At 72.1% G+C, this 108,687-nt stretch carries 118 protein-coding genes and 1 tRNA gene (1 of these 119 cut by a window edge); 37 read left to right on the plus strand and 82 right to left on the minus strand.

The features are described from left to right. Positions 1-190: 190 nt before the first annotated feature. A complete protein-coding gene (locus FHX45_RS25640) occupies positions 191-1,183 on the plus strand; it encodes an MsnO8 family LLM class oxidoreductase (RefSeq protein WP_341771662.1) in 993 nt (330 codons plus the stop codon). On the opposite strand, the gene FHX45_RS25645 is transcribed toward FHX45_RS25640, so the two are convergent. The 4 genes from FHX45_RS25645 to FHX45_RS25660 all read right to left on the minus strand — a co-directional run bounded on the left by FHX45_RS25645 (position 1,141) and on the right by FHX45_RS25660 (position 5,912). Then, a complete protein-coding gene (locus FHX45_RS25645; protein WP_341771612.1) occupies positions 1,141-2,406 on the minus strand; it encodes a glycosyltransferase 87 family protein in 1,266 nt (421 codons plus the stop codon). The two genes, FHX45_RS25640 and FHX45_RS25645, sit on opposite strands and share 43 nt — an antisense overlap. Before the next feature lie 73 nt (positions 2,407-2,479). Then, a complete protein-coding gene (locus tag FHX45_RS25650; protein ID WP_341771613.1) occupies positions 2,480-4,006 on the minus strand; it encodes an alpha/beta hydrolase in 1,527 nt (508 codons plus the stop codon). A 67-nt stretch (positions 4,007-4,073) separates the two neighbouring features. Beyond that, positions 4,074-5,147: an ATP-dependent DNA ligase gene (locus FHX45_RS25655; RefSeq protein ID WP_167107063.1), complete on the minus strand. Its 1,074-nt coding sequence runs from the start codon at positions 5,145-5,147 to the stop codon at positions 4,074-4,076. Positions 5,148-5,156: 9 nt separating this feature from the next. Continuing rightward, positions 5,157-5,912, minus strand: coding sequence for a pyrimidine reductase family protein (locus FHX45_RS25660; RefSeq protein WP_208406127.1), 756 nt, complete (start codon positions 5,910-5,912; stop codon positions 5,157-5,159). A gap of 55 nt (positions 5,913-5,967) precedes the next feature. Between FHX45_RS25660 and zapE the strand changes: the two genes are divergently transcribed. Continuing rightward, a complete protein-coding gene (zapE, locus tag FHX45_RS25665; RefSeq protein WP_167107067.1) occupies positions 5,968-6,996 on the plus strand; it encodes a cell division protein ZapE in 1,029 nt (342 codons plus the stop codon). On the opposite strand, the gene FHX45_RS28655 is transcribed toward zapE, so the two are convergent. From FHX45_RS28655 to FHX45_RS25710, 9 genes are all read right to left on the minus strand, one after another. Then, complete coding sequence (locus FHX45_RS28655; RefSeq protein WP_341771614.1) at positions 6,899-7,534, minus strand: phosphatase PAP2 family protein; 636 nt, start codon at positions 7,532-7,534, stop codon at positions 6,899-6,901. The genes zapE and FHX45_RS28655 overlap by 98 nt on opposite strands. Then, positions 7,531-8,910, minus strand: a complete 1,380-nt coding sequence (locus FHX45_RS25675; RefSeq protein WP_167107070.1) for a DUF2252 domain-containing protein — start codon at positions 8,908-8,910, stop codon at positions 7,531-7,533. Before FHX45_RS25675 ends, FHX45_RS28655 begins: the two co-directional genes overlap by 4 nt. Before the next feature lie 99 nt (positions 8,911-9,009). Then, positions 9,010-10,215, minus strand: coding sequence for an ornithine--oxo-acid transaminase (gene rocD, locus FHX45_RS25680; protein WP_167107073.1), 1,206 nt, complete (start codon positions 10,213-10,215; stop codon positions 9,010-9,012). A 75-nt stretch (positions 10,216-10,290) separates the two neighbouring features. Continuing rightward, a complete protein-coding gene (locus FHX45_RS25685) occupies positions 10,291-10,713 on the minus strand; it encodes a PIN domain-containing protein (RefSeq protein WP_167107076.1) in 423 nt (140 codons plus the stop codon). Continuing rightward, a complete protein-coding gene (locus FHX45_RS25690; RefSeq protein ID WP_167107079.1) occupies positions 10,710-11,006 on the minus strand; it encodes a type II toxin-antitoxin system Phd/YefM family antitoxin in 297 nt (98 codons plus the stop codon). Before FHX45_RS25690 ends, FHX45_RS25685 begins: the two co-directional genes overlap by 4 nt. A 33-nt stretch (positions 11,007-11,039) precedes the next feature. Then, a complete protein-coding gene (locus FHX45_RS25695; RefSeq protein ID WP_167107082.1) occupies positions 11,040-11,312 on the minus strand; it encodes a YciI family protein in 273 nt (90 codons plus the stop codon). Continuing rightward, positions 11,309-11,791 carry an SRPBCC domain-containing protein gene (locus tag FHX45_RS25700; RefSeq protein ID WP_167107085.1) on the minus strand — a complete coding sequence of 161 codons (483 nt, stop codon included), beginning with the start codon at positions 11,789-11,791 and terminating at the stop codon, positions 11,309-11,311. The genes FHX45_RS25695 and FHX45_RS25700 overlap by 4 nt, the downstream gene beginning before the upstream one ends. Beyond that, positions 11,788-12,135 (minus strand): ArsR/SmtB family transcription factor, encoded by a 348-nt coding sequence (locus tag FHX45_RS25705; protein ID WP_167107089.1) that lies wholly within the window; start codon positions 12,133-12,135, stop codon positions 11,788-11,790. The genes FHX45_RS25700 and FHX45_RS25705 overlap by 4 nt, the downstream gene beginning before the upstream one ends. An 11-nt stretch (positions 12,136-12,146) precedes the next feature. Further along, complete coding sequence (locus FHX45_RS25710) at positions 12,147-12,494, minus strand: VOC family protein (RefSeq protein WP_167107092.1); 348 nt, start codon at positions 12,492-12,494, stop codon at positions 12,147-12,149. A 129-nt stretch (positions 12,495-12,623) separates the two neighbouring features. On the opposite strand from FHX45_RS25710, the gene FHX45_RS25715 reads away from it, so the two are divergent. The 6 genes from FHX45_RS25715 (at position 12,624) to FHX45_RS25740 (ending at position 21,579) form a co-directional block, all read left to right on the plus strand. Then, positions 12,624-14,690, plus strand: a complete 2,067-nt coding sequence (locus FHX45_RS25715) for a S9 family peptidase (RefSeq protein ID WP_208407744.1) — start codon at positions 12,624-12,626, stop codon at positions 14,688-14,690. Next, positions 14,687-15,643, plus strand: a complete 957-nt coding sequence (locus tag FHX45_RS25720) for an LLM class F420-dependent oxidoreductase (RefSeq protein ID WP_167107098.1) — start codon at positions 14,687-14,689, stop codon at positions 15,641-15,643. Before FHX45_RS25715 ends, FHX45_RS25720 begins: the two co-directional genes overlap by 4 nt. Positions 15,644-15,795: 152 nt before the next feature. Next, on the plus strand, positions 15,796-17,214 hold the full coding sequence (locus tag FHX45_RS25725; protein WP_167109463.1) for a pyridoxal phosphate-dependent decarboxylase family protein: 1,419 nt from the start codon (positions 15,796-15,798) through the stop codon (positions 17,212-17,214). Beyond that, positions 17,211-18,491 (plus strand): SidA/IucD/PvdA family monooxygenase, encoded by a 1,281-nt coding sequence (locus tag FHX45_RS25730; RefSeq protein WP_167107101.1) that lies wholly within the window; start codon positions 17,211-17,213, stop codon positions 18,489-18,491. The genes FHX45_RS25725 and FHX45_RS25730 overlap by 4 nt, the downstream gene beginning before the upstream one ends. Positions 18,492-18,544: 53 nt before the next feature. After that, positions 18,545-20,257, plus strand: a complete 1,713-nt coding sequence (locus FHX45_RS25735; protein ID WP_208407748.1) for an IucA/IucC family protein — start codon at positions 18,545-18,547, stop codon at positions 20,255-20,257. Beyond that, entirely contained in the window at positions 20,251-21,579 is a 1,329-nt protein-coding gene (locus FHX45_RS25740; protein WP_424923827.1) for a type I glutamate--ammonia ligase, read from the plus strand. The genes FHX45_RS25735 and FHX45_RS25740 overlap by 7 nt, the downstream gene beginning before the upstream one ends. Here the strand turns inward: FHX45_RS25740 and FHX45_RS25745 are convergent. Both FHX45_RS25745 and FHX45_RS25750 read right to left on the minus strand, forming a co-directional pair. After that, complete coding sequence (locus tag FHX45_RS25745; protein WP_167107107.1) at positions 21,539-22,777, minus strand: glycosyltransferase family 87 protein; 1,239 nt, start codon at positions 22,775-22,777, stop codon at positions 21,539-21,541. The two genes, FHX45_RS25740 and FHX45_RS25745, sit on opposite strands and share 41 nt — an antisense overlap. A 33-nt stretch (positions 22,778-22,810) precedes the next feature. Beyond that, a complete protein-coding gene (locus FHX45_RS25750; RefSeq protein WP_167109467.1) occupies positions 22,811-23,761 on the minus strand; it encodes a GlxA family transcriptional regulator in 951 nt (316 codons plus the stop codon). Positions 23,762-23,860: 99 nt separating this feature from the next. On the opposite strand from FHX45_RS25750, the gene FHX45_RS25755 reads away from it, so the two are divergent. After that, positions 23,861-24,553, plus strand: a complete 693-nt coding sequence (locus FHX45_RS25755) for a DJ-1/PfpI family protein (RefSeq protein ID WP_167107110.1) — start codon at positions 23,861-23,863, stop codon at positions 24,551-24,553. A 122-nt stretch (positions 24,554-24,675) separates the two neighbouring features. Then, a tRNA-Pro gene (locus FHX45_RS25760) sits at positions 24,676-24,749 on the plus strand. A 115-nt stretch (positions 24,750-24,864) separates the two neighbouring features. Here FHX45_RS25760 and FHX45_RS25765 read toward each other — a convergent pair. From FHX45_RS25765 to FHX45_RS25825, 14 genes are all read right to left on the minus strand, one after another. After that, on the minus strand, positions 24,865-26,070 hold the full coding sequence (locus tag FHX45_RS25765; protein WP_167107113.1) for a tyrosine-type recombinase/integrase: 1,206 nt from the start codon (positions 26,068-26,070) through the stop codon (positions 24,865-24,867). Then, positions 26,070-26,246, minus strand: a complete 177-nt coding sequence (locus FHX45_RS25770) for a helix-turn-helix transcriptional regulator (protein WP_167107116.1) — start codon at positions 26,244-26,246, stop codon at positions 26,070-26,072. Before FHX45_RS25770 ends, FHX45_RS25765 begins: the two co-directional genes overlap by 1 nt. Then, positions 26,243-27,583, minus strand: a complete 1,341-nt coding sequence (locus FHX45_RS25775) for a replication initiator (RefSeq protein WP_167107119.1) — start codon at positions 27,581-27,583, stop codon at positions 26,243-26,245. Before FHX45_RS25775 ends, FHX45_RS25770 begins: the two co-directional genes overlap by 4 nt. Before the next feature lie 116 nt (positions 27,584-27,699). After that, a complete protein-coding gene (locus FHX45_RS25780; protein ID WP_167107122.1) occupies positions 27,700-28,401 on the minus strand; it encodes a DUF2637 domain-containing protein in 702 nt (233 codons plus the stop codon). 21 nt (positions 28,402-28,422) lie between these two features. Next, entirely contained in the window at positions 28,423-28,743 is a 321-nt protein-coding gene (locus tag FHX45_RS27845) for a hypothetical protein (protein WP_208407942.1), read from the minus strand. Then, positions 28,740-28,970 (minus strand): hypothetical protein, encoded by a 231-nt coding sequence (locus FHX45_RS25790; protein ID WP_167107125.1) that lies wholly within the window; start codon positions 28,968-28,970, stop codon positions 28,740-28,742. The genes FHX45_RS27845 and FHX45_RS25790 overlap by 4 nt, the downstream gene beginning before the upstream one ends. Further along, complete coding sequence (locus tag FHX45_RS25795; RefSeq protein WP_167107128.1) at positions 28,967-29,386, minus strand: hypothetical protein; 420 nt, start codon at positions 29,384-29,386, stop codon at positions 28,967-28,969. The genes FHX45_RS25790 and FHX45_RS25795 overlap by 4 nt, the downstream gene beginning before the upstream one ends. 14 nt (positions 29,387-29,400) lie before the next feature. Next, positions 29,401-29,610: a hypothetical protein gene (locus FHX45_RS25800; RefSeq protein ID WP_167107131.1), complete on the minus strand. Its 210-nt coding sequence runs from the start codon at positions 29,608-29,610 to the stop codon at positions 29,401-29,403. 26 nt (positions 29,611-29,636) lie between these two features. Further along, positions 29,637-31,085 (minus strand): FtsK/SpoIIIE domain-containing protein, encoded by a 1,449-nt coding sequence (locus FHX45_RS25805; RefSeq protein WP_167107134.1) that lies wholly within the window; start codon positions 31,083-31,085, stop codon positions 29,637-29,639. A 140-nt stretch (positions 31,086-31,225) separates the two neighbouring features. Continuing rightward, positions 31,226-31,441: a hypothetical protein gene (locus tag FHX45_RS25810; RefSeq protein WP_167107137.1), complete on the minus strand. Its 216-nt coding sequence runs from the start codon at positions 31,439-31,441 to the stop codon at positions 31,226-31,228. Positions 31,442-31,477: 36 nt separating this feature from the next. Next, positions 31,478-31,750: a hypothetical protein gene (locus FHX45_RS25815; RefSeq protein WP_167107140.1), complete on the minus strand. Its 273-nt coding sequence runs from the start codon at positions 31,748-31,750 to the stop codon at positions 31,478-31,480. Then, positions 31,731-32,129 carry a hypothetical protein gene (locus FHX45_RS25820; protein WP_167107143.1) on the minus strand — a complete coding sequence of 133 codons (399 nt, stop codon included), beginning with the start codon at positions 32,127-32,129 and terminating at the stop codon, positions 31,731-31,733. The genes FHX45_RS25815 and FHX45_RS25820 overlap by 20 nt, the downstream gene beginning before the upstream one ends. After that, positions 32,126-32,257 carry a hypothetical protein gene (locus FHX45_RS28500; RefSeq protein WP_279588897.1) on the minus strand — a complete coding sequence of 44 codons (132 nt, stop codon included), beginning with the start codon at positions 32,255-32,257 and terminating at the stop codon, positions 32,126-32,128. The genes FHX45_RS25820 and FHX45_RS28500 overlap by 4 nt, the downstream gene beginning before the upstream one ends. A 347-nt stretch (positions 32,258-32,604) precedes the next feature. Next, positions 32,605-32,988: a hypothetical protein gene (locus FHX45_RS25825; protein ID WP_167107147.1), complete on the minus strand. Its 384-nt coding sequence runs from the start codon at positions 32,986-32,988 to the stop codon at positions 32,605-32,607. A 157-nt stretch (positions 32,989-33,145) separates the two neighbouring features. Here FHX45_RS25825 and FHX45_RS25830 point away from each other — a divergent pair, with 157 nt between their 5' ends. Then, entirely contained in the window at positions 33,146-33,910 is a 765-nt protein-coding gene (locus FHX45_RS25830; protein WP_167107150.1) for a GntR family transcriptional regulator, read from the plus strand. A gap of 7 nt (positions 33,911-33,917) precedes the next feature. After that, a complete protein-coding gene (locus FHX45_RS25835; RefSeq protein ID WP_167107179.1) occupies positions 33,918-34,580 on the plus strand; it encodes a YdcF family protein in 663 nt (220 codons plus the stop codon). A gap of 1,046 nt (positions 34,581-35,626) precedes the next feature. Here the strand turns inward: FHX45_RS25835 and FHX45_RS25840 are convergent. Next, positions 35,627-36,106 (minus strand): hypothetical protein, encoded by a 480-nt coding sequence (locus FHX45_RS25840; RefSeq protein ID WP_167107182.1) that lies wholly within the window; start codon positions 36,104-36,106, stop codon positions 35,627-35,629. Between the two features lie 212 nt (positions 36,107-36,318). On the opposite strand from FHX45_RS25840, the gene FHX45_RS25845 reads away from it, so the two are divergent. The 3 genes from FHX45_RS25845 (at position 36,319) to FHX45_RS25855 (ending at position 37,817) form a co-directional block, all read left to right on the plus strand. Beyond that, positions 36,319-36,516: a hypothetical protein gene (locus tag FHX45_RS25845; RefSeq protein ID WP_167107185.1), complete on the plus strand. Its 198-nt coding sequence runs from the start codon at positions 36,319-36,321 to the stop codon at positions 36,514-36,516. 352 nt (positions 36,517-36,868) lie between these two features. Beyond that, a complete protein-coding gene (locus FHX45_RS25850) occupies positions 36,869-37,282 on the plus strand; it encodes a hypothetical protein (RefSeq protein WP_167107188.1) in 414 nt (137 codons plus the stop codon). 238 nt (positions 37,283-37,520) lie between these two features. Beyond that, a complete protein-coding gene (locus FHX45_RS25855) occupies positions 37,521-37,817 on the plus strand; it encodes a hypothetical protein (protein WP_167107191.1) in 297 nt (98 codons plus the stop codon). A 275-nt stretch (positions 37,818-38,092) separates the two neighbouring features. On the opposite strand, the gene FHX45_RS25860 is transcribed toward FHX45_RS25855, so the two are convergent. Genes FHX45_RS25860 through FHX45_RS25915 form a run of 12 tightly spaced genes read right to left on the minus strand, consistent with a single transcriptional unit; the run spans position 38,093 to position 49,733 of the window. Continuing rightward, complete coding sequence (locus tag FHX45_RS25860; protein ID WP_167107194.1) at positions 38,093-39,322, minus strand: cytochrome P450 family protein; 1,230 nt, start codon at positions 39,320-39,322, stop codon at positions 38,093-38,095. After that, positions 39,319-39,651, minus strand: coding sequence for a putative quinol monooxygenase (locus tag FHX45_RS25865; protein WP_167107197.1), 333 nt, complete (start codon positions 39,649-39,651; stop codon positions 39,319-39,321). Before FHX45_RS25865 ends, FHX45_RS25860 begins: the two co-directional genes overlap by 4 nt. Further along, positions 39,648-41,897: an FAD-dependent oxidoreductase gene (locus FHX45_RS25870; protein WP_167107200.1), complete on the minus strand. Its 2,250-nt coding sequence runs from the start codon at positions 41,895-41,897 to the stop codon at positions 39,648-39,650. Before FHX45_RS25870 ends, FHX45_RS25865 begins: the two co-directional genes overlap by 4 nt. Further along, on the minus strand, positions 41,894-43,135 hold the full coding sequence (locus FHX45_RS25875) for a beta-ketoacyl synthase N-terminal-like domain-containing protein (protein ID WP_341771615.1): 1,242 nt from the start codon (positions 43,133-43,135) through the stop codon (positions 41,894-41,896). The genes FHX45_RS25870 and FHX45_RS25875 overlap by 4 nt, the downstream gene beginning before the upstream one ends. Next, positions 43,132-44,400, minus strand: coding sequence for a beta-ketoacyl-[acyl-carrier-protein] synthase family protein (locus FHX45_RS25880; RefSeq protein WP_167107203.1), 1,269 nt, complete (start codon positions 44,398-44,400; stop codon positions 43,132-43,134). Before FHX45_RS25880 ends, FHX45_RS25875 begins: the two co-directional genes overlap by 4 nt. Next, a complete protein-coding gene (locus FHX45_RS25885; protein ID WP_167107206.1) occupies positions 44,397-44,795 on the minus strand; it encodes a cupin domain-containing protein in 399 nt (132 codons plus the stop codon). Before FHX45_RS25885 ends, FHX45_RS25880 begins: the two co-directional genes overlap by 4 nt. Further along, the gene (locus FHX45_RS25890) at positions 44,792-45,250 is read right to left on the minus strand and encodes an SRPBCC family protein (RefSeq protein WP_167107209.1); all 459 of its coding nucleotides are present in this window, start codon (positions 45,248-45,250) and stop codon (positions 44,792-44,794) included. The genes FHX45_RS25885 and FHX45_RS25890 overlap by 4 nt, the downstream gene beginning before the upstream one ends. After that, complete coding sequence (locus FHX45_RS25895) at positions 45,247-45,504, minus strand: acyl carrier protein (RefSeq protein WP_167107212.1); 258 nt, start codon at positions 45,502-45,504, stop codon at positions 45,247-45,249. The genes FHX45_RS25890 and FHX45_RS25895 overlap by 4 nt, the downstream gene beginning before the upstream one ends. Beyond that, entirely contained in the window at positions 45,501-46,871 is a 1,371-nt protein-coding gene (accC, locus tag FHX45_RS25900) for an acetyl-CoA carboxylase biotin carboxylase subunit (protein WP_167107215.1), read from the minus strand. Before accC ends, FHX45_RS25895 begins: the two co-directional genes overlap by 4 nt. Continuing rightward, the gene (locus tag FHX45_RS25905; RefSeq protein ID WP_167107218.1) at positions 46,868-47,344 is read right to left on the minus strand and encodes an acetyl-CoA carboxylase biotin carboxyl carrier protein; all 477 of its coding nucleotides are present in this window, start codon (positions 47,342-47,344) and stop codon (positions 46,868-46,870) included. The genes accC and FHX45_RS25905 overlap by 4 nt, the downstream gene beginning before the upstream one ends. Beyond that, entirely contained in the window at positions 47,341-49,080 is a 1,740-nt protein-coding gene (locus FHX45_RS25910; RefSeq protein WP_341771616.1) for an acetyl-CoA carboxylase carboxyltransferase subunit alpha, read from the minus strand. Before FHX45_RS25910 ends, FHX45_RS25905 begins: the two co-directional genes overlap by 4 nt. Further along, a complete protein-coding gene (locus FHX45_RS25915) occupies positions 49,062-49,733 on the minus strand; it encodes a TcmI family type II polyketide cyclase (protein ID WP_167107221.1) in 672 nt (223 codons plus the stop codon). The genes FHX45_RS25910 and FHX45_RS25915 overlap by 19 nt, the downstream gene beginning before the upstream one ends. Before the next feature lie 672 nt (positions 49,734-50,405). Between FHX45_RS25915 and FHX45_RS28660 the strand changes: the two genes are divergently transcribed. Beyond that, complete coding sequence (locus FHX45_RS28660) at positions 50,406-51,287, plus strand: BTAD domain-containing putative transcriptional regulator (protein ID WP_167107224.1); 882 nt, start codon at positions 50,406-50,408, stop codon at positions 51,285-51,287. Positions 51,288-51,332: 45 nt separating this feature from the next. On the opposite strand, the gene FHX45_RS25925 is transcribed toward FHX45_RS28660, so the two are convergent. From FHX45_RS25925 to FHX45_RS25955, 7 genes are all read right to left on the minus strand, one after another. Beyond that, entirely contained in the window at positions 51,333-52,367 is a 1,035-nt protein-coding gene (locus FHX45_RS25925; RefSeq protein WP_167107227.1) for a substrate-binding domain-containing protein, read from the minus strand. Between the two features lie 73 nt (positions 52,368-52,440). Beyond that, positions 52,441-53,910 (minus strand): purine-cytosine permease family protein, encoded by a 1,470-nt coding sequence (locus FHX45_RS25930; RefSeq protein WP_167107230.1) that lies wholly within the window; start codon positions 53,908-53,910, stop codon positions 52,441-52,443. After that, positions 53,900-54,601, minus strand: a complete 702-nt coding sequence (locus tag FHX45_RS25935; RefSeq protein ID WP_167107233.1) for a gamma-glutamyl-gamma-aminobutyrate hydrolase family protein — start codon at positions 54,599-54,601, stop codon at positions 53,900-53,902. The genes FHX45_RS25930 and FHX45_RS25935 overlap by 11 nt, the downstream gene beginning before the upstream one ends. Continuing rightward, the gene (locus FHX45_RS25940; protein WP_167107236.1) at positions 54,598-55,953 is read right to left on the minus strand and encodes a glutamine synthetase family protein; all 1,356 of its coding nucleotides are present in this window, start codon (positions 55,951-55,953) and stop codon (positions 54,598-54,600) included. The genes FHX45_RS25935 and FHX45_RS25940 overlap by 4 nt, the downstream gene beginning before the upstream one ends. Before the next feature lie 11 nt (positions 55,954-55,964). After that, positions 55,965-57,212: a YlbE family protein gene (locus tag FHX45_RS25945; protein ID WP_167107239.1), complete on the minus strand. Its 1,248-nt coding sequence runs from the start codon at positions 57,210-57,212 to the stop codon at positions 55,965-55,967. Between the two features lie 66 nt (positions 57,213-57,278). Next, a complete protein-coding gene (locus FHX45_RS25950) occupies positions 57,279-57,932 on the minus strand; it encodes an NAD(P)H-dependent oxidoreductase (RefSeq protein WP_167107242.1) in 654 nt (217 codons plus the stop codon). A gap of 93 nt (positions 57,933-58,025) precedes the next feature. Continuing rightward, positions 58,026-58,658: an aKG-HExxH-type peptide beta-hydroxylase gene (locus FHX45_RS25955; RefSeq protein ID WP_167107245.1), complete on the minus strand. Its 633-nt coding sequence runs from the start codon at positions 58,656-58,658 to the stop codon at positions 58,026-58,028. Positions 58,659-58,738: 80 nt separating this feature from the next. Here FHX45_RS25955 and FHX45_RS25960 point away from each other — a divergent pair, with 80 nt between their 5' ends. The 3 genes from FHX45_RS25960 to FHX45_RS25970 all read left to right on the plus strand — a co-directional run bounded on the left by FHX45_RS25960 (position 58,739) and on the right by FHX45_RS25970 (position 62,240). Then, positions 58,739-59,002, plus strand: coding sequence for a hypothetical protein (locus tag FHX45_RS25960; protein WP_167107248.1), 264 nt, complete (start codon positions 58,739-58,741; stop codon positions 59,000-59,002). A gap of 425 nt (positions 59,003-59,427) precedes the next feature. Then, a complete protein-coding gene (locus FHX45_RS25965; RefSeq protein WP_167107251.1) occupies positions 59,428-61,761 on the plus strand; it encodes a molybdopterin-dependent oxidoreductase in 2,334 nt (777 codons plus the stop codon). Then, the gene (locus FHX45_RS25970; protein WP_167107255.1) at positions 61,758-62,240 is read left to right on the plus strand and encodes a hypothetical protein; all 483 of its coding nucleotides are present in this window, start codon (positions 61,758-61,760) and stop codon (positions 62,238-62,240) included. The genes FHX45_RS25965 and FHX45_RS25970 overlap by 4 nt, the downstream gene beginning before the upstream one ends. A 12-nt stretch (positions 62,241-62,252) precedes the next feature. On the opposite strand, the gene FHX45_RS25975 is transcribed toward FHX45_RS25970, so the two are convergent. The 10 genes from FHX45_RS25975 to srlA form a co-directional block, all read right to left on the minus strand. After that, positions 62,253-62,600 (minus strand): hypothetical protein, encoded by a 348-nt coding sequence (locus FHX45_RS25975; RefSeq protein ID WP_167107258.1) that lies wholly within the window; start codon positions 62,598-62,600, stop codon positions 62,253-62,255. Between the two features lie 11 nt (positions 62,601-62,611). After that, positions 62,612-63,340, minus strand: coding sequence for an IspD/TarI family cytidylyltransferase (locus FHX45_RS25980; RefSeq protein ID WP_208406130.1), 729 nt, complete (start codon positions 63,338-63,340; stop codon positions 62,612-62,614). Continuing rightward, positions 63,337-64,422 carry a dihydrolipoamide acetyltransferase family protein gene (locus FHX45_RS25985; RefSeq protein ID WP_167107261.1) on the minus strand — a complete coding sequence of 362 codons (1,086 nt, stop codon included), beginning with the start codon at positions 64,420-64,422 and terminating at the stop codon, positions 63,337-63,339. Before FHX45_RS25985 ends, FHX45_RS25980 begins: the two co-directional genes overlap by 4 nt. Then, complete coding sequence (locus FHX45_RS25990; protein WP_167107264.1) at positions 64,422-65,426, minus strand: alpha-ketoacid dehydrogenase subunit beta; 1,005 nt, start codon at positions 65,424-65,426, stop codon at positions 64,422-64,424. The genes FHX45_RS25985 and FHX45_RS25990 overlap by 1 nt, the downstream gene beginning before the upstream one ends. Further along, positions 65,423-66,385: a thiamine pyrophosphate-dependent dehydrogenase E1 component subunit alpha gene (locus FHX45_RS25995; RefSeq protein WP_167107267.1), complete on the minus strand. Its 963-nt coding sequence runs from the start codon at positions 66,383-66,385 to the stop codon at positions 65,423-65,425. The genes FHX45_RS25990 and FHX45_RS25995 overlap by 4 nt, the downstream gene beginning before the upstream one ends. Positions 66,386-66,399: 14 nt before the next feature. Then, positions 66,400-67,701 (minus strand): NAD(P)H-dependent oxidoreductase, encoded by a 1,302-nt coding sequence (locus FHX45_RS26000; protein ID WP_167107270.1) that lies wholly within the window; start codon positions 67,699-67,701, stop codon positions 66,400-66,402. Between the two features lie 177 nt (positions 67,702-67,878). Further along, complete coding sequence (locus FHX45_RS26005) at positions 67,879-68,268, minus strand: transcriptional regulator GutM (protein WP_167107273.1); 390 nt, start codon at positions 68,266-68,268, stop codon at positions 67,879-67,881. Next, entirely contained in the window at positions 68,265-68,642 is a 378-nt protein-coding gene (locus FHX45_RS26010; RefSeq protein ID WP_167107276.1) for a PTS glucitol/sorbitol transporter subunit IIA, read from the minus strand. The genes FHX45_RS26005 and FHX45_RS26010 overlap by 4 nt, the downstream gene beginning before the upstream one ends. 10 nt (positions 68,643-68,652) lie before the next feature. Further along, positions 68,653-69,705, minus strand: a complete 1,053-nt coding sequence (gene srlE, locus FHX45_RS26015) for a PTS glucitol/sorbitol transporter subunit IIB (protein WP_167107279.1) — start codon at positions 69,703-69,705, stop codon at positions 68,653-68,655. Then, positions 69,702-70,337, minus strand: a complete 636-nt coding sequence (srlA, locus tag FHX45_RS26020) for a PTS glucitol/sorbitol transporter subunit IIC (protein ID WP_243869226.1) — start codon at positions 70,335-70,337, stop codon at positions 69,702-69,704. Before srlA ends, srlE begins: the two co-directional genes overlap by 4 nt. Before the next feature lie 127 nt (positions 70,338-70,464). Between srlA and FHX45_RS26025 the strand changes: the two genes are divergently transcribed. The 3 genes from FHX45_RS26025 to ptsP are packed head-to-tail and all read left to right on the plus strand — an operon-like array spanning position 70,465 to position 73,292. Continuing rightward, entirely contained in the window at positions 70,465-70,728 is a 264-nt protein-coding gene (locus tag FHX45_RS26025) for an HPr family phosphocarrier protein (RefSeq protein WP_167107282.1), read from the plus strand. Then, the gene (locus FHX45_RS26030; protein ID WP_167107284.1) at positions 70,728-71,687 is read left to right on the plus strand and encodes a sugar-binding transcriptional regulator; all 960 of its coding nucleotides are present in this window, start codon (positions 70,728-70,730) and stop codon (positions 71,685-71,687) included. The genes FHX45_RS26025 and FHX45_RS26030 overlap by 1 nt, the downstream gene beginning before the upstream one ends. Positions 71,688-71,690: 3 nt before the next feature. Continuing rightward, positions 71,691-73,292: a phosphoenolpyruvate--protein phosphotransferase gene (gene ptsP, locus FHX45_RS26035; RefSeq protein ID WP_167107286.1), complete on the plus strand. Its 1,602-nt coding sequence runs from the start codon at positions 71,691-71,693 to the stop codon at positions 73,290-73,292. A 4-nt stretch (positions 73,293-73,296) separates the two neighbouring features. On the opposite strand, the gene FHX45_RS26040 is transcribed toward ptsP, so the two are convergent. After that, on the minus strand, positions 73,297-74,232 hold the full coding sequence (locus tag FHX45_RS26040) for a LysR family transcriptional regulator (protein ID WP_167107288.1): 936 nt from the start codon (positions 74,230-74,232) through the stop codon (positions 73,297-73,299). Positions 74,233-74,347: 115 nt separating this feature from the next. Between FHX45_RS26040 and FHX45_RS26045 the strand changes: the two genes are divergently transcribed. Further along, entirely contained in the window at positions 74,348-75,328 is a 981-nt protein-coding gene (locus FHX45_RS26045) for a YeiH family protein (protein WP_167107290.1), read from the plus strand. Between the two features lie 27 nt (positions 75,329-75,355). Here FHX45_RS26045 and FHX45_RS26050 read toward each other — a convergent pair whose 3' ends face one another. The 5 genes from FHX45_RS26050 to FHX45_RS26070 are packed head-to-tail and all read right to left on the minus strand — an operon-like array spanning position 75,356 to position 84,126. After that, positions 75,356-77,173: a glycoside hydrolase family 15 protein gene (locus tag FHX45_RS26050; RefSeq protein WP_167107292.1), complete on the minus strand. Its 1,818-nt coding sequence runs from the start codon at positions 77,171-77,173 to the stop codon at positions 75,356-75,358. A gap of 8 nt (positions 77,174-77,181) precedes the next feature. Continuing rightward, positions 77,182-78,240, minus strand: a complete 1,059-nt coding sequence (locus tag FHX45_RS26055) for an alcohol dehydrogenase catalytic domain-containing protein (protein WP_167107294.1) — start codon at positions 78,238-78,240, stop codon at positions 77,182-77,184. 3 nt (positions 78,241-78,243) lie between these two features. Continuing rightward, positions 78,244-79,341 (minus strand): enolase C-terminal domain-like protein, encoded by a 1,098-nt coding sequence (locus tag FHX45_RS26060; RefSeq protein WP_167107296.1) that lies wholly within the window; start codon positions 79,339-79,341, stop codon positions 78,244-78,246. Further along, positions 79,338-81,131: a thiamine pyrophosphate-requiring protein gene (locus tag FHX45_RS26065; protein ID WP_167107298.1), complete on the minus strand. Its 1,794-nt coding sequence runs from the start codon at positions 81,129-81,131 to the stop codon at positions 79,338-79,340. The genes FHX45_RS26060 and FHX45_RS26065 overlap by 4 nt, the downstream gene beginning before the upstream one ends. Positions 81,132-81,141: 10 nt before the next feature. Continuing rightward, a complete protein-coding gene (locus FHX45_RS26070) occupies positions 81,142-84,126 on the minus strand; it encodes an FAD-binding and (Fe-S)-binding domain-containing protein (RefSeq protein WP_167107300.1) in 2,985 nt (994 codons plus the stop codon). Positions 84,127-84,181: 55 nt separating this feature from the next. Between FHX45_RS26070 and FHX45_RS26075 the strand changes: the two genes are divergently transcribed. After that, positions 84,182-84,673, plus strand: coding sequence for a MarR family transcriptional regulator (locus tag FHX45_RS26075; RefSeq protein WP_167107302.1), 492 nt, complete (start codon positions 84,182-84,184; stop codon positions 84,671-84,673). 15 nt (positions 84,674-84,688) lie between these two features. Then, positions 84,689-85,045, plus strand: a complete 357-nt coding sequence (locus FHX45_RS26080) for an anti-sigma factor antagonist (RefSeq protein WP_167107304.1) — start codon at positions 84,689-84,691, stop codon at positions 85,043-85,045. A 10-nt stretch (positions 85,046-85,055) separates the two neighbouring features. Here FHX45_RS26080 and FHX45_RS26085 read toward each other — a convergent pair whose 3' ends face one another. The 6 genes from FHX45_RS26085 to FHX45_RS26110 all read right to left on the minus strand — a co-directional run bounded on the left by FHX45_RS26085 (position 85,056) and on the right by FHX45_RS26110 (position 90,010). After that, entirely contained in the window at positions 85,056-85,415 is a 360-nt protein-coding gene (locus FHX45_RS26085; RefSeq protein ID WP_167107306.1) for a hypothetical protein, read from the minus strand. Between the two features lie 221 nt (positions 85,416-85,636). Next, on the minus strand, positions 85,637-87,889 hold the full coding sequence (locus FHX45_RS26090; protein ID WP_167107308.1) for a heavy metal translocating P-type ATPase: 2,253 nt from the start codon (positions 87,887-87,889) through the stop codon (positions 85,637-85,639). After that, positions 87,886-88,884 (minus strand): DUF748 domain-containing protein, encoded by a 999-nt coding sequence (locus FHX45_RS26095; RefSeq protein WP_167107310.1) that lies wholly within the window; start codon positions 88,882-88,884, stop codon positions 87,886-87,888. Before FHX45_RS26095 ends, FHX45_RS26090 begins: the two co-directional genes overlap by 4 nt. Positions 88,885-88,908: 24 nt before the next feature. Next, positions 88,909-89,115: a heavy-metal-associated domain-containing protein gene (locus tag FHX45_RS26100; RefSeq protein WP_167107312.1), complete on the minus strand. Its 207-nt coding sequence runs from the start codon at positions 89,113-89,115 to the stop codon at positions 88,909-88,911. A 20-nt stretch (positions 89,116-89,135) separates the two neighbouring features. Continuing rightward, positions 89,136-89,417, minus strand: coding sequence for a metal-sensitive transcriptional regulator (locus tag FHX45_RS26105; RefSeq protein ID WP_167107314.1), 282 nt, complete (start codon positions 89,415-89,417; stop codon positions 89,136-89,138). 158 nt (positions 89,418-89,575) lie between these two features. Further along, positions 89,576-90,010 (minus strand): VOC family protein, encoded by a 435-nt coding sequence (locus FHX45_RS26110; RefSeq protein ID WP_167107316.1) that lies wholly within the window; start codon positions 90,008-90,010, stop codon positions 89,576-89,578. A gap of 98 nt (positions 90,011-90,108) precedes the next feature. Here FHX45_RS26110 and FHX45_RS26115 point away from each other — a divergent pair, with 98 nt between their 5' ends. From FHX45_RS26115 to FHX45_RS26125, 3 genes are all read left to right on the plus strand, one after another. Then, positions 90,109-90,354 (plus strand): hypothetical protein, encoded by a 246-nt coding sequence (locus FHX45_RS26115; protein ID WP_167107318.1) that lies wholly within the window; start codon positions 90,109-90,111, stop codon positions 90,352-90,354. Positions 90,355-90,483: 129 nt separating this feature from the next. Then, entirely contained in the window at positions 90,484-91,059 is a 576-nt protein-coding gene (locus tag FHX45_RS26120) for a dihydrofolate reductase family protein (protein WP_167107320.1), read from the plus strand. A 129-nt stretch (positions 91,060-91,188) separates the two neighbouring features. Next, complete coding sequence (locus FHX45_RS26125) at positions 91,189-91,938, plus strand: glycosyltransferase (protein WP_208406134.1); 750 nt, start codon at positions 91,189-91,191, stop codon at positions 91,936-91,938. Here the strand turns inward: FHX45_RS26125 and glnA are convergent. Beyond that, on the minus strand, positions 91,922-93,346 hold the full coding sequence (glnA, locus tag FHX45_RS26130; protein ID WP_167107326.1) for a type I glutamate--ammonia ligase: 1,425 nt from the start codon (positions 93,344-93,346) through the stop codon (positions 91,922-91,924). The genes FHX45_RS26125 and glnA overlap by 17 nt on opposite strands. Before the next feature lie 68 nt (positions 93,347-93,414). On the opposite strand from glnA, the gene FHX45_RS26135 reads away from it, so the two are divergent. After that, entirely contained in the window at positions 93,415-93,876 is a 462-nt protein-coding gene (locus FHX45_RS26135; protein WP_167107329.1) for an SRPBCC domain-containing protein, read from the plus strand. A 12-nt stretch (positions 93,877-93,888) separates the two neighbouring features. Here FHX45_RS26135 and msrA read toward each other — a convergent pair whose 3' ends face one another. Together msrA and FHX45_RS26145 are read right to left on the minus strand one after the other, a co-directional pair. Further along, complete coding sequence (msrA, locus tag FHX45_RS26140; RefSeq protein WP_167107331.1) at positions 93,889-94,410, minus strand: peptide-methionine (S)-S-oxide reductase MsrA; 522 nt, start codon at positions 94,408-94,410, stop codon at positions 93,889-93,891. Between the two features lie 92 nt (positions 94,411-94,502). Beyond that, positions 94,503-95,231, minus strand: a complete 729-nt coding sequence (locus tag FHX45_RS26145; RefSeq protein ID WP_167107334.1) for a metalloregulator ArsR/SmtB family transcription factor — start codon at positions 95,229-95,231, stop codon at positions 94,503-94,505. A 48-nt stretch (positions 95,232-95,279) separates the two neighbouring features. On the opposite strand from FHX45_RS26145, the gene FHX45_RS26150 reads away from it, so the two are divergent. The 3 genes from FHX45_RS26150 (at position 95,280) to FHX45_RS26160 (ending at position 99,048) form a co-directional block, all read left to right on the plus strand. Then, a complete protein-coding gene (locus tag FHX45_RS26150; RefSeq protein ID WP_167107337.1) occupies positions 95,280-96,518 on the plus strand; it encodes an MFS transporter in 1,239 nt (412 codons plus the stop codon). A 100-nt stretch (positions 96,519-96,618) separates the two neighbouring features. Continuing rightward, entirely contained in the window at positions 96,619-97,536 is a 918-nt protein-coding gene (locus FHX45_RS26155; protein WP_167107340.1) for an AurF N-oxygenase family protein, read from the plus strand. Between the two features lie 6 nt (positions 97,537-97,542). Continuing rightward, on the plus strand, positions 97,543-99,048 hold the full coding sequence (locus tag FHX45_RS26160) for an FAD-dependent oxidoreductase (RefSeq protein WP_167107343.1): 1,506 nt from the start codon (positions 97,543-97,545) through the stop codon (positions 99,046-99,048). A 20-nt stretch (positions 99,049-99,068) separates the two neighbouring features. Here FHX45_RS26160 and FHX45_RS26165 read toward each other — a convergent pair whose 3' ends face one another. Next, positions 99,069-99,344 carry a DUF1905 domain-containing protein gene (locus FHX45_RS26165; RefSeq protein WP_167107346.1) on the minus strand — a complete coding sequence of 92 codons (276 nt, stop codon included), beginning with the start codon at positions 99,342-99,344 and terminating at the stop codon, positions 99,069-99,071. Between the two features lie 117 nt (positions 99,345-99,461). Here FHX45_RS26165 and FHX45_RS26170 point away from each other — a divergent pair, with 117 nt between their 5' ends. The 3 genes from FHX45_RS26170 to FHX45_RS26180 all read left to right on the plus strand — a co-directional run bounded on the left by FHX45_RS26170 (position 99,462) and on the right by FHX45_RS26180 (position 102,268). Beyond that, positions 99,462-99,725, plus strand: a complete 264-nt coding sequence (locus FHX45_RS26170; protein WP_167107349.1) for a J domain-containing protein — start codon at positions 99,462-99,464, stop codon at positions 99,723-99,725. 75 nt (positions 99,726-99,800) lie between these two features. Continuing rightward, positions 99,801-101,327 (plus strand): alpha/beta hydrolase, encoded by a 1,527-nt coding sequence (locus FHX45_RS26175; RefSeq protein ID WP_341771618.1) that lies wholly within the window; start codon positions 99,801-99,803, stop codon positions 101,325-101,327. 77 nt (positions 101,328-101,404) lie between these two features. Further along, complete coding sequence (locus tag FHX45_RS26180; RefSeq protein WP_167107352.1) at positions 101,405-102,268, plus strand: SAM-dependent methyltransferase; 864 nt, start codon at positions 101,405-101,407, stop codon at positions 102,266-102,268. A gap of 89 nt (positions 102,269-102,357) precedes the next feature. Here FHX45_RS26180 and FHX45_RS26185 read toward each other — a convergent pair whose 3' ends face one another. Next, positions 102,358-102,891, minus strand: coding sequence for a helix-turn-helix domain-containing protein (locus tag FHX45_RS26185; RefSeq protein WP_167107355.1), 534 nt, complete (start codon positions 102,889-102,891; stop codon positions 102,358-102,360). A 36-nt stretch (positions 102,892-102,927) separates the two neighbouring features. Between FHX45_RS26185 and FHX45_RS26190 the strand changes: the two genes are divergently transcribed. Then, on the plus strand, positions 102,928-104,082 hold the full coding sequence (locus tag FHX45_RS26190; protein WP_167107358.1) for an alpha/beta fold hydrolase: 1,155 nt from the start codon (positions 102,928-102,930) through the stop codon (positions 104,080-104,082). A gap of 86 nt (positions 104,083-104,168) precedes the next feature. Here FHX45_RS26190 and FHX45_RS26195 read toward each other — a convergent pair whose 3' ends face one another. From FHX45_RS26195 to FHX45_RS26205, 3 genes are all read right to left on the minus strand, one after another. Then, the gene (locus FHX45_RS26195) at positions 104,169-105,185 is read right to left on the minus strand and encodes an LLM class flavin-dependent oxidoreductase (protein WP_167107361.1); all 1,017 of its coding nucleotides are present in this window, start codon (positions 105,183-105,185) and stop codon (positions 104,169-104,171) included. 94 nt (positions 105,186-105,279) lie between these two features. After that, positions 105,280-105,666 carry a hypothetical protein gene (locus FHX45_RS26200; protein ID WP_167107364.1) on the minus strand — a complete coding sequence of 129 codons (387 nt, stop codon included), beginning with the start codon at positions 105,664-105,666 and terminating at the stop codon, positions 105,280-105,282. A gap of 3 nt (positions 105,667-105,669) precedes the next feature. After that, positions 105,670-105,963 (minus strand): helix-turn-helix domain-containing protein, encoded by a 294-nt coding sequence (locus tag FHX45_RS26205; RefSeq protein WP_167109479.1) that lies wholly within the window; start codon positions 105,961-105,963, stop codon positions 105,670-105,672. 122 nt (positions 105,964-106,085) lie between these two features. Here FHX45_RS26205 and FHX45_RS26210 point away from each other — a divergent pair, with 122 nt between their 5' ends. Then, positions 106,086-106,514 carry a DUF6292 family protein gene (locus FHX45_RS26210; protein WP_341771619.1) on the plus strand — a complete coding sequence of 143 codons (429 nt, stop codon included), beginning with the start codon at positions 106,086-106,088 and terminating at the stop codon, positions 106,512-106,514. Positions 106,515-106,561: 47 nt separating this feature from the next. Here FHX45_RS26210 and FHX45_RS26215 read toward each other — a convergent pair whose 3' ends face one another. The 3 genes from FHX45_RS26215 to FHX45_RS26225 all read right to left on the minus strand — a co-directional run. Then, positions 106,562-106,936: an STAS domain-containing protein gene (locus tag FHX45_RS26215; RefSeq protein WP_243869230.1), complete on the minus strand. Its 375-nt coding sequence runs from the start codon at positions 106,934-106,936 to the stop codon at positions 106,562-106,564. A gap of 87 nt (positions 106,937-107,023) precedes the next feature. Continuing rightward, positions 107,024-108,274 carry an MFS transporter gene (locus tag FHX45_RS26220; protein WP_167107370.1) on the minus strand — a complete coding sequence of 417 codons (1,251 nt, stop codon included), beginning with the start codon at positions 108,272-108,274 and terminating at the stop codon, positions 107,024-107,026. Between the two features lie 29 nt (positions 108,275-108,303). After that, positions 108,304-108,687 carry the end of an IclR family transcriptional regulator gene (locus FHX45_RS26225; protein ID WP_167107373.1) on the minus strand. It continues 426 nt past the right edge of the window, so the window shows 384 of its 810 coding nt (coding positions 427-810); its start codon lies off the right edge, out of view; its stop codon occupies positions 108,304-108,306.

Genomic DNA, 108,687 nt, shown 5'->3' on the forward strand with positions numbered 1-108,687 from the left:
CGGTGGCGGCGCGGTCGAGTACCGGGCCGGGACACGGACCCTGCGGGTGTCCACTCCGGACAAGAGTGCTTCCCGGCGCGGGGGTCGCGAAGCGGCAGGTCGTCGACCACCAGCTCGCGGTGGCGGATCCGTTGCCGCGAGCGGTGGGAACACCGGCGGCCGCCGGGGTGTTGACCTTGCCGTGAAGGCCGTGAAGCTGTCCGTGCTCGACCGGTCCCGCACCCGCGAAGGGGGCACGCACGCCGCCGCGCTGCGGGAGACCGTGGCCTTCGCCCGGCAGGCGGAGGAGCTGGGATACCACCGGTTCTGGGTGTCCGAGCACCACAGCGTGCCGGGGGTGGCCGGATCCGCGCCCACCGTCCTGGCCGCGGCCGTCGCCGCCGCCACCTCCCGCATCCGCGTGGGCACCGGTGGCGTGATGCTGCCCAACCACCAGCCGCTCGTCGTGGCCGAACAGTTCGGGGTGCTCGAGGCGCTGCACCCCGGTCGGATCGACATGGGCCTGGGCCGGTCGGTCGGGTTCACCGGCGGGGTGCGGCGCGCCCTCGGCCACGGCAAGGACGACGCCGACCGCTTCGGTGAGCAGGTGCGGCTGCTGCTCGGCTACCTCGACGGCACCCAGCGCGAGCACCCGGGCGTGCACGCCTACCCCGCCGAAGGCGCACCGGTACCGGCTTTCCTGCTCGCCACCGGTGCCGGCGCGGACCTCGCCGCCGAACTCGGCCTGCCCCTGGTGATCGGCGCGGTCCGCGGCGAGGCGGCCATGCTGGAGGCCATCGGCCGCTACCGCGACGGGTTCGTGCCGTCGGCGCGCTGCCCGGCGCCGTACGTGGTGGTCTCGGCGACCGTGGCCGTCGCGGAGACGGCGGAGGCGGCGGAGCGGCTCCTCGTACCGGAAGCGTGGTCGGCGGCCTGGTCCCGCACGCACGGCGTCTTCCCGCCGCTGCGGCCCGCGGGCGAGGTCCTCACCCGGACGATGACCGGCCGCGAACGCACGTTCTTCGACGAGGCCCGGCAGGGGCACCTCGCCGGCACGCCCCGGGACGTGGCCCGGAAGCTGGACGCGCTCGTGGCCCGCACCGGAGCCGACGAGATCCTGGTGACGACCAGCACCTACGACCGTGCCGAGATGCTCGCCTCCTACCGGCTGCTGGCCGAATCGGTCCTGGCGGCCGCGCGGTAACCGAGCGCGACCGCGAGAAACACCCCGAACGTCAGCCAGAGGTAGGCGTTCTGGCACAGCCACCGCACCCCGGCCGCGGTGAGCTCGAGCACCGAGTTCTCCCGCAGCCCGGCGAGCGGCAGCACCCCGCCGGAGGTCACGAGGAGGGCGCCGACCAGCGCGACCCAGGCCGGCACGGAGCCGCGGAAGGCGCGATCGGCCAGCCAGATCAGCAGCATCGCCAGCCACACCCAGTGGTGCACCCAGCTGTACGGGGAGACGGCCGTCATCGCAAGCCCGCACAGCGTCACCGCGGCCAGCTCCTCGCCCCGCGCGGACAGGCGGCGCACCAGAAGCAGGCACACCACCGCCGTCACCACGGCGGCCAGCAGCCAGCCGATCTGCATGCCCCCGGCGAGGCCGGTCGTGCGCGCGAAGAACCCGCGCAGCGACTCGTTCGACGGGTTCTCCGGCACCCCCACCCGGGCCGGGTCGGCGAACGCGCCGGACCAGAAGGTCACCGAGTCGTGCCGCAGGACGGCGAACCCGATCGCGACGGTCGCCGCGAACGCCCCGCCCGCGACCGCCGCGGCCCGGTAGCGGCGCGTGACCAGCAGGTACAGCACGAAGAACGCGGGCGTCAGCTTGATCCCGGTGGCGATCCCGATCAGCGCGCCCTTGACCTTCGACGAGTCGGGCAGCGCCACGTCGAGCAGCACCAGCGTCATCAGCAGGATGTTGACCTGACCGAACGCCATCGTCTCGCGCACCGGCTCGCACCACATCAGCACCGCCGCGACCGGCAGGCTGAACAGCACCAGCCGCACGTCGCGCCGCAACCGCAGCAGCGACAGCGCCGCCCACACGCCGACGACCAGCATCGCGTAGTCAGCGAGCGCGCCCACCCAGCGGAAGCCGGCACCGGTCAGCGGGGCGAGCGGCACGAACAGCAGCGCCGCGAACGGGGTGTAGACGAACTCCCACACGCCGCGGACGTGGCCCAGCAGAGGCGTGTCGTAGACGGACACGCCGTGCAGCACCCGCTGACCCGCGATCTGGTAGACGCCCAGGTCGAGCAGGTGCAGCAGCGCGGGCAGGTTGGCCAGCACCTCGCGCACGTACCAGAAACCGGACACCCCGCCCAGCACCAGCACCGGCCAGAAGACCGCCCAGGGCACCGGTCGCCGGCCGCCGTCCCGCGGTGCCGGCCACGCGGCCGCCGTCTCGACGGTCGATGAGGGCACTGTCACTCCCAGTGCTTGCTGGTCCGGGCGCATGGTGGACAAGCCTAACGGGCCGCGTGCGCTCTGCCTGCCCTCAGGCCGGGCAGAGGGTGCCATCGGCGGGGACCTTGCCGTCGGCGAGGAACGCCCGCACCGCTTCCGCCGCGCACGGCGAGGTCAGCGCGCCGTGCCCGGCGCCCTGCCACGCGACCCGCACCGCGCCCGGGATCTGCTGGGCCGCGCGCACCGTGCCGATCTCCGGCGTGACCGGATCGACCAGGGTGCTGGCGACCAAGATCGGCGGGATTCCCGAAGTACCCGGCGTGGGCAGCGGTTCGGTGCGCGCCGGCCACGGCAGGCACCAGGCCAGCGGTTGCGTCACGAGCCCGCCGAAGAGCGGGTAACGGCCGCGCAGCTGGTCGGTCAGCCCGGCGATCCGGTCGGCGGGCACCCGCGCGATCGTGTCGTTGCATTCGGTCGCCAGCGTTCCGTCCAGGTTGGAGGGTGCGACGTCGGAGCCGTTGAGTGCCGGCGCGACGAACTCCGCCAGTGCGCGGATGTCGCCGGTGCGGGCGGCGTCCAGCGCCCGGGCCAGCTCGTTCCAGCGGGTCCGGTCGGCGAGGCCGGCGACCACGGCCCGCAGCGCGAGGCCCGGGCCGAACATGGCACCACCCGAGGTGACCTGGGGTGCGGTGCGCAACCGGTCCAGCACCGCGGTGACCGTCGCCGTCGCGTCCTGCCCGACGGCCCGGCCGTAGGTGTCCAGCGCCGCCTGCTGCGCGGCGGCCAGGTCGCCGAGCACGGTCGCCGTGTCGCCGGACGGGTCCGGCACGCCGTCCAGCACGAACCGCCCGACCCGGTCCGGGAACCGGGCCGCGTACGAGAGGAGGACCTGCGAGCCCTCGCCGTGGCCGAGCGCGTGCAGTTTCGGCACCCCCAGCTCGCCGCGGATCTCCTCGAGGTCGCCCGCGGTGCGCCAGCTGTCGAACGCCTGCTGCGCCCCGCCGAGGTCGATGGCGCACTGCTGCCCGGCCTTGCGCGCGGCGTCCAGCAGGGGTTCCAGGTCGTGGCCGGCGGGGTCGGCGTCGAGCAGCTGGCCGCGGGTGTCGTCGGGCACGCAGGACAACGGGTCGGATTCACCCGTGCCGCGCCGGTCCACGCCGATCAGCGAGAACCGCTGCAGCAGCGCGGGCGGCAGCGTCGACGCGAGGCGAGCCGCGTAGAGGGTGCCGGCCTGGCCGCCGACGTCGTTGACCACCACCAGGGGGATCGGGCCGTCGCCCGCCCTGAGCACGGACACCCGCGTCTGGATCCGGCCCGGCAGCGCCGGTGTGTCCAACGTGGACAGCACCGTGCCGCAGCTGAACCGCAGGTAGCCCGGTGCCGCGGAGCCTAGGCGGCCACGGGTCTGCTGGTCGCAGTCGGCCCAGTCCAGCGTCGGCGAGCGTGGTTCGGTCAGGGGCGGCAACGGCACGGCCGCGGCGGAACTCGACGGCGCGGAGGAGACCGGTTCGTCGTTCTCCACCACCGGTGGCCGCTTCGACGGTCCCGCCGTGCACCCGGCGACGAGGGCCGTCGACAGTACGGCGACCACGAGACCCACGAGACCCCGGCGTGGCACGACGTTTCCTCTTTCCGCTGCGGTGCTTGTCCGCTCCGAGGTTCGCACGACCCCCGTGTGCCCGGAGTCAGCGGGTGCGCTTCACCTCGCCGTGGAAGACCGCGTCGAGGTCGTAGCGGGCCGGCTCGTCGAGCTGGGCGTAGTCGCACGAGGCCGGGTCGCGGTCCGGGCGCCAGCGCACGAACTGCGCGGTGTGCCGGAACCGCGACGGGTAGCCGCCCTCGGTGTGCTCGTAGGCGACCTCGACGACCCGCTCCGGTCGCAGCGGCACCCACGGCTGCTCGGTGGCCCGCCACCGCGTGATGCCGCCCGGCAGGCGCTGCCCCTCGACGGTGCCGTCCAGCCACGGGTGCGGCGGCCCGTCGGTGATCAGGTCCGCGAGTTCCCCGGCCAGCTCCCGGCGCCGCGTCACCGGGAACGAGCCGACGACCCCGACGTGGTGCAGCACGCCGTGCTCGTCGTGCAGGCCGAGCAGCAGCGACCCGACCGCCTCGCCGGGGGTGGAGTCCTTGTGCCAGCGCAGCCCGGCCACCACGCAGTCGGCGGTGCGCGAGTGCTTGTACTTGATCATGATCCGTTTGCCCGGCTCGTACCCGGCGTCCAGCGGTTTGCCGATCACCCCGTCCAGCCCGGCGCCCTCGAACAGCTCGAACCAGTGCCGCGCTGTGGCCGGGTCGGTGGTGGCCGGCGTGATGTTCAGGCCGCCTCCCGCCAGCTCCGCCAGCCGGGCCCGCCGCGCCCCGGTCGGCTCGCCGAGGAACAGCTCGTCGCCGAGCGCGAGCAGGTCGAACGCGACGAACGTGGCCGGAGTCTGCCCGGCGAGCAGCCGGATGCGCGACTCGGCGGGGTGGATGCGCTGGGTCAGTGCGTCGAAGTCGAGGTGGCCGGCGCGGCCGACGACCAGCTCACCGTCGAGCACCACCCGGTCCGGCAGCAGCGGCGGCAGCCGCGACAGCACCTCCGGGAAGTACCGGTTCAACGGCTTGCCGGCCCGCGACTGCAACGTCAGCTCGTCACCGTCGCGGAAGACGAGGCAGCGGAAGCCGTCCCACTTCGGTTCGAACAGCAGCTCGTCGGAGTCCGGGATCGCCTTCGCCGGTTTCGCCAGCATCGGCTGGATCGGCGGGGTCAGCGGCAGCATGGGCCCACCCTAACCGCGGCGGCGGTACCGCAGCATCGCGAAACCGTCCTCGACCAGCACCGATGCCAGATCCATCGCGCGGGCCCCGCTCGCCATCCGCCCGATCGCGATGCGGTCCGCGCCCCCGCCGGCCAGCAACGGCGCCACCGTCAGGCACAGCTGGTCGACCAGGTCCTCGGCGACCAGCTCGCCGAACAGGTGCGGCCCGCCCTCGCAGTTGATCCGTTTCAGGCCGCGGCCCGCCAGCTGCGCGAGCGCGCTGCGCAGGTCGATGGTCTCCACCCCGGCGAGGAGGATCTCGGCGCCCGCGTCCGCCAGCGCCGCCCGCCGCTCGGCCGGGGCGTGCTCGGTGGTGATCACGATCGGCGGCACGGTCGTGTCGGTGAACAGCGGCGCCGCCGGATCGAGGCGGGCGCTGCCGGTGACCACCGCGATCGGCGGCACCTCGGCGAGGCCGAGCCGTGCCCGGCGCGCCCGGCGTTGCGGGCTGGTGCGGACACCGCGGTAGTTCTCCGCGCGGACGGTGCCGGCGCCGGCCAGCACGACGTCGGCCAGCAGACGGCCGAGGAAGAAGATCCGCTTGTCCGCCGGGCCGGACAGGCCCTCGGACCGGCCCTCCAGCGTCGAGGCGCCGTCGGCGGAGGAGGTGAAGTTGGCCTGCACCCAGGGCCCGTCGAGGGCCTGCGGGTATCCGTAGATCCGTTCCAGGTCGTCGTCGGAGAGGTCGTCGAGGAGGTCGGGCCACACGCTGCGCACGATCTCCATCACATCACGGCCGGACGGCACCGGCTCGCCGCCGGGCTCCCGATACCCTGGGCGGATGCCCGCGCACCTCACCGACCGGCGTCCCGAGCTGGGGGCGGACGAGCTGATCGCCGCCCTGGTGCCGCCGCCGCGCTTCGACGCCGTGCGGTTCGCCACCTACGTGCCGAACCCGGACGAGCCGAGTCAGGCGCAGGCCGTGCGGGACTGCTCGACGTTCGCGGCGCGCATCGGCGCGGCAGCCCCGAAGAAGTCGAAGCTGCGGGCGCTGTTCGGCGGGGGATCGGCGCCCGATCCGGCGAGCCTCGGCCTCTACCTCGACGGCGGGTTCGGTGTGGGCAAGACCCACCTGCTCGCCTCCACCTGGCACGACGCGCCCTCACCCAAGGCCTACGGCACGTTCGTCGAGCTGACCCACCTGGTCGGCGCGCTCGGTTTCGGCGAGGCGGTGCGGCGGTTGTCGGAGCACCGGCTGCTCGCGATCGATGAGTTCGAGCTGGACGACCCGGGTGACACGATGCTGGTCACCCGGCTGCTGCGGGAGCTGACCGACGCGGGGGTACACGTGGCGGCGACCTCGAACACCTTGCCGGACAAGCTGGGCGAGGGCCGGTTCGCGGCCGAGGACTTCCTGCGCGAGATCCAGTCGCTGTCGTCGCGGTTCTCCGTGGTGCGGGTGGACGGGCCGGACTACCGGCACCGCGGGCTGCCCGAGGCGCCGCCGCCGGTCGACGAGCAGACCCTGCTGACGTCCGCGGAGACCCGTGAGGGTGCGACGCTGGACGACTTCGACGCGCTGTGCGCCCACCTGGCGACGCTGCACCCGTCCCGCTACGGCCGTCTCGTCGACGGCGTGTCCGTCGTGCACGTCCGCGGGGTGCGGCCGGCGCCGGACCAGAACGTCGCGCTGCGGCTGGTCGCCTTCGCCGACCGGCTCTACGACCGGGCCATCCCGGTGGTCGTCTCCGGCGAGTCGCTCGCGGCGCTGTTCACCGAGGAGATGCTGCAGGGGGGCTACCGGAAGAAGTACCTGCGGGCGGTGAGCCGTCTGACGGCACTCGCGCGAGACGCCGCGTCGGTGAGCTGAGCGCGAGCACCGCGGCGACGGCGAAGCACGCGCCGCCCAGCACGTCGGTGGGGTAGTGGTAGCCGAGCCCGACGAGCCCGACACCGGCGACGACCAGCACGACGCCGCTGATCGAGGCGGTGATCGCGGTGGCCGCCCCGCGGCGGGCGAGCAGCACGAGCACGGTGAGGGTGGCGGCCAGGCTGACGGTGTGCCCGCTGGGATAGGCGAGGTCGCCGGCCTTCGTCCGGTCGAACAGCGGCTTGAGCACCCATGTGTTGAGCGCGATCGGCACCGCGACACCGGTGACCGCCAGGGCCACGCCGTCCCAGCGGTGGCCGAGCGCGCAGGCGAGCACGACGATCCCGAGCAGCGGCAGCAGCACCACCGGTTCGGTGGGCAGCACGAACAGGTGCAGCAGCGCGGGCTGACCGATCACGCCGCCGTAGAGCCACGCCGTGATCCGCGTGTCGATGCCACCGGCGGTGGTGTCCCCGGCGACCGGGATCCCGACGGCGACCGTGACCACGGCGCACACCGCGGCCACGCCCCACCTCACCGGTCACCCCGCGCCGCCGGGAAGCGGCCCGTCTCGACCGCTCTGACCAGCTCGGCGTGGTCGGACTCGGTCTGGTCGGCGTACCGCACCGCGAACCGGCCGATCGCCTCGTCGAGCCGGTCGTCGCCGTCGAGGTAGCCGGCCAGCAGCCGCGGGTGGACCGACCGGAGGTGCGCGCGGGCGAGCAGGGCACCGGCGAGGCGGCCGTAGTCGTCGAGGTCCGCGCCGCTCAGCTCGGTCGGATCCAGGGAACCCTTGTAGTTGCGGAACTGCCGCACGATGAAGGGCCGTCCCTCGACGGTCGTCCAGCCGAGCAGGATGTCGGACTCGGTCTGCACCAGGCGCGTGCCGTGCACGATGCGTTGTCCCTCGTGCTCGGTGCGGTGCTCCGGCAGGTAGGGCGTCAGCGCCGACGGCCGGGCCTCCTTGACCTGCAGCACCAGGTCCTCGTCGGTGTTGCCGTGCAGCAGCACCAGGTAGCTGCGGAACCCGGCGCTGCCGGTGCCGACCACCCGGAAGGCGACATCGGCGATCCGGTAACGGGCGATCAGGTTGCGCCGCGATTCACGCAGGGTGTGCACATAGGACATCAGCCCGTCGGCGACGGCGTCGGCAGTGACCTCGTCGACTCGCCGCAGCAGGGGCGGGTCCTCGAGGAAGCGGTGCCGGCTCAGGCCGGCGCTATGGTCGTCGATGCGCTCGGTCCACCGGGCGGCGACGCGGGCGCTGGTGTTGCGGCGCGCCTTCTCCGCGGCCGCCCCGAACTCGTCGGCGAGGTCCTCGGCCCGCAGGTCGGACAAGGCGTCCTCGTCGCCGAGCGCGGTCCACGACCGCAGGAACGGTGCGGTACCGAGCCGGCGCACGACGCGCCGGTAGGACTTCACCGAGTCCTCGGCCGCGTCCTGGCAGTCCTTTTCGGACACGCCACCCGCGCGCCCGGCCAGGACCAGGCTGGCGGCGAGGCGCTTGAGGTCCCACTCCCACGGGCCGCGCACGGTTTCGTCGAAGTCGTTGACGTCCATCACGATCCGCCCGTCCGGCGTGCCGTAGAGGCCGAAGTTCGCGGCGTGCGCGTCGCCGCAGATCTGGGCGGAAAGCCCGCTGTGCGGTGTTCCGGCGAGGTCGGCGGCCATCAACCCGGCCGCACCGCGGAAGAACGCGAACGGGGACGCGATCATGCGGCCGATCCGCAGCGGGATCAGCTGGTCGAGGCGTCCTGCGTTGCCGGCCTCGACGAACTCGGCCACCCGCGGCCGGAGCGTGCCGCGGGCGTCGTGGTCGTGCACCGCCGGCGGGATGCGCGCGGCCAGTTCGCGTCCGCGCGCGTGGAGTTCCGCCGGGTCGCTCACCTCACCCGGCACCAGGGCCCGTTCCATCCCCGCCTCCTCCCGCCGTCCGCACAGTCTGCACAACGTACGTCGGGTGCCGGAGGTTTCTGGGCCCACCGGGCGATGGCATGCCCCGGTGCGAGGTGGTCAGCGGGTCAGGACGTCGGCGAGGATGTCCAGGCCGTGGTCGAGGTCCGCCTCCGCGATCGTCAGCGGCGGGGCCAGGCGCAGGGTGGCGCCGTGGGTTTCCTTGGCCAGCAGGCCCTTCCCGGCGAGCGCCGCGCACGCCTCGCGGCCGCTCAGGCCGCCCGGGGTGATGTCGATGCCGGCCCACAGGCCGCGTCCGCGCACCTCGGCCAGGCCGTGGCCGACCAGTTCGCCGAGCCGGGCGTGCATCCGCGCCCCGAGCTCGGCGGACCGCTGCTGGAACTCGCCGGTCGACAGCAGCCTGATCACCGCGCGGCCGACCGCGCAGGCCAGCGGGTTCCCGCCGAACGTGGACCCGTGCTCGCCGGGCTTGAGGACCCCCAGCACCTCGCGGCGTCCCACCACCGCGGACAGCGGCACGATGCCGCCGCCCAGCGCCTTGCCCAGCGTGTACAGGTCGGCCCGCACACCGGCGTGCTCCAGCGCCAGCAGCGCGCCGGTGCGGGCCAGGCCGGACTGGATCTCGTCGGCGATCAGCAGCACGCCGGCCTCGTCGCACAGCCGGCGCGCCTCCGCCAGGTAGCCCTCCGGTGGCACCAGCACCCCGGCCTCGCCCTGAACCGGTTCGAGCAGGACCGCGGCGGTGCGCTCGGTGATCGCGTCCCGCAACGCCGCCGCGTCGCCGTACTTCACCACGGTGAACCCCGGCGTGTAGGGCCCGAACCCGGCCCGGGCGGTCTCGTCGGTGGAGAACGAGATGATCGTGGTGGTGCGCCCGTGGAAGTTCGATCCGGCGACCACGATCTCCGCCCGGCCGTCGGGCACGCCCTTGACCTGGTAGGCCCACTTGCGGGCGATCTTCAGCGCGGACTCCACCGCCTCCGCCCCGGAATTCATCGGCAGCACCATCTCCGTGCCGGTCAGCTCGGCCAGCTCGCGGCAGAACAACCCCAGCTGGTCGTGGTGGAACGCGCGCGAGGTCAGCGTGACCCGCCCCAGCTGCTCCTGCGCTGCGGCGATCAGCGCCGGATGGCGGTGCCCGAAGTTCAGCGCGGAGTAGGCGGACAGGAAGTCCAGGTAGCGGCGGCCCTCGACATCGGTCACCCAGGCGCCCTCGGCCTCGGCGATCACGACGGGCAGCGGGTGGTAATTGTGCGTGCTCCAGCGCTCGTCGAGCGCGATGAACTCGGCCGCGGAGGTCGTCATGCCATTCAGGTTAAGGGCAGCTGGAGGCGGGGATCATCCGTTGATCGTTGCTGGGACACGCTGATCGTTGCGCAGTTACCCGCGATACCGGTGGTTCGTTGCGCCCGGAGCGACGACGGGCAGGCCCGCGTCGGTCGCGGCGTCTGCCAGGCGGTCGTCATAGGTGACGATGCCGTCCAGTTCGTGGGCGAGCAGCCGGGCGGTGGCGAGGTGGATCGCGTCCAGCGAGCGCAGCGCCCGGTCCGGCTCGGCGACGGCCGCCTCGACGATCTCCTCGTCCATTCCGATGTAGTCGAAGGCCGTCAGCAGTTCCCGGGCCTCGGGCAGCAGGGCGGGCCATCGCCGCACGACCGCGCGGGTCAGCTCGACCCGTAGCAGGCTCGAGCTGACCCAGGAGGCGGTCGGCCGCTCGTCGTAGAACGCGGCGAAATCCTTCGAGTGGGTTTCCTCGGCGAGGAGTTTGACGGCCGCGGACGTGTCGACGTAATACAGGCTCACCAGCGTTCCTCGTCGCGGAGCTCGCGGAGGGTGTCCCCGAGCCGGTCGGTGCCGTCACCCGCACGCATGCGCGGACGGTACCCGGGCCGGGTGGCGGGCCGTGCGCGGCCGGCGGCGAGCAACCGCGCCAGGGCCGGTGGTGTCTCGCGCTCCTCGACCGGCACGATGCGGGCGATCAGCTTGCCGTATTCGGTGATGTCGACCGTCTCACCGTGCCGGACCCGCGCGAGAACTTCACTCGTGTGGTGCCGCAGCTCGCGCAGCCCCACGCTGTGGCCGTCCAGCGCCGTCATACCAGAATGTTAACACAATTTTGTGGCCACTTCTCACGGCGTCAGGATCTCGTCCCACGCGCGGACGTACCAGTTCTTCACCACCCCGTGGCGCACGAAGGGATCACCGCCGGCGAACTCCTCCGCGGCCTCCCGTGTCCGGAACACGCTGAGCGCCCCGTTCTCCTGCGGGTTCTCGAGCGGGCCGACGAGCAGCAGGTCACCGCGGGCGTGGAACTCGCGCAGCCGCGCGGAGTGGCCGGCCAGGTGCGGGGCGCCGCGTTCCACGACGTTGTCGGCGGACTCGTAGAACAGCAGGTACTTCATGCCGCACCCGCCGCTTCCGCCGCGAACCGGCCGAGGATGCGGGCCCAGCCCTCGGTGAACGCGCCGCCGGCGTAACCACCGTCGAGGGCGCAGGCCGCGCGGAGCTGGTCGTCGTCCAGGGCCTCCCAGCCGCGGTGCTCGACCGCGACCCGGGTCAGCGCCGGCCCGAGCGCGCGGAAGGTCAGCTCCACCTCGGTCGGCGCCGGGGTGACCAGCCAGGTCATGGTGAACCGCTCGGGTGGCTCCCACGCCAGCACCTCGCCCCAGTCGTGCTCGGTGCCGTCGTCCCAGGTCTCGTAGACCCGGCCGCCGGGCCGGCGTTCGAAGGTCACGTCCCGCACCCGCTCGCGGCCGCGGGAGAACGGCTCGACCGGCCACCACACGCCGATCGTCCGGACGAACGTGTCGAAGGTGTGCGCGGCGTCGCTGCGCACGAGGGTCGCCTGCCGCACCGGCGGGCGGCTCAGGATCCCGGTCATGCCGATCCTCTCGCCGTGTCGTTGTCGCCGATCCCCCGCTCAGCTTCGACCAGCCGCCGGGCCGTGTCGAGGGATGAGGCCCACATGTCGTCGAGGAAGCGCCGCAGGCCGGCGAGCCCGTCCGGCCGCGCCCGGTAGAGCCGGCGCGTGCCGTCGCGGCGCTCGTCGAGCAGGCCCGCGTTCTTCAGGACGGTGAGGTGCTGGCTGACCGCCGTGCGGCTCACGTCGAACGACTCCGCGATCTCACCGGCGGCCAGCTCGTCGTGCGCGACCAGCCGGAGGATCGCCCGCCGTCTCGGCTCCGCGAGTGCCCGCAGCGCCTCGTCCGTCCGCTCGTCCTCCATCGTGCCCGCTCCTACGCCCAGAGTCCGACCTGGTTGCCGTCCGGGTCGGTGAAGATCGCGAACCGCCCGAAGTCGCCGGGCAGGTCGGTCGGCGGCACCAGCCGCTTCCCGCCCAGCTGCTCCGCCCGGTCCAGGTACGCGTCGAGGTCGTCGACCCGCAGGTAGATCTTGACTCCGGTGTCGCCGGGTGCCGACGACGGCCCGATGCCGCCGCCGATGCCCCCGCCCGTGTCGACGAGCGCGTAGCCGCCCATCGCGGGATCGGCGCTGACCTGCCAGTCGAACAGCTCGGCGTAGAACGTGCGGGCCCGTTCCGCGTTCGCGCTGATCACTTCGAAGAACGCCACCTGCTGACCCATGACCGCTCCCTTCTGTCAGTGTCTACTAACGTTAGTTCGCGGTGACGGAAGAAGTCAACCATCGCTCGCCAAGACGGGCCGCGGTTTGACAGAGTGCGAGGCGTGACCGACGAGCACTCCTTCCTGCGCATGCAGGCCCGCACCCAGCGCTTCACCCTGGGCACCCCGCGCGAGTTCCGCGTCGCCCCGGACGGGGGCCGGCTGCTGTTCCTGCGGTCGGAATCCGGCACCGACCGGCGCAACAGCCTGTGGGAACTGGACCTGACCGAGGGCACCGAGACCAAGATCGTGGATGCCGCCGAGCTGCTGCCCGGGGAGGAGGAGCTGCCCCCCGAGGAGCGCGCGCGCCGCGAACGGATGCGGGAGAGCGCGGGCGGCGTGGTCGGCTACGCCGCCGACGACGAGTTCCGCGTGGCCGCGTTCTCGCTGTCCGGCAAGCTCTACACCGTCGATCTGGACACGCGCGAGGTGCGGGAACTGGTCGGCGGCGCGGTCGTCGACCCCCGTCCCGACCCGACCGGCACACGCGTCGCCTACGTCCGGGACCGCGCGCTGCGGGTCGTCGACCTCGCCACGGGCGAGGACACCGTGATCGCGGGCGAGAACGGCGACGGCGGCGACGAAATCGCCTGGGGGCTCGCGGAGTTCATCGCCGCCGAGGAGCTCGGCCGCGCCCGCGGCTACTGGTGGTCGCCGGAGGGCACCACCCTGCTGGCCGAGCGCACCGACCGGGCGAACGTGCCGCGCTGGACGATCTCCGACCCCGCGCACCCGGAGGCGGGCGCGACCACCGTCGCCTACCCTGCGGCCGGCACCACGAACGTCGACGTCTCGCTGTCCTTCCTCGGCCTCGACGGCACCCGCGTGGACGTCGAGCGCGGCGACTGGGAGTACCTGGTCGCGGTGCACTGGTCGGCCGGCGGTCCGCCGCTGATCGCGGTGCAGCCCCGGGACCAGCGCGAACTCGCGATCCACGCGGTGGACCCGGCGGACGGCTCCACGAAGCTGCTGCACACCGAGACCGACCCGCACTGGGTCGAGATCGTCCCGGGCGTGCCGGCGTGGACCGCGGACGGACGGCTGGTGCACGTCAGCGCGGCCGACGGCAGCTACCGCCTGGTGATCGACGGCGACCCGGTGACCGAGCCCGGTCTGCAGGTCCGCTCGGTGCTGCACGTCGGCGCGGAGGTGCTGTTCAGCGCCTCGGCGGAGGACCCGACGCAGATCCACGTCTACCGCACCGGCCCGGACGGCGTGACCCGCCTGTCCGACGGCGACGGTGTGCACGTCGGCGCGGGCACCGCCGACATCACCGTGCTGTCGTCGTGGAGCCTGCGCCGCAGCGGCCCGGAGGTCACGGTGCTGCGCAACGGCCGCCCGCTCGCGCAGGTGCGGTCCCACCCGGCCGATCCCGGCCTGGCGCCCGACCCGCGGTGGCTCACCGTGGGCGAGCGCGGGCTGCGTGCCGCGCTGCTGCTGCCCACCGGGTACCGGCCCGGGGACGGCAAGCTCCCGGTCCTGCTCGACCCCTACGGCGGGCCGCACGCCCAGCGTGTGCTGCAGAGCCGCAACGCGTTCCTCACCTCGCAGTGGCTGGCCGACCAGGGCTTCGCGGTCCTGGTCGCGGACGGCCGCGGTACCCCGGGCCGCGGGCCGGCGTGGGAGAAGGAGATCGCACGCGACCTGGCCGAGGTCACGCTCGCCGACCAGGTGGACGCGCTGCACGCGGTGGCCGCCGAGCACCCCGAGCTCGACCTGTCCCGGGTGGCCATCCGCGGCTGGTCCTACGGCGGTTACCTGTCGGCACTGGCCGTGCTGCGCCGCCCGGACGTCTTCCACGCGGCGGTCGCGGGTGCCCCGGTCACCGACTGGTCCCTCTACGACACCCACTACACCGAGCGCTACCTGGGGCTGCCGGAGCAGGACGCGGACTGCTACGAGCGCAACTCGCTGATCGCGGACGCGCCGGGCCTGCGCCGCGCGCTGCTGATCGTGCACGGTCTGGCCGACGACAACGTGTTCGTCGCGCACGCGCTGCGGCTGTCCTCGGCGCTGCTGGCCGCCGGCCGGCCGCACGTGTTCCTGCCGCTGGTCGGTGCCACGCACATGACCCCGCAGGCCGAAGAGGTCGCGGAGAACCTGATGCGGGTCCAGGTCGACTGGATCAAACGAGAGCTGGAGGCTGCTGCGCGATGAAGCGCTGGGGTATCACCATTCCGCTGACCGGGGTGCCGCTGACCGCGCACCGTGAGCTGATCGAGCGGCTGCCCGCGCTCGGCTACACCGACGCGTGGTCGGCCGAAACCGCCGGCACGGACGCGTTCTCGCCGCTGCTGCTGGCCGCGCAGTGGGCGCCGGAGCTGCGGCTGGGCACGGCGATCGTCCCGGTGTACACGCGCGGACCCGGCCTGCTGGCGATGTCCGCGGCGACGGTGGCCGAGGCCGCGCCCGGCCGGTTCGTGCTCGGCATCGGCGCCTCCTCACCGGTCATCGTGCAGAACTGGAACGCCACCGAGTTCGCCAAGCCGTTCGCCCGCACCCGCGACACCCTGCGGTTCCTGCGTGCGGTGCTGGCGGGGGAGAAGGTGACGGCGGAGTACGAGACCTTCTCGGTGAGCAGGTTCCGGCTGGAACGGGCACCGGAACCGGCGCCGCCGATCATGCTCGCCGCGCTGCGCCCGGGGATGCTGAAGCTGGCCGCCACCGAGGCCGACGGCGCCATCACGAACTGGCTCTCGCCGTCGGATGTGCGGCAGGTGCGGGCCGAGGTCGGGCCGGACACCGAACTGGCGGCCCGGATCTTCGTCTGTCCTACCACCGATCGCGATGCGGCGCGCGGGCTCGGCCGGATGATGATCAGCAGCTACCTGACCGTGCCGGTGTACGCCGCGTTCCACGAGTGGCTCGGCCGCGGCGAGGCGCTCGCGCCGATGCACGAGGCGTGGCGCGCGGGCGACCGGAAGCGGGCGAACGAGGTCATCCCGGACGAGGTGGTCGACGACCTGATCGTGCACGGCAGCCCCGCGGAGTGCCGGGAAAAAGTGCAGTCCTATGTGGACAACGGGCTGACCACCCCGGTGATCGCGCTGCTGCCCACCGGCGAGGACCCGGTGCGGCAGGTCGAGGCGCTCGCCCCGGACCGGGGATGACCCCGTTGGCGGCATGACCTTCGCTCCGCCGGCGGGCACTGGTTGGCGGGCACTGTGGGAGGAACGTGCCCGCCCGGGGTGTGCCCGCGCGCAGCGTGTCCGTATCGTGGCTTAGCGTAGGCATACCTAAGGAGTGGTGAGTGGGCGAGACGATGCCGGAAAGCGTCGCGCTGGCCGGCGGCCCGGAGGGGCACCGGCGGCTGGCCGAGCTGATCCCGTTGGTCCTCGACGGGCTGGCCGCGGGAACCGCCGAGCGCGGCGGAGCGGCCCCGGCGGGCGGCCCGGCCGCCGTGGCGGCCGGGCTGGCGGCGCTGACCGGGGCGCGACCCCTGGCCGGGGCCACCGGGGTCGGCGCGGCGCAAGCGCTTACCGAGCTGTCCCGGCTCCTGGCCGCCGGCTCGGTCGATCCCGCGGACCCGGCGTGCGCGGCGCACCTGCACTGCCCGCCCCTCGCCGTCGCGGTGGCCGCCGACGTCGTGGCGAGCGCGCTGAACCCGTCGATGGACTCGTGGGACCAGGCGCCGGTGGCGAGCGAGATCGAACGCGAACTGACGGCGCTCGTCGCCCGGCTCTGCTACCCGGACGCGTCCGCGCCGGACGCGGTCGTCACCACCGGCGGCACCGAGTCGAACCTGCTCGGGCTGCTGCTCGCCCGCGAACAGGACCCGGACGTCCGGCCGGTGTGCGGGCGCAACGCCCACCACAGCGTGGCGCGGGCGGCGTGGCTGCTCGGGCTGCCCGCGCCGGTCCTTCTCGACGGCGACGGCGAGTGCATGCGGCCCGACGCCCTCGCGGACGCCCTGCGCGACCTGCGGGGCCGCGCGGTGGTGGTCGCGACCGCGGGCACCACGGACACGGGCGCGATCGACCCGCTGCGCGACCTCGCCCAGGTGTGCCGCCGCCACGGCGCCCGCCTGCACGTCGATGCCTCCTACGGCGGGCTCGCGCTGTGCAGCGCGAAGCTGAAGCCCCTGCTGGACGGGCTGGCGGAGGCCGATTCGGTCGCGCTCGACGCCCACAAGTTCGGCTGGCAGCCCATCTCCGCGGGGCTGCTCGCGGTGCGCGAGACCGCCGACCTCGCGGCGCTGTCGGTGCGCGCCGAGTACCTCAACGCCGACGACGACACCGAAGCCGGGCTGCCGGACCTGCTCGGCCGCTCCCTCCGCACGTCCCGCCGTCCGGACGCGTTCCGGATGGCCGTCACCCTGCGGGCACTGGGCATCGAGGGCATGGGCGCGCTGGTCGAGCACTGCTGCACCACCGCGGCCGGCGTCGCCGCGATGATCGAGGCGCACCCCGCGCTGCGGCTGTGGGGCGCGCCGACGCTGTCCACCGTGCTGTTCCGGCCTGCCGGCGCGGACGACGAGCTGGTCACGCGCGTGCGGCGGACCCTGCTGGAGGCTGGGACCGCCGTCGTCGGCCGCGCCACGATGCCCGGCGGCGTGTGGCTCAAGCTGACCCTGCTGCACCCGGGGGCGAGCGCCGAGGACTACCGGCCGGTGCTGGAGTCGGTGGTCGCGACGGCGGCGGAGCTGGCCGCCGAGCCGGCCGGAAGCGTGGTGCTGCGGTGAACCCGGTCGATCTGGCCGGGGTCGGGATCGGCCCGGCCAACCTGTCGCTGGCCGCGCTCGCCGCACCGGTCGCGGACCTCACGGTCGCGCTGTACGAGCGCAGCACGCAGTTCCGCTGGCACCCCGGCCTGCTGCTGGACGGGACGACGCTGCAGGTGCCTTTCCTCGCCGACCTGGTGTCCCTAGCCGACCCGACGAGCGAACTGTCCTTCCTGAACTACCTGCGCGAGCGGGACCGGCTCTTCCCGTTCTACTTCGCCGAGCGGTTCCACGTCCCGCGTGCCGAATACGACGACTACTGCCGGTGGGTCAGCGAGCGGCTGGACAGCTGCCGGTTCGGCGTCGAGATCAACGCGATCGAGTGGCGGGGCGGGACGTTCCGGCTGCACTCCACGGCCGGTGAACTCAGCGCGCGCCACGTCGTGCTCGGCATCGGCACCGGACCCTGGATGCCGGAACCGCTGCGCGACCTCGCCGCAGCCCCCGGCGTCCCGGTGATCCACTCGGCGGACTACCTCGCCGAACGCGAACGGCTGCTCGCGCTGCCCGCGGTCACGGTCGTCGGTTCCGGCCAGTCCGGCGCCGAGGTGTTCCTGGACCTGCTGCGGCACCGCAAACAGCCGGCGGGCCTGCGGTGGGTGACGCGCACGGTCTCGTTCGCGCCCATGGAGTACTCCAAGCTCGGGCTGGAGCAGTTCACGCCGGACTACACGCGGTTCTTCCACCGGCTGCCGGAGGCCCAGCGCGACCGGCTGCTGCCCGCGCAATGGCAGCTGTACAAGGGCATCGACGACGCCACGATCGCCGACATCCACGACGAGCTGTACCGCCGCACCGTCGGCGGCGGATGGCCGGGAGTCACCCTCACGCCGGGCGTGGAGGTCGTGTCCGCGGCGCGGGACGGCGAGCGGATCGCGCTCGGCCTGCGCCACCGGCAGCAGGGCAGCACCGCGACCTGGGTGACCGACGCGGTGGTCGCCGCCACCGGCTACCGCGAGCGGCCCCTCGACGGGCTGCTCGGGCCGCTGGCGGACGCGGTCGCCCGCGACGGCCGCGGCCGTCCGGTCGTCGAGCACGACTACCGGTTGCGGCTCGCGCCGGAAATCGGTGGCGCGATCTTCGTGCAGAACGCCGAGCGGCACACGCACGGCGTGGGCGCGCCGGACCTCGGCCTGGCCGCCTGGCGGGCCGCCTCGATCGTCAACGCGGTCTGCGACCGCACCGTCTACCGGCTGCCGTCGCGCACGGCGTTCACCCGGTTCGGCTTGGAGGAGTGAGCGTGGAACCTGCTCAGGCGTGGCGCGCGGCCGGCACCCTGATCGTGCACAAGATGCTCGGCGAACTGTCCTACGAGGGCCTGTTCGACCCCTCGCCGGTGGGCGACGAGGAGCCCGGGCAGCACCGGCACTGGCGGCTCGCGCTGCCCGGCGTGACCTACGAGTTCCGGGCGCGCCGGGGAGCGTTCCAGTCCTGGACGGTGCAACCCGGTTCGGCCACCCGCGACGGCGCGCCGGCGACCGATCCGCGGGTGCTGGCCGTGGACACGCGCAAGGAGCTGGGGTTGTCCGGCGCGCGGCTGGCGGACGTGCTGGCCGAGCTGACCGCCACGGTGACCAACGAGGCCGCCCGGCTGCGCCGCGCACCGACCGCCGCGGAACTGTCCACGATGGACTACAACCTGTCGGACGGGCACCTGACCGGGCATCCGCGGCTGGTGCTGAACAAGGGCCGCGTCGGCTTCTCCGCGGCCGACCGTGCCCGCTACGCGCCGGAGGCCGGAGCGGACGTGCGGCTGCGGTGGTTCGCGGTGCACCGCGACCACGCGCGCTTCCGGAGCGTGGCCGGGTTGTCGGCCGAGCAGCTGTTCGCCGCGGAGCTGGACGACGACCAGCGTGCGGAGTTCACGCGCCGCGCCGACCCGGCGGACTACGTCTGGGTTCCCGTGCACCCGTGGCAGGCGGACGAGATCCTGGGCACCCTCTACGCCGGTGAGCTCGCCACCGGGGTGATGATCGAGCTGGGCGAGTCCCGGGACGCCTACCGTCCACACCAGACGGTGCGCACCCTGGCCAACACGACCCGCCCGGACCGCCGGGACGTCAAGACCGCGGTCTCGGTGCGCAACACCCTGGTCTACCGCGGCCTGGCGGCCGGGGCGACCCTCGCCGGCCCGGCGGTGACCGACTGGCTCAAGCAGGTCGGCGCGGCGGACCCGCTGCTCACCGGCGAGTACCGGTTCGAGCTGCTCGGCGAGGTGGCGAGCGTCTCGGTCGAGCATCCGCTGTTCGGCACCATCGAGGAGCTGCCCTACCGGTTCCACGAAACGCTCGGCGCGCTGTGGCGCGAACCGCTGCGGTCGCGGCTGGCCGAAGGCGAGCAGGCGATCTCGTTCGCCGCGCTGCCCTACCGCGACCCGTCGGGAGCCGCGGTCATCACCGGCCTGATCGAGCGGTCCGGCTGGGACGCGGAACGCTGGTGCGCCACCGTGTTCGACCTGCTGCTCACCCCGCTGCTCCAGTGGCTGCTGCGCTACGGCGTCGGGTTCTGCCCGCACGGCCAGAACCTGATCCTGATCGCCGACGAGCGCGGGCGGCCGCTGCGGGTGGCGATCAAGGACTTCGCGCAGGGCGTCGACCTGCTCGACGAGGACCTCGACTGCTACCGGCTGCTCCCGCCGGAGGCCGCCGACGAGATGCTCCGGTGGCCGGCGCACCTGCTCGCGCAATCGCTGTTCAGCTCGGTGTTCTCCGGGCAGCTGCGGTTCTGGGCGGAGATCCTGCTCGACGACCTGGGCTTCCCGCGGGCCCGGTTCTGGCAGCTGGTGCGCGAGGTCGTGGGCCGCTACCGGGCGGACAACCCGGACGTCGCCGCGCGGTTCGACGCGTGCCTGCTGCTCGGCCCGGACGTGGAGCGGGTCACGCTGAACCGGGAACACCTGGCGGGGCAGGGCTTCGACAAGGTCGACCGGGACGACGAGTTCGACGTGCGCTGGGGCCGGGTGCCCAACCCGCTGCACGCCGCGGACCCGGCGGGGGCGTGGTGAGATCGCCCCGGCCGGTCGGGCCGCGCACGCTCGCCGACCGCGCCGCCGCCGCCCGCGGCATGCGTGCGGCGCTGGCCCGCGCCGACTCCTCGCGGGTGTTGCTGCTGGTGCCCGATCCGCACGCGCGGTTCGCCGCGGTCGAGCTGTCCGGGCGGTTCGTGGCCGAGGAGGTGCTGGCCGGCGGCTACGGGCTGTGCACCTACGTGTTCGTGTGGGACGTGGAACGGCAGCCACTGCCGCTGGGGCCGGACCACGTCCTGGCGCGGTACCTCGGCGGCTACGGCGACCTGCGGATGCGGCCGGACCCGGCGACGATCACCGCGCTGCCGGACGGGTTGTGCGGCATCGTGTGCGACGTCGAATGGCCGGACGGGCAGCCGGTCCGGGCCGCGCCGCGGCAGGCGCTGACCGAACAGCTGACCGCCCTGGAAGCGCTCGGGTACGTGCCCTCGGCGGGGCTCGAGCACGAGGTGGTGTTCCGCGACGCGGACGGAGCGCTGAGCCCGCACGGCGTGGACTACGCGGTCGGCGGGACCGAACGGATGCGACCGCTGCTGCGCGACCTGCGCGTGGCGCTGGACCGCTCCGGCCTCGGGGTGGAGTCCGCCCGCGCGGAATGCCATCCCGGGCAGTACGAGATCGTGCTGCGGCACCGGGACGCACTCGCCGCGTGCGACGACGCCCTGCTGCAGCAGCTCGTGGTGCGGTCGGTGGCCGCCGAGCACGGTGTGACGGCGAGCTACCTGGCCGCCCCGGAGCCGGGACAGGGCAGCTCGTGCCACGTGCACCTGTCGCTGGCCACGGTCGCCGGACAACCCGCCGCCGGGAGCGGCACCGGGTTGCCGCCGGTGATGGCGTCGTTCCTCGCCGGGGTGCTGCGGGAAGCCGCGGCGCTCACGCCGATCTGGGCGCCGACGTGGAACAGCTACGTGCGGCTGCGGACCGCGCCGTTCTCGCCCCGGGAGCTGCGCTGGGGCGTGGACGACCGGACGGCCGCGGTGCGGGTCGCGGGACGGGACGGGTCGCTGCGGCTGGAGTTCCGCTTCCCGGGTGCCGACGCCCAACCCCACCTGGTGCTCGCGGCGCTGCTGGCCGCGGGGCGGGCGGGCATCGAGGAGCGGCTTCCGGCGCCGCCGCCCGATGTCGTGCTCGGTGCGTTGCCCGGCACGCCCTGGGAGGCGCTGGCCGGGCTCGACCGGGTCGCGAAACTGCTCGGCGACGAGGTCGCGGCTCAGCAGGAGGCGTTGCTGCGGGCGGAACTCGACGCGGGCTGCACGGCGGTCACGGACTGGCAGCGCCGGCGGGGCGCCGCGCGGGGGTGACCGGCTCGTCCAGGGGCTGCGGCCGCTTCCGCCGGAGGATCGCGAAGGCGAGCAGCAGCGCGATGCCCAGCAGCACGTAGGTGGCGGCGGAGAGCTGCTCGGGGAGGCTCCAGTCGCGGTGCACCACGGGGAAGTCGGTTTCCGGCAGGTTCTGGAACGGCGCCAGGATGAACAGCACCGTCGTCAGCACCCCCCACGCGAGCCAGACGGCCGCGAGCCACGACCGTTCCGCAGCGCGGCGGGCGGCGAAGGCCAGCATCACCACCAGCGCCGGCACCACCCACACGTAGTAGTGCGACCACGAGGTGGGGGAGACGAGCAGCGCCAGACCCGCGTTGGCCAGCAGCGCGAGCACCGGCTCGGCCCGGCGCATCGCGCTCACCACCACCGCCAGCAGCGCGAGCACCAGCACGAGCCACACGGCCTTCTCCGCCACCCCGGACAGCCCGGTGCGGACGATCACCGCCTCGATGGCCTGGTTGGTCTTGAACGCGGTGCCGCTGACTCCGCCGCCGTTCAGGCCGCCCCGGAACCAGTACGTGACGGAGCCGCCGAAGTCGGCGGCGAAGCCGATCGCGGTCGCCACGCCGAACGTGATCGCCGAGATGATCGCCGACCGGTAGTCACGGCGGATCAGGAAGTACAGCACGAACGCCGCGGGGGTCAGCTTGAGCGCGGCGGCCAGGCCGATGCCGAACCCGCGTGGCCAGACCGTGCGGCCCGCGAGGCAGTCGACCGCCACCAGGGCCATCATGATGATGCTGACCTGCCCGAACCCGAATGTCTCGGTCACCGGCTCGAGGAAGACCGTCAGCGGCAGCACGACCGAGGCCACCGCGACCCCACCGGCCCGGCCCAGTGACGGCCGCACCGCGCGGGCCGCCAGGTAGACGGCGCCGAACATGCAGATCCAGTTGAGGACGTACAGCGTCGCCACCGCGGCGCTCCACGGCAGCATCGCCAGCGGCGACAACAGCAACGCGGCGAACGGCGGGTACACGAACGGCAGGTGCGCCCCGTTCGCGACCGGCGGCAGCGGGCCGTACATGTCCTTGCCGTCCCACCAGGCCTGCACGCCGAAGCGGTAGACCTCCAGGTCGAGCTGGGGGTGCGGCGGCAGGGCGTGCATCATGCCGCGCATCGCGAAGTACAGCCAGACCACACACGGCACCGGCACCAGCCACAGGTATTTGCGCATCGGAACCCACTGTAGCGATTCGATAACGGCTGCTCACGCCGCCCTGCGGTGTACCCGCCGGTAGGCCGACGGAGGTGTCCCGCACAGCTCCACGAACGCCTGTCGCAACGTCTCGGCCGAGCTGAACCCGCAGCGCCGCGCGACGGCGGTGAGCGGCAGGTCCGTGGTGGCGAGCAGCTGTGACGCGGCTTCGGTGCGGGCGCGCCGGACGAACCGCCCCGGTGGGGTGCCCAGGTGCTGCTGGAACAGTCTCGTCAGCTGCCGTGTGCTCAAACCCGCCCGCGCCGCCAGCGCGCCGGTCGACAAGTCATCGTCCGGATGTCCGGTGATCTGGGCGACGAGGTCGGCCACCTGCCGGTGCCCGGGCGGGGGAGCGGCGAGGAACATGCTGACCTGTGCCTGGTTGCCCGGCCGCTGCAGGTAGGTGACCAGCGAGCGGGCCACCTCGCGAGCCATCGTGGGGCCGTGGTCGGCCTCGACGAACGACAACGTGAGGTCCAGCCCGCTGGTGACCCCGGCGGCCGTGTGGACGTTGCCGTCCTGGACGAACAGCGGTGCCGGGTCGACGGTGACCGCGGGGTAGTCGGTCGCCAGCTTGCCCGCCCACCTCCAGTGGGTGGTGGCCTGGCGGCCGGTGAGCAGGCCCGCCGCCGCGAGCACGCTGGCCCCCGTGCAGACCGACGCGACCCGCCTCGCCCGGGCGGCCACCCGGCGGACGTGCGTGATGAGTTTGACGTCCGCAGCGGCCCGCTCGTGCCCGAACCCGCCCGCGATGATCAGGGTGTCGACGGGGCCGCGTAGCTGGTCGAGCCGGCCCTGGGCGGCGAGCTGGATGCCGGCTTGGCAGCGGATGGGTCGGCCGTCGAGGCTGACCACGCGGATGTCGTAGGGCGGCGTGGCGCCGTGGTGGTTGGCGGCGTCGAGGACGTCGTGGGGGCAGGCGATGTCGAGCAGGGCGGACTCCGCGTATCCGACGATCACCATGCGGCGCACAGCGCAAGGGTAGCCGTCCGTGCGACGACGATCCCAGGCTTCCGGACATCGGTCCGCCACAGCCCGGTCGCGGGCGGCATCGTGACCGGCATGAAGACGATTGCTTTCGTGCTGTACCCGGGGCTGACGCCGCTGGATCTCGTCGGTCCGCTCCAGGTGTTGTCCGCGCTGCCGATCGCCGACCCGTCCTTCGAGACGGCCGTGGTCGCCGCGTCCCTGGACCCGGTCACGAGCGACACCCCCGTCCGTCTGGCGGCGGACCGCACCTTCGACGAGGTGCCCGCCCCGTACGCCGTGGTGGTGCCCGGCGGGCTGACCGGAACCATGCGCTCCCTGGCCGATCAGCGGCTGGTGGACTACGTGCGCTCCGCGGCGGCGACGGCGGAGGTGACCGCGTCGGTGTGCACCGGTTCCCTGATCCTCGGCGCGGCCGGCCTGCTGAAGGACCGCGAAGCGACCACACACTGGTCGTTCCTGGAGACGCTGCGCGAATTCGGCGCCCTGCCGGTCCGGCGCCGCTGGGTGGCCGACGGGGCGGTGCTGACCGCGGCGGGGGTTGCCGCCGGCATCGACATGGCCCTCCACCTGGCGGCGCGCTTCGCCGGCGAGGACGTCGCGCGCGTGCTGCAGTTCGCGATCGAGTACGACCCGGAGCCGCCCTTCGGCGGCCTCGACTGGAGCGCCGCCCCGCGAGAACTGTTCCACGGGCTCGGGAGGAGTGCCCTGGCCGAGGGGCTGGCGGACGAACCCGCGCTGCGGGCCCGCCTGACCGCGCGGCTGTGATCGGACGCCTCCAGGGCGGTCCCGCCGTTTCCCCAGGTGGAGTGGATGAGGGACCCCGCTACCGGTGCGTGTGCCGCCCGTAATAAGCTAGTCCCCGTCGCCGCCGCTGCGGTGGGGACGGCCGGGCTGTGGCGCAGTTTGGTAGCGCACTTGACTGGGGGTCAAGGGGTCGCAGGTTCAAATCCTGTCAGCCCGACCGGCAGCGGTCCGTTTACGCAGGTAGACGGGCCGCTTTCGTCTTTCTACGAGAGAACCGCCCCGGGGCATGCCACATTCATGCCACACGGGGCGGTTCTCGTTGTTCGCCGTTGTCAGGCTGCCCGCTTGTCCAGGGCAGCCGTCCGCCGGAGATCGAGCACGTCGGCGACCTCGTCCAGCCGGTCCGGGAACAGGTGCCCGTAGATGTTCAGCGTCATGGCCGCGTCGGCGTGCCCGAGCATCTGCTGGAGCACCTTGACGTCCGCTCCGGCCGCGATCGCCAGCGAGGCCGCGGTGTGGCGGAGCTTGTGCGGGGTCAGGCCCTCGACACCGAGTTTGGCTTCCTTCACCGCGGCGTTGAACTCCCGGACTCGCCAGTTGTTCGCGCGGAGTGAGTGCCCGCGGGCGGTGCGGAAGATCAGCTCGTTGTCCGGCCGGTTGCCGATGACCTTGCGCAGCTCGGGGACCAGGGACGCCGGGATCGGCACCGTGCGCCGCTTGCCGGTCTTCGGCAGGCCCTCGTGCTGGACGCCGTTGACCTCGTAGAAGGTCGTCGCGACCCGGACGCGCCGCTTGTCGAGGTCCATCCGCCCGATGCGCAGCGCGGCAGCCTCGCCCCAGCGGAGGCCGGTGTAGGCCAGGAGCAGGATCAAGGCCCGGTTGACCGCAGCCGAGGCGGTCGGCACGCCGTACTTGGTCGTGAGACTGCCGGCCGCATCGGCGAGCCGCTCGATCTGCTCGTAGCTCAGGTAGACGTGCTCGTTCTCCGGGCGGATGGGGAGCTTCACGCCGCGGGCCGGGTTGACCTGCAAGCGACGGGGCACGCACCACTCCAGGACCATCGCGAGCACGCGGTAGGCATGCCGGGTCTGCGATGGCCCGAGCCCGCTGCCTTCCTCCGACTTCGGCTTGAGCAGCGCGGCCACCCACGTGGCGATGTCCTCGCGGTCCACCGCGTGCAACTGCATGTCGCCCCAGCGCGGAATGACGTGGTTGTCGAGGATGCCCCGGTACTTCCACCACGTGGACTTCTTGAGGTCGTGGCGGGACTCCAGCCACTTCTCCGCCATGTCGCTGACCGTGACCTTGCTGGCGGCCGGATCGACGTAGGTGCCCGCGTTGAGATCCGCTTCCAGCTCGGTCCGCCGGGCCTCAGCACGGGCCTTGTTCGGCGCGACCTCCGAACGGAGCTTGCCCGCCCGGTCGTAGTACTGCACGAGCCACCGCGACGGCGGTTGCCGTCCCTTGGCCTTGGCCCGCTTGACCGCCTCCTGGTAGTCCTTCTTCTTCGTGCGGTCGTAGACCCATGCGCGAGCCATCAGGCCACTCCCTGCTGTTCGATCCAGGCGTCCACGTCCTCCGGGCGGTACCGGACGTACTTGCCGACACGGCGACCAGTCGGCCCGTAGCCCTTGGTGCGCCACTGGTAGAGCGTGCCCTTGGGGATGCCGAGGTAGTCGGCCAAGTCCTCAATGGACAACAGTTTCTGACTCATGGCTTGTCCTCCTTCTTGGTGGTGCGGTTGTCGCGTTTGCGCTGGTAGATGGCTTCGGCGAGTTCGCGTTCGGCGTCGTCGGCGTGGCCGTTGCCGGTGTAGTTCCAGTGGTTGACGACGACCACGGACCCGGGGTCGAGGCCGAGGGTTTCGAGGGCGGCGTGGTGCTGGAAGGTCCGGCGGTCGCCGCGGAGCTGGGTGAAGGTCAGCGAGTAGCGCTGGCTTTTGGTGAGGAAGTGGCCGCGGAAGCCGAGCATGTGAGCCCAGCGCCGCAGGAAGACCAGATCCTCGTTCCCGCCGAGGTCCCACGCGACGATGATCATGCGTTTGGGATGCGGGTGCACGGTCAGGTGCTCGATGTCGCGTTCGGACCGGACGCGCCGGTCGGGGGTCTCGCTGGTGGAGGTGCCCTTGGTGGCGTACTTGGCGATGTAGCCCGCCAGCGCCTGATCGGTCAGGTTGCCGTTCCCGTCCTCGACCTCGCCAGGCCGGTGGATCACGCGGATGTCGAGCTGCTGGCCCCAGGTGAAGGTGTGTTCCTCGGTGGCCCCGTCGAGTTCGAGGGTTTTGGTGACGTGCGCGGTCTGGGCGGCAGCGCGGACGGCGTGGTCGAGCAGATCGCTGTCGGCCCAGTCCGGGGCCGGGTCGTGGGGTCCGTCCGGGCCGTCGAGGCGGATGACGGCGTGGAAGTGGACGAGTCCGCGGCGCTGGTATTCGGCGACCTTGGCGTAGGACAGGCGGGCGTGGTGGGGGAAGTCCTTGACCCGGATCCCGGCGGCAGTAGCGAGTTCCCGGCGGAGACGGATCGTGAAGCGGTGCCACAGTTCCCCGGCGTGCCCTTGCCAGAGCACCGCGCCGCGGTAGTCGTAGGCGTCCGGGTCGATCGCGGTGCCCAGGCGGGGGTCGTCGGGGTGGTGGAAGGTGCCGCACGAGCACGGCCGCGGCTTGCCGTGCCGGGTCGTGGGGCGGGTGTGCACCGCGCCGAAGCTCGGGGCCGTCAGGGTGACGAACAGGCGCGGCTTGTGGGCCACGGCGGCGGGGATGGTTTTGCCTCCGGCGACTCCGGCGCGGATGAGCTGGAAGGCGTCTCCCGCGTAGCGGTCAGAGCACGCGGGGCAGACCGAGGCGCGGCGGTTGCCGCAGGGGGCGTAGATCGTTCCGGCGTGCCGGTCGAGGACGGTGCCGGTGGTGCGATCGATGAGCTTGCGGAAGCCGGAGAGGTGGACCGGCTTGAGGCACCCGCCGGTGGCCTCGACCCGTGCCCGCCAGGTGCGGTAGCCGGGTGCGCGAAGGCGGTGCTGGATGCGCGTAGCCAGGTCGGTGACCTCAGCGTTCACGGAGTGCCTCCTTGTCGTGCGGGGGTGCAACGAGGGCGAGGGACGGGCCGACCGGTGGGGGTGTCCGGTGGCCCGTCCCTCGCAGGGATGCGCGGAGCGGGAGGTGTCCGCGCGGGTCAGGTGGTGACGGGGTGGTGGTTGACGCTGCTGTTCAGCTCGTCGACCAGGGCGGTGACCATCGCGTTGGGGAGCTTGACCCCGGCGGTGATGTCGTCGGCGGTGACGGGCCGCCCGGCGGTGTGTGCGACTTCGGTGCTGCGGGTGACGGCGTCTCGCACGCTGGCGGGCAGTTTCGCCAGCGTCGATCCGGTGGTCCGGGGTGCTGGTGATTCGGCCGGCATCGGTGCGGGGGCCGGGCTCGGCATCGGTGCCGCCGTGGCCGTGGCCGTGGCCTGGGCTGGTGCGGGGCTGGTCTGTGGTCGGGTCGGGGCTCGGCGGAGGAGGAGCTTGACCACGACCAGGAATCCGAGGGCGGGCATGGCGGCAAGGAGCCATCCACCGGGGGTGGGTTCGGCCAGGGCGACTTGTGCGGTCATCTGAATGCCGAATCCGGCGACCAGGACGGTCATGGGGAAGGTCAGGAGCTTGGTTTTTCCGTGCTGGTGGTCGCGGCGGACCTCGAACCCAGCCACGATGGCGATGCCCTCGATAACCACGGCGTCGGCCCAGGCGAGCCAGCCGGTTTGTCCGTGGTGGACGGCCCAGTCGTGGGTGTGGGTGAAGCCCGCGGCCCCGCCGATCCCACCGAGAACGACGGTGACCAGGACGCGGATCACGTCCACGAGGCTGCGGCGGCGCAGCGTGTCCACAACGGACATGGCCGGTGTCTCCTTTCGGTGCTAGGTGGCGGTGTTGAGGTAGCGGGCGTGGGAATCGAGCAGGGCGGCGAGGTAGCGAGCGAACGCAGGGGGCATGCACAGTTCCCACACCGCGGCGGGTTTGGCCGGAACTCCGTTGGCGCTGTCCGGGCGGTCCGCGTGGGTGACGCGGAGCCGGACCTCGCTGGCCGTGGTCAGCACGGCGGTGTTGCCCACGGCGATGCCGCAGAAACGGACCTGATCGACGCTGCGGTCGGGATAGACCCCGAGGCCCTCTTCCAGGAGCGTGACCGCGGTGTCCCACACGTCGGCATCCGGCGGCGGCACAGTGTCAGCGCTCATCGGACGCTGTCCCGGCGGATGTTGGTGAGCTGGTGGGTGTATCCGGCGGCGTGGGCGCGCCACTCGCGGAACAGGCCCACGGTAATGATCACGAACAGGGTGAGGGTGATCGTGGCGGCGAGGGCGAAGCCCCAGAAGCCAGGGATCACGGCCCGTTCGATGACCAGGGCCAGGATGGTCAGGAGCGCGGTCTTGCTCCAGGACCACAGGAATCGCAGGGTGATCACGAGGCACCTCCGGTGCGGAGTTCGAGGGCGAGGCGGTACAGCTCGTCCGGGGTGACCGACTCGTGCCGTCCGAGGGGCAGGGTGATCAGCCGGGCGAGCGGGCGGTAGGACAGGCCGGTGAACACGCGGAAGGTGATGCCGTGCGGTCCGCGGCCGGTGAGGGTGACGTGGATGGGGCCGTCCTTGATCGTGCGGCTCCACGTGCCGGTGATGCCCGTGAGACGATGCGTCCAGATCAACAGCGCGCCGATGGCCTGGACGGGGTCACGGCCGACGTCGGGCTGGAAGTCCACCCGGTTCATGTCGGGAAACAGCATGATCGAGGCGGGTTCGGGGGCCGGGGTGGCGGCGACGTAGCGCATCACCGCCCCGGCGAGTTTGGGCACCGCGGACAGCGGTGACACAGCGGCGGTCATGGCGGGGGAACTCCTCACCGGCGGGTGATGTTGCGTGCACGTTCGATGGCCCGGCGGGCTTCGACGAGGTGGTCTCGGGCCTTATCGATTTCCGCGTTGCGGAGGGCGGTGATTTCTTCGTTGGCGGCGGAGGTGTTGAAGCGCGGCATCGCCATGTCCCGCAGGGCGGTGGCGATGGCGTAGAGCGCGTCGGCGCAACGGTCTTCCCAGTCGATCTCGCGCATGTGCGGACTCCTTTCTGGACTGTGGCTCAGGCGGCGAAGGGGACGACGACGCCGTCCGGGCCGTCTTTCGGGTCTTCATGGGTGGGGGTGCAGGTGCGGACGAGTTCGGTGATGTCGTCGTCGGTGACCAGCCCGGCGCGGACGCGGATAGGGGTGCGGGTCTTCTCGGCGACGCGGTAGCCGATCCCGGCGTAGTCCTCGGTGACCGGGATTTCATCGGCCAGCGCACCTCGGAGTCGGGCGTTCTCCCCGAGCACGAGGTTGACGTAGTCGGAGGAGGTGGTGCGCAGGCAGATGCGGATGGTGAACAGGTCCCGGACCGGCACGATGTCCTTGGTGGGTTCCTGCACGTAGGCGGCGACGGAGAACCCGGCGGCGCGGCCCTGGGTGAGGATTTCGCCCAGGAGCTTGTTGACCTGCATGGTGACCTGGCGTCCGCCCAGCGCGGTGAGCATGGCGAGTTCGTCGATCATCAGCACGTCGAGCGGGGTTTCGCGGGAGACCTCGACCTTGCGCAGCCCCTGGGACCGCAGGACTTCCTGGCGGTGCTTCATCGCGTCGCGGAACTCGGTGATCAGGGCGAGCATGGCGTCCACTTCGTCGATGACCTCGCCGTCCTCCTCCAGGGCTTTGGCCGGGTCGGCGGAGGTGGCGTAGCGGTAGAACAGCGGCTTGCCCTGTTCGGTCTCCATGCCGCCCTTGGGGTCGACCATCCAGATCCGGACCAGGCCCTCGCGGATCATCGGCCCCATGGCCCGCAGCGGGTTCCACAGCAGCCCGCCCTTACCGGAGCCGGTGGCGCCGTGCACGAGCCAGTGGTGCCCGAGGAGCGGTTCGGTCCACGCCTGGCCGCGTTCGGTGTCGCCCAGCTCGATCGCGGACAGGTCCACCTCGTGGGGCTCGTCAGGGATCTCCACGGCCGGCACGATCTCGGCGAAGGGGTTGCCGTAGACGGCGGTGATCGTGATCAGGCGGGGTTTGGTCTTCTCGATCGCCAGTACATCCGCGCCGAGAGCAGAGGCGAGGGTTTCCTGCTGGTCCTGGAAAGTGCGCACGGACTGACCCCGGCACAGCTTGACCTCGATCACGTCGATCGACGGTGACGGCGAGGACACCTTGACGACGCGGGGGACGTGCCACCCGCCGGTGCGGCGGTCCTGGACGGTCAGCTCGCAGGCGTCGAGGTTCCGGCGCCAGGCGTAGCCGTGGTAGCGGGTCCAGCGGCGGCGCACCGCGCGAAGCCGTGGGGCGGCGTAGCGGTGATAGCTGTCCGGGTCGGTGCGGCACCACACCAGCCCGCTGGCGAGAATGCCGGCCGCGATGCCGCCCGTGGTGACCGGTCCCAGCTCGATCATGCTGGTGGTGACGGCGGCCGGGGTGGCGAGGAAGCCGGGGTGGCGGGCCAGCCACAGCGCTCCGCGAGCCTCCACGCCGCGCTGCTTGCCGGAGGGGCGGTTCTGGTTTCGGGTAGACATCGGTGCGTGTTCTCCTCGGGTGAGCGGGCAGCAGAAGGGCCGTGAACCCGCCCGCGGTGCTCTGCGGAGGGGGTCACGGCCCAGCTACGGCCCGATGTGTGGTTGTGGTGTGCACGGTCAACGGCGGTCGGTGCGAGGGGTTAGCGGCGCCGCCTGGCCTTGACCGGGTTGTCGCTGAACAGGGGCTTGGCGGACTCCAGGAGCACGGTGGCGTTGGCGACCGAACGCGCGAGCTTGTCGTGGTCCTTCTTGAATCCGGCGTAGCGGATCGGCATACCTTTCATCGAGTTCCGCAGCAGGCGCATGGCCTTGTCCACGTCCTCGATCCGCCGGTCCACCTGGTGAGTAGCGCCCATGAACGCAGTCCTTTCCTTGATCGGTCGGTGAGTGCCTCAGACCCGCCAGGTGCGGGAGACGAGTTCGGCCTTGTACTTGACCGACTCCGCGCGCAGGGTGTCCAGGTCATCGGAGGCGGTCCGGATGGCCTTGGTGATCTCGTCCTTGCTCGGGACCTGCCAGCCCTCGAACCGCCCGCCCTCCTTGCGATCGGACAGCTTCCGGGCCAGCGCGGTCAGCTCGTCCACCGCAATGCGCACCGTGTTGATCGCGTTCTCGAAATCGTGGTAGCGCTTGCGGGCATGCTCGTTAACCGTTTGCGACTGCACGAAGAGTCTTCCTTCCATTCAACGGGGCTAGATTGCGCCACAGGCGCGCTTTCTCCTTCGCCGCGCGAGACACCAGGATCGAATTCCCCGACCCCTCTCGCCCGTGGTAGCGGTAGCTGTGGTTCCCTCCTTTCGTGAGCCATTTCGCGTCCAGAAGCTGATGAACAGCTTCCGCTTCGTGGGCGGGGGCGGGCGTGATGTCGGTCTTCGACTCGACCCGAAACACCCGCTCCGCCGGACCCACCAGCGCGTAACCGCTCGACTCGGCAACCGCGAGAACCCTTTCCACCAGATCCATGTCATTCACTGGAACCCGCTGCGGCTTGTGCGGCGGGGGCGGTTCCACGATGTTGCCGAACAGGTCCTCCTGGCCGGTCACGAGGCACGCACCGGAAGCGCGAGCAGCGCGCTCGCGACGAGCGTGGCGATCCCGATCACCGGCACCGCGACCGTCAGACAGCCCACGATCACCAGCCACAGCAGGCCGCCCATCCTGTGTGCGATCACGTCACTCCTCCCCTCGAATGAGCCACTGGGCACCGGCACTCCGCTTCGGGCCGTACGGGTCGAACGTGGACAGGCCTTCGAAGATATCCGGGCAGAACTCCCGATTCTGCACAACAACCACTCCTCTCCATTGTCGGTAAAACACCAAGATTCCCGGAATAAGGCGCCGGGAACCAAGGCGCGTCACCGTAAATAGGCGCGATTTTGGGCATAGCTCGGCTCACTATGTAATTCTCAAACAACGGATGAGTGCGCTGGCCCGACTCGAACGGGCAGCCGCCCACACGGGCAGCGCTCCAGGGCGTTGATGCGCTCTCGCTACCGGACGCCCGCCGGTCCATGCAGGGCTACGCGGCGGACGACAGACCGCGCTGCCCAGCAGGCTTCAACCCGTCGGCCTTGAACCACAGACCCGAGGCGGTGATGCGCCCGTTGTCGTCCCGCATCTCGTAGGTGTTGAGCACCGGGTTGATCAGCTCGACATAACCGCCCTCGTCGAACCCGTCACCCGGGTCCGCCGCGAGATTGACGCGAATCTCCTCACCCTTGCCTGGGCGCTTGCCCGGCTGAGCGACCGGCTTGGCGAACAGCACCACCACGAACTGAACCTCACCCTGACGGTTCGTCACCGTCTCCAGCTCCCCGGTCCGCGGGTTCTCCCGCATCTTCACCGTCGGAGCCTCCGTCACCATCAGCCGGTAGTTGCCCAGGTTGATCGAGATGTCCTGCATCGCTGTCGTCCTCCAAGTGAGCAGCTCGATTAGAACTATCTCTATTGAACACTGTCGACGGTCCGCTGTCAATAGAGATGGTTCTATTGATGGTTGTCGCTGGTCAGGGGCAGTAGGGATAGACTTATCGCTCCGACGTCGGACAGGAGCAAGGTCTATGAGCACGGGCTACCGGGAGGTCGCTGCCGCCCTGCGGGAGGCGATCCAACGCGGCGACTACCCGCCGGAGAGCACGCTGCCGAAGCAGAACGAGATCGCGCAGGAGTTCGGCGTCAACGTCAACACGGTGCGCAAGGCAGTGGGTCTGCTTGAGGCGGAAGGCTTGGTCACCCCGGTACGCCGGAAGGGCACCGTGGTCCGGCCCCGGCCGCCCATGCGCCGCCTCGGTGTGGAGCGGTACGCCAAGAGCAAGTGGAAGTTCGGCCTGGTCGCCTTCGCTGCCGACCGGGAAGCGTCGGGCCAGTCGTGGAAGCGCGAAGACCAGACCAACCACGTGGACAAGGTGCCGGCCACTGCGCAGGTCGCGGAGGCACTCGGCGTCGACGTGGATTCGCCCGTCTACGCCCGAGCGCGCCTGGTCAAGCAGGACGGCAGGCCAACCCACACCCTGACCAGCTTCTACCGGCCTGAGCACGTCGAGAACACGCCTATCGTCGATCCGAAGCCGGGAACGGCGACCCCGGGCGGCGGATTCGCGGTGCTGACCTTGCAGGGGCTCGAGCCCGACCACATGACCGAGACCTTCCACGCCCGGATGCCCACCCCGGATGAATCCGCGGAGCTGGAGCTCCCCGCGGGGGAACCGGTCGTCGTGCTGCACCGGACTACCTACACTGCCGACGATGTCGCCATCGAGTTCGCCGAAGGCATCCACGCCGCGTCCCGGTTCGCCTGGACCTATTCGTTCACGATCCCCGATTGAGGCTCCGATGACCGCTCACGCGACCCTGCCCGGCGACGTGCTCGAGGACGCCGAGATCCTTTGGCGCTTCCACCGCCTAGACGACGAGCTCCGGCCCGTGGACGTCGCGATCGGCCTTGGCAGCCACGATGGGACTGTCCCGGTCTACGCTGCCGAGCTCTACCACCGCGGCCTGTTCCCGTGGCTCGTCTTCACCGGCGCCAACGCCCCCACCACAGTGGAGAGGTTTCCCCGCGGCGAGGCCATCCATTACCGGGAAATCGCCCTTGAACATGGCGTTCCGGAATCCGCGATCCTCGTTGAGCCAAAGGCCCGGCACACCGGGGAAAACATCGACCTCACTCGCGAACTACTCGCCGCCCACGGCATCCAAGTCCAATCCGCGCTGATCGTGTGCCGCCCCTACCAACAGCGGCGTGCCTACGCGACAGCCAAGCGACGGTGGCCCGAAATCAACATCCTCTGCTCAGCCATCCCGCAAGGACTCGGCGAGTACCTCCAGACCATCGGCGACCCGAACCGCGTGGTGAACATGCTCGTGGGCGACACCCAGCGACTCACCATTTACGCCGACACCGGCGACGCCATCCCCCAGGAGATCCCGCCGGAAGTGGCGCACGCGTACGAGCGGCTTGTCAGCAAGGGCTACACCCAACGCCTCATCCGGTAGCGGTCCGCGATTCGCCCTGCTGCGGCGTGCGTGTTCAGAGTTTCCTTACTTGTTCAAGGCGGCCCCTCCGGGGCCGCAGGCCTCAGCGCCTTTGCCCGCAGCCCAAGCGGAGGCATGCGGCCTGGCGGCCGGTCCTCCGCGGGCTGCGGGGGCGTGAGGAGGCCAGCGGCTCTATCCCGAAGGGGCCGCCAGAGCAACGCTGAAAAGATGCCCTCGCCGGGCGGGCAGATCTCCGGGATGGCAGGGGAGTGCACGAACGTTGCGGTCCGCGGTGGCCCTTCTCGCCATCCCATCGACCTCCCCGAGGGCTATCACGCCGTGTCAAGGGGGCAAGCTTTCCGAGGGACGCGTGGGCGGGGGCGGGACGTTGCCCCCTTGACGCGGCGTGATCGGGCTACGCCAGGTCGACGGGATGGCGAGCAGGACCCCCACTAGTAGGGAACTTCGAAGGCCAATGCATGCCATATTCATGCCACATGAGGCCAGGAACGCACGGCAAACGTCATGAGACGTTGTGAGGCGTTCCCGCAGCTCACAAGGGGTATGACGCTTGCGGCGCAGGTCGGGGGAGAGGCGAATAAGGTCAAGGGGTCGCAGGTTCAAATCCTGTCAGCCCGACGGTCGACAAAGAGCCCCTGATCTGGATGAATACCCAGGTCAGGGGCTTTTCGTCTATCCGGCAGATGATCACTGTCCCGATCCCCGCGGCCCTGAGCTTGGGACCAGTTCGGGACCGGCGATCAGCAGCTGGCCGCACCGGTGATCGACGCGTGGTCCGGGTACGGGTACCCATGCGTTGTGGTGAGCGCGCCATGCCGGCGATCTTCCGCAGGTGATGGACCGCCCCCCGGCATCAGTCAACCAGCTCAAACCGGAGGTCGTGCCGGATGACCAGGGGAGTGCAGGCCGCTTGCGCTGGCAGGGTGGCGCCAAGCAGCAGTGCCGGGTGCGCACCGCCACTTTGTCCGTCGCCGGAACAGACAGATCGCGTCGATGGACCTGCGCTGCGAGGCGAAGACTCCGTGATGTAGTCGGTTCGGGGCGGGTCAGTAACGGGGACGACGGAACAAATGCCGGGCCTTTCTCGCAACACTCCCCTTGGATGCGACTACATCTTGCTCCAGGTGGTCGCCCTCACCACGCAACACACCGGCGAAAGACGCAAAGGTGTTGGCGAACAACTCGGTATCGACGGAGCCGTCGAAGGCCCAGACGGCCTCAGGCACGCTCAGCCGTGGCATCTTCTCGCCGAATGACTCGAAGCGGCGCAGCACGCGCTCATGGATTTCCTGCACAAGCCCGATCCGCGCCTCGTCCTCACCGAGGTGTGTGTCGTAGCTCGGGTCCATGACGCCGTTGATACGGACCGTGGCGAGTACGGACCACCACTCCCGGGCCTCCAGCAGCCAGCCCGGCGGTGCGGACGTACGGTCGATTTCGGCGCACACCAGGTACATCCACGTCTCGGTGTGGGCGTCGGGCGCCCAGAATCCGACGCCCCGGAACCCAATGAATGTCCTCGGCATGTCCCTGATCCTGCTCTGACCGACGACTCCCAGGCAAACCAATTACCGATCCGACCAAAAACAGGCCGACACCGATCAGTTGTAAGAGCGTGTCGGGGCGGCTTCAAGGACGGATTTTTGTGCTCCATCACCTGGCGCGACGGATGGCCGAGCACGCCCGCGGCCGCGGCTAGCTCGTTGTCGGTGAACCAGCTCACGAGCCGAGAGGGCCGTTGATCGACGGCTTCGAGTCGGCCAGTCTGGCTGAGCACACCGGGGACCGGCATGTTGCCGCGGTCGCCGAGGTCGCGTCGAACATTCCCGGACCCATCGGTGCGGTCGCGAGTGGCGCGGCTGCCGCCGGCAACGCCATTCAAGGCAACTGGGCACAACGGCCCAGTTCGCCGCATCCGCCATCACCGGAGGTGTGAACCGATGGGTCGGACGAGCCGTCAAGGTGGCCAAGGCCATCGGCGGGGCGGTGTCACGAGTAAAACCATGCTGCGAAGGCGAAGGTTGCGGCGCGCGTATCGAGAACCCTGAATAGGGGTAAGGTGAGGGTCGAGATCGAGCATCGGAAAGGTTGGGCCGCATACGATTCGCACGGTAAGGGCTCACCATGAGAAAACCGTCGGCCGCTTGTTCCGGCTCCGCGCGAATATATCCAGGGCGGAAATCCAGGAATCCGAATGAAGGTAGGGAGAGCAAGGGGCCAGTATCGAGTATGGGCTTGAGGGATATTGTCAGAGTGCACGGTCATCTGCGGAGGCGGTAGGAGTTGTGGTGGTGAAGTTCACTGGGCTCGCAGACCTTGAGCGCAGACCGGGTCACATTGACTTCGACTTGGATGATGCCGGTAACCTCGACCTGAGAAACCAGGCTCACGTGGTGGCTGTCCGCTTCGTGTCGAACAAATCTAGTATGTCCGTGTTTATCGATTTCCGCATGGATGAAGACCCGGATCGTGGGGTTTCATTCGAATTTGTAGACGCTGAGGTGCTAAAAGTTGAACCATATCTGCCCCGCGGAATAGATCCGATATACGCCTTTGGGCTCTTGATGAATATCGATCATTGGCGCAATGTCGAAAATGGACGAGAGGGGTTTTCGTTCGAAACGACAGCTCTGTCTGTAGAACTTTACTCGTCGGAATTGAGGGCGCATCTTCTGCCTGCCTCTGGTTTCTCGCTCAAGTGAGCGGCTTCGAAACCTTGGGTTCCCGGCCGCGCTCGTCGAAGCGATCGATGCAGCTCAGGTTAAGCGCGCGACGCTGGAACAGAGACGCTTTCCCTAACTGCCTCCAAAGCCTACGCTACCATCATGCGAACACGGCAAACCAGGGCAGTCGCTCAAGGACTGCGCACGGTAGGAAATCGCGCTGTCGAAGCGAGTCGGAGCAAGGAATCGTCTCTCGCCAGGTAAGGACTTACAGAACATGGTCAACTTGGATCCGTACCGTGTGATTCTTGAGAGACTGTCGCGAACGCGTCCTCCTGCGCAGCCGCTGAAGGGCCGGGATTTCGACGAATGGGCGCGATTGGTCGAGATTGACTCCACTTTGAGTGGCTTCCTGACGGACAAGATCAATCACGGATCCATTGACTGGGCTGCGCTCGGCGAGATAAGGGGTGAGTTGGTCCAGATGGATCCGGAGGACCCTGAAATGGCGTCATGGCACTCAGTACTGACTGCTGAGCTGGATGCGATCGAGGGTTTGCGCAATTCCGCCTAGCTCGTAGACCAAACGATGGGCCCGTCGGTAGGAGGCCGGTTAAACTCGTCGAGCTCGAGGATCCGTGCCAGAACAGCGTGTCACGGCTCACTTCGGACCTTCATCCGCGCGAATCCCGCGGCCAGGGCAAAACCGCCGCTGGCCCGGGAACGGCGTCAGCCCTGGGCGCGGACGATGACCTCACGCGCGAGGCGTACGAAGTCAAGAAGCCGGACTGAGGCGCGATGGCCGGGCGATCCCCCGACATGACCGCCCAGCCGTCGTGCCGGCCGCGTCTACCGGTCCGGGGTGAACCGGACCGGCAGCTCGAGCAGACCGCGGAACGGGGAGGCCGGCGGCAGGCGGCGCAGCTCGTCCACCGGGACCGCCAGCCGGAGTCCGGGCAGGCGGTCGATCAGCGCGCCGATGCCGATCAGCGCCTCCATCCGGGCCAGCGAGACGCCGAGGCAATAGTGCACGCCGTAGCCGAAACCCAGGTGCGGACCCGTCCGGCGCACGTCCAGCCGGTCCGGATCGTCGAACCGCCGCGGGTCGTGGTTCGCCGCGTTCAGCACCACCCCGACGATCGACCCGCGCGGGATCCGCGTGCCGTCGTACTCGACGTCCTCGGTGGCCACCCGGGGACTGGCCACCGGGAGCGGTCCGTCGTAGCGGAGCAGCTCCTCGACGGCGTTCGGCAGCAACTCCGGCCGCTCACGCAGCAGGTCCAGCTGCCCGGGATGGCACAGCAGCGCCAGCACGGCGTTGCCGAGGAAGTCCGCGGTGGTTTGGTGCCCGGCGAACAGCAACAGGAACGTCGTCGACACCAGCTCCCGTTCGGACAGCCTGCCGTCCTGGTCGCAGGCGTCGATGAGCGCGCTGATCAGATCGTCACCCGGCTCGGTCCGCTTGCGCTGCACCAGATCCGCCAGGTAGTCGTGCAGTTGCAGCTGGGCCTGCTGCACCGCGGCCCGCTCCTCCTCGGGACTGCGCTTGATGGACCCGGACGTGCGGATCACCTGCGTCCAGCCGATGAACCGGTCGTGGTCGATCTCCGGGACGCCGAGCAGCTCGCAGATCACCACCATCGGCAGCGGGATGGCGAACTCCCGCATCAGGTCGGACTCCCCGGCCGGGACGATCTTGTCCAGCAGCCCGTCGACCACCTCCGCGATCCGCGGCCGCAGCGCCTCGATCCGGCGCGGCGCGAACGCCTGGGACACCAGGCGCCGCAACCGGGTGTGCTCCGGCGGGTCGGAGTTGAGCATGTTCTTGTTCAGCTCGGCCGAGTTCGGCCCGAAGAGCCGCAGGTAGTGCTCGCCGGGGCCGTAGAGGTCCTTCGACAGCCGCGGATCGGTCAGCGCGTCCCTGGCGTCGTCGAACCTGGTGATCAGGTACGAGTCGAACCGGGGCGAGCTGACCGGGCACACCGGGGCCTGTTCGCGCAGCCGCGCCCAGACCGGGTACGGGTCGGCGGCGAACGACTCGGTGTACAGCTCCGACGCCGGGACGGGGTGCTCGGTCATCGCGCCTCCTCGCTTCGCAGGCTGTACAGGACCTGGTAGGTCTGTCGCCGGGCGGACTCCCGCAGCTCGCGGACCACCCGCATCATGCGGTCCCGGTGCTCGCTGCGGCCGAACGCCTCCAGCAGTTCCCGGTCCGCCCAGTCGCTGATGATCAGGTAGCTGCGCGGGTCGTCGGTGTCGCGCACCAGGTCCTGCCGCAGGCACCCGTCCAGCCGGCCGATCTCCTCGGCGGCGCTGAGCCAGGCCGCCTCGAACCGCTGCTCGCACCCGGCCCGGGCCCGCATGGCGAGGACCGTGCGCACCGTGCCCGCCGGACCTGCCGCCGTCATCGGGTGCCCCCGAAGACCCCGCGCAGGTGCGCGGCCAGCGCGTCACCGTCCGCGGGACGGCTGCGGAACCCCACGTGGCCGTCCGGGCGCACCAGGTACAGCGCGGTCCCGGCGACGGCGTAGGTCCCGCGGAACTCCTCGCCCTGGTCCCGCAGCACCGGCGGGTCCAGCATCACCGGCGCCGGCGCGGTCGGGCTGAGCAGCAGGTACACGTCGAGTTCGCCGCAGGATCGCGCGCGGGCGTCGGCGCACAGCTTCTCCGCGACGAGCACGTCGGCCTCGGCTGCCGAATCGTCCGCGTAGATCAGCAGCGTGTGCCGCGTGCCGCGGGTCAGGTCGTGCAGCCGCAGCGGGTGGCCGACCCCGCGCCGCCGCAGCCCGCCCACGTCCGGGGCGCGCTCGCCCGGTCCCGGTCCGCCGTCGAAACCGCCCGACTCGCCGACCCACTGACTGTCCGCATAGGACACCAGCATGGACATCTCCTGCAGGAACTGGCGTTTCAGGTCCTCGCGGTCCAGTTCGTCGGTGCCCGCCAGCCGCACCGCGCGCCCGACGACCTCCTCGCCCTGCGGCCGCCGCTCCGTCTCGTAGGAATCCAGCAGTCCCGGCGCGGCAACGCCTTTCACCGCCAGGGCGATCTTCCAGGCCAGGTTGTAGGCGTCCTGGATCCCGGTGTTCATGCCCTGCCCGCCGGCCGGCGGGTGCAGGTGCGCCGCGTCGCCGGCCACGAACACCCGGCCCTCCCGGTACCGGTCCACGATCCCGTGGCTGATCCGGAACACCGACGACCAGCGCAGGTTCGACACCCGGGACCCGGCCGGGGCGAGCTGGTCGAACGCCGCCTGCACGTCGGCCAGCTCCGGCTCGGCCAGTTCGGCGGAGAACCCCGGCGGCGCGTCCCGCCCGCCGGTCTGCGCGAAGAACCGCGGCGGTGCCACCGTCGCGACCCGGTAGCGGGACTCGCCGCGCAACGGGACGCAGACGAGCATGTTGTCCATCTTCCCGTCGGTCTCGTGCAGGAACCGGAGCAGGTGCCCGTCCGGCACGTCCCACGCCACGTCCACGTCGGCCAGCATGAACAGCTGCGGGAACCGGCCGAGCCCACCGGTGAAGGTCAGCCCGAGCCGCTCGCGCACCGTCGAGTGCGCGCCGTCGCAGCCCACCAGGTACCGGGCACGCACGGTCTCGGTACCGCCGTCCACCGCGAGCGTGGCCACCACGCCGTCGGCGTCCTGGGTGAAGCCGGTCAGCTCCGCGCCCCGCCGCGGACGGACGCCGAGGGCGGCGAGCCGCTGGGTGAGGATGCGCTCGGTCTCGTACTGCGGCAGACCCAGGTGCGCGTACGGCAGTTCCGGCAGCTCCCAGCTCATCCGGTGGATCTCGGTGCCGTTGACGAACACCGCCTGCCCGGTCAGCCAGATCCCGCTGTCCATGGCATCGCGCACGATGCCCTGGTCCTCCCAGATCTCCATGGTGCGGCAGTGCACGCCGATCGCCTTGTCGGCGTGGGCCGGCGGTTCGGCGCGCTTTTCCACGACGCGGCAGTCGATTCCGCGCCGGGCGAGCTCGACGGCCGTGGTCAGCCCGGCCGGACCCGCACCGACGACGAGGACATCGGTTGTGGTGCTCATGTGGTTCTCCTTGCCGGCGACCGTTTCCGGACGCGCAGTGATGTGCAGGATGCGGCGACGGAAGTCGGCGGTGAACGGCAGGATCGGACCGGTCCGCAGGGTGTGGTCCGGGTCGTCGACCCAGGCGCGGAACGCCTCCTCGCTGCTCCATTCCGCGAAGATGTGGTAGGTGCAGGTGCCGGGATCGCGGAGCAGCTCCTCACCCACGTACCCCGGCACGCCGGCCATGCGCGCGGCGACCTCGGCGTAGCCGCGCTCGAAGTCGGTGCGCCGGTCCTCCGGCACGGTCACGGTGAACTCGACCCGGATCGGTGGCCCCTGCCCGGCAACGGTTTCCAGCACGTGGAACGCCTCGTCGCCGCACATCTGCCGCAGCGGGCGGAACGCCGCCGCCAGGTCCGCGGCGACCGGGCCGCCCCGGTAGTCGCGCAGCGCCCGCTCGTCGGCCCACTCGGTGACCACGACGAACGAGCGCGGATCGTCGGCGTCCCGCAGTAGTTCGCGCCTGCGGTTGCCGGCCAGCGCGCCGATCCGCCCGGACACCGTCCGCCACGCGGCTTCGATCGCGCCCTCGGCCCCCGGCCGGGCGCGCAACCGGTACATCGCCCGGATCATCCGCTCTCCCCGGCCGGCTTGCGCAGGACGACGGTGCTGTTGAACCCGCCGTACCCGCGGCCGTTGACGAGGACGACGTCCACCGGCATCCGGCGGAGCTCGCGCACGAAGTCCAGGCCGTACCCGGGGACCGGGTCGTCCAGGTTGCCCACGGCGGGCACCACGCCGTCGCGCATGGCGAGCATCCCGGCCGCGAGGTTGAGCGCCGATCCGCCCGCGCACAACCGTCCGATGTAGCCCTGCGGCGCGGTGACCGGGACCTCGCCGGCGTAGTCGCCGAAGGTGTCGCGGATCGCCCGCACCTCGAGCGCGTCCAGCTCCCGGCTGCCCGCGCCGTCGGCGATCACCAGGTCGACGTCCTGCGGCTCGATCCGGGCGTCCTCGATCGCCCGCCGCATGCACCGGGTCAGCTGGGTGGCGTCGGTGGCGGGGCGGTGGTGGTGGTGCGCGTCGTGCGTCGCCGCGTACCCGGCGACCTCGGCGTACATCCGCTCGGCGTGCCGGCGGCGGGCCTGCTCGATGTCCTCGACGACCAGCACCGCGCCGCCCTCGCCCGGGGCGTAGCCGTTGGCCGACACGTCGAACGGCTTGTAGCCGTACCGGGGGTCGGGGTTGGTCGTCAGCCGGCCGCTCGCCGACTGGCAGGCCAGTGAGTACGGGCACAGCGGCGCCTCGGTGCCACCGGCGATGACGGTCGGCGTCCCCCGGCGGATCGTCCGGCGCGCGTAACCGATGCTGTCCAGCCCGCCGGCGCCCTCGGTGACCACCACACTGGACGGTCCCTTCGTGCCGTGCCGGATGGACACCTGGCCGGTGTTGGCGGCGTAGAACCACGCGATGGACTGGTAGGCGCTGACCGCGCGCCGGCCCTGCGACCACAGCGCCTGGATCTCCCGCTGGCCGAACTCCACACCACCGGAGCCGCTGCCGAACGCCACCCCGGTGTGGTAGCGGTCCCGGCCGCCGACGTCGTAGCCGGCGTCCTCGAGCGCGAACCCCGCCGCCGCCAGTGCCATCCAGGTCCACCGGTCGGTCTGCACGGTCAGCCGGTCGTCGATGTAGTCCTCCGCCCGGAACCCGGGCACCTGACCGGCGATCGTCGTGTCGTAGCCGCTGGCGTCGAACGCCTCGATCGGCCGCACGTGCAGCTCACCGTCCATGGTGGACCGCCAGTACGGCTCGGTGCCGACGCCGCTGGGGGCGACGATGCCGATCCCGGTGATCACGACCGCGTTCACGGCAACCTCCCCGGTCCGGTGAGCAGCATCGCCGACTGGAACCCGCCGAACCCGCTGCCCACCGACAGCACCACGTCCAGCGCCTGGTCCCGGGCCGTGACCGGCACGTAATCCAGGTCGCACAACGGATCCCGGCGTTCGTAGTTCGCCGTCGGCGGCACCACGCCGTGCGTGATCGCCAGCGCGCACGCGGCCAGCTCGATCGACCCGATGGCGCCGAGCGAGTGCCCGATCATCGACTTGATCGAGCTGACCGGCACCCGGTAGGCGTGCTCGCCCAGCGCACGCCGGAACGCCGCGGTCTCGTGCACGTCGTTCTGCTTGGTGCCCGACCCGTGCGCGTTGACGTAGTCGACGGCCTCCGCGGGCAGCTGCGCCTGGCGGAGCGTGTCGTCGATCGCCGCGGCCATCTCCACCCCGTCCGGGCGCAGCCCCGTCATGTGGAAGGCGTTGCAGCGGTTGGCGTATCCGGCGACCTGGCAGTAGAGGTGCGCGCCGCGGCGCCGGGCGTGCCCGGCCTCCTCCACGACCAGGACCGCCGCACCCTCGCCCATCACGAAGCCGTCCCGGCCGGCGTCGAACGGGCGGGAGGCGTGCTCCGGGTCGTCGTTGCGGGCCGAGGTCGCCCGGATGGCGTCGAAGCACGCCATCGTGATCGGCGAGATCGGGGCGTCGGTGGCACCGGCGATCACCACGTCGGCGTCGCCGTCCTCGATCAGCTGGTGCGCGTACCCGACCGCGTCGATCCCGGACGTGCATCCGGTGGAGATCACCGCGGCCGGGCCGTTGGCGCCGAACCGGACCGCCACCTCGGCCGCCATGCTGCTCGGCACCAGCGCCTCGTACAGGAACCGGGTGCCGTAGCGCGGATCGACCAGCCAGTGGCGCCCGCCGTCGGAGAGCACCACGAACTCGTCCTCCAGCCGCGTGGTGGCCCCGACCGCGCTGCCCATGGCCACGGCGAGCCGGTCGTGGTTGAGCGCGTCGGGCTCCAGCCCCGAGTCGGCGACCGCCTCGCTCGCCGCGACCAGCGCGAACTGGGCGAAGCGGTCGCTGCGCTCGACCTCCTGCGGGGTCAGCCCGGCGGCCAGCGGGTCGAAGTCGCACTCGGCGGCCATCTGGGAGCGGAACTGGTCCGGGTCGAAGAACGAGATCCGCCGGGTGGCGGTCCGGCCGCTGGTGATGCGCTGCCAGAACTCCTTGCGCCCGTTGCCACCGGGCGCCACCACGCCGATCCCGGTGATCACCGACGTGCGTGCGCTCATCCCGGCTGCCCTTCGGTGTCGACGTGGCCGAGCTCGGGGCGCGGCGCGAGGGGGCTGAGGCTGAACACCGCCAGCGCCTCGTCCGCGGCCTCGTTCATCAGCCGGTGCCGGACCCCGATGGGGATGTGCACGCCGTGGTTCGCCGGCACCGTGACCGGATCCCCGTCCAGGCGCACCGTGATCGTGCCGCGCACGCAGAACAGGTACTCCTCGGAGTACGGGTGCCAGTGCTCGGTCACCACCTCGCCGGGTCCCAGGGTCACGGTGCCGAGGAAGCCCGTGGTGGTGCCGACCGTCGCCGGGGACAACAGGGTGCGGACGTCGCCGCCCCGGCGGCGGTTGGGTGCGACGTCGTCCGTGCCGACGACCCGGGCCGAGTTCGCGGTGGCGGTCATGGGGTGTGCTCCACGACCTGCTCGACCTTGCGCGCGATGATCTCCATCTGGACCTTGGAGTTGCTGTTGATCCGCTCGGTCATCGCGGCGTCGTCGACCGGCGCGTCGGTCCGCATGGCGAAGTCCTGCACCCAGCGCATCCGGGTGCCGGTGCCTTCCTCGTGGTAGGTCCATTCGATGTCCATGTACTCGAACGGGCCCTTCTCCACCCGGTGGGCCAGGACCCGGCGCTGCTGCGGGTAGAGGGTGCGTTCGGAGATCCAGCTCCAGCTGGTGCCGTCCGCGTCGGGGTGCATGGTCAGCCGGAACGTCACCGTGTTGCCGTGGCGGCCGAGGATCTCCGCGCTCGCGTACTCGGTGAACAGGTCCGGCCAGGAGGCCACGTCGTTGGTCATCTCCCAGACCTTGTCGATCGGCGCGTCGATGTAGATCGTGTTTTCGGTGTGCCCGCTCATGCCGCGTGCTCCTCCAGCTGCCGGTTGACCGCGGCGACGACCTCCGCGAACGAGCCGCGTTCCAGGCCCTCGTCGGGGAGCTCGAACCCGTACCGGGCTTCGAGCGCGGCCTGCACGGCCAGGAACGCCAGGGAATCCAGACCGACGGCGTCGAGCGTGAGGCTCCCGTCGGCCGTCCGGTCCTGTGCCGGAAGCCCGGCCTTCTCCTCGAGGATGTCCATCAGGTCCGACAAGCGGAACTCGTGGGTGATCATGACGTACCGTCTCCTTTCTCCTCGTTCAGGAATTCGTCGACGAAGTGGATCGTGTGCTCGCCGGCGCGGAACGCCGGGTGGTTCAGCACGGCCCGGTGGAAACCCGCCGTCGTGCGGATCCCCTCGCCGTGCACGTCGAGCTCGGCCAGCGCCCGGTCCATCCGCGCCAGCGCGACCGGGCGTTCGGGACCCCAGGCGACGACCTTCGCGAGCAGCGAGTCGTAGTGCGGCGGCACCCGGTCACCGGTCCGGTATCCGGCGTCCACCCGGATCCAGGGACCGGCGGGCGGCTCCCACCGGTCCAGCACGCCCGGTGCCGGGGCGAAGGAGCGGTCGGGATCCTCGGCGTTGATGCGGCATTCGATCGCCGCACCGGTGAACCGCACATCGTCCTGGGCCAGCCTGAGCGGCTCACCGGCGGCGACCCGGATCTGCTCGGCGACCAGGTCGATCCCGGTGACCACCTCGGTGACCGGGTGCTCGACCTGGATCCGCGCGTTGAGCTCCAGGAAGTAGAACCGGCCGTCCTCGCCGACGAGGAACTCCATGGTCCCCACCCCGGTGTAGCCGATGGACCGCACACCGCGGACCGCGGCCTGTCCCATCTCCGCCCGCAGCCGGTCGTCCAGCCGGGTGGACGGGGATTCCTCGACGAGCTTCTGGTGCCGCCGTTGCACCGAGCAGTCCCGTTCGCCCAGGTGCACCGCGTGGCCGTGCTGGTCGCACAGCACCTGGATCTCGACGTGCCGTGCGCCGACGAGGAACCGTTCCAGGTACACCGCGCTGTCCCGGAACACGGCGTGCGCGGCGCTGCGGGTGGCGAGGTAGGCGGACCGGAACTCGTGGCTGTCCGGCACCACGGTCATGCCCCGCCCGCCGCCGCCGGCCGCCGCCTTGATGATCACCGGGTAGCCGATCCCCGCGGCCACCCGCTCGCCGTCCTCCACCGTGTCCACCGGGGTGTCGGTGCCGGGCAGCAGCGGGAGCCCGGCCTTCGCCATCAACCCCTTGACCGCGGCCTTGTCGCCGAGTTCGGCCATCACCCCGGGCGGGGGACCGACGAAGGTGAGCCCCTCGGCGGCGCAGACCTCGGCGAAGTCCGGGTCCTCGGACAGGAAGCCGTAGCCGGGGTGGACCGCGTCCGCGCCGGTCTGCCGCGCCGCCTCGATCAGGTTGGGGATGTTGAGGTAGCTGTCCTTCGGGGCGGCGGACCCCACGCACACCGCGGTGTCGGCGACCGCGACGTGCTGCGCTTCGCGATCGGCGGTGGAGTACACCGCCACCACCTCGATGCCCAGCTCGCGGCAGGCGCGGGCGACCCGCACCGCGATCTCGCCCCGGTTGGCCACCAGCATCCGGCGGATCATCCCGGCGTCCCCGGTGCCAGGACGACGAGCGGCTGGTCGAACTCCACGGGCTCGCCGTTGCCGACCAGCACGTCGACGACCGTGCCGGTGCACTCGGCGAGTACCGGGTTCATCAGCTTCATCGCCTCCACGATCGCCAGCGTCTGGCCCTTCTCCACGGCGTCGCCCGGTGCCACGAACGCGGGCGCACCCGGCTGCGGCGCGGTGAAGAACGTCCCGACCAGCGGTGCGCGCACCACCACCCCGTCCAGCACCCCGTCCACCGCGCCGGTGGCCGCCGCGACCGGGTCCGCGGACGGCCGTCCCGGGACGGCCGCCGGTTCCGGGTCCGTCCACTCCACCTCGAGGCTGTGCCCGGCGGCGTGCATGGCGATCCGCCGCACCGTGCCCGGCAGCCGGGTCACCGCGGCCACCTCGGCGGCCAGCGCGTGCAGGATGGCGCAGTGCTCGTCGGTGTGCCCGGTGCCGGTCATGCCGACCTCACCTCGCTCGTCCGCCGCTCACCGAAGGAGCGGAACCGCCGGTACCGCAGGGAGAGCAGTTCGCGCGCCGGGATGCCGGCCAGCTCGTCGAGCTGATCGAGGACCGCCCGCCGCAGGTTGGCGGCGGCGACGTCCGGAGCCAGCTGCGCGCCACCCGCGGGCTCGGGGACGACGGCGTCCACGATGCCGAGGTCGAGCAGTTCCGGTGCGGTGATCCGCAGCGCCCGGGCCGCCTCGGCAGCGGCGTCCGCGGACCGCCACAGGATCGCCGCGCAGCCCTCCGGGCTGATCACCGAGTAGAAGCCGTTCTCCAGCATCAGCACCCGGTCGGCGGTGGCCAGGGCGAGCGCGCCCCCGCTGCCGCCTTCGCCGGTGATCACGGACACGATCGGGACCGGGAGCGTGCTGGCCCGCGCGATGCACTCGGCGATGGCGGTGGCCTGTCCGCGCTCCTCCGCCTCGATCCCCGGGTACGCGCCGGGCGTGTCGACCAGGCAGACCACCGGCAGCCGCAGCGAGGCCGCGTACTCCATCAGCCGCCGCGCCTTCCGGTAGCCCTCCGGGTGGGCCATGCCGAAGTTGCTGGCCACCCGCTCGGAGGTGGTGTGCCCCTTCTGGTGACCGATCAGCATCACCGGCCGGTCACCGATCCGGGCCGGGCCGCCGATCACGGCCGGGTCGTCGCCGAAGCAGCGGTCCCCGCGCAGCTCGCAGAACTCGTCGAACGCGGTCGCCAGGTAGTCGGCGGTGGACGGCCGGTCGACGTGCCGGGCCCGGCGGACCGTCTCCCACGGGTCCGTGGTGGTGAGCGCGGCGGCGCGGTCGATCGCCGGCGCCCCGCCGCCGGGACCGGACCGGGTGCGGGCACCCGGCGCGTGGATGCGCAGCAGCCGGCGCACCAGCGGGCGCACCTCGGCACGGGGCACGACCGCGTCGACCATCCCGTGGTCGGCGAGGAAGTCGGCGGTCTGGAAACCGGCCGGCAGCTCCTGCCCGACGGTCTCGCTGATCACCCTCGGACCAGCGAACCCGACGAGCGCCCCGGCCTCCGCGAGCACCACGTGACCGAGCGTCGCGAACGACGCGCTGACCCCGCCGAACGTCGGGTCGGTGAGCAGGCAGACGGAGAGCACCCCGTCGTCCCGCAGCCGGGCCATGGCCTGCGCGGTCTTGGCCATCTGCATCAGCGACAGGCAGCCCTCCTGCATCCGCGCGCCGCCGGAGGAGGTGACCAGCAGCAACGGTGTGCGGGTGCGCCGCGCGCGCTCGGCGGCCGCGGTGACGCATTCGCCGACGGCGGTGCCCATGCTCCCGCCGAGGAACCGGAAGTCCAGCACGGCGACCACCAGCGGGAACCCGCCGACCTCGGCCGTGCCGAACACGACGGCCTCCGGTTCGCCGGACTCCCGGCCTGCGGTGGCGAGCCGGTGCCGGTACGGCTGCTGGTCGTGGAACCCGAGCGGGTCCCGGTGCCGGTCGGCGGTCGGCGGCAGGGCGTCCGCGGTCCGCTCGACGAATGTGCCGACGTCGACGAGCTGGGCGATCCGCTGCCAGGGGGACAACCGGGTGTGGTGGCCGCATTCGGCGCACACGCCGAGGTCACGGGCCAGCCGTTTGCGGTACAGCAGCGTCCGGCAGCCGGGACAGCTCACCCAGCCGGCCGCGTCGCCCGCGGACACGGAGGAGAGCTTGCCCGGCGCCGGCGCGCTCAGTCGTCGGCTCGCCACCGGTAGAACTCCTTCGCGACCGCGTCCGCCGGCGTGCGCCAGTTGTCCGGGTCGTAGGGGCTGATGTAGGAGCTGAGGTCTTCCATGATCTTCGCGAAGGCCGGCCGGCCGTGGTTCTCCTGCATCGCGGTGGCGACCGGGGCGTCGGCGCGTTCGATGACGTGCAGGTACACGTCCTCGAGCGAATACAGGTAACGGGCGGTGATGCCCATCTTCACCGGGAGCGGCCCGGCGTCCGACTCGGCGAAGATGCGCGCCACCTCCGGTTCGGTACCGGGCTTGATGCGCGCCACGATCACCGCCTGGTAGTTCGCCGGCCGGGACTCGTTCCCGTTCGGGGTCCAGTGGTAGAACTCCTTGGCGACGGCGTCCGCGGGGACCTTCCAGTTCTCCGAGTACGGCGTCACGTACGGGTCGATGTCCTCGCAGATCTGCTGGAACGTGGGCAGTCCCCGGGCCTTGCTCAGCGACACCTTGGGATCCACGTTGCGCTCGATGACGTGGATGTAGAGGTCCTTCAACGAGTACAGGGTCCGGCCGATCACGCCGAAGTCCTGGGGTCTGGTGGTCTCGTCGTTGCGCGCGAAGATGTCGGCGACCTTCTCCTCCGAGTCGGGGCGGATACGGGCGACGATCACACTTCGGTAGGTCATGGCAGTCCTCCTCACTGCTACTGGCCGCGGCCGGGCGGTGTCGTGCCGCTCGTGACCGCGAGGTGCAGCGAACCACTGCCGCCGTGCCCCCGGCGTGCGCGCGACGTGGCGGCCGCGGGGCACGGGCGCCGGTGCGCCGTGACCGCGCGGTCGCGGGGTGGTGGCCCGGTCGTGACGACGGCGTCACCGGAGCGTGGCCGGTGCGTGGCCGCCTCGGCGGTATCCGCCGGAAATGACCAACATCAAAATGCGTGAATTCACTGCGTACCGTGCAATTCCGGGACGTCGATGATCTGTGTCCGGAGTGACGATTCCGGAGCGTGCCGGCAGTCGTCACGGACCGTTCGCGCGATCGTCTTGTCGGGTAACACCTGTTGCGGTGCAAGAAGAATCCCCTCGTCCAACGGACAGTCGCGGACTAAACGGCTCGATGGACCTATCTCCGCCACTCGATCGGGTTCTATTTCGGATCGGGCCTCTGCTCGAAATCGGAATCGGGCGCTGCTACAATTTCCCTCAATGATGTTCAATCCGGCTGGCCCGGGTATCCGGTCACGGCCATCGTGGGCCACCGGGTGGGCCGGCAGGCGTCCCTGCTTCGGCCTCGGATGGTTCGATCGCGCCGTGACGCACGAAGCGGGCACTCGTTCCCACACGAGAGGAGCCCCGGTTGTGCCGACCTGGTCCCGTCCCCAGTCAGAACCGAGAACCGGCGCGGTCGCGCAGGCCGGCACCGGGTACGGCGAGCCCGCCGACCTGGACGCCGGTCCGCCGCGGCCGCGCGTTGCCGTGCCGGTGCGCCGCTCCGCGGAGCGGACGACCGGCGCGCGGACCGAGCAGCCACCGGTACCGCGCCCCGAGTTCGCGGTACGACTGCTGCCGTCCTGGCGGCTGACCCGCAACCAGGTCGACGTCGACGTGCCGGGGCCCGCGCAGCGGCTCATCGCGCTCCTCGCGCTGAACGGGCCGCACAACCGTTCCTTCCTGGCCGGCACCCTGTGGCCGGAACGATCCGACGCCCAGGCCTACGCCAACCTGCGGTCCGCGCTGTCCCGGCTCGCGACCCGCGACGTGGGCGTCGTCCAGGTCAGCAGGCAGATGCTCGCGCTGGCGCCGTCGGTGTCGGTGGACGTGCACGACCTCGTCCAGGCCGCCGAGTCGATCCTGTACGGCGGGTCGGACGAGCCGCCGGACACCGCCGAGATCCTGCGCCTGCTGCACGTCGGTGACCTGCTCTGCGGCTGGTACGAGGACTGGGTGCTGACCGCGCGGGAACGCCTCCGCCAGCTGCGGCTGCACGCGCTGGAGGCGGCGTCCGGACGGCTGGCCGACGCCGGCCGGTACGTGGAGGCGCTGGACACCGCCATGGTGTGCGCGCACATCGACCCGTTGCGGGAGAGCGCGCACCGGTCGATCATCCGGGTGCACCTGCTCGAACGGAACCACACCGAGGCCATCCGGCAGTTCCGCCGCTACCGAGACCTGCTGCGGGCCGAGCTGGACATCGAACCGTCCCCCGAGATCCGGCGACTGCTGCGCGCGGTCGACGACTGAGCACCGCCCGCCCGGCGGCGGCCGTCAGGCGGGGTGCCCCCGCGCTCAGCCCGCCTGCGGGGTGCCGCGCAGCGTGGAGGCCCGCGCGTTCAGCCGGACGGGAATCTCGATCCGCCGGGTGGTGCGGCGCGGCCCGTCGTCGATGAGGTCCATCAGCGCGATCGCGGCCTGGCGCCCGACCTCGCGCGGGTACACGAACATCCCGGTGACCTGCGGCGACGTCAGCTGCAGGGAACCGCTGTCGACCGCGCTGCAGATGCCCAGGGCGGCGGGCACCGCCAAGCCGCGTCGCTGTGCCTCGTGCAGGACGCCGAGCGCGAGGTTCTCCGACGTCGTGAAGATCGCGTCCGGCGGGGTGCGCCGGTCGAGCAGCCCGCCCAGCGCCGTGGCCGCGCCCTCGGTGGTGGGCGGCTCGTCCAGCTCGACCACCTGGGGGGTGAGCCCGTGGCCGGTGCACCAGTCGCGGTAGCCGGCCACCAGGTCGGCGGTGTAGGAGCGGGACGTGTCGGTCGTGATCAGCGCCGGGCGCCGGTACCCGTTGCCCGCCAGGTGGTCCAGCATCAGCCGCGCCGCGGCCGTCAGGTCGTTGTCGACGACCACCGGTACCCGCCGCTTGCGGGCCAGCGGACGGCCGGTGGTCACCAGCGGCCGGTTCCGGCTCCAGCCGGTGGCGAAGAACGGTTCGTCGCCGCGCGGGTCGACCAGGATCGCGCCGTCCACGGCGAAGGCGTCGAGCGCTTCGAGGTCGGCGTCGGGCGGCGTGAGCAGCAGCGCGTAGGACCGCCCGGTGGCGGCTTCGGCCGCTCCGTTGAGCACCTCGAGGAAGTAGTCGGAATTCGGCACCAGCGCACTGCTCGTCGTGGCCTCCACCGAGTTCGCCAGCTGGATCGCCAGTGTCCGGCTCCGGCGCGTCACCAGCTGCTGGGCGTGGATGTTCGCCTGGTAACCCAGATCCGCCGCGGCTTTCGCCACGCGGCGGCGGGTGGCCTCGGAGATGCGTCCCTGACCGCTGAGCACATGGGACACCGTGGTGATCGAGACTCCCGCCGCCGCGGCCACGTCACGGATGGTCGGCGGCACGGCACTCCTCACGCGGGCTCGACGTCCTACCCGGTCAGGTTAGCGCACACCGGCCACCGTGACGGGGCACGGCTCAGCCCGGCCCGTACACCTCGGCCGGCTCCGGGAACACCCGCACGACCAGGGGATACAGCAGCGCCGCGAGACACCCGGCGACGAGGAACCCGAGATCGGCTCCGCCGAACAGGTGAGCACCCGGGCCGGTGAACCACTCGTTCGCCGAGAACAGCAAACCGACGGTGGTCGCCACGATCCAGACACCGAGCCCGCACAGGTTGAACCCGTGGCGGAACCAGTAGATGCCGCCCCGTTCACCGCGGTTGAACACCTGGAGCGCGTCCGGGTCGTAGTAGCCCCGGCGCCGCACGTGCCCGATGGTGACGATGACGATCCACGGGATCGAGAAACACGCGAGCAACTGCAGGAACACCGTCACGGCCGCGGACACCGCGTGGCTGAAGTGCCCGACGTAGACCAGTCCGGTGGCGAGCACGCAGGCGACCAGCGTCGCCTGGACCCGGTTCAGCCGGGGGATGATCGCCGAGGTGTCCAGCCCGGTGCCGTAGGTGTTGATGACCGCCTGGGCCGTGCCGGACGCCAGGCCCAGGTAGATCAGCGCGGGGACGAACCACAGCGGGGCGTTGTCGACCAGCCCGAACACGTAGGGCGTGGCGAACCCGCCGTTGTTGAACACCGCGGTGGCGGTGAACGTGCCCCACATGAACGGGCCGCCGAGCCCGAACAGCCCGCCGAGGAACATCGCGCGCATCACCGACCCGTCGGTGTGCAGCTTGCGCGAGATGTGCCGCGTCCAGTCACCCGCGTACGCGCCGTAGGAGGCCACCGTGGAGGCGCACAGCAGTGCCGAGGCCACCCAGGTCGGGAACAACGAGCCCAGGGCGTAGTGCCCGGTACCGCCGTAGGAGGCGTCGAAGTGCCGGGCGTACACCCCGATGCCGACCAGCAGGCACAGCCCGGCGGTGGGGATCATGAACTTCTGCGCGGCCACCATGTTCGCGTGGCCGAGCACGGACACCAGCGTGACGATCACGCTGAGCACCGCGTAGGCGACGAGCCGGGCGACCGTGGCGTCGGTCATCCCGAAGAACCGGCTCAGCGCACCGGCCAGCGCGTCACCGCCGGTCCAGATGCTCAGCGCGGCGAAGGCCAGCGACGCGGTCGCCTCCAGCAGTGAACCGATGAGCCGTCCGGCCACGCCGAAGAACGCCCCGCTGGAGACCGGGTTGTTGGTGCCGGTCCGCGGCCCGAACAGGCCGGTCGGCGTGAGCAGCGCCGCGCCCACGGCCGAACCGGCCACCACCGCCGAGGTGGCCTGCCAGAAACTCAGCCCGAAACTGATCGGGAACCAGCCGATGATGATGACGCTGAAGGTGAGACTGCCGCCGAACAGGATGGTGAACAGGTTCCGGGGGCGGGATTTCCGCGCCTCCTCCGGGATGTGCTCGATGCCGGTGCGCTCGATCCGGCCGACCCGGTCCTCGAACTCGGCCGGGCCGGTTACTTCCACTACGTCAGAGTTCATCGGGTACACCCCTGTCTCCGCCGGTCAACCAGTGAAAGGCACGGAGGTGGCGGCCGTCCACACCGGCCGCCGTCTCCGGGTGCCACTGCACGCCGAGCAGGTTCGCCGCCTCCACGGCCTCGATCACCCCGTCCGCCGACCACGCCGTCGGCTCGAGCAGCTCGCCCGGCTCCGCGATCGCCTGGTGGTGATGTGAATTGACCTCGTCCAGCCCGGCCAGGACCCGCTCGGCCCGGGTGCCGGGTTCGGCCTTGACCTCGTGCCGCAGTCCCGCGTAGGTGCGGTCCCGGTGCACGTCGAGGTGCCCGCCGAAACCGGCCGAGGGCAGGTCCTGCACGAGCCGGCCGCCGGTGGCGACCGCCATCAGCTGGGCGCCGCGGCACACGCCGAGCACCCGCAGGCCCTTCTCCAGGGCCAGCCGGAACGCCTGGATCTCGCATTCGTCCCGCTCGGGATCGACCTTGTCCAGCGTCGCCGACGGGCGTTCGCCGTAGCGGGCCGGATCGACGTCGCCGCCGCCGGCCAGCAGCAGCGCGCCGACGTGGTCGACCGCCGCGGACAAGCGGGCCCCGGTGAGTGAGACCGGGAGGAGCACGGGAACCCCGCCCGCGGCGAGCACACAGTCCACGTAGTTGCGCGGCACGGCCACCGTCCAGTCGCGGTGGGCGGCCACGATGCCGACGGTGATCACAGGTTCAGCAGGTAGGCGTCACGTTCGGCGTCGGTCACGTCCCGGTGGGCGCGTTCCCATTCGCCGGTCTTCATCTCCACGTAGTCGCGCACGAACGCCTCGTGGAAGACCTCCGCCGTGAGCGGATCGGTCCGGAACGCCTCGACCGCCTCCAGCAGCGTCCGCGGCAGCCGGGGGATGTCACCGGTGTAGGACAGGTCGTCGCGGGGTTCGCCCGGGTCCAGTCCGCGGCGGATCCCGTCGAGTCCCGCCGCGAGCATGAACGCCGCGGTCAGGTAGGTGTTGGCGGCGCTGTCCACGGCCCGGTTCTCCAGTGCCGGCCGGTTGGCGGGCAGCCGGATCATGCACGAGCGGTTGTTGTAGCCGTAGCTGATCTTCGTCGGGGCCCACGAGATCTCGCCGTCGGCGAGCCGGTCCACCAGGCGTCGGTAGGAGTTGGTGGTGGGGTTGGCGAGCGCGGTGAGCGCGGGCGCGTGGTGCAGCACCCCGGCCACGAACTGGTAGGCCTCCTTCGACCAGCCCTGGCGCCCGGTCTCGTCGCGGAACATGTTGACGCCGGTGCGGTCCTCCAGGCTCATGTTGAAGTGCGCGCCGGAGCCCCACAGGTCGGAGTAGGGCTTGGGCATGAAGGTCGCGTAGAGCCCGCACTCCCGCGCCGCCTGCCGCGCGGCCAGCCGGAACAGGGTGATCCGGTCGGCCGACTCCAGGACCGGGGCGTGCGCGAAGTCGAACTCGTACTGGCCGTCCCCGCCCTCGGCGTCGAAGCTGAACACGCCGAAGCCGAGCTCGGTGAGGTAGTCGCACATGCGGTCGAGGAACGGCAGCGAGTCCAGTGTGGACTGCACGTCGTAGGCGGGGGAGGGGCGGATCTGCTCGCTGAGCGAGATGGGCACCAGGCCGGCACTGCCGGTGGCCAGTGATTCCGGCTTGAACACGTAGAACTCCGGTTCGACGCCGAGCTGGCAGACGTAGCCCATCTCGGCCGCGGCCGCGATCTGCCGCTTGAGGATCGACCGCGGGCACAGCGCGTAGGGCTCGCGGCCGCCGAACGACATGTCCGCCACCATCCAGGCGACGCGGCGGTCCCACGGCAGTACCTGCAGGGTGGACAGGTCCGGCAGCCCGGCGATCTCGTCCTCCACCGGGTTCATCCGCCCGATGCCGCCCATGCCGCGCGGCGTGTAGCGCTCGGAACCGGCGAGCAGGTTGGGCAGGTGGTCGATGGGGACGGTCTTGGACTTGGGCCGGCCGAGCACGTCGACCCAGGCGGCGACGGCGTACTTGACGCCCTGGCCGGCCAGCTCGCGGGCCAGCCGCGCGTGGTCGGGATCGATCTGGTTGACGGTGTCCATCGGGGTCTCCTTCAGTTCAGCTGGGCGAGGGCGGCGCAGGCGTCGGCGAAGGGCTGCAGCGGGGCGCGGAAGGAGCCGGCGCCGATCTGCCCGCCGCCCTTCCCGGCGATGCCGACGTCCAGGGCGGGGGTGACACCGGTGGCGACGACCTTCCGGACGTCGATCCCGGCGGGGGTGCCGCGGTACTCCAGGAACGGGATCTTGAAGACCTCGTGCTCACCGGCGGTGATCCGGTACATCTCCAGGTTGCGGCGCACCATCACCTCGGGTTTGCCCTGGTAGTTCTGCAGCGTGAACGCGGCCGCCTGGGCGAAGGCGCCGAGGCCGCAGACCTCGGTGATGAGGCTCTCGCCGCCCATGATCTCCATGTCGCCGAGGTCGTGCCCGGGGAAGAAGCGGGCGTGCTCGACCTCCGGCAACGGCCCGCGGAACCAGCGGGGGCCCAGCCCCGCCACGCGGATGCCGAACTCGGCGCAGGAGAACGCCATCGCGGTCACGACGGAGGAGCCCTCGGCGCCGTACATCCGGTCGGCCATCGCCTTGGCCGCCGCCATCGACGGTCGCAGGAAGAAGTAGTCGCCCGAGGTCAGGTAGCCCACGACCTCCCGGGCCAGGTCCGCGCCCAGGTCGAACAACGCGGGCAGGATCTCCTGCAGGAACAGCGCGGAGGCCGCGGTGTTGCGGCTGTGCAGCTCGTCGCCCTGCCGGAGGGCGCGGGCCATGATGGGCCGCAGCGGGATGCCGCCGTCCAGCGAGCGGACGGCCGCGCCCAGCGCCGGGCCGATGACGCCCGCCAGGTATTCCAGGTTCTGCTGGACCGAGGCGTCGTACACGCCGTAGTTCAGCCGGGCGGGCGCGGCACCCTCGAACAGGGTGCAGTAGCCGCGGTTGCCCGATCCGGCGTCCTCGACGACGAGGACCGGCATCGAGGCGGTCGTGACGCCGGCCAGCGAACCGACGGCCCCGAAGTCGTGGCACCCGGCGACGCGGACGGCCTCCCGGCTCAGCAACCGCTCGGCCTCGGCGGTGCTGCTCGCGAGGCCCTCGTGGAGCACGCCGCCGAGGATGGCGGTGCGCTGACCGCCGGTGTAGGCGTCCCAGTGCAGTGGTGGCCCGGAGGTGAGCACGGTGTCCTTGGTCATGCCCGGGATCACCTCGATGGCGGGCCGGACGTCGACCAGGACGGGGTCGGCGTCGTAGAGCAGGCGCAGGGCGCGGGCGTTGGCCCGGTCCACCCGCTCGGACTGGTGTGCGGACATCGTTGTCCTTTCTCCTGGTAAAACGTTTTTGCAGCCGCGGAAAAGGCCGCCTTCCGGCGGCCCGGCTCAGTAGGTCTCGTCCGGCGGCGCGGGACTCCAGACCCGGTTGGACCGCTCGGTGTCCAGCCGGTAGTCGGTGACGTGGATGTCGAACAGCCGCCGGCCGAGGTCCGCGGCGGCCTCCAGCGGGCGCGCCGGGTCACGTTCGACCTCGCCGCGGCTGTTGCCGACGCCCACGACGACCCCGACGAGATCCTGGCGCAGGTACCGGGTCAGTTCCTGGAACTGCGCCTCCAGTCCCAGCGTCGCGCCGCGGTAGCTCTCCTCGCAGGAGATCAGCACGGCGGCCCGCTTGTGCATCAACCCGGCGTTGGCCACCTCGGCGTGCGGGGAGCTGGCCGAGGTGTAGCAGAACAACCGGTCGAAAAAGTCCTTGAGCCTGCCGGTCATCCCGTACCAGTGCAGGGGAGTGGCGTAGATGATCGCGTCGGCGGGCAGGACGTGGTCGAGCAGGAGGCGTTCGTAGTCATCGTCCACACTGCACGAACCGTTGCTGAGCCGGCACTGCCGGCAGTCGCCGAGCGGGCGCTGCACGTAGTCGGTGAGGTGGACGAAGTCGAGTTCGTGCCCCGCCTCGCGCACCCCCTTTCCTGCTGCCTGTGCGAGTGCCCAGGAATTGCCGTCCCGGCGCGGACTCGAACTCAGTGCGACCACCTTCACGGTGCTTCTCCTCGTTGTGGAAAACCGTTTTTGCAGCCGCCAGTGTGTGGCCCCCCTCGCGCGGATGTCAAGGGGCGGACAGGGTCCGTCGCGCTACCGCGCCGTGCCGAGTTCGGCCAGCATCCCGCCGATCCACGCCACGAACCGCCTGCCGGGCTCGGTCAGATGGCCGGGGTGCTGCTGGACCGCCTCGCGGAGCCAGCCCGCCCTGGTGCGGCACTGCGCTGCGCGTGCGGCGGCGTTCTCCCAGTCCGGGACCTCGGCCGCGGCCCTGCCCAGGAACACGGCGAGCGCGAGGTAGCCGTGCATCGCGGCGAGGACGCGGTCGACCGGCCAGTCGCCGCCGCGCGGGTCGTCCTCGTGCCACACCGGGGTGATCCGGGGGGAGCGCTCCGGCGGGAACCCGGACCGGAACAGCGGATGGACGTAGTCGAGATCGAGGAACTTCAGGTGGCAGGCTTCCTGGCACAGGGCTTCGGCCACGGCCTGCTCGCCGGAGAGCACGTCCGGCGACAGGACGAGCACGCCCGGCAGGCCGGGCACCGTGAACGAGGTGAACCGGTGGTCCGCCTCGAACGAGCCGAGCACGACCATGAAGTTGTGCGACAACGCACTCGTCGCGAGCGCCGGCGCGACCCGGACCGCGAGACGCGCGCTGCGGGCCAGCGTGCCGGCCTGCTCCGGGGTGGCGGCGTGGATCCGGAACCGGGGAACCCGCTTGTGCACCTCCTCGGTGAACCGGCGCGCGGGCAGCGCGCCCGCGCCCTCCCCGGTCCAGACGTACCCGAAGCCGCGCCCCAGGGGGGATGCCGCGCTCGTCGGCGTCGAGCAGCGTCCGGTTCCCCGCCACGGCGGCCGAGGCCGCGGCGGTCAGCAGCTCGTCCAGCGTCGCCGGGTCGACGGTGTCCAGGCCCATCATGATCCGGCACGCACCGTCCTCGATGGTGCGCCGCACCAAGGAGTCGCGGAAGACCGTGCCGCGGGACTCCCAGTTCATCGTGTCGAGCCGGTCCAGCAGGGTCTTCGCGGCGACGGACTCCCGAGCCAGCAGGGTCAGCAGGTCGAGGTAGACCGCCGCGACCCCGTCGGCGAGGTACCGGTACCGCCCGAACGGCACGCCGTCGGCCAGCGTCGCCTCGACCCGGCCCGCCCCGTCCAGTGCCTCGGCAGACATCGTGGCGGCCCCCTCACGAGTGCGTGGCGAAGCGCGGGCGGACGAATTCCGCCGGCTCTTCGGCGTGGTCGGTCATCCCTGTCCTCGCGATCGGCGCGATGTGGTCGGCTGTGCCGGAGCGACTTCTCAGCGTACGGCGGCCGATGCTCGAACGGAACCGCTCGCCCGCGTGGCGGGGGATGCCGGGCGGAACGGCGCGCTGACCCTTCGCGAGGTGCTGGGGTGAGCCCGTCCCGGGTGCGGCCGGGAGGCCGGATGCGATGTTTCAACCCCCGGCCGAGGGGTAGGCGGGTGCAGCTGGATCATGCGGAAGGAGCCGGGGTGGGACGAGACGCCGTGGCCGATCCGTGGGGCCCCCGGACGCCGTACGGGCCGGGGGAGCGGTGGCCGGTGCGGGTGGACGTGCAGCTGGCGGACGGCCTGACCGAGGACGACGTCGACCGGTGGGTGCCCACCGCCGCGGTCCTGCACTCCAACGGCGACGGCCTGGAGCTGGCCGTGCGGGACGGCCGGATCGCAGGCGTCCGCGGGCGCGCAGGCGACCGCGTCAACCACGGGCGCGTGGACGTCAAGGACCTGTTCGGCTGGCAGGCGAACAACGCATCCGACCGCCTCGGCACCCCGCTCGTCCGCCGGGACGGGCGGCTGGCCGAGGCGAGCTGGGACGAGGCGATGTCGCTGATCGTCGAGCGGACCCGGGCGGTGCTGGACGAGCAGGGGCCGAGCGGCGTCGGCTTCTACACCAGCGGCCAGCTGTTCTGCGAGGAGTACTACACGCTGGCCGCGATCGCGCACGGCGCCATCGGCACCAACCACCTGGACGGCAACACCCGCCTGTGCACGGCGACCGCCGCGGCCGCGCTCAAGGAGTCCTTCGGCTGCGACGGGCAGCCCGGCTCCTACACCGATGTCGATCACGCCGACGTCATCGCGTTGTTCGGGCACAACGTGGCGGAAACCCAGAGCGTGCTGTGGATGCGCATCCTGGACCGGCTGGCCGGGCCGAACCCGCCGTCCCTGCTGTGCGTCGACCCGCGGGAAACCCCGGTGGCGCGGGCGTCGGCGATCCACCTCGCGCCGCTGCCCGGCACGAACGTCGCGCTGATGAACGCGCTGCTGCACGAGATCATTGCCCACGACTGGGTCGACCACGACTGGGTCCGGCGGCACACCGTCGGCTACGACGAGCTCGCCGCCGCAGTGCAGGACTACCCGCCGGAACGGGCCGCCGACATCTGCGGCGTCCCCGCCGAGCGCATCCGGCTGGCCGCCGGGCTCCTCGGCCGCGCGGAACGGCTGCTGTGCACCGTCCTGCAGGGTTTCTACCAGTCCCACCAGGCCACCGCGGCGGCCGTGCAGGTCAACAACATCAACCTGCTGCGCGGCATGCTCGGTCGGCGGGGCTGCGGGGTGCTGCAGATGAACGGGCAGCCCACGGCCGAGAACACCCGCGAATGCGGCGCGGACGGTGACCTGACCGGGTTCCGCAACTGGACCAACGACGCGCACGTGGCCGAGCTGGCCGGGCTGTGGAACCTCGACTCGCTGCAGATCCCGCACTACACCCCGCCGACGCACGCGATGCAGATCTTCCGGTACGCGGAGAACGGGAGCCTGCGCCTGCTGTGGATCTCGGCCACCAACCCGGCGGTGTCCCTGCCCGAGCTGCGCCGGATCCGCTCGATCCTGTCCCAGGACCGGCTGTTCGTGGTGGTGCAGGACGCCTTCCGCACCGAGACCGCGGAACTGGCCGACGTGGTGCTGCCCGCCGCGATGTGGGGCGAGAAGACCGGGGTGTTCACCAACGCCGACCGCACGGTGCACCTGTCGGACAAGGCCGTGGACCCGCCCGGCCAGGCGCGCGCCGACCTCGACATCTGGCTCGACTTCGCGCGCCGCATGGACTTCCGCGACGCCGACGGGGAGCCGTTCCCGTCCTGGCACGACCCGGAATCGGCGTTCGAGGCGTGGAAACGCGCGAGCGCCGGCCGGCCGTGCGACTACACCGGACTGACCTACGCGAAACTGCGTGACCGCGGTATCCAGTGGCCGTGCACGGCCGAGCACCCGGAGGGCACCGAGCGGCTCTACGCCGACGGGAAGTTCTTCGCCCACCCCGACTACTGCGAGACCTACGGCCGCGACCTGATCACCGGGGCGCCGGCCGAAGCCGCCGAGTACCGGGCCGCGAACCCGGACGGCAAGGCGATGCTCAAGGTGGCCGAATACCTGCCGCCGCACGAGGAACCGTCGCCGGAGTTCCCGTTCGCGCTGATCACCGGGCGCACCATCTACCAGTTCCACACCCGCACCAAGACCGCTCGCACGCCCGAGCTGCGCGACGCGGCGCCGGAGGTGTGGGTGCAGGTGTCCGAATCGGACGCCCGCGCACACGAACTGTCCGAAGGGGACTTCGCCGACATCCGCACCCCGCGCGGCACCGTCCGGGCCAGGGTGCGGACCGGCGGTATCCGGGAGGGCGTGTTGTTCCTGCCGTTCCACTACGGCTACTGGGACACCGGCGACCCCACCGGGGATGACGGTCACCGTGCCGCCAACGAGCTCACCGTCACCGACTGGGACCCGGTGTCCAAACAACCGCTGTTCAAAACCGCGGCGGCGGCGCTCGCCCGGTCTTCCGGAGGTGCGGGATGAAGGTCGGTCTCGCGCTCCGTGAGCTGCACCGCGCGGAGACGGCGCTGGCGCGCGACCTGCTCAAGACCGCCGACCGGCACCGTGACGAGCCGGAGATCCACCACGTCGCCGGTGATCTGGCCCGCTGGTCCCGCGACCACGTGCGGGCGCTCGCCGAGGCGGGCCGGTCCTACGACCTCAACCTGGGCACCGGGGTGCCGCGGTCGTCGGGCCCGCTGGCGCCGGTGCGCGCCGCCGTGAGCGAGCTGCTGGCCAGCCGGCCCGAGCCCGGGCTGCTCCTGCTGGCCGACCTGCGCCGCCTGCACCGCGCGTGCGCGGGCGTGTCACTGGACTGGGAGCTGCTCGGCCAGAGCGCCCAGGCCGTCAAGGACGGCGACCTGCTGGAGCTGACGGCCCGCTGCCACCCGCAGACGCTGCGGCAGCTCAAGTGGACCAACGCGATGCTCAAGCAGCTGTCCCCGCAGATTCTGGCGAGCTGACGGCGGGCAGGGTCAGCGGTTGCGCGACGCCGACGACCGGGTGCCCTCGTGCGTGCGGCCCGCCCGCCACACCACCATGATCTCCGACAGCAGCTCCAGCGGTTTCGCCGGCACCGTCTTGGGCAGCGAACCGGCGAACCGGAGCGGGTTCTTGCGCAGCCGGCGCAGCATCCGCTTCGGTTTGCTCGCCACCCGGCGGCGCAGATCCGCCAGGTAGTCCGCGCGCACGTCCCGTTCCAGCGTCTTGCCGCACGCCGTGCAGGTGACCTGGACCAGCAGCCGGCCGGCGTAGACCACGTCGTGCGGGGTGTCGGTGCCGCAACGGGCACAGGTCAGTTCGGTGTGCTGGACGGTGCTCATGCCTGCTCGCCTCATCTCCGGTAGTTCGCCGAGGCCAGTACCTGTTCCGCGATCACCAGGTCGTGCGCGTAGGTGACCTTGATGTTCTCCGGCTCGCCCGCGACCCACTCGATCGGCAGCGGGGAGTAACGCTCCATCACCGAGGAGGTGTCGGTGCCGTCGAACCCGTGCCGCGCCGCTTCCTCGTACGCGTCGAGCAGCGGGCGGGCGTGGAACGCCTGCGGGGTCTGCGCCCGGATCGCGGTGCCCCCCGGCAGTTTCGCCAGCCCGCCGGGGACGGCCGCCATGATGTCGTCCGCCGCCAGGCCGGGCACCGCGCCGCCGTGGCGCCGGGCCGCCTGCAGTACCCCGGCGATCAGCTCGCGGCTGGCCAGCGGGCGGGCCCCGTCGTGCAGCAGCACGGTGTCCACGGCCCCGCTGCCGATGCGGTCCGCCAGGTGCCGCAGTGCCTTCAGCTCGGACTCCTGCCGGGTCCGGCCGCCGTGCACCACCTCGACGGGCGCGCCGTCGAACTCGCGTTCCAGCACCCACTCGACCAGGTCGTGGTCCTGCGGGCGGGTGACCAGGACCAGCGTCCCGATGCCCGGCACGCGCGCGAACGCCTCCAGTGACCACGACACCAGCCGCCGCCCGGCCAGGGGCAGGTAGACCTTGTTCACGTCGGCCCCGACCCGCGTGCCGGACCCGCTCGCGAGCACGACCGCCGCCGCGTGGGGACGCTTCGCCATACCGGTGATCATAACGACAGGAACTCCTGGACCGAGTCCAGCAACCGGGCGGCGTCCGCGCCGTCGGCGACCCGGTGGTCCACGGTGAGCCCGGCCGTGCAGCGCAGGGCCACGCCGATGCCGCCGGGCACCGGCACCACCCGCTCCTGCACCCGCCCCACCGCCAGTGCGGTGGCCTGCGGCGGGCTGAGCAGCGCGTGGAACGCGTCGACGCCGAGCCCGCCCAGGTTGGACAGGGTGGTGGTGCCGCCGGAGAGCTCGGCGAGGGTGAGCTTCCCGGCCCGCGCCCGGCCGGCCACGTCGCGCACCCGCGCGGCCAGCGCGTCCGGGTCGTCGAGGTCCGGATCGGACAGGACCGGGGCCAGCAGGCCGCGGCCGGTGTCCACGGCGAGCGCGACGCCGACGTGCTCGTGCCGCCGCACCTCGCCGCCGGCCCATTCGGCGTTGAGCCCGGGGTGCCGCCGCAGGGCCTGGGCGAGAGCCCGCACGAACACCGTCGTCCAGTTCCGGCCGGCCCCGGTCAGCTCGAGGTCGCGGTACACCACGAACTGCGGCACCTGCGCGCTGGCGGTCATGCGCCGGGCGATCGCGGCGCGCGGGCTGCGGCGCGGCCTGGTCGCCGGCGACGGCAGGTCCGACAGGCGGATGGTGGCCGCCGGGCCGGTCGGGGTGATCGTGGCCAGGTCGATCCCGCGTTCGGCGGCCGCCCGGCGGGCCGCCGGGACCGCCGCGACCCACGCCGGCCGCTCGGCGGGCCCGGGTTCCGGCTCGCGTGCGGGTTCGGCTGCGGGTACCGGGGCGGGTTCGGGTTGTGGGGTGGGCGCGTCGAAGAGCCCCGCCAGGAGGTCGTCGGCCGCGGTGGCGAGGTAGGCGATCGGTTCGCCGACCGCGACCACGTCCTCCGGGTGCGCGACGATCCGGGTGAGGGTCCCGTCGGCGGTCGCCTCGACCTCCATGTCGACCTTGTCGGTGGTCACCTCGCACACCACCTCACCGGCGCGCACCTCGTCGCCCTCGGCCTTGTGCCAGGTGACCAGCGTGCCCTCGGTCATGGTCATCGACATCTTCGGCATGACCAGCGGCGCTTCCTTCATCACCACCTCCGCACCAGATCGGTCGCCGCACGCACGATGTCCGCCACCTGCGGCACCGCGGCGCGTTCCAGCTGCGGAGCGTAGGGGATCGGCACGTCCAGCCCGCACAGCCGGCTGATCGGCGCACGCAGGTGCCCGAACGCGGGGGACTCGCCGATGGTCGCCGCGATCTCCGCCATGAACCCGGCCGTCTTCGGGGCTTCCTGGACCAGCAACGCGCGCCCGGTGCGCGTCACATCGTCCACAATGGACTTACCGTCGAGTGGCTTGAGCGAACGGGGGTCGACCACCGACGCCTCGATGCCGTCCGCGGCCAGCTCGTCCGCCGCCTCCAGGGACCGCGGCACCATCACCCCGGTCGCCACGATCGTCAGGTCGGTCCCGCGGCGCCGCACCGCGGCCTCACCGAGCCGGGCCGGCGTGGCCGCTTCCGGTACCGGGCCGCTCTGCTTGTAGAGCAGCTTGTGCTCCAGCACGATCACCGGGTTCGGATCCGCGATGGCCGCCAGCAGCAACGCCTTCGCATCCGCCGGGGTGGCCGGCATGACCACCTTCAGACCGGGTACGTGCGCGAACCACGCCTCCAGGCTCTGCGAGTGCTGCGCGGCGGCACCGGTGCCGGACCCGGCCGGTGCGCGCAGCACCATCGGCACGGTCGCCGCGCCGCCCAGCATGAAGTGGATCTTCGCGGCCTGGTTGACGATCTGGTCCATCGCCTGCGCGGTGAAGTCGGAGAACTGGATCTCCACCACCGGGCGCATGCCGGCGAGCGCGGCGCCGACCGCCGCACCCACGATGCCCAGCTCGCTGATCGGGGTGTCCCGGATCCGCTCGTCGCCGAAGCGGTGCACCAGGTCGCCGGTGACGCCGAACGCGCCGCCGTAGGTGCCCACGTCCTCGCCGAGCAGGAACACCCGCTCGTCGGCCGTCATCGCCTGGGCGAGCGCCTCGCGCACCGCCTCGGCGTAGGTGAGGGTGCGGGTCTGCTCCACCACTGCCGTCATCGTGCGTACACCGCCTCGGTCAGCGAGTCCGCCGAGGCGTCCGGCGCGGCGTGCGCGGCGCGGACCGCCGCCCGCACCGCGTCGCGTGCCTCGTCCCGGCAGGACTGGATCTCCTGGTCTTCCAGCGTGGCCGCGACCCGCTGCTCGAACCGCGCGATCGGGTCGCGCTCCCGCCACTGCTCGATCTCCTCGCGGGTGCGGTAGAGGTTCTTGTCGCTCTTGGAATGGCCCTTCCAGCGATAGGTGGTCGCCTCGATCAGGGTCGGGCCCTCGCCCGCCCGGGCCCGGGCCACCGCGTCGGTGACCGCGTCGTGCACCGCCTGCGGGTCGTTGCCGTCCACGGTCACGCCCGGGATGCCGTAGGCCGCCGCGCGTTCGGACAGCTGCTTGACGCGGAACGCGCGGCTGACCGACATGGACATGCCGTAGTGGTTGTTCTCGCACACGAACACCACCGGCAGGTCCCAGATCGCGGCGAGGTTGACCCCCTCGTGCCAGGCGCCCTCGTTGACCGCACCGTCGCCGAAGAAGCTGACCACGACCTCGGACCCGCCGCGCATCTTCACCGCCAGCCCGGCTCCGGCCGCGATCGGCACGCCGCCGGCGACGATGCCGTTCGCGCCCAGGTTTCCGGTGGCCACGTCCGCGATGTGCATCGAGCCGCCGCGGCCCCGGCAGTACCCGGTCTCCTTGGCCAGCAACTCGGCCATCATGTCCGCCAGGCGCGCGCCCTTGGCGATGCAGTGCCCGTGCCCGCGGTGGGTGGAGGTGATGTAGTCGCCGTCGGACAGTGCCAGGCACGCGCCGACCGGCACGGCCTCCTGCCCGATCGACAGGTGCATGGTGCCGTGCATGAGGCCGCGGGCGAACAGGTCGTCCACCGCTTCCTCGAAGCGCCGGATCGTCCACATGGTGACCAGCGCCTGGCGCGCCGCCGCGGCGTTGCCGATGAGATCCATCGTGTCGTGTCCCCTCAGGCCGGGATCAGGTCCCGCACGGGCGCGCCCTGCAGGAGGCGTTCCTGCAGGCGCCGCAGGGACGCGATCGTGGTGGTCTCGTCGACGGCGACGTCCGCCGAGGTCAGTACGGTGCCGGCCGGCACGTCGCGGAGCACGCGGGCGCCGGCGACCAGGCCGAGCGGCACGTGGCCGCCCTCACGGGCGGCGTCGGCGGAGTCGGTGATGCCGTAGACGGTGTCGCCACCGATGCCGTCGATCCGGTCCCCGGCGGCGAGGTTCCGCTTCGCCACCGCCAGCACCTCGGCGTTCCACGCCACCGGGGCGAGGCTCGGCGTGCGGTCGAGCACCGCCTGCGCGACCGACAGCGGCGCCTCCACGCTCGCCAGGTGGTAGGGCCGGTAGAACGTGTAGTACGGGCCGGGGCCCATGCCGAGGTAGGCCATTTCCTCCATGACCACCGGATCGTCGCTGTGGCCGATCACGAACACACCCGGCGCGACCGGTCCGGTGCAGTAGTCCACCACGCCGGTCCCGGTGAGCCGCCCGCCGTCGGCGACGGGCCGGAAGACCGTGTTCAGATCGTCCACAGTGGAGTACGGGCCGGTCATGCCGCGGCGGACGACCGCCAGGTCGGCGCCGTTGGCGAGCGCGGCCATCTCGATCATCGTCTTCGAGCCGTCCACGAAACTGGCGAGCATGTGCGGATTCATGCCCTTCGCCGCGGCCTCGGCGGCGACCGAACCCGGTGTCGCCGACGGGTCGAGCGGGTTGTTCTTGCCCTTGCCCGCGCACACCACGGTGAACCCGATGTCGCGCACGTAGTCCACGAGCGCCTTGCACTCGGCCGGTTCGTCGCCACGGCACACGGTGTAGACGCGGCCCAGCCCGGCGGCCATCCGCGCCAGCAGCAGGCCGACCGTGACGTCGCACTCGACGTTGAGCAGCGCGATGTCCTTGCCGGCCAGCAGTCCCGCGAACGCGACCTGCGCACCGACCTCCGGCACGCCGCTGGCGTCGACGATCACGTCGACCGGCAGGCGGGTCAGGGCCAGCGCGTCGTCCACCACGACCGGGCGCCCCTGAGCCACCGCGCCCGCCAGGTCGCCCTCGGTCGTCGCGCCGCGGCGGCCGGCGCGGTCGAACGCCCGCACACCGCGTTCCGGGGCGATGTCGGCGATCGCGGCGACCTCCATCCCGTCGATCCGCGCGGCCTGCACCACGAAACCCAGTCCCATCTGGCCGGCGCCGACCAGCCCGACGCGGACCGGCCGGCCCAGTTCGCGTTCCCGGGCCCGCAGCCGATCGACGTAACTCATCGCGACACCTTCCCCGTCTGCACATTTGTGCAATTCATTTGCACCACAGTGATTTCTTGGTACCACGGCCGCGTGGATCAGCACAAGACTTCGCATCATCTGCACATTTGTGCAGGCAGCGCAGGAAAAAAGGGCCGGTCTCCCCTCCGGGGGAAACCGGCCCTTTTCCACGAACGCTCAGGCGGCCGAGCGCTGTCCCGCCGTCAGCCGGGACACCATCGTCAGCGCGTCCGCCACCGCCCTGCCCACCGCTTTCGACGGCGCCCGGCCGGCGAGGGTGCCCAGCGGACCCGTCAGCTCCGGGCGTTCCCGGAACCGCGCGAACACCGAGGCGCCCTCCATGGCCAGTGCCCGGGTCACGGTGTCCCGCCGCCGGTCGACGACCAGCAGGACCACCGCGCCCCGGAGCTTGCCCTTGGCGCGGCCGGACACGAGCAGCACGCCGCCGCGGTTCTCCTCGGCCGCGACCTGGTTGACCACCCGGGCGTACCGCGCGTGCTGCCGGTAGCTGAAGAACCCGGCCACCGCGAACCCGGCCACCAGGATCGCGGCGGCCTGCCAGGTCACGTCCGGCCCCCGCCGCTCAGCGACAGCTTCGCCCCGGCCGCCGGCAGGGACACCGTGCCCTTCCCGTGCACCGCGCCCGGCAGCAGGGTCGTGCTCTCGTCCGGGTTGAGGTAGACCACGAGGTGGCCGAGCGTGTGCAGGTTCTCGTGCGCACGCTCGCCGACCGCGGTCAGTTCGACCTCGGCGTCACCGAGCCGGAAGATGTCCCCGACACGCACCTCCCGCTCCGGCTTCGTGGCGGGGGAGTGCACCACGCTGACGCTTTCCAGCGCGTCCGGGATCGGATCGGCGTAGAGGATCACCACCCCGCCGTCCACCATGTCCTGCGCCTCCTCACCGGCTCGCAGGATCGTGCTCTCGTAGTACACCGTCATCGTCGACACCTCACAGTCCGAAGCTCGCGCCCCAGGCGATGATGACCGCCAGCGGCGCCGTGATCAACCGGCTGATCAGCACCGCGGGGGTGCCGACCGCGACGGTCTCCGGTTTCGCCTCGCCCAGCGCCAGGCCCACCGGGATGAAGTCGCAGCCCACCTGCCCGTTGATCGCGAACAGCGTCGGCAGCGCGTACTGCACCGGCAGCGCCCCGATCGCGATCTGGCTGCCCATCAGCGTGCCGACCACCTGCGCGATCGCCGCGCCCGGCCCGAGGATCGGGGACAGGAACGGCAGCGACACCACCAGCGAGATCACCACCAGCCCGAGCGGGTTGCTCGCGATCGGGGACAGCACATTGGCGATTCCGCGAGCGATCCCGGTGTAGTTCACGATGCCCAGCAGCAGGCTGACGTAGGCCATGAACGGCAGGATCGTCGTGAGCGTCAGCTCGACCGTCTGACGGCCCGAGGCGAGCATGGTGTTCACGAACGCGCCGACCGCCGACCCGAACTTGACGAACACCCCGGAGACCGAGTCGAACGCCCGCCCGAAGCCGGTCGAGGAGCCCCCGGTCACGGTGGCCGCCACGGCCCGCGCCGAGGGGCGCTCCGCCCGGGGCGGCACCGTCGGCGGCACCTGCCCCGCCGCGGGAGCGCCCGCTTCGGCGCTGTCGTCGATGCCGGCCGCGGTCACCTCCTTGACCCCGACCGCCGAGACGAACAGCTCCGCGGTGATGAACTTCGCCAGCGGCCCGCCCGGCGCACCGGGGTAGACGTCCACCGTCGGGATCCCCTTGCGCGGGTAGACGCCGATCCGGGCGGTGCCGCCGCAGTTGATGACCGCGGCGACCACCTCGTCGTCGGGCACCGTGGTGTGGAAGCCGTCGATCGCCTCCGCCCCGGTCAGCTCGGCGATCCGCGCCGCCACCGGGTGGATGCCGCCGCCGGTCACCGACAGCACCTTGTCGCGCTTGTCGTCGGACCGCAGCAGCAGTCCCTTGCCCCAGCCGCCCTCGCCGGGGCGGACGAACACCGCGCGGGAGGTGTGCGTCTCCGTCATTTCGCCTCCGCCCTGGCCGCTTCGAACTGCCGGTCGAAGTCCGCGAAGACCTCGGTCCGCCCGGTTCGCCTGATCATGAACGCCGTGATCCGCTCGGTGACCACGCCGCGGATGAAGATCACCACGATGCCGACCAGGAAGTACCGCAGTGCCAGCGGCACCGTCGACTGGCCGAGCTGGGACACCCCGTTGGCCACGCCCAGCCAGACGAACAGCTCACCGGCGTTGGCGTACGGGAAGAACGTGGTCACCGGGTGCACGAACGACACCGCCGAGTCGTAGAACGCCGGCTTGTGCCGTTCCGGCAGGAACCGGCCGAACGAGTAGGCCATCGGGTTGGTCAGCATGAGCACGGCCAGGATCGGCATGATCGTGTAGCGGGTGATCCACCACCGCGCCGACCACTGGACCGCCCTGGTGACCCGCTGCTCGCCGATGAACGTGGTGATCGCGTACATCGCGGTCAGCAGCACGACCAGGGTGGGCAGGATGCCGGTCACCAGGCTGACGAATTGTTTGCCGGACGCGGTGAACAAGCCGATGAAGTGGCTGCCCAGCCATTCCAGGACACCGAGGGGACCGGAACTGGACCCGGTGTCCGCCTGCTGCGCCATTACAGCAAGCTCCTCCATATTTTCCTCCTTGTCGGCCCCCTGACCAAACGTGTATGCACATTTGTGCAGTTCTTCTTCACGTTTGACAGTGATGTGTGTAACATGCCGGTCCAGCGGGTCACAACCCCCAACGCGAAGGAGCGAGATGCCTGAGATCACGGTTCGGATCGCCTCGCCGGTCGGTCTGCACGCCCGGCCCGCGAGCCAGTTCGTCAAGGCGGCCGCCCGGCACGGCGGACCGGTCTCCATCGCCCGGCCCGGCGCCGATCCGGTCGACGCGCGCAGCATGCTGTCCGTGCTGGGCCTGGCGATCGGGCACGGCGAGGAGATCGTGATCAGCGCCGAGGGCGACAACGCCGACGCGACACTCGCCGAACTGTCCCGGCTGGTGTCCGCCCCGGACGCCTGATGCCACCGCCCCGGGAACAGCAGCTGCTGGTCAAGGCGGCGCGGCTGTACTACGAGGAAGGCCGGTCACAGCACCAGATCGCGGACACGCTCGGGGTCAGCCGCTCCAGCGTGTCGCGGATGCTGACCGCGGCCCGGGACCGCGGGATCGTGCAGATCCGGATCAACGATCCGGCCGGCCGGGACCTCGACCTGGAGGGCGAGCTCGCCAGCCGCTTCGGGCTGCGCGACTGCCGGGTCGCGGAGAACGCCGCGGGGGAGCGGCCGCTGCCCCGGGTCGGCGAGCTCGGCGCGCGGTGGCTGCTGGAGAACCTCCACTCCGGACAGCGGATCGGCGTGTCCTGGGGCCGCAGCGTGCAGGCGGTCGTGCAGCACGTGCCGGAGGAGACCGCGCTCGACGTCGAGGTGCTGCCGCTGGTGGGCGGGCTGTCGTCGGTCGAGTCGGCGATCACCGGGGAGGAACTGGTCCGCGACCTCGCCGCGCGGCTGGGTGGGGCGTTCCAGCGGCTGCACGCGCCCGCGTTGCTGACTTCCAAGGCGGGGCGGGACATCCTGCTCGCCGAACCGTCCATCCGGGACGCTCTGGAGCGGGCGCGCAAGGTGCACGTCGCGGTCATCGGCATCGGTAACGTCGGCGTCGGGTCGTCGGCGGCGCTGGTCGACGCCCTGGAACTGACGCCGGAGGAACGCCGCGAGTTCGACGGGCACCAGCCGGTGGGGGACTTCTGCGCCCGCTACTTCGACGGCGAGGGGCGGCCGGTGCCCGGCCCGGTCGACGAGCGGGTGCTCAGCGTCTCGCTCGCCGACCTGGCCCGCATTCCGACGGTCGCCGGGGTCGCGGCCGGGACGGAGAAGGTGCGCGGCACGGCGGGCGCGCTGCGCACCGGCGTCCTCGACGTGCTGATCTGCGACCAGTCGCTGGCCACCGCGCTGCTGCGCGGTTCCCATGGGAAGGTGTGAGGCATGGCGGAAACAAGGCTGTCCGGCGTCGCGGTGAGCCCGGGGCGCGCACGCGGACCCGTGGTACGGGTCGCCGAGCCGCTCGGTGAGCCCCCGCGGACCCCGGCCCCGGCCGATCCGGCCGCCGACGCGGCGCGGATCGGCCCGGCCGCGGCGGCCGTGGCGCAGCGGCTGGAAGACCTCGCCGCCGCCGCCCAGGGCGAAGCGGCGGACATCCTGTTCACCACGGCCGCGATGGCCAACGACCCGGGACTGGTCGGCGAAGCCGAACGACTGGTCACCGTCGAGGGGCTGCCCGCACCCCGCGCCGTCTACGACGCCGCCGGTGGGTTCGCGCGATCGCTGGCCGCCGCGGGCGGGTACCTGGCCGAGCGCGTGCGCGACATCCAGGACGTGCGGGACCGCATCGTCGCCGAACTGCTCGGCGTCTCCCCGCCGGGCGTGCCGGAGCTGGACTCCCCGAGCGTGCTGGTCGCCCGCGACCTCGCGCCGGCCGACACCGCCGGGCTCGAACCGGCGAAGGTGCTGGCGCTGGTCACCGAACAGGGCGGGCCGACCAGCCACACCGCCATCCTCGCGCGGGCGCTCGGCATTCCGGCGGTCGTCGCGGTGCGCGGGCTGCTGGAGCTCGACGCCGAGGCCCTCCTCGTCGACGGTGACACCGGCGTGGTCGAGCCCGCCGACCCGCGCGCGCCGGTGGTGACCGCCGACCGGCAGGCGGGGGCGGAGTGGAACGGGGTGGGCGAGACCGCGGACGGGCACCGCGTCAGGATCCTCGCCAACGTGGGCTCGGTGGCCGACGCGCGGGCCGCCGCGGACGCCGGCGCCGAGGGCGTGGGGTTGTTCCGCACCGAGTTCTGCTACCTGGACGCGCCGTCCGAGCCGTCCGCCGACGAGCAGCGCGCCGCCTACGCGGCGATCCTCGCGCCGTTCGCGGGGAAGCCGGTGGTGGTGCGGACCCTCGACGCGGGCGCCGACAAACCGCTGGCCTTCCTGGCCCCCGATCCCGAACCGAACCCCGCGCTGGGGGTGCGCGGCCTGCGGGTCGCGCGCGAGCGGCCGGAGGTGCTGGACCGCCAGCTCGCGGCGATCGCCGCGGCGGCCGCGGAGTCGGGGGCCGAGGTGTCGGTGATGGCGCCGATGGTGGCGACCGCCGAGGAGGCCGCCTGGTTCGCCGGTCGGGTCCGGGCCGCGGGCATCGCCCGGGCCGGCGTGATGATCGAGATCCCGGCGGCGGCGCTGGCCGCGCGCGAGATCCTCGAGGTGACCGACTTCGTCTCGGTGGGCACCAACGACCTCGCGCAGTACACCTTCGCGGCGGACCGCCAGCTCGGTGCCGTGGCGGCCCTGAACGATCCGTGGCAGCCCGCGCTGCTCCGGTTGATCGCGCTGGTCGGGGAGGCGGCGCGGGCGACGGGCAAACCGGCCGGGGTGTGCGGTGAGGCGGCGGCGGACCCGCGGCTGGCCCGCGTGCTGACCGGTCTCGGCATCACCAGCCTGTCCATGAACGCCGCGGCGATCAGGTCCGTCGGGGCGAGCCTGGCCGAGGTGGGTTTCGCCGACTGCGAGGCGGCCGCCCGCGGCGCGCTCACCGGGAAGCGCTGACCGGTTACCTCGCCGGTGCGGGCGGCGCCGCGGCCGGCCGGCGGTTCCGGCGCAGCGCGATCGTCAGCAGCCGTGCGGCCGGGCCGGCCGGGGTCGTGCCGGACCGCCACACCGCGCGCAGTGCCCGGCCGAGGTCGACGCCGACGGTCGGGATCTCCACCAGCGTCCCGGCGGTGAGGTCCGGCGCCACGATCAGCTCGCTGATCAGCGCCGGCCCCGCCCCGGCCGCCACCGCGCTGCGCACGGCGGTCGCCGAACCCAGTTCGAGCAGCGGTTCCACCGGTTCGGCGCCCGCCTCGCGCAATGCCTGTTCGGCGGTTTCCCGGGTGCCCGAACCGGATTCGCGGCTGATCAGCGCGGTCGCCGCGAGCTCGGCGGGGTCGACCGGACGTCGGCGCCGCCGCCACGGGTGGTCCGGTGCCACGACCAGCACCAGCCGGTCCCGGGCCACCACGCGGGACCGCACCCCGGTCAGCCCGCCCGGTGATTCCACGAACCCCAGGTCGATGCCGCCGTGACGGGCCAGTTCGTGCACCCGGCTGGAGTTGAGCACCTGCATGCCCACGTGCAGGTCGGGGACGGCGCGCCGCAGCTCGCCGATCCACGTCGGCAACAGGTATTCCGCCACCGTGAGGCTCGCCGCCAGCGACAGCTGGGCGCCGCGCTCGCGGCGCAGTGCTTCCGCGCCGTCCATCAGCACGCCCAGTTCGTCGAGGACCCGCTGCGCCCACCCGCTGACCAGGAGCCCGGACTGGGTGAGCGCCGAACCGCGCCGCGACCGGTCCAGCAGCTGGATGCCGAGCAGCCGTTCCAGCGTGCTGATCCGCTTGCTCGCCGACGGCTGGCTGATCCCGGCGGTCTGCGCGGCCGCGGTGAGGCTGCCGTGGTGCCCCACCAGAACGAGCAGCCGCAGGGATTCGACATCGGGCAGACGGGTCATGCAGTAAGGGTATGACGTGCGAGTCGCTTGACGGGTACCGGGGAGCGCGCCACGCGGTGACGATCTGGTTGTGACGAAAGCACATCCCGTTCGGGAGAACGCCCCGCGATCGAGGATGCCCGCCCGGCGGCTGGTGCCGGGCCTGCTGGTGGCCGCCGCCGGCACGGCCGTCGCGTTCGGACTGAACAGACTCGTGCCCGCGGTCAGCGCGCTGACCGTCGCGGTCGTGCTCGGGGTGCTCGTCGCGAGTGCCGTCCCCCCGGCCGCGCAGGACGGCTTGCGCTGGGCCACCCGGAAGTTCCTGCGGCTGGGCGTGGTGCTGCTGGGGTGCCAGCTCGGGCTCGGCGAGGTCTTCCGGCTCGGCGCGGGCACCGTGGTCGCGGTGGTGGTCACCGTGCTGGTCAGCTTCTCCGGCACGATCCTCGCCGGCCGGCTGATCGGGGTGCCGCGCGGGCTGGCGCTGCTGGTGGGCACCGGGTTCTCGATCTGCGGCGCCTCCGCGATCGCGGCGATGGACAGCGTGACCGAGTCCGACCGCGAGGAGGTCGCGACCGCGGTGACACTCGTGACGCTCTACGGCAGCGCCGCCATCGCGCTGGTGCCGCTGGCCGGGCGCGCGCTCGGCCTGGGCCCGCAGCGGTTCGGCGAGTGGGCGGGGCTCAGCGTGCACGAGGTCGCGCAGGTGGTGGCCGCCGCGTCCCCGGCGGGGGCGGCCGCGGTCGCGATCGCGGTCGTGGTGAAGCTCACCCGGGTGGTGCTGCTCGCGCCGATGGTGGCCGGGGTGAGCATCGTGCGGCGCCGCCGCGCGCTGCACACCCCGGCCACCACGACCGGCAAGCGCCCGCCCCTGGTGCCGCTGTTCGTGCTCGGTTTCCTCGCCACGATGGCCCTGCGCAGCTCGGGCCTGGTGCCCGCGCCGCTGCTCTCCGCCGCGAACGTGGTGACCACCCTGTTGTTCGCCGCCGCGCTGTTCGGCCTGGGCAGCGGCGTGCGGATCGGTGCGCTGCTGCGCACGGGCCGCCGCGGCCTCGCGCTGGGCGCGGTGTCCACCGTCCTGGTCGCGCTCGTGGCCTACGGGGCGCTCGCGGTCGCCTGAGGTGCGTGCGGGCGGTCGAACCGGTCCCTAACCCGGGTCGCCGGCGAGGTTCTGCTCGCCGCGGGTGGCACTGGTCGTGGTGTGGCTGCCGGACAGGTGGCGTGCGGTGTTGACGAGCCCGACCATGCTGAACGCCTGCGGGGTGTTGCCCAGCTGGCGCCCGAGCCGCGTGTCGAACTCCTCGCTGAGCAGGCCGACGTCGTTGCGCAGACCGAGCAGCCGCTCGAACAGCTCCTCCGCCTCGCCGGTGCGCCCGTCGCCGTGCAGGGCGTCGGCCAGCCAGAAGGAGCACGCGAGGAAACTGCCCTCGCCGCCGGGCAGCCCGTCCACGCCGCCGTCGGCCGACGGGTCGTACCGCAGCAGGAGCCCGTCGCGGCACAGCTCGCGGCGGACGGCCTCCACCGTGCCCCGCACCCGGGGATCCCGCCAGGGCAGGAACCCGACGCGCGGGATCAGCAGCAGCGCCGCGTCCAGCCCGCGCGAGCCGTAGAACTGGGTGAACGTCTCGCGGTCCGGGTCGTAGCCGTGCTCGCACACCTCGCGGTGAATCCGGTCGCGCAGCGCCCGCCACTGCCCGACCGGCCCGTCCAGGTGCTGCCGTTCCACGGTGCGCACCGCCCGGTCCAGCCCGGCCCACGCCATCACCTTGGAGTGCACGAACTGCCGCCGCGGGCCACGCACCTCCCAGAGGCTGTTGTCGGGCTGGTCCCAGTGCCCCTCCAGGAAGTCCAGCAGCGCCCGCTGCACGTCCCACGCGACGTGCTCGGTGGGCAGGCCCGCTTCCCGCGCCAGGTGCAGGCCGTCGAGCACCTCGCCCCACACGTCGAGCTGGAACTGGCCCGCGGCCGCGTTGCCGGACCGCACCGGCGCCGACTTCTCGTACCCGGACAGCCAGTCCAGTTCGGACTCCGGCATCCGCCGGGTGCCGTCCAGCCCGTACATGATCTGCAGCTTCGACGCGTCCCCGGCGACCGCGCGGACCAGCCATTCCCGCCAGGCGCGGGCTTCCTCGGTGAACCCGGTGCCCAGCAGCGCCTGCAGGGTGAACGTCGCGTCGCGCAGCCAGCAATACCGGTAGTCCCAGTTGCGCGGCCCGCCGAGCTGTTCGGGCAGCGACGTGGTGGCGGCGGCGACGATCCCGCCGGTCGGGTCGTAGGTGAGGGCCTTGAGCGTGATCAGCGCGCGCCGCACCGCGGCGGACCACCGGCCGCGGTAGGTGCAGCGGGAGATCCACCCGGCCCAGAGCCGCTCGGTGTCGTCCAGGGCCCGGCCGGGGTCGACGCGGGCCGGGGCAGGCAGGTGCGAGGCCCGGTGGGTGAGCACGAACGGCACCCGCTCCCCGGCGGCGACGCTGAACTCGCCGCTGATCACCCCGTCCCGGTCGGACACCGGCGCGGAGGTGCGCAGCCACACCGCGTCCGGGCCGGCGACCGCGGCCAGCCGGTCGTGGTCGCGCCGCACCCACGGCTTGACCGAGCCGTAGTCGAACCGCAGCCGCATCGTCGAGCGCATCGGGACCCGGCCGGACACGCCCTCCACGATGCGGACCACGTCCGGTGCCTCGGCGCGGGGCGGCATGAAGTCGGTGACGCGGACGGTGCCCTCGGCGGTGTCCCACTCGGTGTCCAGGATCAGCGAGTCGCCGCGGTAGGACCGCCGGGTGGCCGGGCCACCGCCGGCCGGGGCGAGCTGCCAGTGCCCGGCGCGCTCCTCGTCGAGCAGTGCCGCGAAGCAGGCGGGTGAGTCGAAGCGCGGCAGGCACAGCCAGTCGACGGAGCCGTGCCGGGACACCAGCGCCGCGGTGTGCAGGTCGCCGAGCAGGGCGTAGTCCTCGATCGCTGCCATCGCTTCGCTCACTCCCCGCCGGTGAGGGTGACGACGACCTTGACGTCGTCCTGGCCCGCGGTGAACGCCTCCGCCGCCCGCGCCAGCGGCACCCGCCGGGTGACCAGGTTCGCCAGCCACTCCGGGTCGGCCTTGGCCAGCGCCTCCGCGCCCTGGTGGTAGTGCCGCAGGTTCGCGTTCACCGAGCCCAGCACCACGTCGTTCTCCAGCACGATTTCGCGGTTGAGCGCGCCCGCGTCGACCGGCAGCGACCGTCCGGCGGCCGACACGCCGGTCAGGCACACGATGCCGTAGGCGGCGTTGTGCCGCATGACGTCGAGGACGACGCTGCCCACGCCGGTCGCCTCGATCACCACGTCGGGTTCCAGGCGCTCGGCGACCTCGTCGGCAGGCTCGGTGTGGTAGGTCGCGCCCAGCGCCCGCACCAGCCGCGGTTTCGGCCCGGTGCCCACCCGGTCCAGGACGTGCACGTCGAGCCCGCGCTGCACCCCGAGCAGGGCCGCCAGCAGGCCGATCGGCCCGGCACCGGTCACCAGCACGCGCTTGGGGTCGAACCAGGCCCGGGCACCGACGCGTTCCACCTGCTCCCACGCCTTGGCCACGACGGTGGTCGGTTCCAGCAGCATCCCGGTCCGCTCCAGCCGCGGGTCCACCGGCACCGCGTAGTCCTGTTCGACCGTCCACAGTTCACTGCCGTAACCGTGCCGCTGCTTGATGCCGCGCTCGGTGTAACGGCCGTTGCGGCACATGTCGAACTCGCCGTGCGCGCACGCCCCGCACGGCACCGGGTCGGGCCGCCGCACCACGCCGACGACGAGGTCGCCGGGCTGGAACCGGCTGCCGGGTGGCGCCTGCCGGACCCGGCCGAGAGACTCGTGGCCGAGCACCAGCCGGTCCGCGCCGTCGGGGGACCAGCCGTAGGCGCCGCCCACGATCTCCTTGTCGGTGCCGCACACGCCCAGCGCGAGACCCTGGACGAGGAGCTCACCTGCACCCGGTTCCGGATCGGGCAGGTCGGACACCCGCAGCGAACCGGGCTGCTGGGGGACGACGGTGAGTGCACGCACGGTTCAGTCCTTTCCGTAGGGTTCCAGGTCCGCGGCCTTGAGCGTGAGCCCGTGGCCGGGGACGTCCGGGTCCGGCCGGACCCGACCACCGGCCGGGTCGAGCGCGCCGTCGAGGAACGCGGACTCGATGCGGTCGTGGTCGGCGAACCATTCCAGGTGGCGGAAGTTCGGCGTGGCGACGGCGGCGTGCGCGGACAGGTTGGGCGCGCAGTGCCCGGACACCTCGAGCCCGGCGGCCGCGGCCACCGCGGCCGCCCGCCGCCATTCGGTGTAGCCACCGCAGCGGGTCACGTCGATCTGCAGGCAGTCCACCGCGCCCGCCCGCACCATCCGTCCGAAGTAGACCAGGTCGTAGCCGTACTCACCGGCCGCCACGTCAATCGTGGTCGCCCGCCGCAGCTCGGCGAGCCCCTCCAGGTCGTCACTGGAGACCGGTTCCTCGAACCAGCGCACGTCGTGCCCGGCGAGCCGCCGCGCCACCCGCCGGGCCTGCCCGCGCGTGTAGCCGCCGTTCGCGTCGACGTAGAGCTCCGTGCCGTCCCCGATCACCTCGCGGGCGGTGGCGACCCGGGCCAGGTCGCGGTCCACGTCCTGGCCCCCGTCCTGCCCGATCTTGATCTTCACCCGCGGGATCCGCTGCTCGTGCACCCACCGGTCCAGCTGGTCGCGCAGCTCGCCGGTGCTCTGGCTGGTGAACCCGCCGCTGCCGTAGAGGGCCGCGTCCTGGTGCGCCCGCCCGAGCAGCCGGCTCAGCGCGACACCGAGCACCCGCGCGGCCGCGTCCCACAGCGCGATGTCGACGGCGGACATCGCGCAGGAGACCAGCCCGGGGCGGCCGAGGTTGCGGATCCGCCGCTGCATCGCCGACCAGGCCGCGGGCACGTCCAGCACGTCCTGGCCGAGCACCGCCGGGGCGAGCGTGCCGTGGATGAGCGGCACGCAGGAGGCGTCGGCGTAGGTCCAGCCGAGACCGGTGGTGCCGGCGGCGCGGACCTCCACGACGACCATCGTCGTGGCGTCCCAGGTCAGCGTGCCGTCGGATTCCGGTTCGGGCGTCGGGATCCGGTAGGCGCGCGCGTCGACCGCCTCGATCGCGGTCATGACCGCCCGCCCGGCAGCATCTCCTGCGCCTTGGTCTTCACGCCCTGCACGACCAGGTGGAACGCATCCGGATCGCCCTTGAGCACGGCCTCGGTCACAGACCGGACCTGGTCGAGGGTGGCGTGCGGCGGGATCGGCGGCACGTCCGGGTCGCAGCGCACGTCCAGCAGCGCGGGCCCGTCCGCGGCCAGCGCGTGGTCCCACGCCGGGCCGAGCCGCTCCGGGTCGTCGACCCCGATCGCGTCCAGCCCGAGCGACCGCGCGAACCCGGCGTAGTCGACGTCCGGCAGCGACTGCGACTGCTCGAACTTCGGCGCGCCGCCCATGGCCCGCAGCTCCCAGGTGACCTGGTTGAGGTCGTTGTTGTGGAACACGCACACCACCAGCCGCGGATCGGGCCACAGGTCGCGGTACCGGGCGATGGTGATCAGCTCGGCCAGGCCGTTCATCTGCATCGCGCCGTCGCCGACCAGCGCGATCACCGGCCGGTCCGGGCAGGCGAACTTCGCCCCGATCGCGTACGGCACACCCGGTCCCATGGTGGCCAGGGTGCCCGACAACGAGCCACGCATGCGGTCGCGCATCCGGAGGTTGCGGGCGTACCAGTTGGCGGCCGAACCGGAGTCGGACGTGACGATGGCATCGCCGGGGATCCGTTCGGACAGCTCGGCGACCACCCGCATCGGGTTCACCGGCCGGGCCGCCACCTGGGCCTGCCGGTCCACGGTGTCCCACCAGGACGCGACGTCCTGCTCGATCTTCTCCCGCCACCCGCGGTCGTCCTTGCGGGTGACCAGCGGGATCAGGGCGCGCAGGGTCGCCACGGCGTCCCCGACCAGGTTCACCTCGGTCGGGTACCGCATGCCGATGAACCGGCCGTCGATGTCGATCTGGACGGCGCGGGCCTGGCCGAACTCGGGCAGGAACTGGCTGTACGGGAAGTTCGAGCCCACGATCAGCAGCGTGTCGCAGTCGCGCATCATCTCGTAGCTCGGCCGGGTGCCGAGCAGTCCGATCGAGCCGGTGACGTAGGGCAGGTCGTCGGGCAGGACGTCCTTGCCCAGCAACGCCTTCGCCACTCCGGCGCCGGTCAGCTCGGCGATCTCCCGGACCTCGGCGGCGGCGTTGCGCGCCCCCTGGCCGACCAGGATCGCCACCTTCTCCCCGGCGCCCAGCACCTCGGCCGCGCGGCGCACCTCCTCCGCCGGAGGTACCGGCGTGCTGTGCACCAGGCTCGGCGGGCTGGAGGGCACCTGCTTGAACGCGTGCTTCGGTGCCGTGTATGGCTCCTCCTGCAGATCGGCCGGAATGATCACCGCCGTCGGACAGCGCTGCGCGTACGCGGTGCGAATGGCGCGGTCGAGCGCGTTGGGCAGCTGCTCGGCGACGTTGACCTCCACCAGGTACTCGCCGGCCACGTCCTTGTACAACGATTGCAGGTCGACTTCCTGCTGGTAGCTGCCGCCCATGGCGCTGCGCGCGGTCTGTCCCACGATCGCCACCACCGGGACGTGGTCGAGCTTGGCGTCGTAGAGCCCGTTGAGCAGATGGATGGCGCCCGGCCCCGAGGTCGCCATGCACACCCCGACGTGCCCGCTGAACTTGGCGTACCCCACCGCCTCGAACGCGGCCATCTCCTCATGACGGGCCTGCACGAACCGGGGCCGGTCGTCCGCCTTGCCGAACGCGGCGACGATCCCGTTGATCCCGTCGCCCGGGTAGGCGAAAACCTGCTCCACACCCCATTCCCGCAGGCGCCGCAACACGTGGTCGGCGACCGTTTCGGACATGCTGTCCTCCTCACCGCACGGGCGCGCCCGTGCCTCGTCGGATCGCGGTGGCCAGCAGCTCCGCCAGGTGGACACCCTCGTGACCGCCGCTGTCGAACTCGTGGATCTGGGTGCGGCAGCTGAACCCGTCGGCGAGCACCGCCGTGCCGGGGTCCGCGTCCCGCAGCGCGGGCAGCAGGACGCGTTCCGCGCACGCCTTGCTCACGTCGAGGTGACCGCGTTCGAAGCCGAAGTTGCCGGCCAGCCCGCAGCAGCCGGAGTCCAGGCGCCGCACCCGGGCGCCCGCCCGCCGCAGCAGTTCCTCGTCGGCGTCCCAGCCGAGCACGGCGTGCTGGTGGCAGTGCACCTGCGCCACCGCCTCGGTCCCCGCCAGCGACGGGGGCCGGTAGCCGGGGGAGTGCTGGGTGAGCAGCTCGGCGAGCGTGACGGTCTGCCCGCGCAGCCGGCGCACGTCGTGGTCGCCGGGGAACAGCTCCGGGGCGTCCCCGCGGAACACCGTGGTGCAGCTGGGTTCCAGGCCCAGCACCAGCCCGCCCTGCCGCAGGTGCGGCGCCAGCGCGCGGACCGTGCGGCGCAGCACCCGTTTCGCCGTGGCGAGCTGACCGGTGGAGATCCAGGTCAGCCCGCAGCACAGTGCGCGCCCCGGCATCTCCACCCGCCAGCCGGCGTCCTCGGCCAGTTCGACCGCGGCCCGGCCGATGTGCGGGTGGAACAGGTTGGTGAAGGTGTCCGGCCACAGCAGGACCGTGCCGCGCGCGCCGCTGCCGCGCGGGCCGCGGCGGGCGAACCACTGCTGCAGGCTCTGGCGCGCGAACCGCGGCAGCTCGCGGTGCTCCACGCCCGCCGCGCTCGTCGCCAGGCGGGCCGCCCCGGGCGCGTGGGTCAGCGCGTTGACCACCGGTGCGAGCCGGGTCCGCGACACCGCCTGCGCGATCAGCGGCAGCCAGCCCATCGTCAGGTCCGAGCGGGGGCGCTCCCACGGGCGGTGCCGGTAGTGGTGCGCCAGGAACTCCGCCTTGTAGGTCGCCATGTCGACGTTGGCCGGGCAGTCGGTCTTGCAGCCCTTGCAGGCCAGGCACAGGTCGAGGGCCTCGCGCACCTCGGTCGAGCGCCACCCGTCGGTGATCGGCCCGTCGGCGTGACCGCCCAGCATCTCGAACAGCAACCGCGCCCGGCCCCGTGTGGAGTGCTCCTCCTCGCCGGTGACCTGGTACGACGGGCACATCACCTGGCCGCCCTGCGTGACGTGCTGGCGGCACCGGCCCACCCCGACGCACCGGTTGGCGGCCTCGGCGAACGAGCCGCCGTCGTGCGGGAACCGGAAGTACAACCCCTGCGGATCCGCCGGGGACCAGTCGCTGCCCAGGCGCAGATCGGCGTCCAGCGGATGCGGGGCGACCACCTTGCCCGGGTTCATCCGGTCGCCCGGGTCGAAGATCGCCTTCAGCTGCCCGAACGCCCGCACCACGTCCACGCCGAACATGCGCGGCAGCAGCTCGCCACGCGACTGCCCGTCGCCGTGCTCGCCGGACAGCGAACCACCGAACTCGGACACCACGTCGGCCGCGCGTTCCATGAACTTCCGGTAGGTGGCCACCCCGCCCGCGGTGTAGAGGCCGAACGGGATGCGGGTGTGCACGCAGCCCTGGCCGAAGTGGCCGTAGAGGCTGGGGCCGGTGTCGCTGGCGTACCCGAACTCCTCGTACAGCGCGGAGAGCCGGCGCAGGTAGTCGCCGAGCCGGTCCGGCGCGACGGCCGAGTCCTCCCAGCCTTCGAACGTGTCGGGCCGGCCCGGCAGGTGGGCGGTCGCGCCGAGCCCGGCCTCGCGGACCCGCCACAGCTCCTGCTCGCGGTCCGGGTTGTCGAGGAAGGCCACGTCGGCGTCGTGGTCGCTGTCGCGCAGCTCGTCGAGCATGGTGCGGGCCTGCGCCTCGGCCTCGTCGGGGGTCTTGGCGGCGAACTGCACCATCAGGAACGCGCGGCCACGGGGCAGCTGCGTTAGCGCCTCCGGGTTGAGGTGCTTGATCTGCTCGTCGCGGATGAGCTTGGAGTCCAGGCCCTCCAGCGCGACCGGCTCGTGCGGCAGGATCGCCGGCACCGCGTCCGCGGCCCTGTCCACACTGGAATAGCCCAGTACCACCAGCGTGCGGTGTTCCAGCACCGGAACCAGTTCCAGCTTCGCGCGCAGCACGGTCACCAGGGTCGACTCGCTGCCCACCAGCAGGCCCGCGACGTCGAAGCCGTGCTCCGGCAGCAGCGAGTCGAGGTTGTAGCCGGACACCCGGCGCGGGATGTCGGGGAAACGGGCGCGGATCTCGTCGGCGTAGCGGTCACGCAGCCGGCGCAGCTGGCGGTAGATCTCCGCGCGCCGGTCGCCGCGGTGCTCGATGCGGTGGTACTCCTCGTCGCCGGTCTTGCCGCACCAGAAGCGCGTGCCGTCGTAGCAGAGCACCTCCAGGGCCGCGATGTTGTCCACGACCTTGCCGGTGCGCTGCGCGGTGGCGCCGCACGAGTTGTTGCCGATCATGCCGCCGATCGTGCAGTTCATGTGTGTCGCCGGTTCCGGGCCGAACCGCAGGCCGGTGGGGGCGAGGTGCCGGTTGAGGTCGTCGAGCACGATGCCCGGCTGCACCACGCAGGTGCGGGCCTCGGCGTCGACGGACTCCACGTGGTGGCAGTACTTCGACCAGTCCAGCACCACCGCGGTGTTGGTGCACTGGCCGGCCAGGCTGGTGCCGCCGCCCCGGGACAGCACCGGCGCGCCGTGCTCCCGCGCCACCGCGACCGCCGCCACCGCGTCCTCCGGCGTCCGCGGCACCACGACACCGATGGGCACCTGGCGGAAGTTGGACGCGTCGGTCGAGTAGGCCGCCCGGCTGCCCGCGTCGAACCGCACCTCACCCGCGACGCGGGCACGCAGCGCGCTCTCCAGCGCGGTCACGTCCACCTCGGGCGTCACCGGCCGGACGACCGGATCCGGCAGGTCTGTCGTCATGGTCCCTCCCGCTGCGCGTTGTGGCCGCCGTCGCAGTCGGGTTATCCTGATTTGCGTGACGCAAACGTGCTCGGTCGGCGATGAGGCGGAAACCGTCCTCGGGGCGCTGCAGGTCATGGTGGGGATCGCGGACGCGTCGGTGGAGCGGGTGATCGGCGAACTCACCCTGACCCAGTTCCGCGCGCTGCGGATCGTCGTCGAGCAGACGCCCATCACGCTGAGCAGGGTGGCCGAGCAGGTGGGCGTGAACCCGTCCTCGATGACCCGGGCCTGTGACCGGCTGGTGGCGGAGGACCTGCTGCGGAAGGCGCCGAACCCGCTGAACAAGCGGGAGACGCTGCTCGCGCCGACCGCGCACGGGCGGCAGATCGTGCAGCGGGTGCACACCGACCGGCTCGGTGCGCTGACGGCCGTCCTGGACCGGCTCGACCCGGCCGAGCGGGCCGGGGTGGTGCGCGCCATGGAACGGTTCGCGACCGCCGCCGAATTCCTGCGCGATGCAAACAATCTTCCGGAAAGTGGCTGGGGCGGGTCGCCCCCGTCCTGAGGCGGTGCATCGACGGTGGTGCCGGATCCCCGCAACTCCCCCGGCCTGGCGGTCGAGGCGCTGCGCCGCGACCACGCGATCGTGGTGCGGCTGGCGGGGGAGCTGGACCTGGCGACCGTGCCGCGGCTGCGGCAGGCCCTCGCGGCTGCGCTCGCCGAGCGGCCCGCGTTGCTGGTGGTCGATCTGTCGGCCGTCGAGTTCCTGGCCGCCGCCGCGATCGGGGAGCTGGTGTCGGCCCGTCAGGGCGGGGGAGGGGCCACCCGGATCCGCCTGGTGGCGACGCGCGCCGCGATCCGCCGGCCGCTGGAGATCACCGGCGTGACCCGGGAGATCCCGGTGTGCCGCACGGTGTGCCAGGCGCTGGCGGAGTGACCGGGCCTGGTCAGTTCGGTGACCGGGGCGGCCCGGGAGCGCGCAGCGTGGAGAAGTCCGTGTCCAGTTCGTCCTGCAGGAGGGCGGCGGCCCGGTGCACGCTGCACGCCAGGTCCTCCGCCGCGGCGGCGGCCTCGTCGAGTGCCGCGAGCCGCGCGGTGCTGATGCCCGGCCGGGCGCGGACGTCGCGCCGCCGGAGGTCCAGGATCCGGACGAACTCCCCGGCCTCGATCGCCATCTGCCGGAGCCGCCGCTCCCACGCTTCCTCGCTGTCGCCGGGGCGCGCCCGGTCCTCGTCCGTGGCGGGAAGCGGGATGCCGGGCATCCGCTGCCGCGCCGTGCTCGTGGGCTGATCGGCGATATCCGTCATAACCCCTCCACGGGTGGCTCACCACGACCGGCTGCCGCGCCGGGGTCCGGAGCGCTTGTCCGCACCCTAACTCGAAATCCGGCTGATCGCCAAGGTCCCGCCGGGCGGCCGGCTGCCGTCCACTTCGGACTCGCGTGGGGCGGTCGCGTGGGGCGGTCGTGGTGGGACGGCGCGAAACCGGCCGGCGCCCGGTCGGGCGCCGGCCGGTGGTGACCCGGTCCTCAGCCGATCGCGCTGCGGAAGCCGCGCAGCCGCAGGCTGTTGCTCACCACGAAGACCGAGCTGAACGCCATCGCGGCGCCGGCGATCATCGGGTTGAGCAGGCCGGCCGCAGCCAGCGGGAGGGCCGCGACGTTGTAGGCGAAGGCCCAGAACAGGTTGCCCTTGATGGTGCGCAGGGTGCGCCGGGCCAGCCGGATCGCGTCGGCCGCGACGCGGAGGTCGCCGCGCACCAGGGTGAGGTCGCTGGCTTCGATGGCGACGTCGGTGCCGGTGCCCATCGCCAGGCCGAGGTCGGCCTGGGCGAGCGCGGCGGCGTCGTTGACCCCGTCACCGACCATCGCCACGACCTTGCCCTCGCCCTGCAGGCGCCGGACCACGTCGACCTTGTCCTTGGGCAGGACCTCGGCGATCACCTCGCCGATGCCGACCTCGGCGGCGGCCGCCTCGGCCACGGCCTGGTTGTCCCCGGTCAGCAGGACCGGGGTGAGCCCGAGCCCGCGCAGCTGCCGGATCGCCTCGGCCGAGGTGGGCTTGACGGTGTCGGCGACGACCAGCACCGCCCGTGCCCGGCCGTCCCAGCCGACCGCGACGGCCGTCTTGCCCTGCCGCTCGGCCGCCGCCTTGGCGTCGGCGAGCTCGGCGGGCAGGTGCTGGCCCCAGTCCGCCAGCAGCGCGGTGCGGCCGACGAGCACGGCCGTGCCGTCGACGACGCCCTGCACTCCCAGGCCCTCGACGTTGGTGAACCCCTCCACCGCGGGCAGGTCGCCCACCTTCTCCCGGGCGCCCGCCGCGATGGCCTGGGCGATCGGGTGCTCCGAGGCGTTCTCCAGCGCCCCGGCCAGGCGCAGCACCTCGGCGGTGTCCACGTCCTCGGCGGCGTGCACCTCGGTCAGGGCCATCTTCCCGGTGGTCACGGTGCCGGTCTTGTCCAGCACGATCGTGTCGACGCGGCGGGTGGACTCCAGCACCTCGGGGCCCTTGATGAGGATGCCGAGCTGCGCGCCCCGGCCGGTGCCCACCAGCAACGCGGTCGGCGTGGCCAGGCCCAGCGCGCAGGGGCAGGCGATGATCAGCACCGCGACGGCCGCGGTGAACGCCGCCGACACCGTGCCGCCCGCGCCGAGCCAGAACGCCAGCGTCCCGGCGGCGAGGGCGATGACGATCGGCACGAACACGGCCGAGATCCGGTCGGCCAGCCGCTGCACGGCCGCCTTGCCGGTCTGCGCCTCCTCGACCAGCTTCGCCATCTGGGCGAGCTGGGTGTCCGCGCCGATGCGGGTGGCCCGCACGACCAGCCGCCCGCCGGAGTTCACCGTCGCCCCGGTCACCGCGTCGCCCGGACCGACCTCGACCGGGACCGACTCGCCGGTGAGCATGCTCGCGTCGACCGCCGAGCTGCCCTCGGTGATCACCCCGTCGGTGGCGATCTTCTCTCCGGGCCGGACCACGAACTCCTCGCCCACGGCCAGCTGCTCGACGGGAATGCGCTCCTCTCGGCCGCCGCGCAGCACCGCCACGTCCTTGGCGCCCAGTTCGAGCAGCGAGCGCAGTGCCGCCCCGGCCCGCCGCTTGGAGCGGGCCTCGAAGTAGCGGCCGGCCAGGATGAACGTGGTCACCCCGGCGGCGACCTCGAGGTAGATGCTGCCGTCCCCGCTCATCCGTTCGATGGTGAGCTCGAACGGGTGCGTCATGCCCGGCGTGCCGGCGCTGCCGAACAGCAGTGCGTACAGCGACCAGGCGAACGCGGCGAGCGTCCCCATCGAGATCAGCGTGTCCATGGTGGCCGCGCCGTGCCGCAGGTTCATCCACGCGGCGCGGTGGAACGGCCACGCGGCCCAGACGATCACCGGCGCCGCGAGCGTCAGCGAGATCCACTGCCAGTAGGTGAACTGGAGCGCCGGGACCATCGCCAGCGCGATCACCGGCACCGACAGCACCACCGACCCGATCAGCCGCTGCCGCAGGGGCGCGGTGGGGTCCTCCTCGGGGGCCGCGGCCGGTTCCGCGGTCCGCGGCCGGGGCAGCTCCGCCGAGTAGCCCGCCGCCTCGACCTGGGCGACCAGGGCGGCGGGGTCGAGGTCGGCGGGGAAGGTGACCTTCGCCTTCTCGGTGGCGTAGTTGACGGTCGCGGTGACCCCGTCGAGCTTGTTGAGCTTGCGCTCGATCCGCATCGCGCACGAGGCGCAGGTCATGCCGCCGATCGCCAGCTCGACGTCGCGGGCCGGCGCGGCCTGCCGCAGGTCCGAGGTCATCGCGACGCTCCTTCCGGTCCGTGCCCGTGCCCGTGGCCGGCACCCGGGTCCGCCGGCGCGGTCCCGGCAGTGGACCCACTGGGCGCCGTGGACCCAGTGGGCAGTGCGGGCACTGTGGGCACGGTGAACTCGGCCGTGCGGACCGTGCCGTCGTGCTGGAAGTCCAGGAACAGCCGGTAGGTGCCGGCCGAGGGGGCTTCCGCGTAGAAGGTCACGGCCGGCCCGGGTTGCGTCTTCCCGTCGCCCGGGCTGCCGTCGGGGTGGACGTGGAGGTAGGCCAGGTCGCCTTCGCGCAGCGCCACCAGGTGCCCGTAGGCGCCCAGGTAGGGCTGCAGGTCGGTGACGTCGTGGCCGTCCTTGGTGACCGTGGCGGTGACCTTCGACGTGCCGCCCGGGGCCAGGTCGCCGTCCAGCCGCACCTCGTAGCCGTCCACCTGCGCGACGCGCGAGGGCTGGTAGGTCCGCGGCTGGAAGTCGCCGGCCGCGGCCAGGTCGACGCCCAGGGTCGTGGCCTCGCCCCCGGCCGGGGTGAAGTCGGCGAAGGCGCGGTAGCTGCCGGCGTCGGCCACGTCGAGCGGCACGGTCCAGGTGCCGTCCGCCGCCATCTCCGGGTGCACGTGCCGGAAGCCCGCGGTGTCGCGGCGCACCACGATGAGGTGCATGCGCTTGTCGTGCTCGACGTCGAACGCGGTGACCGCCCGGCCGTCGGGCCCGGTGATCCGGAAGGCGAACTGGTTGGTGGTCCCGGCGGTCAGCATCGTGCTGGTGGGCGTGAGGGTGTAACCGCCCCTGGACGACGCCAGCCCGGCGGGCTGATCGGGGTGTGCGGTCTCCGCGACAGTGCCGCTGTGGCTGTCCCCGTGCGTGGCCTCCTCGGGGCCGCGCGTGCCGGCTTCGCCGGTGACGGGACCGACAGCGGTGCCGATCGCCCAGGCGCCACCGGCGACCAGGACGAGCGCCGCACCGTAGGCGGAGAGCTTCCCTGCAGTGTTCATGACATTCCTGTCCTCGGGCTGCCGCTACGCGGTCAGCTGGTATCCGGCTTCCTCGACGGCGGCGCGCACCGCGTCGGTGGTGATTTCCTGCTCGCTGGTGACGGTGACCTTGCCGGTGGGCAGGTCCACGGCGACGCCGGTGACGCCGGGGATCTCGCCGACCTCCTCGCTCACCGAGCGCACGCAGTGCTCGCAGGTCATGCCGGTCACGGTGTAGGTCTGCTGGGTCATCTGTCTCGTCCTTTCGATGGTCAGGAACGCACCAGCCGGGCGATGGCCTCGCTCGCCTCGCGCACCTTCGCGTCCGCCGTGTCGCCACCGGTCGCGATGGCTTCGGCCACGCAGTGCTTGAGGTGCTCGTCCATCAGGCCCAGCGACACCGATTGCAGGGCCTTCGTCGCCGCCGCGATCTGGGTCAGCACGTCGATGCAGTACTCGTCGTGCTCGACCATCCGCTGCAGCCCCCGGATCTGGCCCTCGATCCGGCGCAGCCGCGTGAGGTAGCCGTCCTTGTCGCTCGTGTAACCCCGCATCGTCCTTCTCCTCACGTCCGCCGACCTGATCTTTATACCCTAGGGGGGTAGCCCAAATCAACCCTACCCCCGCACGGTATCTAGACCGGAGACCGCGGCTCGGCGGGGGAACGGCACCGGGGGTGCGGAGTCCGGAACCCGCACCCCCGGCCGGGCCCTCAGTCCAGGCAGAACTCGTTGCCCTCGATGTCCCGCATCGGGATGCAGGACTCGTTGACCCCGTCGGCGAGCAGGACCTGCACGCACACCGCGCCGAGCGCTTCCAGCCGGGCGCGCTCGGCCTGGAGCGCGGCGAGGCGCTCCTCGCCGGTGAGCCCGGTGCCCACCCGCACGTCCAGGTGGACCCGGTTCTTGACGACCTTGCCCTCCGGAACGCGCTGGAAGAACAACCGCGGGCCCACCCCGGTGGGGTCGACGCAGGCGAACGCCGCACCCTGGTGCTCGGCCGGCAGCGAGCGGTCGAACTCGGTCCACGTGGCGAACCCGGGCGGGGGCGGCGGCACCACGTACCCCAGTACTTCGCACCAGAACCGGGCGACCCGCTCGGGTTCGGCGCAGTCGAAGGTGACCTGGAACTGTCTGATCGACGTCATCGCGCCACCCTAGTTACGCGGCCGTGCGGCTCGTCCCGGTGATGCCGTGGCCATCGGGGGTACCGTGGGCGGGCACGCCGGACACGAGGAGCGCGACCATGGACGCCGGGGGCGGGTTCGACCGCGACGCCTTCCGTGCGTTCGTGCGGGCGCACCACCCGGACGTGGGCGGCGACCCGGAGGTCTTCCGCGAGGGGCTGCGCCGCTTCCAGGCGGCCCGGTCCCGCCCCGCCGCGCGGACCGGCCGCATCGTGTTCGTCCGCCGCCGCCGCGGTCTCGCCGGGCTGGTGCAGCGCTGGCACGAGGCGAGCCGGCGTCGCCGACGGCCTCCGCGCGTGCGCTGACCACCCGTGGCGCCCTGCCGGCGTCCGTCCGTGACATCCCGGAAGAATTTTTCCCGGGGAGTGTCGAATCCGGTCGTGCTCGATCGATGCATTGACACCAGAGCGGACCGCAACATCTGAGGAGAAACCATGCGCACCCTGATCAGCACCGCGTTCGTCTCGCTCGACGGCGTCGTCGAGGCGCCCGGCGGGGAGCCGGGCTACCGCAACAGCGGCTGGACCTTCCAGGACATCGAGTTCGACGCGGCCGCCTACGAGATCAAGGGCCGCGAGCAGGGCGAGGCCACGGCGATGCTGATGGGCCGGGTGTCCTACCAGGCGTTCGCGCCGGTCTGGCCGGGCATGACCACCGAGTTCGCCGGCTACAACGCCATGCCCAAGTACGTGGTGTCGACCACGCTGAAGGAGGAGGACCTGATCGGCAACTGGGGCGAGATCAGCATCCTCCGCTCCCTGGACGACGTCGCGGCGCTGAAGGAGACCGACGGCGGCCCGATCATCCTGCACGGCAGCGCGACCCTCAACCGGCACCTGTCCGACGCGGGCCTGATCGACCGCTACCACCTGCTGGTGTTCCCGGTCCTGCTCGGCGCCGGCAAGCGCCTGTTCAGCGACACCGACAAGGACAAGCAGCGCCTGGCGCTGCGGGAGAGCGAAGGCTACCGCAACGGGGTCCAGAAGCTGGTCTACGACGTCGTCCGCTGACCCGCCGGGGCGCCGGGCGCTCGGCCCGGTTGCCGCGGACGGAGGGTGATCTGCTGTGATGATGTCCGGGCCGGCCGACCGCCGGCCCGGACATCGGGCGTTCCTGGGGGTTCGTTGCCTGCCGTCAGCGTGATCACGGCTGTCCACCACGGAGGTCACCACTACCTGCGGGAGGCCTACGCCTCGCTGCGGGCGCAGCAGCTGCCGCCGGGCTGGGTGTGGGAGTGGTGCCTGCAGGAGGACGGCGACACCGGTCTGGTGGCCGAACTGCTGCCCGACGACGACCGCATCTCGGCCGGCACCGGGCTGCCCGCGCGCGCCGCTGTGGCCCGGACCATGGCGCTGTCCCGGGCGACGGGGGAGATCGTGCGCACCCTCGACGCGGACGACGTGCTGCTGCCGGGCGCGCTGGCCCGCGACATCGCGGCGCTGGGCCGGACCGCGTGGTGCACCTCGGCGTGCGTGGACCTGCTGCCCGACGGCACCTTGCGGCCCGGGCCGTTCGACCCCCCGGGCGGTCCCGTCGAGCCGGGCCGGTTCCACGCCGAGCAGCTCGCCGACCGGTTGTCGGTGCAGGCCAACACCTTCGCCGCGCACACCGGGCTGGTCCGCGCCCTGGGCGGCTGGCCCGCGCTCACCGGGGCGGAGACGGTCGGGCTGCTGCTCGCGGCCGAGGCCGTGGCGCCGGGGGAGTTCATCGCCGAGCCGAGCGTGCGCTACCGCAAGCACGACGCGCAGACCACCGCGGACGACCGGTACTGGGACAAGGCGGAGAGCGCGGCCCGGCTGGAGAGCGTGCTGGCGCGCGCGCAGGCGCTGCGCCGCGCCGGCTGGCGCTGGACCCCCCCGTCCACAGCGGACGCTAGACGTCGTAGCTGAGCGCGAACTCGTAGGGGTGCGGGCGCAGCCGCAGCGGGGTGATCTCGGTGTCGCGCTTGAAGGCGATCCAGGTGTCGATCACGTCCTCGGTGAACACGCCGCCCTCCAGGAGGAAGTCGTGGTCGGCCTCGAGCCGGTCGATCGCCGCCTCCAGCGACGCCGGCACCTGCGCCACGTCCCGCGCCTCCTCCGGTGGCAGCTCGTAGAGGTCCTTGTCGATCGGTGACGGCGGCTCCAGCTTGTTGCGCACCCCGTCCAGCCCTGCCATCAGCATCGCGGAGAACGCCAGGTACGGGTTGCCCGAGGAGTCCGGGCAGCGGAACTCGATGCGCTTGGCCTTCGGTGAGGAACCGGTGACCGGGATCCGCACGCACGCCGACCGGTTGCGCTGGGAGTACACCAGGTTGATCGGCGCCTCGAAGCCCGGGACCAGCCGGTGGTAGGAGTTCGCCGTCGGGTTGGTGAACGCGAGCAGGCTCGGCGCGTGGTGCAGGATGCCGCCGACGTAGTGCCGGGCCAGGTCGGACAACCCGCCGTAGCCGGACTCGTCGTAGAACAACGGCCCGTTCTCGTCCCACAGCGACTGGTGGCAGTGCATGCCCGAACCGTTGTCGTTGAACAGCGGTTTCGGCATGAACGTCACCGTCTTGCCCTGCTCCCACGCGGTGTTCTTCACGACGTACTTGAACAGCTGCAGGTCGTCGGCGGCGTGCAGCAGGGTGTTGAACCGGTAGTTGATCTCGGCCTGCCCGCCGCTGCCGACCTCGTGGTGCGCCTTTTCCACCTCGATGCCCACGGCGGCGAGGTAGCGCGCCATCCGGTCCCGCAGGTCGGCGAAGTGGTCGCGCGGCGACACCGGGAAGTAGCCGGCCTTGAACGGGGTCTTGTAGCCGAGGTTGCCGCCGCCCTCCTCGCGGCCGGTGTTCCACCAGCCCTCGATCGAGTCGACCGCGTAGTACGCGGTGTTTTCCACATTGCGGAACCGCACCGAGTCGAAGATGTAGAACTCAGCCTCCGGCCCGAAGAAGGCGCGGTCGGCGATCGTGGACTCGCTGATGTACTCCTCGGCCTTGCGGGCGATGTTGCGCGGGTCGCGGCTGTAGGACTCCCGGGTGAACGGGTCGTGCACGAAGAAGTTCATCATCAGCGTCTTCTCGGTGCGGAACGGGTCGATCCGCGCCGTGTACGGGTCGGGCAGCAGCAGCATGTCCGACTCGTGGATGGACTGGAACCCGCGCACCGACGACCCGTCGAACGCCACCCCCTCCTCGAAGGCCGCGGCGTCGAAGGCCGCGGCCGGCACCGTGAAGTGCTGCATGATGCCGGGCAGGTCGCAGAACCGGACGTCGACGAACTCCACGTTCTCGTCGGCGATGAACCGCAGGACCTCTTCCGCGTTGCCGAACATGGCGGACTCCTTTGCGCTTCCGGAGGAGTTCCAGGGTCCTCGCGTCGCCGGGGAGGTTCAATGGGTGGATGACATCGACACGGGTCACCGGGTTCGTGCGGGCACCGCGCGCGGAGGTCTACCGGGCGCTGGTCGACGCCGCCGCGGTGGCGGTGTGGCGCGTGCCGGACGACATGACCAGCCGGGTGCACTCCTTCCAGGCGCGGGAGGGCGGCCGGTTCCGGATCTCCCTCGTCTACGACGACGCCGGCCGGGCGGGCAAGTCCGGCGCCCGCACCGACACCTATTCCGGCTACTTCGCGGCCCTGGAGCCCGGGCGGCGGGTGGTGGAGGTCATCGAGTTCGACAGTCCGGATCCGGCGTCGCGGGGCACGATGACCATGACGACCACCCTGGCCGACGCCGACGGCGGCACCGAGGTCGTGATCGAGCACGAGGGCCTGCCGGCCTCGGTCGCCCCCGCCGACAACGAGACCGGGACCCGGATGGCGCTGGCCAAGCTCGCCGCGTTCGTCGAAAACCGGCGCTGACCGGTACCGGCGTCAGATCACGTACTGGGCGAAGGACTTGCGCACCTTGTTCACCTTCGGCAGCGCGACCGCCAGGCAGTAGCCCTGCCCGGGGTTCTTGGCGAAGAAGTCCTGGTGGTACTCCTCGGCCCGGTGGAACTCGCCCAGCGGCTCCAGCGTGGTGACGATCTCGCCGTCCCACCACTCGCTCGCGCGCTTGATCGCGGCCTCGAACTCGGCGCGCTGGGTGTCGTCGGCGTAGAACATCGCCGACCGGTACTGGGTGCCGACGTCCGCGCCCTGGCGGTTGAGCTGACGGGGGTCGTGCAGGGTGAAGAACACGTCGAGGATCGCCTCGGCCGGGATCACCCCGGGGTCGAACGTGACCGCGACGGCCTCGGCGTGCCCGGTCCGCCCGGTGCAGACCTGCTCGTAGGTGGGCTGGGCCGTGTCGCCGCCGGTGTAGCCGGACACCACGTCCTGCACCCCGCGCAGCGTCCGGTAGACCGCGTCCAGGCACCAGAAGCACCCGCCGGCCAGCACGAACGTCCGCATCTCGCATCACCTCTCACCGAGTGGTCCGGATAGCCCGGCCTGCCCCCGGGCCAACCCCGGGCACCGGTCCAGTATTCCGCTGCCCGGACCGGTCAGCCGGCCGCCGCCCACGGCGTGCGGTCCAGCCCCGGCAGCAGCTGCGCGAGGCGCCGGCCGGCGCCGGGCCGGAGGGTGAGGGTGCGGCCGTCCGCGTCGACGTCGACGATGCCCTCCGCGCGCAGCCCGGTCAGGATCGCGTGGCCGAGCGCGCCGCCCAGGTGCGGGCGGCGCAGGGTGCGGTCCAGGCAGCTCGTCGCCGTCTTGCGGCGGCTCGCGGACAGCGCGGCGGGGTCGATCCGCCAGCGTCCGAGCACCTCGGCGGCCCGCGGGCCGAGCTCCAGCTCGTCGGTGTCGTCGCGGCGGCGCAGCGCGTCCGCGGCCAGCAGGTGGTCGAGGACGGCGACGCCGAGGCGGCCGGCGGCGTGGTCGTAGCAGAGCCGTTCCGGCGGCGCGACCGGGCTGGGCAGCGGTAGCGCTCCGCCGGCGTAGTCGGCCAGCGCGTCGAGCACGACCGTGATCGCGGGGTCTTTCAGCCGGTAGGTGACGTGCCGCCCGCTCTGCTCGGTGGTGACCAGCCCGGCCTGGCGCAGCTTCGCCAGGTGGTTGCCCAGGCGCGCCGGGGTCACGCCGAGCACGTCGGCGAGCTGGGTCATCCCGTGCGGCCCCTCGTGCGCGAGCAGTTGCAGCACGGTCAGCCGGATCGGGTCGGCCAGCTCACGGGCCAGCCCGGTCACCGTCGCCACCACCGGTTGCTCGGCGCTGGTCCATCCGAGGGAGGTCACGGGACCGAACTCTACCATCGACTTTCACATTTCACGGATACGTGATAGATGTCGGTCATGCAGATGCTGCGCCGGTACTGCCGCGACCAGATCCCGCCGCCCGGCCCGTTCCGGGTGCTGGCCCTCGGCGGGCTCGTCACCACCGCCGGCGGGGGCGCGTGGTACACGACGTGGGCGGTCTACTTCACGACCGTCGCCGGGCTGTCCGCGCCGCTGGTCGGTGCCGGCCTGACGGTCGCCGGTGGCGCGGGCCTGCTGGCGGCGACGCCGGTCGGCGCACTGGCCGACCGGCTGGGGCCACGGGAACTGCTGATCGCCCTGATCGCGGTGGACGGCGTGTCGATGGCGGCGTTCGTGTTCGCGCACCACGCCGCCGTCTTCCTGGCGGTGGCGCTGGTCAACACCACCGCCGACCGGGCGATCGCCGGGGTCCGCACCGCCTACGTCGCCGAGCTGGCCGGTGAGCAGACCCGCGTCGCGCACCTGGCCCGGCAGCGGGTCGCGAGCCACCTGGGCTACACGATCGGCGCCGCGGGCGGAGCGGTCTGCCTGACACTCGGCAGCCCGGCCGCGTTCCACGCGCTGATCGCGGTCGACGCCGCTACCTCGCTGGCCTACGCCGCGCTGCTCACACGGGTGCCGGCGGTGCGGCCGGCCGTCCGGGAACGCCGGCCCCGGTCCCCGGTCGCCGACCCGGCCTTCCTCGCGGTGGTGTCGTCGACCGGGCTGCTGTCGCTGTGCTGGGGACTGGTTTCGACGGCGCTGCCGCTGTGGCTGGTGCGGGGCACCCACCTGCCACCCGGTCTCGCCGGGGTGGTGGTGATCGTCAACTCGCTCGGCGTGGCCCTCCTGCAGGTCGTCGCGAGCCGTGGCTGCACCGGCGTGCGCGGAGGTGCCGTGCGGGCGGCGTGGTCGGGTGCCGCGCTCGCCGTGGCGTGCCTGCTGTTCGCCGCCACGAGCGGTGGCAGCGGGGTCCTCGCCGCCGGCCTGGTTCTGCTCGCCGCGGCCGCGCACCTGGCCGGTGAGCTGTGGTTCATCGCCGCCAAGTGGGCGCTCACGCTCGATCTCACCCCGCCCGGCGCGACCGGCCGGTACCAGGGGCTCGCCGCGTCCGCCCAGGCCGGGGCGCAGATGCTCAGCCCGGCGCTGATGACGCTGCTCGTCGGTGCCTGGGGGCAGCCCGGCTGGTTCGTCCTCGCCGCGCTGTTCCTGGCCGCCGGCGGGGTCACGTTCCCGGCGGCGCGGTGGGCCGTGCGCACCCGGCCGCGCCTCACCGCACCCAGCTGAACGAAGCGCCGCCGTGCCCCGGCTTGCGTCCGCCCGCAATTGTGTTACCTTGGGTAACTGTAAATCGAGGTAACAGGCAAGAGGTGTCAGGGAGGGTGCCATGACCAGCGTCGGGACGCACGAGCATGCGGACACCGGGCAGCCTGACCGCGAATCGGTCGCGCAGCGGTTGCTCGACTCGTCCGAGACGTTGTCCTACGACCCCGTCAAGGAGGTCGACTGGGACACCCCGCTGGACACGAGCTACCACGGCGCGAGCCCGGAGTGGAGCACCCTCTACGGGACCGCGTACTGGGCCGAGATGACGCCCGAGCAGCAGCGCGAACTGACCCGCCAGGAGGCCGCGTCGGTCGCGAGCACCGGCATCTGGTTCGAGATGATCCTGCAGCAGATGGTGCTGCGCGACTTCTACGCCAAGGACCCCACCGACCCGGCGTTCCAGTGGGCGCTCACCGAGATCGCCGACGAGTGCCGCCACTCGATCATGTTCGCCCGTGGCGCGGCGAAGCTGCGCGCCCCGGCCTACCGGCCCCGCCGCCTCGCCGTGGAGCTGGGCCGGGTCTTCAAGTCGACCGCTACCGGCGAGGCCGCCTACGCCGCGATCCTGGTCGCCGAAGAGGTCCTCGACGTCATGCAGCGCGACTGGATGCGCGACGAGCGCGTGGTGCCGTTCGTGCGGACCATCAACAACATCCACGTGGTCGAGGAGTCGCGGCACATGAAGTTCGCCCGCGAGGAGACCCGCGAGCGGCTCAAGGGCGCGGGGCCGCTGCGCCGCCAGTACAACGCGCTGGTCGTGTCCATCGCCGCCTACTTCATCGTGAGCAGCATGGTCAACCCGGAGGTGTACGCCAACGCGGGCCTGGACACCCGGCGCGCGCTGCGCGAGGCGAAGGCCAACGAGCACCACAAGGCGATGCTGCGCTCCAGCTGCGCCGGCCTGATGGAGTTCCTGAACTCCGCCGGGCTGCTGACCAGGGCCGCGGCCGTCTTCTACAAGCGCGCGAACCTCCTCTGAGACGTCATGGCCTTCGCGATCACCCAGACCTGCTGCACCGACGCGTCGTGCGTGGCGGTGTGCCCGGTCAACTGCATCCACCCGGCCCCGGACGAGCCGGACTTCGGCACCACCGAGATGCTCTACATCGACCCGCGCAGCTGCATCGACTGCGGCGCCTGCGCCGATGCCTGCCCGGTCGAGGCGATCTTCCCGGTGGAGGGCCTCACCGAGTCGCTGCGGCCCTACGCCCGGATCAACGCGGCGCACTTCGACGCGGAACCGGTGGCCGCCGACCCGGCGCCGAACTTCCACGCGTGGGGTCCGCCGGTGTTCGACCGCGCCATCCCCAGCGACTTCCCTGCGCTGGACGTCGCGGTGGTCGGCACCGGCCCGGCCGGCATGTACGCGGTCGAGGACCTGTTGCTGCACACCAGTTCCCGCGTCACGCTGATCGACCGGCTGCCGGTCGCCGGCGGGCTGGTGCGCTACGGGGTGGCGCCCGACCACCCGTCCACCAAGAAGATCGGGGAGACCTTCGCCCGCTACCACCACCATCCCCGGCTGCGCCTGCGGCTCGGGGTCGAGGTGGGACGCGACGTCACGGTGGACGAGCTGGCTCGCCGCCACGACGCCGTGATCTACGCGGTGGGCGCGTCCTCGGCGCGGCGCCTCGGGATCGCGGGGGAGGATCTGCCCGGCAGTGTCGCGGCGACCACCGTGGTGGCCTGGTACAACGGGCACCCGGACGCCCCGCCGGATCCGGTCGACCTGGCGGCCGGCCGGGTCGTCGTGGTCGGCACCGGCAACGTCGCGCTGGACGTGGCGCGCATCCTGACCACGGACCCGCGGAAGCTGGCGGGCACCTCGATCTCGCCTGCCGCACTGGAGCGGCTGAGGTCGAGCCGCGTGCGCGAGGTGGTGGTGCTCGGCCGCCGCGGCCCGGAGTCCGCGGCCTACACCACGCCGGAACTGCTCGCGCTCACCCGGCACGAGGACATCGAGCTCGTGGTCGACGCGCACGACCCGCGGGTCACCGAGGCGATCGACACCGCGGAGCGGGCCGCGCTGCTGCGCGACCTCAAGCAGGAGACCGTCGACTGGGCCGCGCCGCCGCCGGAGTCCGGGAAGCGGCGCATCGTGCTGCGCTTCCACTCCGCGCCGGAGGAGATCCTGGGCGCGGACCGGGTGTCCGGGCTGCGGGTGGCCGGTGACGTCGTGATCCCCGCGGGTGCTGTCGTGCGCGCCGTGGGGTACCGGGGCACGCCCCTGCCCGGGCTGCCCTTCGACGAGGACAGCGGCACCGTTCCGCATGACGGCGGACGCGTGGCGCCCGGGACGTATGTGGTGGGCTGGGTCAAGCGGGGACCGTCCGGCGGGATCGGCGCCAACAGGGCGTGCGCGCACGAGACGGTGAGCAGCCTGCTCGACGACGTGATCGCCGGGCGGCTGCCGGCGAGCGGCCGCACACCGGGGCCGCTGTCCCGCCTGGCGCGCCGCTCGTGGGCGCGCGCCGGGCACGAGCGGCGCTGACGCGGCGGATCGCCACCGGGTCAGCCCAGTCGTTCCTCGAGCCGGACGTGCACGGTGTCGCCGGTGTCCTTGCCGATCGCCCGGCGCACCCCGGCCCGCACCGGTAGTTTGTGCGTGCCGTCGCCGAGCGCCATGAACGAGCTGCGGAACGGGTGCCCGTCGATGGTGCCGCGGATCTTCACCAGCCCGCGGGTGCCGAAGTAGTCGGCGGAACCCGGCATCACCACGTAGGTCCAGCCGCCCTTGGCGGGACTCTTCCGCAGGGTCGCGTCGAACTCCTTGTCCAGTGCCGGCATGGCGTCCTCCTCGCGCTCGGTTTCCCATTGTCACCGGAGACGTCGAAACCGGCGCCGGTGTTTCGACACCGGAACCCGGCCGGGGCGGGCGCCGTTGTGACGGCAGGGGTGATGTGGATGGACCCGTACGCGGTGCTCGGCGTCCCCCGCGACGCGACGCCGGCCCAGATCAGCGCGGCCTACCGGCGGCTGGTGCGTGAACTGCACCCGGACGCCGCCGATCCCGACCCGGAACGGCTCGCCGAGGTGCTGGCCGCCTACCGCGCGCTGCGGGAGCGGCCCGTTCCGGTGGCACCGCCGCAACCAGCCCGGCGGGTGCGGCGCCGGCCCTCCCCCGGGGAGCCGGACATCCGCGCCGGCCCGGTCCGCTGGGAGCGGTAGCGAATCGACTCTCCTTTTCCGCGGTTGGCCGCATCCGGTTGAATGTGTGCGCAACCGACATACTGGGGAAATAACGTGAAAAGAATTCGCCACCTGCTGATGGTGGTCCTGCTGGCGTGCGGGCTGCTGGCCGTGACCGCGCCCGTCCACGCCGAGGACCTCGCCGACCGCGCGCCGACCCCGTCGCTGGCGTGGGCCGGCTGCGGCGATGGCTTCCAGTGCGCCACGGCCCAGGTGCCGCTGGATTACCAGCACCCCCGCGGCCGCACCATCGACCTGGCCCTGATCAAGCTCGCCGCCGCCGATCCGGCGCGGCGGATCGGCACGCTGTTCGTCAACTTCGGGGGACCCGGGCCCTCCGGGGTGGACCGGTTGCGCGGCCGGGCGAAGTGGCCGTGGTTGTTCTCCGACGAGCTGCGGGCCCGCTTCGACCTGGTGGCATGGGACTCGCGGGGCGTGGGCGCCAGCACGGCGGTCCACTGCTTCGCCACCGAGCGGGAACAGCAGGACTTCTTCGCGGCGTTCCCCGCCATGCCCGGGGACCCCGCCGGGGAGCCCGCCTTCTTCACCGCCTCCCGCGATCTCGCCGACCGGTGCCAGGTGCGGGCGGGCGATCTGCTGCCGCACACCTCGAGCGTGGACACCGCGCGTGACCTGGATCTGCTGCGCCGCGCGGTCGGTGACGCGAAGCTGACCTACCACGGCATCTCCTACGGCACCCACATCGGCGCGATCTACGCCAACCTGTTCCCGAACCGGGTGCGCGCCCTGGCCATGGACGGTTCGATGGACTTCCAGGGCAGCGCCGGCGGCCACGGTGACGCCGGCCGCAACCTGCCCGTCGACACCAGGCAGGACGTCGCCACCGGTATCGCCGGCACCTTCGAGCAGTTCCTGAGCCGGTGCGCGGCCGCCGGTCCGCGGTGCGCGTTCGCCTCGGGTGACGTGCACGCCAAGTGGGGCACCCTCGCCGAGCGCGTCCGGCGCGAGCCGGTCACCATCACCGTCGACGGGCAGCCCGTCACCTACGACTACCCGGCGCTGATCTCCGCCGCGTCGGATCTGTCCAAACCGGAGGATTGGCCGGCGCTGGCGCGGACGCTGCAGCAGCTCTACGACACGCCGGGAAGCGCTTTCCGGACGCGTTCGGACGCCTACTCGGACAACAGCACGGAGGCGTTCAACGCGATCCAGTGCGCGGACAGCGTGGTGCCGCGGAACGAGGCGGTCTACAGCCGCCTCGCCGTCAGCGAGGACAAGCGCGTGCCCTACTTCGGCCGGGTCGGCGTGTTCGACATGATGTCGTGCGCGTACTGGCCCCAGTCGGCGGTGCACCCGTACACCGGGCCGTGGAACCGGCCGACCGCGAACCCGATCCTGGTCATCAACTCCCGGTTCGATCCGGCGACCCCGCTCGCCGGGGCGATCGACGGCCTGCACGAACTCGCCGACGCACGCCTGCTGGTGGTCGAGGGCGCCGGGCACAGCACGATGTACGTGCACAGCACCTGTGCGGAAAAGGTCAAGCGCGAGTACCTGATCGCGGGCACGCTCCCGGCGCAGGGTGCGACCTGCGGGATCGACGGGGGGCCGTTCGGCTAGGCGGCTCCCGCCTCGCCGGGATGTCGCTAGTATCGCGGCATCGGTGTCGATCTCCGCACGGGGGGAAGCAGGCAGGAATGACGAAGTCCCGGTTCGAGCAGTTCCCGATGGAAGGCGTCGACCTGGATCACCCGAACGTGGCCCGGGTGTACGACTACTACCTCGGCGGCAAGGCCAACTACGCGGTCGACCGGGTCTTCGCCGAGAAGGCGCTGGCGGCCTTCCCGTTCGTGCGGCCCGCGGCGAAGGCGAACCGGCTGTTCCTGCACCGCGCGGTGCGGTACCTGGTCAAGCAGGGGGTGCGGCAGTTCGTCGACGTCGGGTCGGGCGTGCCCACCATGGGCAGCACCCACCAGGTCGCCGACGAGCTGGACGACACGACGCGCGTGGTCTACATCGACAACGAGCCGGTCGCGGTGGCGCATTCGCAGATGCTGCTGGAAAAGGGCGGCGACCTCGGCCGGCACGGCGTGATCCAGGCCGACCTGCGTGATCCGGACCTGCTGTGGCGCAAGGTCGCCGAGACCGGTGTCGTCGACCTCACGCAGCCGGTCGCGCTGTTGCTGATCGCGGTCCTGCACGTCACCCAGCCCGGTCCGGACGGCACCGACGTCGGCCCGACCGCGGTGGCGCGCTACCGGGATCTGCTCTCGCCGGGTTCGTACCTGGTGCTCTCGCACGGCACCGCGGACGGGGTGCCGGAGAACCGGGCCCGGGAGATGGCCGAGTTCGGCAAGATGTACGACGCCACCGCGACACCGGTGATCTGGCGGCCGCGGGCGGAGATCGAGGCGCTGTTCGGCGACCTGGAGATGGTCGATCCCGGCGCGACCTGGACGCCGCTGTGGCACCCGGAGGAGAACGGCGACCACGCTCCGGACGTCCAGTTCGCCGAGCCCAACGACTCGGTGGTGTGGGCCGGGGTGGCGCGCAAGCGCTGAACCCGGCCGTGCGAGCCGGGGCCGGACGGCGTGTCCGATGCCGCGCTCGACCTCGGCGTAGACCGCGGCGGAGCGGACAGCTCCGCGGGTCATGGTTCGACCTGGGCCGGGAACATGATCGTGGCCAGGAGGTGCCGTCTGCGGTCGGCGGACGGCTTGTGGTCGAGGCGCTTGCGGATAGCGGCAATGAGGTCGTCGTAGAGGGCTTCCTTCTCCGCATCGTCGAGCCAGAGTGGGACCTGCCGATAGGTCACCATGTCCGCTGTCGGGTCGGCGCCCCTCCCGCCGAGGTACACCTCGAACTCACCCAGCAGCGACGCGATCCCCGCCGCGAAGCCGCGGCGGTGGTCCTCGTTGCTCATCGCTGCTGCCGCGGCGCCGTCGATCACCGTTCGCGATCGGTGCAGCCGGTAGGTTCGCTCGACCGCGCCTGCTTTGCGCTCCTCGCCGTCGACCTCGATCAGCCCAGATTCGACCAGCAGCCCGACATGCCGGTACATGGTCGCCTTCGGGACGTCCGGCAGCCGCTCGCGCAACTGCGAGGTGGTGAACGGCCGGCCGTCGAACACGGCGTTCACGATCCGCAACCGGATGGGATGCAGTATCAGCTGAGTGATGTCCATTGCCACATGGTCCCATGATTGATACCGTTCTCAAACATGAGACAAACTGAGGGTGGTCTCCCGTCCCTGGGGCAGCACGTCGACGCCGCCGGACACCGGTTGTGGGTCCACCGCTCCGGCACCGGCGGCCCTGCTGTCGTGTTCCTGCCCGGTGCGGGCGCGATCGGGTTGGACTACCTGCTTGCCCACGAGCGGATCGCCGAGTTCACCACGTCGATCATCTACGACCGCGCGGGGACCGGCTGGAGCGAGGACACCGCGCTGCCACGCTCGCTCGACGAGGTCACCGATGAGCTGCGTGCCCTGCTGCGGGCCGTGGAGGTGCCGCCGCCGTACGTTTTCGTCGGCCATTCCCTGGGCGGCGCCTACACCCAGCGTTACACCCAGCGGTTCCCCGGCGAGGTCGCCGCACTGCTCCACCTCGAACCGCTGCACCCCGACTACGACGACTACATGCCCGAGCACCTGAAGCTGTCCGCCGGCAGCACGGCGGAGGTGCCACTGCCGGAGCTGACCGACGACCTCGTCGCCCTGGCCCGCGCCCAGTTCGAGAGCGGCATGCTCGACGCCTTCCCCGACGGCATCCGCAGCGAGCTGATCGGCAAGCACACCAGCCCGGACAGGCTGCTCACCGGGGTGCGCGAAGGCGCGAACGTCCTGGCCCTGTTGGACGAGCTCCGCGCCGGTGGCCCGGTGCCGGACGTGCCCGTGATCGTCCTGTCCGCCACGGCCGTCGGTGCTGAACAGATGATCTTCCAGTCCGAGGACAACCTTCGCGAACAGGTCGCCGGCAGCCAGCGCCTGTTCGAGGCGATCACCGCCGCAACCCCGCACGGCGAACACCGTGTCCTCGCCGACGCCTCACACATCACGATCCCGATGGTCCGGGCGGACGCGGTAGCCGACGCCGCACGCGACCTGCTCAACCGCATCCAGGCATCCGAGATTTTCGCCCTGCGGGCGCGGGCGGACAACGGGGACGGCGACGCGATCGACGAGCTGATCGAGCTCGCGACCGAGCAGGGTGACATGAACGAGCTCCGGCGCCTCGCCGATCGCGGCAACTCCGACGCAGCCGACCAGCTGATCGAACTCGCCACCGAGCGCGATGACACGAACGAGCTGCGCCGGCTCGCCGAACTGGGCAACACCACCGCCGCCCAGGTGCTGTCGGAGCTCACCGCCGAATAGACGACGGAGCTGATGCCCTCGCCCTCGCGCGCGGAAGCCCCGGCTCGGCACGGCCGTCACCGGCTCCGACTGCTCCGCCCGCCGCCCTACGCGGGCCGCCAGCCGAGTTCGGGCCCCAGCTTGGTCGCGATGTCGGTCAGGATCTGCACGTAGTCGTCGTGGGCGAAGGTGAACGGCAGCGCGAACGCGACCTCGTCGACCTCGCGGAAGGCGGGATCGGCGTGCAGCCGGCCGGCGATCTCGGCGGCGGTGCCGACCAGGTCGGGGGCGAACAGCAGGCGCCTCGGGCCCTGCGGCGCCGCCGTGCGGGGTGTGCGTGCCGCCGCGTACTCGGCGTACTTCGCGCGCTGGCCGGGGGTGGCGGAATCGGTGGGGATGACGACCAGGCCCTGCGAGACGCGGGCGCGGGCGCCGTCGGGGTGGTGCTCGCGGAACGCCCGGATCAGGGACAGCTGGATGTCGGCGAAGCGGGCCGGCTCCTGCGCCTGGACGACGTTGCTGGTGAGGAAGTTCAGGCCGTGCTCACCCGCCCACCGCGCCGAACGGAGGCTGCCGCCGCCGTACCACAGGCGGCCGGCCAGCCCGGGGGAGTGCGGCTGCACGCGGTCGGAGTAGACCTCGAAGCCCTCGGCGCCGCGGACGGTGGTGACGGGTTCGCCGCGCACGGCGTCGAGCAGGCGGCGCACCCGCGGGTAGCCGAAGTCCTCGGCGTCGGCGGTGTCCGGGTACAGGGCGTGCTTGACGTCCTCCCAGTGCGTGGGCGGGCCGGCGGACAGACCGGGGTTGAGACGGCCGCCGGAGAGGATGTCGACGGTCGCGAGGTCCTCGGCCAGGCGCAGCGGGTTCTCCCACCCCATCGGGATGACGGCGGTGCCCAGCGCGATGCGGTGCGTGCGCTGCGAAGCGGCGGCGAGAACCGCCACCGGCGAGGAGATGCCGTACTGCAGGTGCCGGTGCCGCACCCAGGCGCTGTCGAACCCGAGCCGCTCGCCCAGTTCGATGATTTCCAGTGTGGACTCGTGGCCCGCGCGCGGGTCGGCCTCGTCGAACAGGCCGATGGTGAGAAAGCCCAGCTTCCGCAGGGGCTGCGAGGGCAGTGGCACGTCGTCCTCCCGGGGTGCGTGCGCCCGATTCTGGCAGCGCGGCCCGGGTGGACGGCGAGCTTCTCACAGGGTGGTCGCCGTGGGCGGCGGGCGTTCAGCGGGCGCCGACGACGTCCGGCACCGGTGCCGCCTGCGCGGGTGCCGGCGGCAGCTCGGCGTCGAAGCGGGTGAACTCGAACCGGACATCGCTTCGGTCCGGGCCGCACGGCGTGGCCGTGATGACGCCCGCCGTCTCCACCGCGGACAGCTGCGCCAGCAGGCGCGCCAGCCGGCCGGGCGCGGCGAGTGCCTCCTCGTCGGTCTGCACCACCGTGCGGTGCAGTGGCCCGTTGTCCAGCGGGACCGGCAGCGCCACCGTCAGCAGCCAGCGCCCGGGCTTGCCGGACAGCGACGGGGTGCGGTGGTTGGCGATCCCGACGACCTGATCGGCCCGGACCAGCCCGTCACCCAGCGTGCGGATCCAGACGTTCTCCAGAGCCATCTCTCAAGCCTCCAGTTCGGTTTCCGTCGGATCGGTCGGCTCGCCCAGCCGGCGCCGCAGTTCCGCGTTCTCGGCGCGCGTCTCGGCCAGCTGGTCCTCCAGCCGGACGATCCGCTCCGCCGCGGCGAGGGTCATCCCGTCGTCGAACAGCTCGCGGACCCGCGCGGCCAGCCGGAGCTGGCGGCGCGAGTAGCGGCGGTGGCCGCCGGACGAGCGGTGGGGCTGGACGACGTCGGCGGCATCGAGGCTGCGCAGGAACGCCGGCTGCACGTCCAGCGCATCCGCCGCCTGCCCCATGGTCCAGGCGGGGTAGTCCTCGTCCTCCAGCTTGTCTATAGCCACACCTCGATTCTATCTGTTGCCCCTGCTTGACTCAATCTATAGTCGGAACTATAGATATTCGCGGGAGGTGAATGCAGGTGTTCCCGGTTCTCGACCCGCAGAGCAAACCGGCGCGGGGCCTGCGCCGGTACGTCGGGCTGATCGAGGAACTGCTCGGACTGAGCGGGCAGGGTTCCTGCGTGCAACTGGACGCGCCGCTGAGTGCCTACCTCGCGATCGACGGGCACGTGCCCGCGTTCCCCGATCGGGACGTGGCCTTGCTGTGGGACGAGCGGTACGGCTGGGCCGTGGCGGTGGAGGCCCGCTGCGGTGAGGACCTGCTGGTGCTCGGCTACCTGGGCGGCCCGGTGGTACCGGCGCCGCGCGTGGTGGCGCGGTACGTGCGGCGCGTGCTGGACGGCGGGCCGGCGGGCAGCCCGGAGCCGGAGGTGGTCCCGGCGCCGGATCTGCACGACGAGCTGGCGGCGTACGCGCCCGTCGCCGAGGCGGTGCTGGCGGTGGGTTGACTCGCGCCGCGCGTGGCCCGGCCGTTTGCGCCACCGCTGGACGTGCCTCACTCCGGGTCCTGGAGCGCGTCGTCCAGTGACGGCCGGACGTCCAGCAACTCCCGCAGACCCGTGAACGCCGGTGCGCGGCGCACGGCCGGCCCGGCCACCACCCGCAGCCGGGCCGGCGCGGCCTCGCGGTGGGTGGTCGCCAGCAGGCCCAGCCCGCTGGAGCTGACGAACCGCAGTTCCGACAGGTCCAGCACGAGCAGCCGCGGCCGGTCCACCAGCGCGAGCCGGATCAGGCGGCGCAGCTTGGGCAGCGTCGCGAGGTCGAGTTCGCCGGTCGCGGTGAGCACGACGTCCGGGCCGCGGTGCTCCGCGGACACCGTCATCGTGCGCGCGGGCGCGGCCAGTCCGGGATCGTCGCTGGGTGGTGCCATCCGCCCATCATGCCCACGGAGCCCGGATTCGGCAGCGGAGTCGTGACACCGCCGGACGACCCCTTGCGGGGCGGGTTTGCCCTGGGGTCACCGGGGTATCGGCGCAGGGGGAGTGCCTTCCTTGCGGGACAACAGGAACAGCACGGTCACCGCGACCAGGCACACTCCGGCGGCGACGGCGAACGTACCGAACAGGGCACGCGCACCGCCCGCGCCGATCGCGATTCCGCCCAACGTGGGACCGAAGAACGCGCCCACGAACGAGGTTCCGTTGGACCAGCCGAGTGCCGCGGCGCGCGCGGGCGCCGGGAACACCGTGGATGTCGTGGTGTGCACCAGGTTCATCGTCGAGTGACCGCCGATGCCCATCAGCGCGATGCGCAGCGCGGCGGTCACCGCACCGCTGGGCAGCGTGAGCATCCCGGCCAGGCCCGCGATCGTGCACGTGCCGGTGACGACGGCGATCCGCGCGCTGCCGCGGCGGTCGGCGGCCCACGCTGTCCCGAACGAGCCGAGCACGGCCGCTCCGGTCAGCGCGAACGTGAACAGCAGCGCACCGCGCAGCGAGAACCCGAGGTCGATCATCGCCTGCGCCGCCCACACGTTGAGCCCCTGCCAGGCGATCATGTTCGCGATGACCGCCCCGGCGACCGCGAGCGTGATCCACCTGCCGCGGCCGGCGACGAGGGCGGCGAGCTTGCGGCGGCCACTCCACGCCGGTTCCGTCGCCGTCCGCGCCGGGCCGGCCGGGAACCGCAGCGGCGCGAGGACGGCGAAGATCAGCACGCTGAGCGCGGTACCGACGGCGAACATCGCGCGCCAGCCGAACGCGGGCAGCACCGGGATCGCCAGCAGCGCCGCGACGACCCCGCCGAGCGGGATACCGGCCATGGTGATGGTCACGACCAGCGACGCGCGCCGGGCAGGCGCCTGGTCGCGGGCGATGGTCATCGCGGTGGTCAGGGCCGCGCCGACGCCGAGGCCGTTGAGCAGCCGCGCGAACCCCAGCATCGTGCCGTTCGTGGCGACGGCGAAGGCCAGTGCGCCGAGGCCGAAGACCACGACGCCGGTGCCGAGGGTGCTCTTGGCGCTGGTGCGCTCGGCGAGCACGGGTGCGAGCAGCGCGCCCAGCACCGCGCCGAGGTAGACGACGCCACCGATCAGCCCGGTCTCGCTGTCGGTGATGCCCAGGGAGGGGTCGGCCAGCAGCAGCGGCACCACCGAGCCGTAGACGATGAGGTTGTACCCCTCGATGACGGTGACGATCGTGCAGACGGCGACGACGACGTGCCGTGATGCCGCGGACGCCCCGGTGCGGGGCGGGTAGGCCAGCTTCATCGGTGTCCCTCCGGCGGGTGGTGGCGGTCTCAGGGTGCGGTCGCGGCCGGTCCCGCAGAACCGGTCCGTCCCGGTTCCCGGGACAGCAGGCACGCCCGCCGCAGGTCCAGGGCCGCGGCCACGTCGATCTCCGCGTTCACCCGCCGCAACCCGCGCACCACGGCCGCGAACTTCCCCGCGAACGCGTGGCTCGGCATCACCACCGCGACCGCCTGCCACGTCCCGCCGGGTCCGGGGCGGGTGGTGGCCACCGCGGAAATCCCCTGATCGTGTTCCTCCAGGTCCACCGCCACGCCGGTCCGGCGCACGGCCGTCAGTTCGGCGAGCAGCACGTCCCGGTCGGTGATCGTCGCCGGGGTGAACCGGTCCAGGCGCGGCGGCAGCAGCTCCGTCACCCGCGCATCCGGCAGCCG

It is taken from the genome of Amycolatopsis granulosa (genome assembly GCF_011758745.1).
In the GTDB taxonomy this organism is placed as follows: domain Bacteria; phylum Actinomycetota; class Actinomycetes; order Mycobacteriales; family Pseudonocardiaceae; genus Amycolatopsis_E; species Amycolatopsis_E granulosa.

What these genes read in the sequence shown, in the direction of transcription:
- FHX45_RS25655 (WP_167107063.1), bottom strand. Translation starts at nt 5,147, where the DNA reads ATGCTGCCGCTGACCCCGCCGATCCAGCCGATGCTGGCGAAACCGGCG.
- FHX45_RS25660 (WP_208406127.1), bottom strand. Translation starts at nt 5,912, where the DNA reads ATGGAGATCGTGCGCAGCGTGTGGCCCGACCTCCTCGACGACCTCTCC.
- zapE (WP_167107067.1), top strand. Translation starts at nt 5,968, where the DNA reads ATGCCCGCGCACCTCACCGACCGGCGTCCCGAGCTGGGGGCGGACGAG.
- FHX45_RS25675 (WP_167107070.1), bottom strand. Translation starts at nt 8,910, where the DNA reads ATGGAACGGGCCCTGGTGCCGGGTGAGGTGAGCGACCCGGCGGAACTC.
- rocD (WP_167107073.1), bottom strand. Translation starts at nt 10,215, where the DNA reads ATGACGACCTCCGCGGCCGAGTTCATCGCGCTCGACGAGCGCTGGAGC.
- FHX45_RS25690 (WP_167107079.1), bottom strand. Translation starts at nt 11,006, where the DNA reads ATGACGGCGCTGGACGGCCACAGCGTGGGGCTGCGCGAGCTGCGGCAC.
- FHX45_RS25695 (WP_167107082.1), bottom strand. Translation starts at nt 11,312, where the DNA reads ATGAAGTACCTGCTGTTCTACGAGTCCGCCGACAACGTCGTGGAACGC.
- FHX45_RS25700 (WP_167107085.1), bottom strand. Translation starts at nt 11,791, where the DNA reads ATGACCGGGATCCTGAGCCGCCCGCCGGTGCGGCAGGCGACCCTCGTG.
- FHX45_RS25705 (WP_167107089.1), bottom strand. Translation starts at nt 12,135, where the DNA reads ATGGAGGACGAGCGGACGGACGAGGCGCTGCGGGCACTCGCGGAGCCG.
- FHX45_RS25710 (WP_167107092.1), bottom strand. Translation starts at nt 12,494, where the DNA reads ATGGGTCAGCAGGTGGCGTTCTTCGAAGTGATCAGCGCGAACGCGGAA.
- FHX45_RS25715 (WP_208407744.1), top strand. Translation starts at nt 12,624, where the DNA reads ATGCAGGCCCGCACCCAGCGCTTCACCCTGGGCACCCCGCGCGAGTTC.
- FHX45_RS25720 (WP_167107098.1), top strand. Translation starts at nt 14,687, where the DNA reads ATGAAGCGCTGGGGTATCACCATTCCGCTGACCGGGGTGCCGCTGACC.
- FHX45_RS25725 (WP_167109463.1), top strand. Translation starts at nt 15,796, where the DNA reads ATGCCGGAAAGCGTCGCGCTGGCCGGCGGCCCGGAGGGGCACCGGCGG.
- FHX45_RS25735 (WP_208407748.1), top strand. Translation starts at nt 18,545, where the DNA reads ATGCTCGGCGAACTGTCCTACGAGGGCCTGTTCGACCCCTCGCCGGTG.
- FHX45_RS25745 (WP_167107107.1), bottom strand. Translation starts at nt 22,777, where the DNA reads ATGCGCAAATACCTGTGGCTGGTGCCGGTGCCGTGTGTGGTCTGGCTG.
- FHX45_RS25750 (WP_167109467.1), bottom strand. Translation starts at nt 23,761, where the DNA reads ATGGTGATCGTCGGATACGCGGAGTCCGCCCTGCTCGACATCGCCTGC.
- FHX45_RS25755 (WP_167107110.1), top strand. Translation starts at nt 23,861, where the DNA reads ATGAAGACGATTGCTTTCGTGCTGTACCCGGGGCTGACGCCGCTGGAT.
- FHX45_RS25765 (WP_167107113.1), bottom strand. Translation starts at nt 26,070, where the DNA reads ATGGCTCGCGCATGGGTCTACGACCGCACGAAGAAGAAGGACTACCAG.
- FHX45_RS25770 (WP_167107116.1), bottom strand. Translation starts at nt 26,246, where the DNA reads ATGAGTCAGAAACTGTTGTCCATTGAGGACTTGGCCGACTACCTCGGC.
- FHX45_RS25780 (WP_167107122.1), bottom strand. Translation starts at nt 28,401, where the DNA reads ATGTCCGTTGTGGACACGCTGCGCCGCCGCAGCCTCGTGGACGTGATC.
- FHX45_RS27845 (WP_208407942.1), bottom strand. Translation starts at nt 28,743, where the DNA reads ATGAGCGCTGACACTGTGCCGCCGCCGGATGCCGACGTGTGGGACACC.
- FHX45_RS25795 (WP_167107128.1), bottom strand. Translation starts at nt 29,386, where the DNA reads ATGACCGCCGCTGTGTCACCGCTGTCCGCGGTGCCCAAACTCGCCGGG.
- FHX45_RS25800 (WP_167107131.1), bottom strand. Translation starts at nt 29,610, where the DNA reads ATGCGCGAGATCGACTGGGAAGACCGTTGCGCCGACGCGCTCTACGCC.
- FHX45_RS25805 (WP_167107134.1), bottom strand. Translation starts at nt 31,085, where the DNA reads ATGTCTACCCGAAACCAGAACCGCCCCTCCGGCAAGCAGCGCGGCGTG.
- FHX45_RS25810 (WP_167107137.1), bottom strand. Translation starts at nt 31,441, where the DNA reads ATGGGCGCTACTCACCAGGTGGACCGGCGGATCGAGGACGTGGACAAG.
- FHX45_RS25825 (WP_167107147.1), bottom strand. Translation starts at nt 32,988, where the DNA reads ATGCAGGACATCTCGATCAACCTGGGCAACTACCGGCTGATGGTGACG.
- FHX45_RS25830 (WP_167107150.1), top strand. Translation starts at nt 33,146, where the DNA reads ATGAGCACGGGCTACCGGGAGGTCGCTGCCGCCCTGCGGGAGGCGATC.
- FHX45_RS25835 (WP_167107179.1), top strand. Translation starts at nt 33,918, where the DNA reads ATGACCGCTCACGCGACCCTGCCCGGCGACGTGCTCGAGGACGCCGAG.
- FHX45_RS25840 (WP_167107182.1), bottom strand. Translation starts at nt 36,106, where the DNA reads ATGCCGAGGACATTCATTGGGTTCCGGGGCGTCGGATTCTGGGCGCCC.
- FHX45_RS25855 (WP_167107191.1), top strand. Translation starts at nt 37,521, where the DNA reads ATGGTCAACTTGGATCCGTACCGTGTGATTCTTGAGAGACTGTCGCGA.
- FHX45_RS25860 (WP_167107194.1), bottom strand. Translation starts at nt 39,322, where the DNA reads ATGACCGAGCACCCCGTCCCGGCGTCGGAGCTGTACACCGAGTCGTTC.
- FHX45_RS25865 (WP_167107197.1), bottom strand. Translation starts at nt 39,651, where the DNA reads ATGACGGCGGCAGGTCCGGCGGGCACGGTGCGCACGGTCCTCGCCATG.
- FHX45_RS25870 (WP_167107200.1), bottom strand. Translation starts at nt 41,897, where the DNA reads ATGATCCGGGCGATGTACCGGTTGCGCGCCCGGCCGGGGGCCGAGGGC.
- FHX45_RS25880 (WP_167107203.1), bottom strand. Translation starts at nt 44,400, where the DNA reads ATGAGCGCACGCACGTCGGTGATCACCGGGATCGGCGTGGTGGCGCCC.
- FHX45_RS25885 (WP_167107206.1), bottom strand. Translation starts at nt 44,795, where the DNA reads ATGACCGCCACCGCGAACTCGGCCCGGGTCGTCGGCACGGACGACGTC.
- FHX45_RS25890 (WP_167107209.1), bottom strand. Translation starts at nt 45,250, where the DNA reads ATGAGCGGGCACACCGAAAACACGATCTACATCGACGCGCCGATCGAC.
- FHX45_RS25895 (WP_167107212.1), bottom strand. Translation starts at nt 45,504, where the DNA reads ATGATCACCCACGAGTTCCGCTTGTCGGACCTGATGGACATCCTCGAG.
- accC (WP_167107215.1), bottom strand. Translation starts at nt 46,871, where the DNA reads ATGATCCGCCGGATGCTGGTGGCCAACCGGGGCGAGATCGCGGTGCGG.
- FHX45_RS25905 (WP_167107218.1), bottom strand. Translation starts at nt 47,344, where the DNA reads ATGACCGGCACCGGGCACACCGACGAGCACTGCGCCATCCTGCACGCG.
- FHX45_RS25915 (WP_167107221.1), bottom strand. Translation starts at nt 49,733, where the DNA reads ATGACCTACCGAAGTGTGATCGTCGCCCGTATCCGCCCCGACTCGGAG.
- FHX45_RS25930 (WP_167107230.1), bottom strand. Translation starts at nt 53,910, where the DNA reads ATGAACTCTGACGTAGTGGAAGTAACCGGCCCGGCCGAGTTCGAGGAC.
- FHX45_RS25940 (WP_167107236.1), bottom strand. Translation starts at nt 55,953, where the DNA reads ATGGACACCGTCAACCAGATCGATCCCGACCACGCGCGGCTGGCCCGC.
- FHX45_RS25945 (WP_167107239.1), bottom strand. Translation starts at nt 57,212, where the DNA reads ATGTCCGCACACCAGTCCGAGCGGGTGGACCGGGCCAACGCCCGCGCC.
- FHX45_RS25960 (WP_167107248.1), top strand. Translation starts at nt 58,739, where the DNA reads ATGCCGCGCTCGTCGGCGTCGAGCAGCGTCCGGTTCCCCGCCACGGCG.
- FHX45_RS25970 (WP_167107255.1), top strand. Translation starts at nt 61,758, where the DNA reads ATGAAGGTCGGTCTCGCGCTCCGTGAGCTGCACCGCGCGGAGACGGCG.
- FHX45_RS25975 (WP_167107258.1), bottom strand. Translation starts at nt 62,600, where the DNA reads ATGAGCACCGTCCAGCACACCGAACTGACCTGTGCCCGTTGCGGCACC.
- FHX45_RS25980 (WP_208406130.1), bottom strand. Translation starts at nt 63,340, where the DNA reads ATGATCACCGGTATGGCGAAGCGTCCCCACGCGGCGGCGGTCGTGCTC.
- FHX45_RS25985 (WP_167107261.1), bottom strand. Translation starts at nt 64,422, where the DNA reads ATGAAGGAAGCGCCGCTGGTCATGCCGAAGATGTCGATGACCATGACC.
- FHX45_RS25990 (WP_167107264.1), bottom strand. Translation starts at nt 65,426, where the DNA reads ATGACGGCAGTGGTGGAGCAGACCCGCACCCTCACCTACGCCGAGGCG.
- FHX45_RS25995 (WP_167107267.1), bottom strand. Translation starts at nt 66,385, where the DNA reads ATGGATCTCATCGGCAACGCCGCGGCGGCGCGCCAGGCGCTGGTCACC.
- FHX45_RS26000 (WP_167107270.1), bottom strand. Translation starts at nt 67,701, where the DNA reads ATGAGTTACGTCGATCGGCTGCGGGCCCGGGAACGCGAACTGGGCCGG.
- FHX45_RS26010 (WP_167107276.1), bottom strand. Translation starts at nt 68,642, where the DNA reads ATGACGGTGTACTACGAGAGCACGATCCTGCGAGCCGGTGAGGAGGCG.
- srlE (WP_167107279.1), bottom strand. Translation starts at nt 69,705, where the DNA reads ATGACGGAGACGCACACCTCCCGCGCGGTGTTCGTCCGCCCCGGCGAG.
- srlA (WP_243869226.1), bottom strand. Translation starts at nt 70,337, where the DNA reads ATGGAGGAGCTTGCTGTAATGGCGCAGCAGGCGGACACCGGGTCCAGT.
- FHX45_RS26025 (WP_167107282.1), top strand. Translation starts at nt 70,465, where the DNA reads ATGCCTGAGATCACGGTTCGGATCGCCTCGCCGGTCGGTCTGCACGCC.
- FHX45_RS26030 (WP_167107284.1), top strand. Translation starts at nt 70,728, where the DNA reads ATGCCACCGCCCCGGGAACAGCAGCTGCTGGTCAAGGCGGCGCGGCTG.
- ptsP (WP_167107286.1), top strand. Translation starts at nt 71,691, where the DNA reads ATGGCGGAAACAAGGCTGTCCGGCGTCGCGGTGAGCCCGGGGCGCGCA.
- FHX45_RS26040 (WP_167107288.1), bottom strand. Translation starts at nt 74,232, where the DNA reads ATGACCCGTCTGCCCGATGTCGAATCCCTGCGGCTGCTCGTTCTGGTG.
- FHX45_RS26045 (WP_167107290.1), top strand. Translation starts at nt 74,348, where the DNA reads ATGCCCGCCCGGCGGCTGGTGCCGGGCCTGCTGGTGGCCGCCGCCGGC.
- FHX45_RS26050 (WP_167107292.1), bottom strand. Translation starts at nt 77,173, where the DNA reads ATGGCAGCGATCGAGGACTACGCCCTGCTCGGCGACCTGCACACCGCG.
- FHX45_RS26060 (WP_167107296.1), bottom strand. Translation starts at nt 79,341, where the DNA reads ATGACCGCGATCGAGGCGGTCGACGCGCGCGCCTACCGGATCCCGACG.
- FHX45_RS26065 (WP_167107298.1), bottom strand. Translation starts at nt 81,131, where the DNA reads ATGTCCGAAACGGTCGCCGACCACGTGTTGCGGCGCCTGCGGGAATGG.
- FHX45_RS26070 (WP_167107300.1), bottom strand. Translation starts at nt 84,126, where the DNA reads ATGACGACAGACCTGCCGGATCCGGTCGTCCGGCCGGTGACGCCCGAG.
- FHX45_RS26085 (WP_167107306.1), bottom strand. Translation starts at nt 85,415, where the DNA reads ATGACGGATATCGCCGATCAGCCCACGAGCACGGCGCGGCAGCGGATG.
- FHX45_RS26090 (WP_167107308.1), bottom strand. Translation starts at nt 87,889, where the DNA reads ATGACCTCGGACCTGCGGCAGGCCGCGCCGGCCCGCGACGTCGAGCTG.
- FHX45_RS26095 (WP_167107310.1), bottom strand. Translation starts at nt 88,884, where the DNA reads ATGAACACTGCAGGGAAGCTCTCCGCCTACGGTGCGGCGCTCGTCCTG.
- FHX45_RS26100 (WP_167107312.1), bottom strand. Translation starts at nt 89,115, where the DNA reads ATGACCCAGCAGACCTACACCGTGACCGGCATGACCTGCGAGCACTGC.
- FHX45_RS26105 (WP_167107314.1), bottom strand. Translation starts at nt 89,417, where the DNA reads ATGCGGGGTTACACGAGCGACAAGGACGGCTACCTCACGCGGCTGCGC.
- FHX45_RS26110 (WP_167107316.1), bottom strand. Translation starts at nt 90,010, where the DNA reads ATGACGTCGATCAGACAGTTCCAGGTCACCTTCGACTGCGCCGAACCC.
- FHX45_RS26115 (WP_167107318.1), top strand. Translation starts at nt 90,109, where the DNA reads ATGGACGCCGGGGGCGGGTTCGACCGCGACGCCTTCCGTGCGTTCGTG.
- FHX45_RS26120 (WP_167107320.1), top strand. Translation starts at nt 90,484, where the DNA reads ATGCGCACCCTGATCAGCACCGCGTTCGTCTCGCTCGACGGCGTCGTC.
- glnA (WP_167107326.1), bottom strand. Translation starts at nt 93,346, where the DNA reads ATGTTCGGCAACGCGGAAGAGGTCCTGCGGTTCATCGCCGACGAGAAC.
- FHX45_RS26135 (WP_167107329.1), top strand. Translation starts at nt 93,415, where the DNA reads ATGACATCGACACGGGTCACCGGGTTCGTGCGGGCACCGCGCGCGGAG.
- msrA (WP_167107331.1), bottom strand. Translation starts at nt 94,410, where the DNA reads ATGCGGACGTTCGTGCTGGCCGGCGGGTGCTTCTGGTGCCTGGACGCG.
- FHX45_RS26150 (WP_167107337.1), top strand. Translation starts at nt 95,280, where the DNA reads ATGTCGGTCATGCAGATGCTGCGCCGGTACTGCCGCGACCAGATCCCG.
- FHX45_RS26155 (WP_167107340.1), top strand. Translation starts at nt 96,619, where the DNA reads ATGACCAGCGTCGGGACGCACGAGCATGCGGACACCGGGCAGCCTGAC.
- FHX45_RS26160 (WP_167107343.1), top strand. Translation starts at nt 97,543, where the DNA reads ATGGCCTTCGCGATCACCCAGACCTGCTGCACCGACGCGTCGTGCGTG.
- FHX45_RS26165 (WP_167107346.1), bottom strand. Translation starts at nt 99,344, where the DNA reads ATGCCGGCACTGGACAAGGAGTTCGACGCGACCCTGCGGAAGAGTCCC.
- FHX45_RS26170 (WP_167107349.1), top strand. Translation starts at nt 99,462, where the DNA reads ATGGACCCGTACGCGGTGCTCGGCGTCCCCCGCGACGCGACGCCGGCC.
- FHX45_RS26180 (WP_167107352.1), top strand. Translation starts at nt 101,405, where the DNA reads ATGACGAAGTCCCGGTTCGAGCAGTTCCCGATGGAAGGCGTCGACCTG.
- FHX45_RS26185 (WP_167107355.1), bottom strand. Translation starts at nt 102,891, where the DNA reads ATGGACATCACTCAGCTGATACTGCATCCCATCCGGTTGCGGATCGTG.
- FHX45_RS26190 (WP_167107358.1), top strand. Translation starts at nt 102,928, where the DNA reads ATGAGACAAACTGAGGGTGGTCTCCCGTCCCTGGGGCAGCACGTCGAC.
- FHX45_RS26200 (WP_167107364.1), bottom strand. Translation starts at nt 105,666, where the DNA reads ATGGCTCTGGAGAACGTCTGGATCCGCACGCTGGGTGACGGGCTGGTC.
- FHX45_RS26205 (WP_167109479.1), bottom strand. Translation starts at nt 105,963, where the DNA reads ATGGGGCAGGCGGCGGATGCGCTGGACGTGCAGCCGGCGTTCCTGCGC.
- FHX45_RS26215 (WP_243869230.1), bottom strand. Translation starts at nt 106,936, where the DNA reads ATGGCACCACCCAGCGACGATCCCGGACTGGCCGCGCCCGCGCGCACG.
- FHX45_RS26220 (WP_167107370.1), bottom strand. Translation starts at nt 108,274, where the DNA reads ATGAAGCTGGCCTACCCGCCCCGCACCGGGGCGTCCGCGGCATCACGG.